This is a genomic window from Agrobacterium sp. (genome assembly GCF_059499945.1).
In genome coordinates this window covers 1-112,723 of sequence record NZ_JCABZP010000010.1, presented here as the reverse complement: position 1 = coordinate 112,723, position 112,723 = coordinate 1, and the positions used below count along the sequence as shown (strand labels likewise).

The window sequence follows — 112,723 nt, the reverse complement described above, 5'->3', positions numbered from 1 at the left end:
TCCTGCCGCGCAAAACCGGAAACAGGGCTGCGGTCAGCGTGAAGCCGGATAAAAGCGGCAGATCGAGCGAGGATTCGCCGAAAATCGTGTTGCCGGCGATAACGGCGACCGCGAACCAGCCCCAGGCATTGCCGGTCGGGTTGGCCTCCGACAGCCGGGTAATCGTCGACCATTCATAATAGATGAGGATCGCCAGAAGACCCGCGACGATGCGGAACAGAATGCCGCCATACCAGGTCGCGGCCAGAATGACCGCTGCCATGACGATTGCGGAGACGATCCGCAGTCTGAGTTCACGGCTCATCAGGCGCCTGCCACGGCAACCTGCTCGGTGAGTGCACCAAAGCGGCGGTCACGCGTTGCATATTGCTCGATTGCGGAGAAGAATCGCTGGCGGTCGAAGTCGGGCCAATATTCGGGAACGAAGAGGAACTCAGAATAAGCGGCCTGCCAGAGCAGGAAGTTCGACAGGCGCTCTTCGCCACTGGTGCGGATGATAAGATCCGGATCCGGCATGCCCGACGTGTCAAGCCGGGCCGAAATCATCTCCGGCGTGATCGAAGCGGCATCGAGCCGGCCTTCGGCGACATCGCGGGCGATTGCCACCGTCGCGCGCGCAATCTCGTCACGGCTTCCATAGTTGAAGGCGATCACCAGCGTCAGCTTGGTATTGCCAGCCGTCATCTGCTCCGCCTCTTCGAGGAGAGAGCGTATGTCGGTCTTCAGCCCCTGCCGGTCACCGATGATCCGCACGCGGACATTTTCGCGATGCAGTTCGGCAAGGTCACGCCGGATGAAAGCCTTCAAAAGCCCCATCAGGTCACTCACCTCGGATTCGGGCCTGCGCCAGTTTTCCGACGAGAAGGCAAACAGCGTGAGATAGCGTATTCCGCAATCACCGGCCGCGCGCACGGTCTCGCGTACGGCCTCCACCCCGCGGCGATGCCCCATCACGCGCGGAAGACCGCGCTGCTTTGCCCAGCGTCCATTGCCATCCATGATGATGGCGACGTGCTCGGGTATGGAGGAACGTGTCGTCGTCGGCATATCGATCCAGTAACAGGGCAGCGCGGAATTAAAACGAATAAAATACAGGTCTATCGCAAGCGATATCAGACCTGCATGATTTCCTTTTCCTTCTCGGCAAGCAAGCGGTCAATTTCCGAAATCGTGTCGTCGGTCATTTTCTGCACCTTTTCCGACTGTCCACGGCTTTCGTCCTGACCGATGTCACCATCCTTTTCGGCTTTTTTCAGACCATCCATGCCGTCGCGGCGCACATGGCGAATCGCGACCTTGGACTTTTCGGCATAATCATGAGCGACCTTGACGAGCGACTTGCGGCGCTCTTCGTTCAGTTCAGGCAGCGGAATTCTGAGGTTCTGACCATCGACGATCGGGTTGAGGCCGAGATTGGATTCGCGTATCGCGCGATCGACGGCATTGACCATCGACTTGTCCCAGATGTTGACGCCGAGCATCCGCGGCTCCGGAACCGTGATGTTTGCGACCTGGTTGAGCGGCACACGCGAACCGTAAGCTTCAATGGTGACCGGATCGAGAATGTTTGCCGAAGCCCGGCCGGTGCGCAGCGATGCGATATCGCTCTTGAATGCGTTGATGGCGCCATCCATGCGGCGCTTGATATCGTTGAGGTCAATACCACTCATCTTGATACTCCGTCTCTGTCGGCTGTGGCCGGAATTCGCCCAGGGGGCGGCGTCTTTTTTGATTACTTGTCGTGCACGATGGTCTTGCGGCCACCGCCGGTCAATATCTGCGCGAAACCGCCCTTCTCGTGGATCGAGAAGACGATGATCGGAATATGGTTCTCGCGAGCAAGCGCGACAGCGGCGATATCCATGACCGCCAGGCCCTTGCCGAGCACTTCGCTATGGGTCAGCTCGTCGAAACGGGTAGCTGTCGGATCCTTCTTCGGGTCGGCGGAGTAGATGCCATCCACCTGGGTACCCTTGAAGATCGCCTCGGCGCCCATTTCCGCGGCGCGAAGCGCTGCAGCAGAATCGGTGGTGAAGAACGGGTTGCCCGTACCGCCGGCGAAAATCACCACACGCCCCTGTGCGAGATGGTGAAGGGCGGCGCGCTGGGAGAAGCTCTCACAGATTTCAGGCATCGCGATTGCCGAGAGAACGACGGTGTCGATGCTGAGCTTGCGCAGCGACGTGGCGAGCGCCAGTGCATTGATGACGGTCGCCAGCATGCCCATATGGTCGCCGGTAACGCGGTCGCCCCCCTTGGAGGCCACGGCCACGCCGCGGAAAATATTACCGCCGCCGACGACAACGCCGACTTCAACACCCATCGCCCTCGCCTCGGCGATATCGGAGGCGATACGGTCGGCCACCGCCACATCGATACCGAAACCCTGATCGCCCATAAGGGCTTCACCGGAAGCCTTGAGAAGAACACGTTTGTAGATCGGCTTGGAAGACATCATGACTCCTCGGAAATGTAACCGAAACGCGGATACACGAAGGGCACCGCGTTGTCACGCGATGCCCTCCCGTTTTCCCAAGATTGGGTAAATATAATCAGCCCTTGGCGACTGCGGCGACTTCTGCTGCGAAATCGCTTTCTTCCTTTTCGACGCCTTCGCCGAGCAGCAGGCGAACCATGCCCGTCACTTCGATGGAAGCGCCGGCTTCCTTTTCGGCTTCCTTGACGGCAGCGCCGACAGTGATGTCGGGGTTGATGACGAAAGCCTGCGACAGAAGAGCTACTTCTTCGAAGAACTTGCGCATACGGCCATCAACCATCTTTTCGATGATGGCTTCCGGCTTGCCGGATTCGCGGGCCTGTTCGATGAAGACGTTGCGCTCGCGCTCGGCCACGGCAGCGTCGACTTCTTCAGCGCGGATGGCGAGCGGGTTGGTCGCAGCGATGTGCATGGCAACCTGGCGGCCGATCGAGTTCAGAACGGCCTTGTCGCCGTCCGACTTCAGGGCAACGAGAACGCCGAGCTTGCCGATGCCGTCGCCGGCAGCGTTGTGGATGTAGGTCGCAACAACACCGTGCGGCACTTCGAGTGCAGCCGAGCGGCGCAGCGTCATGTTTTCACCGATCGTAGCGATCGCGTCCTTGATGCTGTCGGAAACGGACTTGCCGGTTGCCGGATAGGTCGCAGCGGAAACAGCGTCAACGGTGCCGTCGGTGGTGAGGGCAACCTGGGCGATACCGCGGATGAGGTCCTGGAACGCATCGTTGCGGGCAACGAAGTCGGTTTCGGAGTTCAGCTCGACAACAACAGCCTTGTGACCCATGGTGGCAACGCCGACCAAACCTTCGGCAGCCGTACGGCCGGACTTCTTGTCGGCCTTTGCGATGCCCTTGGCGCGCAGCCAGTCGATCGCCGCTTCCATGTCGCCATTGGTCTCAGCAAGAGCCTTCTTGCAGTCCATCATGCCTGCGCCAGACTTCTCGCGCAGTTCCTTCACCATTGCGGCTGTGATTTCGGTCATTGTTTGCCTCTTATCGGTTCGATCGGTCAGCCGGCGGAATTTGCCGTGCCGAAGTTCTGGGTGATGACTGTACCCGGCCGCACACCCTTTGAAACCGAAGAGGATTTCAGGAAAGGGGCATGCGCATTCCCAAGTGCTGCGGCGTCTCCATACATCGAAATGATGGGTGCCGCCGAAGTGTGACAGCGTTATGAAGACTGCCTTGCGTTTCAACCACGTCAGACGCCAGCGGTTTCCAAAAAACGTGGCGGAGCGCTTGAAACGAACAAGGCCGTCAACCCATTGAAGGTCTTTGACGGCCTTGTCATATCCTGGTCGAGGAGACGGCGATTAAGAAATCGCCGCCAGACAGGGCCTAAATCAGGCGCCAGCCTCGTCTTCGAGAGCGGGCTCGATCGGAGCTTCTTCAGAAGCGCCGATGTCGCGGCCGGAAGCACCCTGCTGACGGGCAATACCGTCGATGGCAGCGCGGGCAATCAGGTCGCAGTAGAGCGAGATGGCGCGCGAAGCATCGTCGTTACCCGGGATCGGGTAGTCGATATGGTCCGGGTCGCAGTTGCTGTCGATGATCGCAACGACCGGAATGCCAAGACGCTTGGCTTCTTCGATCGCGATCTTTTCCTTGTTGGTGTCGATGATGAACATCAGGTCCGGAACGCCGCCCATATCGCGGATACCGCCGAGAGCCTTTTCAAGCTTTTCGCGCTCGCGCTCAAGGTTCAGGCGTTCCTTCTTGGAGTAGCCGGAGCCTTCCGAGTTCAGGATTTCGTCAACCTTGCGCAGACGCTGGATCGAGTTCGAAATGGTCTTCCAGTTGGTCATCATGCCGCCGAGCCAGCGGGAGTTGACGTAGTACTGGGCCGAACGCTTTGCGCTGTCGGCGATGATTTCGGACGCCTGACGCTTGGTGCCGACGAACAGAACGCGGCCGCCACGGGCAACGGTGTCGGACACGACCTGAAGGGCGCGCGACAGCATCGGAACGGTCTGAGCCAGGTCGATGATGTGGATGTTGTTACGGTCGCCGAAGATGTACGGCTTCATCTTCGGGTTCCAGCGGTGCGTCTGGTGGCCGAAGTGAACACCAGCTTCCAGAAGCTGACGCATAGAAAAATCGGGCAATGCCATGCCTTGTTACTCCTTTTCCGGTTTAACCCCCGCGAAGCGAACAGCGCCGATTTTCATCGACACCACCGGGCGGAACGGACCGGATTTCTCCCGGAACATCCCAAGCTTCGCGTGTGGAATGGTGAGCCGCATACAGTCGCCCGCGTGAAAATGCAAGCATTTATGCGAAAAAACCGGCGAAATAGCCGCGTTTCAGCGAACCGGCTTGTTTTCGCAGGTTTCGGGCTTGAGAATATCGAGCTTCGCAAGCTTTCCCGTCAGAACGAAATCGCCGTAATCCATCGTCAGATCGCGGGTGATTCCGTTTTCGTAAAGCTTGAACGACATGCGGTAGATCGGCAGGGCGTCGGTGCCGGTCTTGTCGTTGTAATAGGCGATCGTCACCGGCCAGAAGGCAGCCTTGGCGAATTCGCCCGCCTTGCCGGCGTCGGCATCGCCATCCTTCGGCATTTGCGACTTGCCGACCAGCGTGGAGGTGATCAGGCTTTCATCGCCATCATCAGAACCGTCGAATATCCGGGATTCGAAAATACGCTTTCCCTGTTTCGCATGTTCGATGACCTGAAACATGTGCTGTGTCGGGAATTCGCTGGCGACGAGACTGATCTGGCGGGCATCCGGCCGGGTCAGATCGACCTTCACGCCCTCGGTGCTGTCGGTTGCGGCCCCCTGCACTTCCTTGTCCAGCTTGTCGTCGGTGTAGGATTTGGTCTCGAAGGTGAATTTCTTCGCGGCAAGGTCTTCGAAAGTCGTGGTCTGCTGGTCGGTCATGCGTACGGCGTCGCCGGTGTTGATCTGCGTCACGAAACGGAAATCGGTCTTGTAACCCTGACAGGATGAGCCGGTGAATTCATAGACCATGCGGCCGGTCATGCCCTCGATGCCGGAGCGATCCGACGCATCCTTGAGTTCGAGATCGTAGACGGCGCGGTGGGCGACGAGATCCGGAACCGTGACGGGCAAGGCATTGGCAGCGCTTGACAGGCCGGTCATAAGCCCTGTTGCGGCAACGAAACCAAGCGTCCTGACAAACATGCAATATCTCCTGTTGGACTCGCCGCTCATATTGTACAAGCAACCGCCCGGCTTTTGGATCAACATCTTCTGAATGCCGGATTCTTGAAGGATTTACAACAAAACCGGAGACGAAAATGTCGGACGTCATCGAAGGCCGCCTCAAGGAACTTGGCTTCACGCTTCCCGTCGCCGCGGCGCCAGCCGCAAACTACGTTCCGTTCACCATCAGCGGCAATCTTCTTTATGTATCGGGTCAACTGCCGATGGAATCAGGCAAGATTGCGGTGACGGGCCTCGTTGGCCGCGATGTCGACGTGCCAGGCGCCCAGCGCGCGGCCGAATTATGCGCCGTCAACATTCTCGCACAGGTCAAGGCCGCTTTGAATGGTGACCTCTCGAAAATCCGCCGTGTCATCAAGTTGAATGGCTTTGTTGCCTCGGTTCCGGAATTCGTGGAACAGCACCTCGTCATCAACGGCGCCTCCAATCTTCTCGCCAATGTTCTCGGTGATGCCGGCAAACATGCCCGCGCCGCCGTCGGCATGGCCTGCCTGCCCTTCAACGCATCAGTCGAAATCGACGCCATCGTGGAAATCGACGTATGACGCTCAAGCTTTCCTGGCTGACGGCTGAGCCCGTCGCCCATCGCGGTTATCATGATCTCAACAAGGCGGTCTGGGAAAACACGCTTTCCGCCTTTTCCCGCGCCATCGAGGCCGGTTTCGCCATCGAATGCGACGTTCAGCTGGCAGCCGACAGCGTTCCGGTGATTTTTCACGACGACGACATGGCCCGCCTGACGGGCATCAAGGGCGACGTGCGCGAACGCACATCGGCCGAGCTGTCCCTTCTTGCCGTCGGTCAGACCAAGGATCGGGTTCCAACGCTCAAGCAGCTTCTGACGCTCTGCGCCGGCAAGGTGCCGCTGGTGATCGAGCTGAAGGGCCGTGCCGGCGAAGGCGTCGATGACGGTTTTGCCGAGGGGGTTCTGGAAGACCTTGAGGGCTATAAGGGCCATGTGGCGCTGATGAGCTTCGACCATCACCTGCTGAAGGACCTGAAGGCTGCGGGCTCGCCCTGGCCGCTGGGCCTCACCGCCGAGGGCGACAAGCCGGAAGACTTCTTCAAACATGATGAAGCGATGCAGCTGGGGCTCGATTTCATCTCCTATCATTGGGGTCATCTGCCCAACAGCTTCATCGAAGCGCAAAGAAAACTCGGGCTTCCGGTGATTACCTGGACGGTCAGGGATGAAAATGCGCGCGAGACTACCTATAAATATGCGGACCAGATGACATTCGAAGGTTTCGACCCGAGAGAGAACCCATCCGCGACGGCATGACAGAAGACTATTCCATCAGCATTGCGCAATCCTTTGGGGATATCGATCCGGAAAGCTGGAAACGGCTTTCCGGAACATCGCTCAATACATCAGGAAAACCGTACAACCCTTTTATTTCCCACGAATTTCTATCGTCTATGGAAGAGTCCGGCTCGGCGACAGCCAAAACCGGCTGGCTTGGCCACCATCTTCTTCTCGAAAACGCCTCCGGTGTGCTCGTCGGCGCAGTGCCGGCCTATCTGAAAAACCACAGCAAGGGCGAATACGTCTTCGACCACGGCTGGGCGGATGCTTTCGAGCGGGCCGGCGGCCATTATTATCCGAAGCTGCAATGCTCGGTGCCCTTCACGCCGGCAACCGGGCCACGCCTGCTCGTTTCCGAAGCGGTGGACGAAACGCGCTTTAAACCGCTTCTTGCCTCCGGCCTCGCCCAGGTGGCCGAAAAGATCGGCGTCTCTTCCGCCCATGTCACGTTTCTCGAAGAAGACGATCTGTCTGCCCTTCTGCCCCGCGATTTCCTGCACAGGACAGACCAGCAGTTCCACTTCATCAATGATGGCTATCGCGACCACGATGATTTTCTCGATGCCCTTTCTTCGCGCAAGCGAAAGGGGCTGAAAAAGGAACGCCGTGCGGCGCTGGAACACGGTATCGAGATCGACTGGTTGACCGGAAGCGACCTCACCGAAGACATCTGGGACCAGTTCTTCGCCTTCTACATGGATACCGGCAGCCGTAAATGGGGCCGGCCTTATCTCACGCGGGAGTTCTATTCGCTGATCGGCGAGCGCATGGCCGATGATGTGCTGCTGGTGATGGCGAAACGCGATGGGCGCTATATTGCGGGGGCAATCAACTTCATAGGCTCGGATGCGCTTTATGGTCGCCATTGGGGCTGCATCGAGGATCATCCCTTCCTGCATTTCGAGGTCTGTTACCATCAGGCAATCGATTTTGCGCTGGCGAAGGGGTTGAAACGGGTGGAAGCGGGCGCCCAGGGCGAGCACAAGCTGGCGCGTGGTTACGTGCCGGTGACCACCCATTCGGCGCATTTCATCGCCCATCCGGGCCTGCGCCGCGCCATTGCCGATTATCTTCAGCGCGAACGCGAAGAGGTCGAACATATCGGCGATTATCTTGATGAACACACGCCCTTCCGCAAGGGCGAGAGACAGGAACCGGACGTATAGTCCGCTACGAGGAGAGATCACGATGACGGCCAGCGCCTATGACGACAACAATATCTTCGCAAAAATCCTGCGTGGCGAAATTCCGAGCCACAAGCTTTACGAAGACGAGCATACGCTTGCTTTCATGGATGTGATGCCGCAGGCCCCCGGCCATCTGCTCGTCGTTCCCAAGACCGGCTCGCGCAATCTGCTCGATGCCGACCCCGAGGTTCTGGCAAGGACAATTCCCGTGGTGCAGAAACTGGCCGTCGCGGCCAAGGAAGCCTTCGATGCAGACGGCGTCTTCGTCGCCCAGTTCAATGAGCCGGCGGCCGGGCAGACCGTTTTCCATCTGCATTTCCACGTCATTCCGCGCAAGGAAGGCGAGCCGTTGAAGCCGCATTCCGGCGTGATGGCCGATGGCGAGGTACTGAAGGCCCACGCGGCGAAGATAAAGGCTGCGCTTGCTTCGTGATGCGTGCCAAGACGCCAACGCGTCTGGCAGAACCGCAGCTTCCGCAGATCGTCACCCCGGACTGGATCCGGGGTCCAGCGCGATCAAGTCCTTGATCGCAAAGACTATCCTTACGGCGCCGACGCGCCGTGACTGGATGCCGGATCTAGTCCGGCATGACGGCGGTGGTGCTTATCATCATTCCACAGGCTGATACGCATTCCTCTGCGGCCATGGCCAGCCTTCAAGCACCGCCATATCCGGCCGGAATATCTCCACCTTCAACGGATAACAGGCCGCCGTATCGCTGGAATGCGTGGCGCTGCAATCGCCGCCCGGACAGGCGGACAGCGCGCCGATAAGATCGATCTCCGCAAAAAGCTCCAGATAATCTCCCGGCCGCACCGGGCTCGCTTTCATGAAATATTGATGCGTGTCGCGGGTAAAGCCCGTGCACATGAACACGTTCAGCACGTCGTGCACATGCGGCTCCGCCTCCGCGAACGACAGGCCCTTGGCCGCGGCGAGCGCATTCGTCAGGTTCGAATGACAGCAATGGTGATAGTCGCCGCCGCTCAAAAGCCTGTTGGTATAGGGATCGCAGCGGGTGCCGATCACGTCATGCACGCCGCCGCCGTCTTCGTCGAAGCCATACCATGACAGCGTGTCGTGCGTGATGGTCGCCATTGGCCGCAGCGATGGCAGGTTGCTCCAAAGCCGATTGCCGACCGAAACGTGGGTGGCGTGCAGGGCGCGGGTCTTGCCGCTGAAAAACCGCTCGGTCAGATCATGGGCGTTCCAGAGGTTCAGGTCTCCCACCTGCGGACCTTCAATGCTCACGATGCGAAAGAAATGTCCCTTCGGCACATGAAAGGTGCGACCGTCACGCGGCGGCACGATGACCTCATCGATCTTTTCCATTCCATTCTTTGCCTGCGCCAGGCGCGCGAGGTCCGGCGTCTCAAGCGTGCCGTTCGGATAAACGACAACGGGACGGACGGCGCGGCGCGCAGCGGCGTCAGCGGGTTCGGCGACGGGCATGGGGGTCATGAAATCCTCTGAGCGATGAAAATACCGATGCGAAATTGCGTCAGGAATACCCGCCTGACAAGACGGGTTTTTCTTGCGCTCAGGCCAAGTCTGACTTAGCCTTGGCAATCATGAAGCTGCCTCCCCTTGCCACCCTCCGCGCATTCGAAGCCGCCGCCAGAAGAACGAGTTTTTCTCTGGCCGGGCAGGAACTCGGCATGACGGCGACTGCCGTGAGCCAGCATGTGCGCAATCTGGAGGCCTGGCTTGGCGTGGCCCTGTTCGAGCGGCATGCTAGAGGCGTGAGGCTCACCCCGGCCGGCCGGGAATTCGGTCTTACGGTTTCGTCAGGCCTGCGGCAGATCGCCTCCGGCGCAGAGCGGATCAGCCGCGGCCGTGACCGCATGACCGTCCGCCTTGCCAGCCTGCCCTCCGTCGTGGCGCATTTTCTGACTCCCCGCCTGCCCCGCTTCCGGGCGCTTTACGCGGATATCCAGGTATCCATCAGCTATTCCGGAGCACATCATGCAGTGCCGGCTGATCTGACCATAGAGCATGGGGTGGTCTCCGGGGAAAATGCCGTAGCTCTCTTTAGCGCTGAGACCCGGCCGACATGCGCGCCAAGCTATGCCGCCGAATTCGGTCCTTTCGACGACGTTGACAGCCTGTTGCGAGCGGAATTGCTACATGACGATACCGAAGCGGCATGGCAGAACTGGTTCGCAGCCGACGGGATATCCCTCCCCGATAATGCCGGCCCCGTTTTCGCGGATTTCAATCTGCTCGTGACCGCACTCAAAGCCGGACAAGGCGTCGGCCTTTGCCCGACGGCGCTTCTTCACGACGAGATTGCCAACGGTCAACTGACCGTGCTTTTCGACCGGGCCGCCGATACGGAGAAATATTACTGGCTCATGGAAGCAGAGGAGATAACCGCCCCGGCCCGCATATTATCGGACTGGCTTGTTGCGGAAGCCCGGGAGAGCGAAACGCGTCGCAATTATTCTGCCGCAACGATCTGAATACGGGAGGCGGCCGCCGCTTCGGTCAGTTCCCTTGCCGACAGCCGGTTGAGCAGGCGGGACGATACAGCACAAATGACGACAAAAGCAGCGAGACCGCCGAAAACATCCGAAAGATGGTGTCCACCCTGAACAAGAACGGCCAGCGGCATCAACAGGTTTATCGGCAAGATCGCTGCCATCACCGCCCAGTGACGCGGCATGAACCAGACTGACATTGCCGCCATGAAGATATGAAACGATGGAAAGCCGATCAGCCCCAGGACATTTTTGGGAGAAAGATAGACCACTCCCTCGGTTATAAGGCGGTTCAACTCTTGGCCGTAATTATTATCAACGGCCAGGGGGATAGCCTGTGATACCCACTGCGGCAATTGCACATAGGCTGAAGGTCCGAATGTCGGGAAGAATATCCAAAAGACGATACATGCAAACGCCCCCAGCACTCCCGTCACCAGAAAGTGGTGCAGCATCCGCTGGTTGCCGGTGAAGCCGAGCGTAAGGACGATCACCAGAAGCTGCGGCAACGATGAGGCATAGACGAAAAACAGTCCGGTTCCGATCCATGGATGGGTTGCCGCCCACAGGACGACGCCCGTCCAACTGTAGCCAAACGCTGCATCCACACCGAAAAGCACATGATCAATCGCTGGAAAGGCGACAGGTAGGAACATGTAGTTGAAAATCGAAGCGGCAAGCGTGAACAGGATGAATAGCCCGCCAGAAATCAGGGCGACTGCGATGCGAAGATCGCGCCCGCTAGTGCGATATAGCTGACCGAGGATAAAAACGCCGACGCCTGCCAGAACGCACAGAAGATATCCGGCGTAATCGACACGAATGCCTTTGATCGCAATCAATACCGCATCGATAACGAATAATGTTGCGATAAATCCAAGTACAAGACGCTCTGCCGCAAAGAGTCGCATTGAATTTCGGTCCCTGTTTCAACCAGCGGCAAAGTAGGGCAATGAGCTTAATATTCGGATAAAGCGAGCATCAGAAACCGAGTGCGAACAATCCACCCGCCAGAAGCAGGATCGGAACCGCCACACCGACGATGACCCGCTGGCCCGCCAGCAGAAATGCGATGAAACCGAGCGTGGCGGCTCCAATGCGCAGCCATAGGGGTGACGCCTCAAGTGTACCGGTTGGAAAGACGATCAGCTTGGCGGTGACGGCCATGACGAGTGCGGTGGCAACCGCCCTTACCCAGTGCAGGGCCTCGGAATCTTCCTTCAGGCGGTTACCGGCGAGAACGCCGAGCCAGCGCCAGAGATCGGTCGCCAGCCAGCCGGCAATCGCGATGAAAAGATAGGGCGCCCACCAATGTTCGGTCATCATGGTTCGCTCTCCGGCGAGACGGGCTTTATCCGGCGACGAAACACCAGGCGGTCGATCAGATAGGCCGCCGTACCGCCGCCGATCCCGGCATAGAGAATGTCGAATTCCGGTGCAATCACCGCGAAGGCGGGTCCGGCGATGACGCCGATGACGAAGGCGACCTTGACGACGGAATGACGGGCCGAAGCCCAGATCGACGCCACGAAATAGACCGGCGTGAGAAAAAACAGCACACCGGCGACGAGAGGCGGAAAGGCGGCGACGATGCCGTAACACAGGCCGACGATGACGGCATTGACCACGGTGAGCGTAATACCAAAACCGGCAAACCAGGCGGCGCGGGCTTCACGCGGCACCTTGGAAAGATTCTGCGTGGCAAAGACCCAGGCGGTGATTGCAACGAAATGTGAGAGGAACAGTAAAATCCATGTCGGCGTCTTCGCGCCGCGCATTTCCGGAACGATGGAGGCGACCATCGGCATCATGCGGACCGAAGACAGCGTCACCGCCAGAAAACAGGCGGCGAGATTGGCGCCGCCGACCATGGAACCAATCAGGATCATCTTGGCCGGCAAGGCCCAGATGACAAGCGTCATGAACACGGCTTCGCCGCGCGCAACCCCGGATTCGAGTGCGAAAGCGCTGAAACCGACGAAAGATGTCATGAGAATGAGCGAGGGCAGCGAGAATATGCCCCGCATCCCCCGGAAAAACCAGCCGCGCAATGGGATGGTATCGCTGTCGGCAGTGTGCATTGCTGACCCACTCGAGCATGTCGCCCGAAAATGCCGTGGCCTCGGGGTAACGTCATGCATGAAACAAAAATGAAACGCGCCGCAGGTATCAGGTAAAACGCGACGCATTTCATACATGAAAATGCCGGGCTTTCGCCCGGCACCGGTTTATAGATCAAAGACCGTGATCATTTTTTCTTCGGCACTTTCGGCACCGTATTGGTCTTGCGCCGCGGCTTGCTGGCCTCATCGGACTTATCGGCCTCGGCAACAAGGACATCCGCCTCTTCCTTGGCTTTTGCCGCCTTGGAAGCAGTTTTTGCCTTTGCCTTGCCCGGCGATTTGGCCGCCTTCAGTTCGGCCTCCGGCTGCGGCTTAACGGGCGCGGTTTCCGGCAGAACCTCAAGCTTGAGGCCGTCGGAGCCGTCATCCTTCTTGCCGACGGTGACGCTGACGACGCCGCCCTTCTTGAGCTTGCCAAAGAGGATTTCGTTGGCGAGCGGCTTCTTGATGTGCTCCTGGATCACGCGCGACAGCGGGCGTGCGCCCATCTTTTCGTCGTAACCCTTTTCCGCCAGCCAGGAGATCGCGTCTTCGTGCAGGTCAAAGGTGACGTTGCGCTCGGAGAGCTGGGTTTCCAGCTGCATGACGAACTTCTGCACCACCTTGTGGATAACGGCAGTCGGCAGCGGCGAGAACGGAATGATCGCATCCAGACGGTTGCGGAACTCCGGCGTGAACAGGCGGTTGATCGCCTCTTCATCCTCACCCGTGCGGCGTGAAGAGCCGAAACCGATCGCCGATTTCGCCATTTCGGACGCACCCGCATTGGTCGTCATGATGAGGATGACGTTGCGGAAGTCGATCTTCTTGCCGTTATGGTCGGTCAGCGAGCCGTGGTCCATCACCTGCAACAGGATGTTGTAGATATCCGGATGCGCCTTCTCGATTTCATCTAGCAGCACCACGGAATGCGGATGCTGGTCGACGCCGTCGGTCAGAAGACCGCCCTGATCGAAGCCGACATAACCGGGAGGTGCGCCGAGCAGACGCGACACGGTATGGCGTTCCATATATTCCGACATGTCAAACCGTAGCATCTCGACGCCAAGCGAGGCGGCAAGCTGCTTGGCCACCTCCGTCTTGCCCACGCCCGTCGGGCCGGAGAAGACATAGGAGCCGATCGGCTTGTTCGGTTCGCGAAGTCCGGCACGCGCCAGCTTGATCGCCGTGGCGAGAGCCTCGATGGCGATATCCTGACCGTAAACAACCGAGCGCAGTTCCTTTTCAAGGTTGGCGAGGACCATCTCGTCATCCTTGGAAACCGTCTTCGCGGGAATGCGGGCCATCGTCGCGATGGTGACCTCGATTTCCTTTTCGGTTATCAGCTTGCGGCGCTTGGACGCTGGCAGCAACATCTGCGCCGCACCGGTTTCGTCGATCACGTCGATTGCCTTGTCCGGCAGTTTCCGGTCGGAAATGTAGCGGGCCGACAATTCAACGGCCGCCTTGATCGCATCGTTGGAATATCGCAGGTGGTGATATTCCTCAAAATAGGGCTTCAGGCCCTTCATGATCGCGATGGTGTCATCGATAGAAGGCTCGTTGACGTCGATCTTCTGGAAGCGGCGCACGAGCGCACGATCCTTCTCGAAGAACTGGCGATATTCCTTATAGGTGGTCGAACCGATGCAGCGGATCGCACCCGAAGACAGGGCCGGCTTCAGCAGGTTCGAAGCATCCATTGCGCCGCCGGAGGTGGCGCCCGCGCCGATGACGGTGTGAATTTCATCGATGAACAGAACCGCGCCCGGATACTCTTCGAGTTCCTTGACGACCTGCTTCAGACGCTCTTCGAAATCACCGCGATAACGGGTTCCGGCGAGCAGCGTGCCCATGTCGAGCGAGAAGATCGTGTCATTGGCCAGCGCTTCCGGCACCTTGCCTTCAACGATACGCTTGGCCAGACCTTCGGCGATCGCCGTCTTGCCCACGCCGGGATCGCCCACATAAAGCGGGTTGTTCTTGGAGCGGCGGCAGAGAATCTGGATCGTGCGGTTGACCTCGTCGTGACGGCCGATCAACGGATCGATCTTGCCGTTTTTCGCCTTTTCATTGAGGTTGACGCAATACGCCTTCAGCGCATCCTGCTGCTTCTTGGCGGAAGATCCCTCTTCCTCGGGATTGCTGCGGCTCGCCTTGTTTTCACCTTCGGGCTCATCAGCACCGCGCGGCGCGCGCGTCTGCGACGTGCCCGGACGCTTGCCGATGCCGTGGGAGATGTAATTGACCGCATCGTAACGGGTCATCTCCTGCTCCTGCAGGAAATAGGCGGCGTGGCTTTCGCGCTCGGCGAAAATGGCGACGAGCACGTTCGCGCCGGTCACTTCCTCGCGGCCGGATGATTGCACGTGAATGACGGCCCGCTGGATGACCCGCTGGAAGCCGGATGTGGGCTTGGAATCCTCGTCGTAACCGGTCACGAGGTTGGTCAGTTCGTTGTCGACGTAATCGCTGACAGTCTTGCGCAGCGCATCGAGATCGACGTTGCAGGCGCCCATCACGGCAGCGGCATCCGCGTCGTCGATCAGCGCCAGAAGGAGATGTTCAAGCGTCGCATATTCGTGGTGACGCTCATTTGCAAAGGTCAGTGCCTGGTGCAGCGCCTTCTCGAGACTCGGGGAAAAAGTTGGCACGTTGCGATCCTCATTTCTTTTCCATGACGCATTGCAGCGGATGCTGGTGCTGTCGGGCGAAATCCATGACCTGGCTTACTTTCGTCTCTGCGACCTCATATGTAAACACCCCGCATTCGCCCACGCCGTGCTGGTGCACGTGCAGCATGATACGGGTTGCCGCTTCGCGATCCTTCTGGAAAAAACGCTCCAGAATATGGATGACAAACTCCATGGGAGTGTAGTCGTCATTCAGTAAAAGAACACGGTACAAATTCGGTCTTTTCGTCTTAGGCTTGACGCGGGTGATAACAGACGTTCCGCGGTTGGTGCCGCCGCCGTCTTCCCCTTCGCCCTCGCCCTGCATGTAGATCGGCTTAGCGATCATCTTTCATCATTCTCCAAACTGTTCTCAAACCGACAGTTCTTTGCCAGGAGGGAGAACTTCGCCTCTTCATATCTAGGTCGTTAAGACGCGATTTTAAGCCCCTTGCGAAACGGTGCAATCACTATTGCGTTTGCGAAGAGGCAAACCTCGGGAAAAGTGCGGATATGGAGGCAGCTAAAGCGCGGGAAGACATGAGCCAGCATTGTCGGCACGTTTTCAGGCCGGACGCAAATGGGTACGACAGGTCTCAGCGCTGCCGAATCCGGTTCGCCGCCGCTGGCCTTACTCCTTGTCGTCGAGCATTTCGCGGACGGCGATGGCGAGCTGCTTCAGCGAGAACGGTTTCGGCAGGAAGCCGAACTTGGCGTCCGCCGGAAGGTTCTTTGCGAAGGCATCCTCGGCATAACCCGAAACGAAGATGAATTTCAGGTCGGGATAGGACTTGCGCAATTCTCTCAGCAGCGATGGACCATCCATTTCCGGCATCACGACGTCGGAAACGACGATATCGACCTTGCCCTCCAGTTCCTCCATCACCTCCAGCGCCTCGGTGCCGGAGCCGGCCTCGTGCACAGTGTAGCCGCGGGTTTCCAGCATGCGCTTGCCGCCGCGCCGCACCGCCTCCTCGTCTTCCACCAGAAGCACGACGGCGGAGTTGCCGGTCAGGTCCAGCGGCTCTTCCTTCACGGGTTCGGGCGCAGCCACGGGGGCGAGAGCCGCCTGACCGGGCTGCTGGCCGGCAACGGCTTCCACCACATGGCGAGGCAGGTAGATACGGAAAGCCGTTCCCTTGCCCACTTCCGATTCGGGATAGATGTAACCGCCCGACTGCTTGACGATGCCATAGACCATAGAGAGACCAAGACCCGTGCCCTTGCCCACTTCCTTGGTTGTGAAGAAGGGCTCGAAAATCTTGTCCATGATCTCGGGCGGAATACCCGTGCCGTTATCGGCAACTTCCACCATCACCATGTCTTCGGCCGGGAATTCCGGACGGCCAAGCGCTGCGATCTCTTTCGCGTCGACGTTGCGCGTCCTGATGGTGATCTTGCCGCCGTCAGGCATGGCGTCGCGCGCATTGACGCAGAGATTGATGAGCACCTGCTCGAATTGCGACAGGTCGGTCTTCACCGGCCACAGATCACGGCCGTAATCGACTTCCAGCTTGACATTGGTGCCTGATATCAACCGGTCGACCAGCATGCGCAGATCGCCGATCACGTCAGTCAGGTTGAGGATGGCCGGACGCATGGTCTGCTTGCGCGAGAATGCCAGCAGCTGGCGCACCAGCACCGCTGCGCGATTGGCGTTGCGCTTGATCTCCATGAGGTCGGCAAAGCTCGGATCGGCCGGCCTCGCCTGCAGCAGCAGATGGTCGGACGACAGCAGGATGGCGGTCAACACGTTGTTGAAATCGTGGGCGATGCCGCCTGCGAGCGTGCCCACCGCATTCATCTTCTGCGTCTGCGCCATCTGGGTTTCGAGCGCCTTCTGCTCGGTCACCTCTATAGCGTAAACGATCGCCACCTCTTCCGGGGCTTCATCATCCTGATCGATCACGGCATTGACGTAGAAACGGAAATGCCTGCCCTCGTCGCTCGGATGGCGGGAATCGAAGGGCGCGATATCGCCCTGACGATCCTTGGCTTCGGCCAGCGCCTGTTCGAGCCGCGGCTTTTCGTTGTCGTGAAGCACGGTTTCAAGCGCCACGCCACGGTCGATATCATCGCGCCCGACAACGCCGGAGAACAGCTTGAGGAAAGGCGCGTTGATGCGCAGGATGCGGCCATCGCCGTCGAGCGAGGCAATCGCCATCGGCGTGTTGTTGAAAAAGCGGGTAAAGCGCATGGCGGAGGAGGATTCGGTGTCCTCCTGCCCCTTCGGACGCATAAGCACAATGGTCCGGCTCTCACCCGGCGCGCCGTCCTTTGCGGTGACCTGATGCACGAGGCGGGCCGGCATGCTCTGGCCGTTGACGCGGCGCATGTCGAGATCAAGGATTTCGGTGCGCTTGGCAGAACCCTGGGGCTGGACGGATTCGATCAGCGCCATGCCTTCGCCGGCGACGATGTCGGAAACGGTCATCGAACCGGGTGAAAACTGCGCGAGATCGATGCCGAGCCATTCGGACAGGGTGGCGTTCAGATAAACGATCTCGCCCTTGCGCCCGGCGGAAAAGAAACCGGCCGGCGCATGATCGAGGTAATCGATGGCGTTCTGCAATTCGCGGAAAAAGCGCTCCTGATCCTCGCGCTCCGGCGTGATGTCGGCGATCTGGAAGACGTGCAGCCCCTCGCCGCCCGCATCCTTCAGCACCCGGCCCTTCAGCCGGTACCAGTGCGGCCCCGCATTGGAATCCCCGCCCAGCGGTTTCAGCAGCCGGAATTCTTCGTAGCCATCGCGGCCTTCGCGCAGCACGTTGATGAGCCGGTAAAGCGCTTCGGTGGATTCCCGGCTGCGCGACAGAAGCGTCTCGAGGCTCTGGATATCGCTCGCCTTCGTGGTGCCGCTCATGCGGCAATAGGTGGCGTTGGCATAGACCATATGCCCCTTGGCGTCGGTAATCAGCGTACCTTCGGGGTGAGCCGACAGGAAGCGGCGGGCAAGCCCGTCAGATTGCGACTGCGGCATGACCTCGATGAAGCCGATGATCGACGACACCAGAAAGAAGATGCCCATCATCGCCAGCACGCCGAGAATGCCGAGCACGATTTCGTTTTCCAGCGAATCCTTGAAATAGACAAAGGCGGCGGCAGCCGCGATCAGAACCAGCGCCAGAAGCAGAATGCGCAGCACCGTGCCGGAACGGGCACGCCTGTCCACCAGCGGAAGGTCGTTGTCGCTTGTCTCGCGCACCCGTGTCATCTTGGCCTCGCAGTCGTGCAGGTCGTCATTCGGTCAGCCTTATTTCCTTGACGGAATCGGGCAGCAGAATTTCTTGTAGCAACTCGCTTGACCGGCAAAAAGCTCCGCCAGGACACAAAGGCTTAAAAACGCACAGCGAAAACGGCCTGAAAGGTGTATAAAAGCGTTGAGAGACTACTGCCTGGTACAGGTAAGCTCCTTCACCTGACATTGGATGCGTGGCGCGGAACAGACGATCTTGCCGTCAGCGACGGTGCAAACCGAGCATCCGTCAGTGAAGTCGAGGCAGGAGGGATTATCGCGCACGAACTCCGCCATGGTCGCTCCGTTGTCCGGCGCCTTGTCTTCGGCCCTCACGATCGAATGCGGGAACGCGAAAGAGGATAGCAACAGCAAAACAACAATGAAATGCCGAGCAAGGGAGCCGTCAATGCGCAATGCTTGGAACATTCAGAACCGCTCCTTCGTCAAAAGAATTGCAACTTTCACTGTTTCTCAGCATTGAAGGACGAGATGAGGCGCTTTGGTGGCGTCTTCACGTTTGAGGCGGCAATCCTGTGGGGCGAAATGAATAAACCTTGTATCGCGCCCAAAAAAATCGTCTTTTCCTGCTTGATGTTCACAATATAAGAACCACGGCAATATTAATTGCCCAAGAAATTAAAAAGCCAGAAAATCTGAAGGGATGATCTCCATGATGGAAGATTTTATCGGCACCTATGGAAACCGTCTCATCGTCGCCGTTGTTGGTGTGGGCGTGGCCCTGCTCATTCTGGCGATTGCGCTGTGGCTTATGCGCAGACGCAGCGGTTCGGCCCCATTCATTCGAGGCGGGCGCAACCGGCAGCCGCGCCTGCAGGTTCTCGACGCAACGGCCGTGGATGCGCGCCGCCGTCTGGTGCTGGTGCGCCGCGACAATGTCGAGCATCTGGTCATGATCGGCGGCCCGACGGATATCGTCATCGAAAGCGGCATAGGCGCGATCCCAATCGTCAGGGATGTGCAGGAGCCGGAACTGAAGGCGCTGCCGCGTCAGGAAAGCGAACAGAAGAGAGCCGAGCCGACGATCCAGCAGGAACGTCGCCCCGCCCCGCCGCAACAGCAGCCCGTTGCCGCTGCGGCCCCCGTTTCCGTGCCTGAAGAACCAGCAAGGCAACCACAACGGCCGGAGCCGCCGGCACCTGCGCCGCGTCCCGCACCCGTTGCAGCAGCAGCCGCTCAGGTTCCGCCACGCCCATCAACCCCGCCGCAACCCGTCTCCACGCCTGTAACGGCGCGCGAACCCGCTCCGCCGGCAAGACAGGCCGCGCCCGAGCGGGAGACAGTTCGGCCCACGCCGCCGCCAATACCGGTTGCAGCGGCTCCGGCTGCTGCCGTCTTGCCCATGGCGGCTGCATCGCTAGACATGGCCGCAGCCCGGACGGAACCCAGGCGTGCCGAACCTGTCGTGCCGGCCCCGGCACCCGTCGCACCGCCGATCCCGGCACAGACGCCCGTACAGGCAAAGGCGGAAGAACGGACTGCGGAATTCGCCCCGCCGGTTTTTGCCGCACGCGAGCCGGTGATCGACCAATCCATCGCCGCTGATTTTCTCGACGCGGCCCGGGAGCGTGTCCTTCCCGACCTGAATCCAGGGCAGACGACGCCCCCCGCACCGTTTCCGCCCAGACCTGAAAATCCGGCTGTGGCTTCCAATGACGCCGAACCGAAATTTTCCGACGAGCTCGCCAGCGATTTCGAGAGCTTCCTCGAGGCGGAGATCGCCAAGAGCAAGGAGGCGGATAACGAACCGTCCATCGCCCCTGTCGCGGAAAAGCAGGCCAAGATCCAGCCCGCTTCCCCGCCTGTCACCGGCGCTTCACCGGATGGAGACATGCAGAAGGAAATGGCGCGTATCTTCGGAGAACTTTCCGTTACCCGTGACCGCTGACGGGCGCGGGCCTTTCGACCAGAAATTCGAAATAGAAAAAGGGCACGGAAGCGAATTCCGTGCCCTCTTATTTGTCTGCGATTTGAAGGCTTGCTTGCCGCAGCGCCTTATTCGTCGCGGTAGACTTTTTCGCGACGCTCGTGACGCTCCTGCGCCTCGATGGAGAGCGTTGCAATCGGGCGGGCGTCCAGACGCTTGAGGCCGATAGGCTCGCCCGTTTCCTCACAGTAACCGTAAGTGCCGTCTTCGATCCGCTGAAGGGCTGCATCGATCTTTGAAATCAGCTTGCGCTGACGGTCGCGGGCGCGAAGTTCGATCGCCCGGTCAGTTTCGGAAGAAGCCCGATCAGCGAGATCGGGGTGGTTGGCGCTTTCTTCAGCGAGATGTCCGAGGGTCTCGCGCGCTTCTCTAAGGATGTCATTTTTCCAGGCGACCAGCTTCGCGCGGAAGTATGCCCGCTGGCTGGCATTCATGAACTCATCGTCTTCCGAGAGCACATATTTGCTAAGATCGATCTTCTCACTCAACGCGATTCTCCTCGAAGAACATCTCAATGCGGCGGTGTATACTCCAATGATAGTGGCCGATTCAAGTCTGCAGATCAGTTTTCAGGCATTTTTAAAACTGACACAAAAATCATCTAAATGACTAATTTTTATTCTTTATTCGTATTGAAGCGAACTCTTCTTCAATCACGTCAACGCGACTTACCAACAGGAAAGAGGACTTGCGGTCCTGCAACCCTATCCTGTAGCATTCATACCGTGCCCTGACATTCGAACGCCGGTCCCCGCCCTTGACAGCATCTTCCCCGAGCCGAGTTTATCTTCTGCGCCACGCCAAGGCCGCCTGGGCGGCACCTGGAGAACGGGATTTCGACCGGGGATTGAACGAAGCCGGTTTTGCCGAGGCGGAGGTCATCGCCGACCTCGCCGCCGACCGGCATTACCGCCCCGATCTGCTTCTGTCATCCACGGCCGCGCGCTGCCGGCAAACCACGCAGGCCTGGCAACGGGCCTTCAACGAAGGCATAGACATCTTCTACGTCGATGAGATGTATAATGCGCGCAGCGAGACCTATCTGTCGCTTATTGCCGCTCTGGCGGAGGCGCAGTCGGTGATGCTGGTGGGTCACAACCCCACCATGGAGGCGACGCTGGAGGCGATGATCGGCGAGGACCTGCTGCATGCCGCCCTGCCCTCGGGCTTTCCGACATCGGGCCTTGCAGTTCTCGACCATGATGACAGCGCCGCAAACGGTAAAAATCGCTGGCGGCTGGTCGATTTCCTCGCACCGGGCAAATAATCGCTGCGGCCTTTCATAAGAATTTTGCAGAGCGGCCTTCTGAAAATCCGCTGAAGCGCTTCTTTTTTGGGCAGCCGCAGCTCCCTATATTGCAGCGGTGACCGTTAAACACAGCCAGGAAACTGCCATTGTCGCCTTCTCTTACGTCCCTGACAGACAGCGCGCTGATCGCTTTCGATAATCTGGCCGACCGTGCGAGCAACCTCACCCATCCGACATTGCGGCTTGGCGTCACCGGCCTTTCGCGGGCGGGAAAGACGGTTTTCATCTCATCCCTCGTCCATAATCTTCTGAATGGCGGGCGATTGCCGCTGTTCGAGGCCATGCGGTCCGGGCGCGTCTCGAATGTGCGTCTCGAACCGCAGCCGGACGACGCCATTCCCCGTTTTCAATATGAGGATCATATTCAGGCGCTGGTGCGCGACAGGCTGTGGCCGGATTCGACGCGGGCGATATCGGAACTCAGGATCACGCTGGATTACCAGAGCGCCAGCGGCTGGGGCCGGTGGTTTTCCGCCGGCAAGCTTTCCATTGATATCGTTGATTATCCCGGCGAATGGCTGCTCGACCTGCCGCTTCTATCGCAGGATTACAAACAGTTCAGCGATGCGACCGTCGCCCTTGCCGGAAGCGGCGTTCGTGCCGAACTGGCGCAGGAATGGCTGGCGATCGCGTCTTCGCTCGACATCAACGCGCCGGCAGACGAGATGACGGCCCGACGTCTGGCCGAAAGTTTCGCAGCCTATCTGAAAGCCTGCAAGTCCGACGAGAGATCACTCTCAACCCTGCCGCCCGGCCGTTTCCTGATGCCCGGCGATCTGGAAGGGTCGCCCGCACTGACCTTCGCGCCGCTTCCGGGCCTCACCGACGAGAAAGCGCCCAAGGGCTCGCTGCGCGCCATGATGGAACGGCGCTACGACGCTTATAAGTCGATCGTTGTCAAACCCTTCTTCCGCGAGCATTTTGCCCGCCTCGACCGGCAGATCGTCCTGATCGACACGCTGCAGGCCGTCAATCGCGGGCCGGAAGCCGTGCAGGATCTGGAGCGTGCGCTCGGTGATGTGCTTGCCTGTTTCCGCCCCGGCACCAACAGCCTGCTGTCGTCGCTGATCGGCAGGCGAATCGACAGGGTGCTGATTGCCGCCACCAAGGCCGACCATCTGCACCATGAAAGCCATGACCGGCTGGAGCGCTTGACCCGCCGTCTGGTGGACCGCGCCATCACGACAATCGGCATGAACGGCGCCGGCATCGAGGTCATGGCGCTGGCTTCCGTGCGCGCCACCCGCGAGGCGAGCGTGCGCCAGGACGGCCACGAGCTGCCTGTCATCGTCGGCACGCCGATAGCAGGTGAAACCATCAATGGCGAGACCTTCGATGGCAATCGCAAGACGGCGATCTTTCCCGGCGACCTGCCCGAGGATCCGGAACCGCTGTTCCGCAGCATCGACCGGGATGGCGACAAGGCATCGCTGCCCGACGTCAATGTCGTGCGCTTCCGCCCGCCGAACATAGATGAGCCGGGCAGCGGCGGCATCCGGCTTTCCGTTCCCCATATCAGGCTCGACCGCGCCATGCAGTTCCTGTTCGGAGACAAGCTCGCATGAAGGCTCCCACACAAAACGATCCGCAGACACGCCGCCCCGCGGCTTTCACGTTCGATACCGAGGAGACGACACGGTCGTCCGCCACACAGAAGCGCGCGCCGCGAAGCTTCGACGCCGAGATTTCACTGACACCCGACGAGGACGATCCGTTTCTGGCGCCCGAGGGAATCGATGCCAATGCGCTGCCGGTCGCGACGCCGAAGAAAAGCCGCTTCTCCTTCGGTAAGCTCGCGCTCGGTGCGCTGGGTGTCCTGTTCTCGCTTGCCTTCGGGCTGTGGGCGGATCAGCTTATCCGCAATCTCTTCTCCCGCTCCGACTGGCTGGGTTATACCGCGACGATCGCCCTCATCGTGGCGCTTTTTGCGGTTCTTGCCCTCGTCGGCCGCGAAGTCTTCGGCATCATGCGGCTCAATGCCGTGCAGTCTCTCAAGGCGGATGCTGAGACGGCGAGCCTCGACAAGAGCCCGAAACCTGCGCGCGCCATCGTCACCCGTCTGAATGCCGTCCTCTCCCACCGGGCCGAAACGGCCAAGGGGCGAGCGGCGCTGAAGGAAACGGAAAGTGACGTCATCGACGGCCCGCATCTGATCGAGCTTGCCGAACGCGAGCTGCTCGTGCCGCTCGACCGGCAAGCGCGGGCACTGATTCTAAATTCGTCCAAGCGCGTCTCCGTCGTCACTGCCGTCAGCCCACGCGCTGTCGTCGATCTCGCTTATGTGCTGTTTGAAGTCACGCGGCTGGTGCGCGCCATGGCGGAGCTTTATGGCGGCCGCCCCGGCACGCTCGGCATGCTCAAGCTTCTGCGGGATGTCGTCGCACATCTCGCCGTCACGGGGTCGATTGCCGTCGGTGACGGCCTTGCCCAACAGGTTCTCGGTCACGGCCTTGCCTCGAAACTCTCCGCCCGCCTCGGCGAAGGCGTCATCAACGGCCTGATGACGGCGCGAATCGGCATTGCGGCGATGGATCTGTGCCGTCCGCTGCCGTTCAGGGCGGTGAAGCGTCCGGGGATCGGCGATTTCATGTCCGACCTCACACCCGATCTAAGCGGGGGAAAAACCGGTGAAAAAGCCTGATCTACCGGGCATTGACGGTTCAAAAGGTTACGGACAAAGCCGCGAATGAGAGTGAAATAAACCAAGCATTAACCATTCCGCCGGTAGATTGCAGCCTATCGAACAGGCTTCTTCGCCGGGGAAAGTATCATGTATTCGCGCTTCTTTTCGCTTGTGGGCGGGCTTGCCGCCATATTGTCCGTCAGCGGTGGTTTCGGCATGTCTGACGTCCATGCCGCATCGCGCGATCGCGACGACGCGTTTTTCCGCTCCGTAGCCGGTGTCTGGAAAGGTCCGGGCGAAATCGTTGCCGGCAAATACAAAGGCACCAAATTCACCTGCGACCTGACGGGCGAACCGCTCGACGACAAGCAGACCGGCATCAAGCTCGGCGGCACCTGCCGCGTCGGCGTCTTCAGCCAGCCCATGTCGGCCGTCATCAGCCAGAACGGCAACAGCTACGAGGGCAAGTTCCTCGACGGCGCCGAAGGCAAGGGACTGGACATCACCTCCGGACAGGTGAGCGGTGACAAGGTCGTCGTCGGCATCAACCGCGCCAAGCTCAACGGCGCCATGGTCGCCCGCGTCTCCAAAGACAATTCGATGAACATCACCATTTCCGTCAAGGTCGCCGACCAGATGATCCCGGTCATCGGCGTGACACTGGCGCGCGATATTGATCAGATCGCTGTCGGCTCCATCAAGCCGTAAACGCCATACTCTTCTCAGCCATCACCAAGCGGGAGTGTCCACCACTCCCGCTTTTCGTTTGCGCTGACAATGCCTGTTTTGTCCGCCTGCCGTAGCCATTCCCGCACGGCCTTGCCCCTGACTTCGAGATCGGATGCAATATCGGCGAGCGGCATCAGCACGAAAGCGCGTTCCGTCATGCGTGGATGCGGTACTTCAATGCTTTCCGTTACGAGAGACTCATTCCCATAGGTAAGCACATCAATATCGATGGTGCGTGGACCCCAGCGCTCCGTCCGCACGCGCTTCATGCCCTTTTCGATATCAAGGCACAATTGCAAGAGCGCGGGCGCTGAAAGCGAGGTTTCGACCAAAGCGCAGCAATTGAAGAAATCCGCCTGATCCGTCTTGCCCCAGGGCGGCGTGCGATAAAGCCCGGAAACGGCCAGCACGCGGCAATCCTCGTGTGCATCGAGTTCGCGGAGCGCCCTTGCCATGGCGGCGGCGGGATCGCCGATATTGCCGCCAAGGCCCAATGCGGCGACGGTCCTCTTCTCAGGCACGGTGTTCAACGCTCACCTGCGCATAATCGAGAATGCCGGGAACGGGCGCGGAGGGTTTGCGCACCGTGATCCTGAGCCAGACGATCTGCGGATAACGGGCACGCAGCGCCTTGGCGATATCGTTCGCCAGCGCCTCGATGAGATAGCGGCGCTGCCCCACGACGATTTTTTCGATGACGGCAAAGGCCACGCCGTAATCGACGGTATTTTCAATATCGTCGGTTTCCAGCGCATCACCCGCCTCGACTTCCATCTCGGCATCGACGAAAAAGCGCTGGCCCAGCACCTCCTCCTGCTCAAGAAGACCATGACGGGCGAAGAAAGAACAGTTTTTCAGGATGATGGTATAGCGGCTCATCGCATCGCCTCCATGGCAGGACTGTTTCTCCAGAAAGCCGCCCCCTCTTGGGGACATGGCATTCCGGCACTCATTGATCTACGCATCGGCCTTTGCCGACGTTTTGGCAAGAACCGCATCGGCGATTGCCAGTGCATCGCGCGTTGCAGCGACATTGTGCACGCGAAAAATCGAAGCACCCGCCAACCTCAGGATCGCGGTGGTCGCAGCCGTTCCGATATCGCGTTCCGCTGCCGCATCCCGGCCCGTCAGCGACCCGATGAAACGCTTGCGCGACGTACCGGCGAGAACCGGAAGGCCGAAAGCGGCAAGCTCGCCGAAACGTGCCATCAGTTCGACATTTTCCCGCTCGTCCTTGGCAAAACCAAAACCGGGATCGAGCACGACGGCATCGCGGGCAATACCCGCATCCTCGGCGATCTCGAGCGAGCGATTGAGGAATTCGAACTGGTCGGCGACCACATCGGCAAGCTTCTGCCGGTCGCGGCCGGTATGCATGATGCAGACCCCGGCGCGGGTGGCGGCGACCACGCCGGCCATTTCCATGTCCTTCTGCAGGCCGAAGACGTCATTGACGATATGTGCGCCGGCGCTGATCGCCAGCTTCGCCGTCGAAGCGCGGTAGGTATCGACGGAAATCAGCACATCCGTCTCGCGGCGCAGCTTCTCGATGACGGGCAGCACCCGGTCCTGCTCCTCGGCTTCCGTCACCGCGGCGGCACCCGGCCGCGTGGATTCGCCGCCGATATCGATGATGTCAGCACCCTCTTCCACGCAGGTCAGCGCATGGGAAAAAGCCGAATCGACGGCAAGATAACGGCCGCCATCGGAAAAGGAATCGGGCGTCGCGTTGACGATGGCCATAATACGGCCACGCCCATCAAGTTTCAGGGAGCGACCATGGGCCGCTTGCCACGCGTTGCTGCCGGCTGTTATCACGTAACACGCGCCTTTCGGGAATAACGGAGTGTTATGCCAATTCTTATAAGTTCCGCTCCGCCTATGCAGCAAACCTTTTTGAAGTTCAACCGGAAGGCCGGGTCATGACTAAATCATCACGTGCTCTTTGCGTCGCTTTGGCGGGCGCAATGGCACTTTCCCTACCCGGATCGGCATTTTCCGACACCATCGTCCGCAAGACCTATTCCTATTTTTCGATTGGCGGCAAAACGGCGGCCGATCTCGACCAGCAGCTTTCCAAGCACGGCCCCCTGACCCGCAATACCGGCGCGCGCCATCCCGGCGCTACCGAAATCAAATTCGGGGGCGAGCTCACCTATGTGGAGAAAAACGGCCTTTGCAGCGTCGGAACCGCCAAGGTGGTGCTGAACACCCGCATTCTCCTGCCGCAATGGAAAAACCGTCGCCGCACCACGGCGGAGCTGGCTTTCATCTGGGATACGCTGCTTGCCGATATCAAGCGCCACGAGGAACGCCATGCGGAAATCGCCCGCACCCATGCCCGTTCGCTTGAAAGACAGCTGACCTCGCTTCGGCCGCAGAAAAGCTGCGAGACACTGCAGGAAATGGTCGGCAAGATCACCCAGACGGTGATGGACGAGCATGACCGGGACCAGATGCGCTTCGACGTCGTGGAATCGAAAAATTTCGATGCCCGCATGACCCGGCTTTTGAAAAACCGGCTCGAGCAGGGCCAGAATCGTCGCTGACGGTCATTGGCCGTACCTTCCAGAATCTCGGGGAAAATCACGGACATGACGTAACGTCATGTCCTATATCACCCGTGAATTCTCGCCGTGGTGCGGTCGGCAAGACTCATTGTAGCTTGTTCATACGGTTTGAAATGGTTGCGGCCCAAGGCGGGTCCGGCGGTTGCAACCGTCTCCGGTTCTCCCGGTGCGCACTTGAGGGCTCGCAGGTGTTTCCTCCCTCGCCTGCATGCGCGTACCCGCCTCGCCCCGCTCCCCGCTACTAGGTGAGCGGGGCTTTTTCTGCGTGAAGCAATACGGAAATTTTCAGCCCTGACGCTCGGGAACATGAACGACGAGACCATCAAGCTCGTCATTCATCTTGATCTGACAGGAGAGCCGCGAGGTGGGGCGCACGTCGAAGGCGAAGTCCAGCATGTCCTCTTCCATCGGTTCCGGTCCGCCGACGCGCTCGGCCCAGGCGTCGTCGACATAGACATGACAGGTCGCACAGGCGCAGGCGCCGCCGCATTCCGCATCGATGCCGGGAATGGAGTTGCGCACCGCATTCTCCATGACGGTGGAGCCGTTGCTCACGTCGAGTTCATGGGGCGTGCCGTCAAAGGCAACGATGGTCAGTTTTGTCATGCCGGAAATCCAAAATGTGATCTAAGAACTGTTCTAAACACATAGAAAGGCCGCTCCGCCTTGGCAACCCGCTTCGAGGGCGCTTAGACGCAACCGGCCTTGCAAAATGGCAAATTTGATGGATTACGCCTCAGCGGCAAAGCTTGAGGATGAAATTTTCGGCTTCGACAATGGTTGCTGCGAGTTTTGCGATCGCCGCGCTGTCCTTGCCCCTGTCTTCCACTGCTGCCGCGGCTGCGGAAACGGCGGATGCGCCGACGGCCTGCGCCGACCCCTTCAGACGGTGGGCCGTCGCCATGACGGTCTTGTCGTCCGCACCCGCCATTTCATGCAGGGCGGCGCGGGCGTTGCGGCTGAAGAGTTGCAGCACCTCGATCTCCAGATCCTTGTCGCCCATCGTCTGCCGGGCGAGATGATCGAAATCGATCGGTTTTTTACCGGTGGCAGGCGCGCCGCCGCAATTATCGGGAGCTTCGAAAACAATACTGACCGCTGCCATGGCTGAAATCCTGTCTCACCGTTTCCTGTTTCGTGTCACATCTGTGTCGTATTCACGCATCCGGGCGGCTGCTATCAGCTTAAATTACGGCGTGACGCGGGCGAAAATCTTCTGCTATGGTTAATTTATGTTAAACTTATGCGAAACAAGGCGTTCAGCGTGAAACTCAGGTTTAAAAACTGTTAAAAAGCCGACACTTCGCCACCGCCGCAAATCCGCATTAATTGTTTCGAACACCTAAATGTGTCACTACGGTACTGCCGTTCCCGCAGGGCTTAAGCTCAAGCTTTGTTATTGCGGCACAGTGATGTAATTTCGCCCGAAAGCTGGACCACCAGCAATTCGGGATTTGGTAAATGGCGGAATTGTTCTCTCTTCAAGGGATAATGTTCCGCTGGCATGATGGCGGCAGTCTGCTTGCGGATCGCAAGTGGTCAACGGCATGAAGCCGGGCGTATGTGTAACGAGGCGTAACCGCATGGCGAATAACAAGATCAGCGACTCTGTCGACGAGACTGCATTTCAGGCATTGGAAGATGCCCTGCAGCTTGGCGCTTTCGAAGAAAAGCCGGAGACGCGGAAAACTGCAGCGCCGAAGCAGCCGGAGGCCAGATTGAAGGAAGCAAGCAGACAGACCCCTGCTCCCGAGGCCGCGCGCGCGCCTGCCGAACAGACACCCAGATCGCCCAATCTCGAAGCGGCCAATGACGGTTCCAAGCGCAGCCCGGCCATGATCCTGAAATCGCTGGAAGGCGGCTCCATCGGCGGCGCGCTGCGCAACGCCACGATCATGTCGGTCATCTGGGCGCTCGGCGGCCTTGGTATCGCACATCTTCTCTATGGCAATGCGCTCTGGAACATCGCCTCGCTGGCTGATCTCACCGCTATCCCCGGCCTGATGGCAATCGTCGTCGGCATCCTTGTTCCCATCATGCTATTCTTCGCCTTCGCGATCATGATGGCGCGTGCCCGCGATCTGCGGAACGCCGCCCGCTCCATGGCCGAAGTCGCCCTTCGTCTTGCCGAGCCCGAAACGGTAGCGTCCGACCGCATCATGTCCGTTGGTCAGGCGGTGCGCCGCGAAGTCTCGGCCATGAATGACGGCATCGAGCGCACAATCGCCCGCGCGACGGAACTCGAAACCCTCGTTCATTCCGAAGTCAACGCGCTCGAACGCAGCTATGCCGACAATGAACTGCGCGTGCGCAGCCTCGTGCAGGAACTGACCGCCGAGCGTGACGCCATCGTCAATCACGCCGAGCGCATCCGCTCCTCCATCGTCGGCGCGCAGGAACAGATTAAAGAAGAGCTTTCCATCGTCGGCGAAGAGCTTTCGATGCGGATCGCCACGACCGGCGAGGCTTTCGCCTCTATGATCGACACGCGTTCGGCTGCGCTGCTCGAAAAATCGCGCGCCTCGACCGAAGCGATGGGCAGCCTGATCGCCGCCAAGACCGAAAACCTGCTCCAGGCGCTGAACTCCTCGGGCTCGACGATCTCCAACGAATTCGACATGCGCCTGCATAATCTCACCTCGACGCTGGACGAGCGCGGTGAAGTGCTGCTGGAGCGTTTCGCGATCCATGCTTCGACGCTGGATAGCGGCGTGGAAAGCCTCAACAGCGCGCTTGAGGAACGCACTCGCCAGCTCAACGAGACGCTGTCCAACCGCACGCTGGAACTCAATCGCAATATCGAACGCGGCCAGCAGGTCATCGGCGGTTCGCTCGATACGGTTCTCGACAAGCTGTCCACGACGCTTGAAGAAAAGGGCCTCTCCTTCCGCCAGAGCCTGCAGAGCACGGCTGACGATGCGATCATGGATCTCGATCTTCGCTCCGGCCTTTACGAGGAGCGCATGCAGGCGACGGTAGGCCAGGTCAACTCGGCCTTCGACGTGCATGTGGCGCAATTCGCCAGCGCCTTCGACCAGCGCGCCGGCAGCCTCGACAGCAAGCTGATGGAAAGTCTCGCCCGCATCAACGAAACCGTTGCCGGCGGCTCCGAAGCGCTCGACACCATGCTGAGCGCCGGTCTGGAGCGTATCGGCACCACCATGACCGATCAGTCGCTGGCGCTCGCAACTGCGCTGGGCACGGGTCAGGAAATGCTGGAAAGCGCGCTTGAAATCCGGACTCAGGCCTTCAGCGACGCGATCGGCCAGCGCACCGCCGAAATCACCGACGCCTTCGCCAATTCTCACGAGAAGATCGACGCTGTGCTGTCGGAACGCAGCAACGCCCTGTTCGGCGCGCTCTCAGCCAGCCAGAACCGTTTCGACGAGGCACTCGCCAGCCGTTCGATGGCGATTACCGGCTCCGTCTCCGGCACGGCCGAACGCCTTGCCGCCATGCTCGACGAACGCGCCGCCGCGATCAACAGTGTCGTTGCCGATGTCGAGCGCCGCCTTTCGGAAACGCTCGAAACCCGGGCTGCCGCCATCACCGGTGCTGTTTCCGGCATCGAGGATCGTATTTCCGATACGCTGGAAAGCCGCACGGCTGCCCTGCACGACGTCGTCGCCGGTGCGGAAAGCCGTATCGCCGATACGCTTGACGGCCGCACGGCCGCTCTTTCCAGCGCCATTTCCGGCGTCGAGGAACGCATCGCCGATACGATGGACAGCCGCACCCTTTCGCTCGACATGACCTTTGCCAATGTCGAGGAAAGACTGTCCGAGACGCTCGACAACCGTACCTCTGCCCTCACCGGCATTGTGGCGAGCGCTGAAGAGAAAATCGCCGGCGCGCTCGACAGCCGCACGGCCACCTTCGGCGACGTGGTCGCCGGTGCTGAAACCCGTATCGCGGAAACGCTGGATGGCCGCACCGCCGCTCTCAACGCCGTGGTCTCCGGCGCTGAAGAACGCATCGCCGATGCGCTCGACAGCCGTACCATGGCGCTCGACATGGCATTCTCCGGCGCGGAGGAAAAAATCACCGAAGCGCTCGACACGCGCACCGCAGCCCTTGGCGAACTGGTGGCCGGCGCCGAGACCCGTATTGCCAGCGCGCTTGACAGCCGCACGGATTCGCTGAAGACCGTCGTTTCCGGCGCCGAAGAGCGGATTACGGATGTTCTCGACAGCCGCACCATGGCGCTCGACATGAGCTTCTCCGGCGTCGAGGAAAAGATCGCCGATATCCTCGATGGTCGCACCACGGCCCTGCAGAACGCCGTTTCCGGTGTCGAAGACCGCATTGCAGACGCATTGGACAGCCGTACCGCTGCCCTTTCCGGCATCGTGGCAGGCGCGGAAGAACGCATCGCGGATGCGCTGGACAGCCGCACTCTTGCGCTCGATATGACGATTTCTGGTGTCGAGGAGCGTATCGCCGAGGCGATGGATGCCAGAGCATCGTCGCTTTCGCTTGCGGCGGCCGGTGTCGGCCAGCGTCTCGAATCCACCGCATTCACGCTTGAGAACGCGCTTGCCAGCGGTCACGAGCGGCTCGAAACCATGCTCGGCTCACAGGCCGAGCGCATTGCCGGCTCGCTGGAGCGCAATAGCGGCCTGATCGAGCAGAGTGTCTCGGGCGCGGCCAACCGCATCGAAAGCGTCGTTGAAGACGGCAGCACCCGTTTTGCCCAGACGGTGGAAGAAGGTGTGTCCCGCCTCGAAACCAACCTCTCGCAATCGCATGAGGATATTCGCACGGCGCTCGACCAGCGCCAGGCGGACCTTGCTGCGACGCTCAGCTCCGCCACGACGCAGATGGGCGACATGCTTTCCGAGCAGGCTATGATGATCGGCACCACGGTCGCCTCCAGCGCCAGCATGCTTGAACTGTCGCTCGAGACCCAGCAGGACACGCTGCAGAAGGCAATCGACGGCAGTGCTGCGACGCTGGAAGAGCGTCTTCGCAACAGCGCCGGTGATATCGCCGTCAAGATCGGCGAGGCAGCCCGCGAAATCGGCGGGGCCACCGACGCCCTCTCCGCCCGCATCGAAACATCGATCGGCAATGTCACAACCCGTCTCGACGAGACAGGCGCCCGCATCGAGACATCTCTCGACACCCTGCAGACCCGCGTCGGTGGCGATCTCGCCAACGTCAACAGCTCGATCGAGGATGCCGGCCGCCGCTTCGCCGACGCGCTGGAAGACAAGACGGCCGTGTTCGCCCGCACCAGCGACGAGGCCGCCGAGCGCATCACCGGCATTCTGGACGAACAGACCACGCGTGTCGCAGATACGCTGGAAAGCCGCACCAGCCGCCTGGCAGAAACCTTCGATAGCGGCACGGCCCGCATCGATGAGCGCCTCGGCACCATGGACCGTGCGCTGACGATCGGCCTCGAAAACGTCAACCGCACCATTGAAGGCAAGGCGAGCGATCTCGCTGTCAGCCTGCGCGGCGCGGTCACGTCGGCCACCCAGAGCATCGGCGATGAAGCGGCCCGCTCATCCGCCCTGCTCTCGAAATCCGGTTCGGAATTTGCAGAACAGGTGCAGGCGCAGAACGAAGCCTTCACCAAGGCCATCGAAGAGCGCTCCGGCGAGATCGTTAACCGCATCTCGGATGCGCAGACCCGTCTCTCCGGCCAGGCCGCCGCCGTGGCCCAGACCTTCTCCGAGGCAGGCAACATTATCGTCAACAAGGTTGCCGAGGCTGAAGCCGTCGTCCGCTCTCAGGTCGGTGTCATTTCCGAAACGCTGACGGGTGTCGAATCGGCCCTCGACGCGCGCGGCGAATCCATCCGCTCGGCGCTGGACAACCGCACCCGCGAACTCAACTCGATGCTGGCCAGCCGCTCTGCGGAGCTGTCTCGCCTGATCGAGGAGAAAGCCAAGCCTATCGTCGACGAATATGCCACCATCGGCCGCGAAGCCGCCGAGAAGATCGTTTCCGCCGCCCAGCAGAGCGCCGAGCTTCTCTCGCAGAGCAACAGCGGCATGGTCGGCATGGTGGAACAGGCGATCAGTGACTATGCCGCTGCCGGAACGGATGCGGCGGGCAAGCTCGTCGCAGCCACCCGCCAGAGCACGGATATGCTGTCCGAGACCCATACTGCTATGGCGGACGCCGTCGAACAGGGCATCGACAAATATGCCCGCGCCGGCAGCGATGCCGCCAACAAGCTGGTCGCCGCCACCCGCCAGAGCACGGACATGCTGTCGCAGACCCATAACAGCATGGCCGAGATCGTTGAACAGTCGGCAACCAACTTCAATTCCGCCGTTGAGCGCGCCGCACAGGGCTTCGGCGCGGCAGATGAGGCATTGAACGCCTCGGCGACCCGCTTCTCCGAATCCGCCTCGCAGGCCGCCGACATGGTGTCCAGCTCCAGCCGTCTGCTCGAAGGAAAGATCGACCGCCTGTCGAATATTTCCGGCCAGACGCTGGCGCAGGTTGCCGGTATCGTCGGACGCTTCGAAGAACATTCGAAGGTGCTGAGCCAGGCATCCGAACTGCTCAATGCCGCACAGTCGAGCCTCGTCGGCACGCTGGAGGAACGCCAGGATGCGCTGCGCAGCCTGTCCGTCGGCCTCGTCAAGCGCTCCGAGGAAATCGAAAGCGCCATGCGCAACGTCGTCGGCGTCGTGGAAACCACGCTCAACGAAGCCGAAGAGCGTTCGCAGAATGTCGCCGGCAATCTGCGTGACAATCTGCAGGCGTCCTTCACCGATATCGGCCGCTCGCTCGACGAGACCGAACAGCGCGCCCGCTCGGCGGCACAGACCATGCGGGGCGCCCTGCTCTCCGCCGGTCAGGATGCCAGCCGCTCGATCGAAAGCACGCTCTCCGACGCGCAGAAATACTCCGACGAGCTGGTGAACCGCCTGCGCGGCGGTGTCGAGTCCTCGCTTTCGGAAGTCGACAATCTTCTGGGCAGCGCCTCGGAAAAATCGAATGCCGCCGCCGCCAACCTCAAGGAAACGCTGCGTCAGGCCGTCGAGGAAGCCGTTAGCCGCTTTGCCGGTGCAACGGACGAAATCCGCCGCTCCAGCCACGACATCCGCCGCGAGCTGGATGCGACACGCGCCGAACTGAAGCGCGGCGCCTTCGACCTGCCGGAAGAAGCCAAGGAAAGCGCTGCCGCCATGCGCCGCGCCGTTTCCGAGCAGATCAAGGCCCTGCAGGATATTTCCCACCTTGTCGGTCGTTCGACCCACCAGATGGAAGTGTCCGAACCGGTCGCCCGTGCCATCGCCGCGACCCAGCCTGCCGCAGAACGCCGCGTCGAGGCCCGTCCGCAGCCGGCAGCAGCGGCTCCGGTGCAGCAGCAGCGCCCGGCACAGCCGCAGCAGCCTGCCCCCGCGCCGGCCCTGCGTGGCACCCTGCCGCTTGAAAACCGCCAGGTCGAAAACCGTCAGGCTCCTGCGCCGACCCAGCCGGTCGCAACCAACCCGGCCGGACGCCGGGAAGAAGGTGGCGGCTGGATCAGCGACCTGCTGCGCGGTGCATCACAGGAGACGCCAGCGGCGTCCACACCACGCGCCAGCGCCGAGCAGCAGCCGACCCGTGCGGCCGACACCCGCAATCCGCGCCACATGGTGGAATCGCTGAATTCGCTTTCCGTAGATATCGCCCGCGCCATCGATCACGATGCATCGGTGGAACTGTGGCGCCGTTACCAGCGCGGCGAGCGCGACGTCTTCACCCGTCGCCTCTACACGCTGAAGGGCCAGACGACCTTTGACGAGATCAAGCGCAAATACGAGCGGGAGGCTGAATTCCGCACCGCCGTGGACCGCTACATCACCGATTTCGAAAAGCTGCTCGCCGATGTGGCCCGCACGGATCGCGACCGGACAGTCACCCAGTCCTACCTCACATCTGATACCGGCAAGGTCTATACGATGCTTGCCCATGCGGCCGGTCGGTTCAACTGACAGGAGGTCACGCGGAGAGCATCCCTCTCCGCGTTGCCTGTTCAAGTCTGATGTGAAAAATGACCGTCGCGGAATATTTGATTTCTGCGGCGGTCATTCTGCATTTCGGCGCAGGCCCAGCAGATAATCACGCTCATTGAACGGATCAGCACCCGACCGGCGGCGCGGCGGTGGCGGATTATCCGCCCGCTCATAGTGGCTGAACGACGTTTCCATCGCGCCCGTGCCACCCGTCAGCCCCGGCACCTGCTGCTGAACACCCTGAACCATTGCCGACGCTATCGTCCCTTCAAGCCTTGTCATGCCGCCGGAGATAACGGCGTTTCTGATGACTGCACCCGCTTTGGCGAGAACGGTGCTCAGGCGTGTCATCGTTGCCGCCGGCGCTTCGAGGTGGAAGTGATCGATCGGTTCACAAACGTAGGTTTGCGCTTCGGTCAGCGCCATTGCCAGCACCCATGGTGTCAGCTGCCGGAAATCGGCAGCCGTGCTTGACGGTGCACTCTGCCGGGCGGCCGTCATGGCGACATGGCAATCCACCACCCGCCAACCGAATATGCCCTGCTTCAGCGTTTCGAATACGGTCTCCTCGACCGCTCGATAAAAGCTTGCGGGCATCTGGCCCACCTCCACCTCCAGTGCGAAGCTGTTGCCCGCACCATCCGGTCTTGGCTCGACCCGCAATCCGACAGTGGCGATAAAGGGGTTTGGTGCCTTGAAGATGGTTTGAAGTCCGTGCCCGATACCTGCCAGCCTTTCCACGCAGATAATCGTGCTGTCCTCAAATTCGGCCTCGATGCCAAACCCCGTCAACAGTTCCGATTTGATGATCTCCTTTTGCACCTCGCCATAGAGCGATACGAAAACCTCGTTCGTCTCGTCGTTCCTTCGCAATCCGATAAGCGGATCCTGCTCGGTCAGCTGGTTCAGCGCCAGCCAGAGCGCCGCGTGCTCAGCCGGACGGCGGGAAACGACTCGTGTTTCAAGCGTGGGTGGAGCGAAATGAAACGGGCTGTCGGCAACCGCGTCCGCGCCAACCCTGTCGCCGATCCGGGCACTCGTAAGGCCGGTGACGCGGGCGATCTGACCGGCGCGGAGATGCGTCGAATTGTGAACGTGACCGTCCTCGAACAGCTGTATTCCGGTCACTCTTACCGGTCCCTGCGGCAAAGGCAGATACTGCCGGAGCTGGATCGTTCCGGATGTCAAATGCAGATATGACAGCTTTTCACCGCCCCATCCGCGTTCGATCTTGAAGATTTTTCCCGAGACTTCTCCCTCGGGGTCGGGTTGACGAGCGGGCAGCATGTCGACAATGGCCGATATCAAAGCCGGCAGGCCGGCTCCCGTCATCGCCGCACCGGCAAAAGCCGGATGCACCAGCCCATGGGCGGTCTGATGCGCGAGCGATTGGAGGAGTCTTTCGGCCTCCACACCGTCGGGCGTCAAAAGATAGTCGCGCAACAGGTCCTCGTCATTCTCGGCAAGGATTTCGCAGAGGATGGAGAAAAATGGCTCGCTCTTCACATCCGGAGCCTCCACCCGCGCGGACTTGCCGCCAGCGCCAGTGACAGTCGACATGGCGATCGGGCGCACCCTCAACTGATCGGCGAGGTTCTGCACGACCTCATCATAGCGCGCGCCGGGGCGATCGACCTTGTTGATGAAGAATACGAACGGGACTGCGAGACGTTGCAACGCCCGAACAAGTATCCGCGTTTGCGCCTGCACGCCTTCCACGGCCGAAACCACAACCACCGCTGCATCAAGCAGCCCCAACACACGCTCGACTTCCGCAATGAAATCGGGATGGCCGGGCGTATCGATGAGATTGACGACGGTATCGCCAATGGTGAAGGACACGACAGCGGCCCTGATGGTGATGCCGCGCTGCCGTTCCAGTTCGAGGCTGTCTGTCTGCGTATTGCCGGTATCGACGCTGCCCAGCCTGTCGATTACGCCGGTGTCAAATAGGAGACGCTCCGTAAGGCTAGTCTTGCCTGCGTCTACGTGGGCGAGGATGCCCAGATTCAAAGTGCGCATGAACCCTCAACTTCTCAGAAACTCCAAGGTGATTTTCGTGAGAAGGGACTCGGCGCATTGGGACCTCTATGTGCTAAAAACCATGATCTGGTGCGCAAATCTCCGCCGGTTCGCGGAGATGCGCGCGAATTTAAAACCCTCGTCGGGATATATGTCAAGGACGGCCATCCCGGTGTCCGCTCCATCAGGCGTCGCGCGGCGCGCGATCACAGAAGCCACCGGTACGGGATGTTACCGGACAATCAAACGACCGTTCGCCTCAAATCTCGAACGTGCCCGACGCCACACGCACCGCATGACCGCCGATGCGCGCGCGGGCTATTTCGTTGTCCTTGATGTCCATGCGTAGATGGATGTGGGACGGTCTTTCCATCTCCACGCCCTGCTCTATCAGGAGCGGATGATGGCCGTCCGTCAGCCCGTCGAAATGGTGGATCGCGCCGGACAGGGCGGCGGCGGCGGAACCGGTTGCGGGGTCTTCCGAAATGCCCATATCCGGGGAGAACATGCGGGCGTGGAACTTTGCCGCGTGATTGACGCCGCCGCGACAGTAGATATAGGCCGCCGCCAGGCGTCCCTCGACCAGCGGCGCGGTGCGCAGCCAAAGATTGGCGTCGAAATCCATGTCCCTGATCGCGGCGATATTGTGCAGCGGTACGAGCAGGAACGGCACGCCTGCTGTCCAGATAGACGGCACATGATTCTCAAAGCCGAGATGTCCTTCGCTGACGCCGAGCGCATCGGCAAGCGCGGTGTGATCGAGCGGCAGGTCAACTCGGGATGATTTGCGCGGCAGGTCGAATTCCGCGAAGCTGACGGCTCCCGCGCGCATCTTCACCGCGCAACGCACCGGCCCCACCTTCTCCTCCAGCACGCAGACCATATCGATGTCGTCATCACCCTCGCCGCGATTTCGCTCGGCGATGGCGACTGCGGCGCCCACCGTCGGATGGCCGGCAAAGGGCAATTCGCCTGATGGCGTGAAGATGCGCAGCGAAGCCGCATGCGCCGGGTTGGTGGAGCCGTTAACGAAAACCGTCTCGGAGAGGTTCATTTCCCGCGCAATCGCCTGCATCGTGGCTTGGGAAAGATCATCGGCGTCATACATGACCGCCAGCGGATTTCCCGCCATTTTCGTCTCGGTAAAGACATCATAGATATCGTAGTTCAGCGCCACATCCGTCTCCTGCCACTCGTCATTCCGGCTGCCTTGGCAAACTGCATCAGGCCGTCCCGCATCGCAACCCTTGTCGGTGGGCGCAAATCAAGAAGCTGTGGACCGGAGCGGTGCGGTCCGCCTCCAGGGAACGCCTGCGTCTGCGAAAGGCCTTGTCGCCAGCCGCCGTCTTCATGTACCAAGGGTGCGTCTGGCGGCATGTTATCCACCTCCTTGTTGAGGTTTAAAGATTTCAAGCCGCTTCAACAGGTTACAGTGCCTTGCTCGGACCGGCCCGGTCTGCGCCGTTGTCGAGGGAAGCGAATGTCGCATTCTACCTATTCACTGTCCTTCGTCGCCTCCGCAACAGAGGAGGCGCAGACAGCGCTGAAAGAGCTGAAAGGCATTTACGGCGATACGCCGTTTGCAGAGGCGGAGGTGATCGTTGCACTCGGCGGCGATGGCTTCATGCTGCAGATTCTCAACGAGACGATGAATTCCGGCAAGCGTGTCTATGGCATGAACCGGGGGTCCGTCGGCTTCCTGATGAATGACTACCGGGTGGAAGGCCTGCTCGAGCGCATCGCGGTGGCGAGCGGCAATGATTTTCACCCCTTGCGCATGACGACAACGGATTCCGACGGCGACGAGTTCACCGCCCTCGCCATGAACGAGGTCAGCCTGTTTCGCCAGTCCCATCAGGCCGCCAAGCTTCGTGTCGAGGTGGACGGCAAGGTGCGGCTGGAAGAGCTGATCTGCGACGGCATGATGGTGGCGACCCCGGCTGGTTCGACAGCCTACAATTTCTCCGCCCATGGACCGATCCTGCCGCTGGAATCACCGCTTCTGGCGCTGACCCCCGTCAGTGCTTTCCGGCCGCGACGCTGGCGCGGCGCGCTTTTGCCGAATAAGGTAACGGTCGACATTCATGTTCTCGAACGCGACAAGCGCCCGGTGAACGCGGTGGCCGACCACACCGAGGTGAAATCCGTTCGTCACGTTAGGATCGCACAATCGCAGGACAGGACGGCCAGAATTCTCTCGGATCCGGATCGTTCATGGTCGGACCGGGTTCTCGCCGAACAGTTCAACAATTGACGCCCACAATCGATAATGGCCATGCAACTGACAAGACCTATCCTCGCTGCTTTCCTTTTCGCCGCCGCCGTGCTTCCTGCGCGGGCGCAGACGGAAGCGATCGACGCCTTGCCGGTTTCGGCAATCTTCGTCGTCAGCAGCGGCATGTGGGAAGATCGGAATCTTGAGCCGGTGAAAGGTCCTGACGGACAGCTGCGGCCGCCGCCTGCCTCGCCCACACGCGGTTATTACAAGGTCATCGCCATCCGCCAGCGCGACGGCACGGCGAAGATCTACCTGCAGCGCATCGTCTTTACGGCCGATGGGCCGAATCTCCTCGAAAATATCGAGCTGGAAGAATTCAGCCAGATGAAATCCTACGTCACGGATATTCGTCCTGAAAGCTCGAATGGCACCCCCGCCTCGCCCGGCTTGTTCGTAACCGTTTATCTGAAGACGGACCCGATGAGCAAGGAAGCGGAAAGCTGGACGATCCTGATCGACGAGCTGGGTGAGATGAAGATCGAAAAAGCTTCGAACTGATCGGACCGGATACGCGGCCGGGCAAGGCTATGCTTCCAGTGCCTCCGGCCCGGCAAGAACCGCTCCAAAATGATGTTTCCATAATCTTGCACCGAGTTCACCACTGCGGTCGAGACTGGAGCCCACCGTTAGCCACGGCAACAGCGTGGGATGCAGCCCCGCATCAAAAAGGGCAAAACCAGCGGCCAGCACGCAGGTATCAGCCTGAATGCCGCAGACCAGCACCCTGTCGAGTTTCAGCGACAGGAGATAGTCGATGACCTCCCGTGGAGGCGCATAACCGTGTTTGATGAATATGCGATCTGCCGCAACAAGCGACTCGTCATCCCTGCCCGGCTTCCAGCCGAGTTGCCGCTCGAAGGGCGTCACACTTTCATCATGACGCTCGACGGTGGCGATGCTGGGCATGGTCAGGGCGAGTGCGGATATCTCCGCCACCAGCCCAGCCGGCGGATTGAAGCTCGGCTGGACGTCGACGATATAGAGCGCCTGTTTCATGCTAGTCCTCCAACGAAAAACCCCTCGCAATAGGTTTGCGAGGGGTAATTTTCCAATCGGCGCGCCGGACGCCTTAATCGATATCCGAGACTTCCACATCCGCGCCGCCGCTGATGCGGTGGGCGAGTGCGGCTTCCATGAATTCGTTCAGGTCGCCATCCAGCACGTTGCCGGGTGCTGTACTTTCCACGCCGGTGCGCAGATCCTTGACCAGCTGGTAAGGCTGCAGAACGTAGGAACGGATCTGGTGGCCCCAGCCGATATCCGTCTTGGACGCGGCCTGGGCGTTTGCCGCCTCTTCCCGCTTCTGCAGCTCCACCTCATAGAGGCGGGCGCGCAGCATGTCCCACGCCTTGGCGCGGTTCTTGTGCTGCGAACGCTCCTGCTGGCAGGCAACGGCAATACCGGTCGGGATATGCGTGATACGCACGGCCGAGTCTGTCGTGTTGACGTGCTGGCCGCCCGCACCGGACGAACGATAGGTATCGATACGGCAATCGCTCTCATTGATGTCGATCTGGATCGAATCATCGACGACGGGGTAAACCCAGACGGAAGAGAACGATGTGTGGCGACGCGCATTGCTGTCATAGGGCGAAATACGAACGAGGCGGTGCACGCCCGATTCCGTTTTCATCCAGCCGAATGCATTGTGGCCCTTGACGAGGATCGTCGCGGACTTGATGCCGGCTTCTTCGCCGTCGTGAACTTCGAGAACCTCGACCTTGAAACCTTCGCGGTCGGCCCAGCGGGTATACATGCGCAGAAGCATGTTCGCCCAGTCCTGGCTTTCGGTGCCGCCGGCTCCGGAATGCACTTCGACATAGGTGTCGTTGCCATCGGCCTCGCCTGAAAGCATGGCTTCCACCTGGCGGCGGTTCGCCTCGCTCTTCAGCGCCTTCAGCGCATCTTCGGCGTCCTTGACGATTTCGTCATCGCCTTCCATCTCGCCGAGTTCGATCAGCTCGATATTGTCGCGGAGCTGCTGCTCCAGCGCCTTGACGCCGTTGATGCTGTCATCCAGCTGCTGGCGTTCGCGCATCAGCTTCTGGGCCTCAGTGGCATCGTTCCAGAGGGTCGGGTCCTCTGCCTTGTTATTCAACCAGTCCAGCCGTCTTATCGCCTGGTCCCAGTCAAAGATGCCTCCTCAGCAGGCTTATGGCCTGCTTGATTTCGTCGACTACGTTCACGATTTCATTGCGCATTTCGCTGGTTCTTCACCTTCATTGAAACTCGTTGCTCAAATAAATGCGGGGGGCGCGGATGTAAAGACCCGCGCCCCAGCCAAACGTCAGGACTGATGTCAATAAAGACCGCCGCCACCGCCGGTGATGGCCTGCTGCGCCTGCGGCGAGGTCTTCAGAATGTCTTCCTGCGACATGTATCCGTCATCGCCGATGACAGAGAAGGTAGAGGCGGGACCCGTGCCCGGCTTGAAGGCTTCCATGATGGTGTCCGGCTCGCCCTCGACCGCCGCCATGCCGGTCTTGCGGTTGACGGCGACGAAGTTCATGCCAGCAGGCACGATGAACTTGCTCGGTTCCATGTGCTTGGCCGCATCGGCGATAAATTCACCGAAGATCGGTGCCGACAGCGAACCGCCGGTACCGCCGCGACCGAGAGGTGCGGGCGAATCGAAACCGATATAGAGGCCGGCAACCATGTCCGGCGTGTAACCGACGAACCAGGCGTCCTTTTCATCATTGGTGGTGCCCGTCTTGCCGGCAACCGGCAGATCGACCTTGATCTTGCCCGCCGCCGTGCCGCGCTGCACGACGCCTTCCAGCATAGAGGTCGTCTGGTATGCCGTCATCGGGTCGAGAACCTGTTCGCGATTGTCGACGATGACAGGCTCGTCCTGGTTCTGCCAGCTGGTCGCGTTGCAGCCCTCGCAGGCGCGCTCCTCGTGGCGGAAGATCGTCTTGCCGTAGCGGTCCTGAATACGGTCGATCAGCGTCGGCTTGATCTGCTTGCCACCATTGGCGATGACCGAATAGGCAGAAACCATGCGCATGACGGTCGTTTCGCCCGAACCAAGCGACATGGACAGAAGCGGCGGCATCTTGTCGTAAATGCCGAAGCGTTCGGCATATTCCGCGACCAGATTCATGCCCATGTCCTGCGCCAGACGCACGGTCATGAGGTTACGGGATTTTTCAATACCGAGACGCAGGGTCGAAGGACCGGCGGAACCCCCGCCGTAATTCTGCGGCTTCCAGACCTGATTGCCCGAAACCACCTCGATCGGCGCGTCGAGAATGACCGATGCGGGCGTATAGCCGTTGTCGAGCGCTGCCGCATAGATGAACGGCTTGAAGGAGGAGCCCGGCTGGCGCATGGCCTGCGTCGAGCGGTTGAATTCCGACTGCGCGTAGGAGAAGCCGCCGACCATGGCCAGAACACGGCCGGTATGCGGGTCCATCACCACCATGCCGCCCTGCACTTTTGGCGGCTGGCGCAGGCGATATTCGTTGCCGGAGCCGGAAAGCGGCTGCGCATAAACGACGTCGCCCGCGGTCACGACACCGACCGGCGACTTGGCGGTCGCTCTTTTGCCGCTTGCATCACGGAAGGCCCAGCGCATGTTTTCAGCAGAGATATGGCCGCGCGTGCGCTTGTCGCCATCTTCCGCATCGGGATCGGCCTGAACGCCGATATCGACGCCATCGGCGGCGACTGCGAGCACGACCGCGACCTTCCATTCCGGAACGTCCCGGAGACCCTTGACCTTGGCCAGTGCCGCCGTCCAGTCGCCGGCCGTCTCGATCTTTTCCACCGGTCCGCGGAAGCCGCGGCGCTCGTCATATTGCACAAGCCCGTCCTGAAGCGCCTTGCGCGCCTCCATCTGGATTTGCGGGTCGAAAGAGGTACGGACCGAGAGCCCCCCTTCAAGAAGGGCTTCCTCGCCATATTTCTCGACGATCTGGCGGCGGACTTCCTCAGCGAAATAATCGGACGCGAAAATATGCGCGCCACCGCGGCGCAGATTGACGCCGAGCGGCTGCTTTTTGGCGTCGGTGGCGTCGGCGACGGTGATGTAGCCGTTTTCGGCCATGCGGTCGATCACCCAGTCGCGGCGCTCCAGAGCAGCCTTTTCGCGGCGGATGGGATGATAGTTGTTCGGTCCCTTCGGCAGCGATGCGAGATAAGCGGTCTCAGCGATCGTCAGTTCTGTTACCGACTTGTTGAAATAGGTGAGTGCCGCACCGGCGATGCCGTAGGAATTCAGGCCGAAAAAGATCTCGTTGAGATAAAGCTCGAGAATCTTGTCCTTGGAATAGGTCTGCTCGATGCGGAAGGAGAGAATGGCTTCCTTGAGCTTGCGGTCGATGGTCTGGTCGTTGGTCAGAAGGAAGTTCTTCGCCACCTGCTGGGTGATGGTGGATGCGCCGACCGGACGACGGCCGGAGCCGACATTCTGGAGATTGACGAGAATGGCGCGGCCGAGACCGAAGATGTCGACACCCGGGTGGTTGTAGAAATTCTTGTCTTCGGCGGACAGGAAAGCGGCCTTCACACGGTCGGGAATGGCCTGGATCGGCAGGAACAAGCGCTTTTCATGCGCGTATTCCGCCATCAGCGCACCGTTGCCGGCGTGCACGCGGGTCGTTACCGGCGGCTCATAGGTGCTCAGAACTGCGTAATCCGGCAGGTCCTTCGTCACGCCGTGCAAATAAATCGCACCGACGACGGCGGCGCACAGGAAGAGCACGCTGGCCAAGCCGAAAAAATATCCAATCAGTCTGATCATACCAAGCTACCGATAATTCGAATCGTAACCATCAACGCCCGACGATTTACGGGCGCATCCTTGCATATCGCGTGCCGTTTTGCACACCATACCTTCGATGACAAGCCGGATACGGCAGCATTCGCTGATATGTTACCGGGCGGCAGGCCCGCAATTGCGTTGCGGACGCTTGCGGATCGCCACCGAATCCGCGCTTCGAGTAACGCGGCGAATGTGAGTAAAATAGGGCTTCGCCTCCGCAATCGTCCGCAAGGCCCAAGAATTGAACAGCTTTTCGGCGGTCAATGGCAGGGCGGCAACAGCACCGTCGCTCCGCTGGCTACCTTCTCAGCCGCCGTTCGCCATGGCCTTGGCGCGGTATCGCCCGACGGCCGTTGCCAGCGTATCGGCCACCTTCTTGCGCCATTCCCCGTCGAGAAGCAGCTTTTCGTCTTCCGCATTGGAGAGGAAACCGAGTTCCAGCAGCACAGATGGCACATCATGAGCGCGCAGCACCATGAAACCGGCATAACGGTGCGGATTGTTGATGAGGCCCACCTGCCCCTCGAAGGATGAGACGATGTTTTCGGCGAGCGTCACCGAAAAGGCCTGAGTTTCGCGGCGGGTGAAATCGAGAAGAATATCGGCGACCTCCGGCGGCTCGCTGGAGGCCGCAACACCCGCAATCTGGTCGGACTTGTTTTCGCGCTCCGCCAGTTCCTGCGCCTGCCGGTCCGACGCCCGGTCTGACAATGTATAAACGGTCGCGCCGCGGATACCCTTTTGCTTCAATGTATCCGCATGCAGCGATATAAAGAGGTTGGCATTGTTCTGGCGGGCAATCGTCACCCGTTCGGACAGGGCAAGGAATGTATCGGAATCGCGCGTCAGAAACGCCTTGATGCCGGGTTCGCGGTTCAACCGTTCCGCGAGTTCCTTCGCAAAGGTCAAAGTGATGACCTTTTCCTCGGTGCCCGTCGTGCCGCCGGTGGCGCCGGCATCGATGCCGCCATGACCGGCATCGACCGCGATGACAAATTCCGCAGGACGCGATGTCTTGTCGTCAGGCGTGATCGCGGCAGTCGTTACCGGGGCGGGCGCCTGCCATTGCTGATCCTTCACCAGTTCCGCGAACTTGCCCTTGGTGGTGATCTCGGCATCGAGCACGAAACGGAAAGATTGTCCGTCGTCAGCCTTCTTCGTTTCGGCAACAGTCACCTGTACCGGCTTTTTCGCCGTCAGCACGATGCGGGCGCTGTTCTGGCCCATGGTGCCGAAGCGGATATCCGAGAAAAGACCTGTTGGCTTGAGGTCGGATGTGGGGAAAGCGAAATTCACCGCGGGAAAGTCCACGACGATGCGCGCGGGCGAATCGAGATAGTGAACGTCGAATTCCGGCTCTTCTGCAAAATCGAGAACGATGCGCGTGCGCGCCTCATCACCGATGATACGCGCCTGATGGGCGACAAGCGGCTCCACGGCATGGGCTGCCGGCACGACGGAAACAGAGGCGGCGACGGAAAATGCCAGAGCCGCCAAAGCCCGCGCGATTCGCGCGCCAAGCCGCCCTGCCCCGCCTGATATCGCTGCGTTGCGCGTGAAATCCATGGTCCTCAAGAAATTCCGTATGTCAGTCATTTTCGATAAACGGCGCGGAAAAACGCCGGCAACAGCGCCGTTTCAACCACGCCGTACGATAGTTTGCGTGTTTGCGCCCCACAATCGCAGGCCTTGGTGAACCAATTGTTAACCCGGAAATTCCACCAATAATATGGCATATTTAGCCAGCCTATTGCTATTATGACAGAGAAAACATACAACACGGATGAGGGTTAAAAGTGTTGACGGGATAGATGCCCGCCGGCTGCCAATCGGAAAAGACGCTGGCGCTGCAAAACGGGCAATCATCTGCCGTCGTTACATTTATCCTGAAACTGGATCAATTCCGGCCGTGGCCGGAGACCTACCCGGTGGCGCTGCCACCGCTGCTCTGAGGAGAGCAAATTCATCGGACCCCAAGGGGTCTATATATTATTGTCGTTCCGCCTGGCCAATGATGTCGCAGCAGTTTTCACATGAACCGGATACCAGGAGCAGGCCAAATGCCTCGCCGTCGGTCCGGATGCTGCCAGTTTACAGAGGCCCGGCTGGAGACTTCATTTCCGGCACATCCTTGCACTCATATGAAAGGCTCGTCCGTGTGGCGGGCCTGTTCTCGTATAAAACAAGGCTGCGCCGAGGAGCACAGCTTACATGGCAGACAAAATGCTTATCGACGCCTCCCACGAAGAGGAGACACGCGTAGTCGTTGTCCGTGGGAACCGGATCGAAGAATTCGATTTCGAATCGGAGCACAAAAAACAGATCCGCGGCAATATCTATCTTGCCAAGGTCACTCGCGTTGAGCCCTCCCTTCAGGCGGCCTTCGTCGATTACGGTGGAAACCGTCACGGCTTTCTCGCTTTCGCGGAAATCCATCCGGATTATTACCAGATCCCGCTTGCCGACCGTCAGGCTCTCCTGAAGGCGGAAGCCGAGGATCATCGCCGCAGCGACGACTTCGAATCCGCTGATGCACCCGAGCCCGGCGCCCCCATGATCGACCTTTCGCAGGTGGATCAGCCGGATGTCGGCATTGTTTCCGCCAGCGAAACCACTGAAACGGTCGTCGTGGAAGAGACTGCGCCTGTCGCGGAAGAGGTTTCCGAGGAAACCGCCGTCGAGGCCGTAGCCGTGGAAGCGCCCGCCGAGGAAGAAAAGCCGAAGAAGCGCACCCGCCGCCCCCGCGCGAAGAAGAAGACCGCCGAAGAAGAAGCCGCAGCAGCCGAGGCCGCCGAAGCTTCTTCCGAAGACGACGGCAGCACCGGTGGCGAAATGGCCGCCATGGTCGACACCGACACGATTTCCGAGGAAGTCGAGGGTCTTCGTCGTGGCAATGACGATGATGACGACGATGATGACGATCATCACGAAAAGGAAGTGATCGAATCCGTCGGCGCCGAAGACGCCATGGAAGAAGTTCCGGACCGCGTTGCCCGCAAGCCGCGCAAGCAGTATCGCATTCAGGAAGTCATCAAGCGCCGTCAGATCCTTCTGGTGCAGGTGGCCAAGGAAGAACGCGGCAACAAGGGTGCCGCACTCACCACCTATCTGTCGCTTGCCGGTCGTTATTCCGTGCTGATGCCGAACACGGCGCGCGGCGGTGGTATTTCCCGCAAGATCACCCAGCCGACCGACCGCAAGCGCCTGAAGGAAATCGCGCGCGATCTGGAGGTTCCGCAGGGCATGGGCGTCATTCTGCGTACCGCAGGCGCCAACCGCACCCGCGTCGAAATCAAGCGCGACTTCGAATATCTGATGCGCCTGTGGGAAAATGTCCGCACGCTGACGCTGAACTCCACGGCCCCCTGCCTCGTTTATGAGGAAGGCTCGCTCATCAAGCGTTCAATCCGCGACCTTTACAACAAGGATATAGGCGAGATCATCGTTTCGGGCGAAGAAGGCTATCGTGAAGCCAAAGACTTCATGAAGATGCTGATGCCGAGCCACGCCAAGGTGGTTCAGCCTTACCGCGACATTCATCCGATCTTCTCGCGCTCCGGTATCGAAGCCCAGCTCGACCGGATGCTGCAGCCGCAGGTCACGCTGAAGTCCGGCGGTTACCTCATCATCAACCAGACGGAAGCGCTGGTTTCCATCGACGTCAACTCCGGCCGTTCGACGCGCGAGCATTCCATTGAGGAAACTGCGCTGACGACGAACCTCGAGGCTGCGGAAGAAGTGGCGCGCCAGCTGCGCCTGCGCGACCTTGCCGGTCTTGTCGTCATCGACTTCATCGACATGGAAGAAAAGCGCAACAACCGCTCTGTCGAAAAGAAGCTCAAGGATTGCCTGAAGAACGACCGCGCCCGCATCCAGGTCGGCCGCATTTCGCATTTCGGCCTTCTGGAAATGTCGCGCCAGCGCATCCGCGCTTCGGTGCTGGAATCGACCACGCAGGTCTGCCAGCATTGTGGCGGCACGGGTCATGTCCGCTCGGAATCCTCCATCGCCCTGCATGTTCTGCGCGGCGTCGAGGAATATCTGCTGCGCAACACCACGCATAACATCACCGTGCGCTGCACGCCGGAAACGGCGCTTTACCTGCTCAACCACAAGCGCGGCACGATCGTCGATTATGAAGGCCGCTTCGGCGTGTCCATCATCATCGCTGCTGACGCCGGCGTCGGCGCGCAGCATTTCGCCATCGACCGTGGTGAAGCCGTCGAAAATCCGGTGAAGATCGAAAGCCTCATCCAGATGCTGCCGAGCTTCGTGGAAGAGGAAGACGATTTCGTCGCCGAGGTGGAAGAGGACGAAGACGAGGAAGAAATCGTCAAGGCGCAGACCTCCGAGCCACGCCAGCAGCAGCCACAGGGCGACAATAGTGAAGAAGGCAAGCGCAAGCGCAAGCGTCGTCGTCGCCGTCGCGGCAAGGGTGGCCAGGGCGACCAAAACGGTGCGCTCGACGCCCAGTCCGGCGATGCGGAAGGCGATGATGCCGAAGGTGACGACGATGGCATCGAAACCGATGAGGCCGATGCTGAAAACGAAAACGATGCAGCGGAAGCAGTAGGTTCCGAAGAGGATGGCAAGCGCAAGCGCCGCCGTCGCGGCAAGCGCGGTGGACGCCGCAACCGTGCGGAAGACGAAGCTCTTGATGCTGCCGGCTCGGAAGCTGAAGGTGAGAGCGAAAGCGAAGAGGTTTCCGTTGAAGCATCTGTAACCGAAGAACCGACCGCCGCCGCCGCGGTGGAAGGTGTGGTTGCCGAGGTTGCGGAAGAGGAAGTGCCGAAGAAGCCACGCCGTACCCGCAAGGCGAAGGTCAAGACTGAAACCGAGGAAGCGCCGAAAGCTGAAGCCGTTGAAACGGTGGAGCCGGTGATCGTCGAGGAAACAGTCGCCGAGGTCGCGGTTGAAGAAGCTGGTGAGGCTTTGGCCGATCTGGCTCCGGAAGCGGAAGCACCGGCCACGGAAGAAAAAGTCCGCGCCAACCGGGGTAGCAATGTCTCCAGTTCGGAGCCGGTGGTGACCTCGTCTTCGCCGAACCCCGATGGCGACGAGCCTAAGCCGCGCAAGGGCGGCTGGTGGCAGCGCAAAGGCTTCTTCTGAGAGAAGAAAGACTGAATGAAAAACGCCCGCAACGATGTTGCGGGCGTTTTGTTTTGTCGATGCAAAGAACGGGCGTTTTCTTGAGCCGCTGACATTTCCTCATTCCTGTGCTTGTCACAGGAATCCAGTCGACGCGCGTCCGCGTGGCGGGAGTGTCCTTTCAGCCCAAGGACTTGGGCTTGCTGGATCCCTGTGACAAGCACAGGGATGAGAGTTGGGAAGGCCAGCCCGTCAAACAGACCGCGTCAGGCCACCATCAACCCGGATATTCTGGCCGGTAATATACCCCGCCCCTTCCGACGCGAGGAATGCTACGGTGGCGGCGATTTCCTCGCTCTTGCCGTAACGCTGCATCGGCACGGCCTCTCGGCGTTCTTCCGTGGCCGGCAGGCTGTCGATCCAGCCGGGCAGCACATTGTTCATGCGCACGTTGTCGGCCGCGTAGGTATCGGCAAATATCTTGGTGTAGGAGGCAAGGCCGGCGCGGAACACGGCGGATGTCGGAAACATGCTGCTGGGTTCAAAAGCCCAGGCCGTCGAGATATTGACGATCGCGCCCGCCTTTTGCTTCACCATGACGGGGGCGATGATACGCGTCGGGCGGATGACGTTCATCAGATAGACATCGAGGCCGGTGTGCCATTGCTCGTCGGTAATATCGAGAATGGAGGCGCGCGGGCCATGCCCGGCGCTGTTCACCAGCACGTCGATGCGGCCGAATGTTTCGAGTGTCCTGTCCGCCAGCCGCTGGAGATCGTCATTGGACTGGTTGGAACCGGTGACCCCGATGCCGCCCAGTTCCTTTGCCAGCGCCTCTCCCTTGCCGGAGGATGACAGGATCGCCAGTTTGTAACCGTCCGCGGCCAGCCGTTTCGCCACAGCTGCGCCCATGCCGCTGCCACCCGCCGTTACAATCGCCACTTTTTCTGCCGACATCGTTTTTCTCCATTTCCAGGCCTGCATCCATAAACTGCCCCATCTATAACGGGTTTCAACGACGAGTTCGAACCAGAAAGGCTTGGAGCGGCGTGCAGAAAAACTGATGCTGGAAATGTCAGCCTGACACACTCCCCTCTGCCGGATATGCTACCCTGCTGTCGGCTGGTGCCTCCTCCCTGTCCTGCAAGCCGTAGTCGCGTATCACATGCGCGATGCGCAGGCGATAATCGGAAAAAACACCGGACCGGCCCAGCGACTGCGCGGTGCGATGCGGCAGGGTATTACGCCACGCTTTCACCGCCTCCTCATCCCGGAAAAACGACAAAGACAGCATCTTTTCCGGATTGCTGATGCTCTGGAACCGTTCGACGGAGAGGAACCCATCAATGGTTTCGAGTCCGGCCCGCAGGCTGGCGGCGATATCGAGATAATGCTGTTTTTCGCCGTCGGCCGGCCAGACCTCGAAGATGACGGCGATCATTGCCCGCCTCCGGCATGCGGGGCGGAAGCGAGACGTAGAAACAGCCGGTCCTCGCGGCGGATGAACTGCTCGCGCCGGGCGAATTCATAATTTTCCCGCCCGGCCGGATCGGCGGCAAGACGCGCCCTGTAGGCTTCGTAAGCGGCGAGGTTTTCGATGTTGTAAACACCATAGGCGATCGTGCTCGATCCCTCCTTCGGTGCGTAATAACCAATGAGATCGGCGCCGCAGCGTGGGATCGCCTCACCCCAGTTGCGGGCATATTGTTCGAAGGCATCGACCTTGAAGGGGTCGATCTCGTAGCGGATGAAACAGGTCAGCATCGTCACTCTCCTTAGTGTTCTGCCGCATCTTTTTACGCTATTGCCTAGCATCAATGCTTCGGCTATCATCGAAGTATGAAAGACGGACCTCTCATCGCCAACGTCGCCGCCCTGATCGGCGACCCTGCCCGCGCCAATATCCTGACGGCGCTGATGGATGGGCGCGCGCTCACCGCAAGCGAGCTTGCGGAAGCCGCTGGTGTAACCCTGCAGACCGCGAGCGGGCACCTGTCCAAACTCTCAGAAGCACAATTATTGAAGGCAGAAAAACAGGGGCGGCATCGTTACTTCCGTCTGTCAGACGAGGATGTTGCACAGGTTCTAGAAGCACTTATGGGCCTTGCCCAACGCACAGGGGCAATCCGCGTCCGCACCGGACCGAAGGACAAGGCTCTGCGTGAAGCGCGCATCTGCTACGACCATCTGGCCGGAGAAAGCGGCGTGGCGCTGCTTGCCGCTATTACCGCGAAGGGGCTCGTGACGTTAGGTGACGATCCCGCCCTAACGGATAGCGGACGCGACTTCTTCTCGAGCTTCGGCATCGACCTTTCGCCACTGGAAAAGGCGCGCCGCCCGGTCTGCCTGCATTGTCTTGACTGGAGCGAACGCCGCCATCACCTCGGCGGCGGGCTTGGCGCGTCTCTTCTGGAAGCCATGCAGCAGCGTGACTGGCTGCGGCGCGGAAACGGCCGGGTGCTGACCTTCACCGCAAAGGGTGAAAAGGCATTCAACAGCACCTTTAGCTGCACACCCGCCTGATCTCCCCGAGCGGATGATCCGGGCTTATTTCAGCCAGCCGGCAATACGTCCAACGGCCTCGGCAATGTCAGACACGGAACCCGCATAGGAAATGCGCAGCGCGCGATGGCCTTCTTCGGGATCGAAATCCATGCCTGGCGTCGCCGCCACATCGATTTCCGCCAGCATGCGCTTGGCGAAATCCATGCTGTCGTTGGAGAAGCGGCTTGTATCGACATAGGCGTAAAAAGCGCCATCCATGGGCGATGCCAGCGGCAGGCCGATTTCCGGCAGGCGCGCCATCAGGAAATCGCGGTTGGTGCGATAGCTTTCCCTGTAGACATCCAGTTCCTCCGCCGCCGAAAAGGCTGCAGTCGCCGCAAGCTGCGAAAGTTCCGGCGGGGAAATATAGAGGCTCTGGGCCAGACACTCGACCGGACGGACGAGATTCTCCGGCAGCACCATCCAGCCAATGCGCCAGCCGGTCATGCAATAATATTTGGAAAAGGAATTGATGATCACGGCATTATCGGTGATTTCGAGCGCGCTCGTCTCTTCGCCGACGAAGGTCAGGCCGTGATAGATTTCGTCGGAAATAAAAGCCATATCACGGCTTTCGCAATAGCCCGCCAGCCGCTTCAGCGCCTCGCGGCCGGTGACGGTGCCGGTCGGATTGGCCGGGCTTGCCAGCAACACGCCCTTCAGCTTGCAGCCGGCTCTTGTTTCCGCGCGCTCCAGGCTTGCCGGCGTCAGCGTATAACCGGTTTCGGCCGTGACCGGCACTTCCACGACATTGAGGCCGAGAGCCTTCAGAATATTGCGATAGGCCGGATAACCGGGCCTCGCGATGGCGACATGGTCTCCGGCATCGAAAAGGCTGAGGAAGGCGAGATTGAAGGCAGCAGACGAACCGGTGGTCACCGCGATGCGGCCCGGATCGATGGCGACCTGGTGACGCAGCCGGTAATGGCCGGCGATCGCCTCACGCAATTCGCGCAGGCCGAGCGCATCGGTATAACCGATCCGCCCGTGTTTCAGCGCGGCCTCAGCGGCTTCGAGCGACGCTTTCGGCGCGGGATGGGAGGGCTGGCCGACCGCCATGGAAATGACGGGGCGTCCCGCCTGCCTGCGCCTGTTCGCTTCCGCCAGAATATCCATGGCGTGAAAGGGTTCGACTGCGCTCCGCTTCGACATCGTGATCAAGGGCATGCTCTTTCCTGAACCGTATTTCAGAGACTTGCCGCAGAATCACAATCTTCACAATCATGCGATCATAATGCGGACAAGTATTTTTGCCGTATGGCATTTGGCTTAAAGTAAGGTAATTGCCTTCATAAGATTTCAAGAGGCTCCGGCCGCACAGAATGAGGACCGATATGGCGCATTTTCTCCGTTCCACCCTTCTCGCCAGCGTGACGGCCCTTTCGACGGTATTCGCCTCCCTGCCCGCCCATGCGCTCGATGAGCAGCAGAAGAAGGAAATGGGCGAGTTCATCAAGCAATATCTCATCGAGAACCCGGAAATCATGCTCGAGGTTCAGGATGCGCTTGAACGCAAGCAATATGCGACGCGTAACGCCAAGGCGGCGGAAGCCGTCGCCGACAACAAGAAGGCCATCTTCGAATCGAAATTCGATCTGGCGCTCGGCAATCCGGATGGCGACGTCACGCTGGTCGAGTTCTTCGATTACAATTGCGGTTATTGCAAACGCGCCATGGCTGACATGGATAAAATCCTGAAGGGCGACAAGAAGGTGCGCGTCGTTCTTAAGGAGTTCCCGATTCTGGGACCGGAATCGGTCGCCGCGCACCGCGTTTCCAACGCCGTCAAACTGCTTGCTCCGGCCAAGTACCCCGAGTTCCAGCGCACCCTGCTCGGTGGCCGCGGACGGGCGAATGAAGACAGCGCCATGGAAGTCGCGACCTCGCTCGGTCTCAAGGAAGCCGACATCCGCAAATCGATGGCGGAAAACCCCAATGACGAGCAGGTGCAGGAGACTTACAAGCTGGCAACCAGCCTCGGCATCACCGGAACGCCGTCCTATATCGTCGGCGACGAAGCGGTTTTCGGCGCGGTCGGTGCCGACCCGCTGAAGGAAAAAATCGCCAATATGCGCAGCTGTGGAAAAGCCACCTGCTCCTGATTGCTAAAAAAGCCACTGCATTCCCTGTGAGATGCCCGCCAAGCGGGCTGTTTACGGCTTGCGGGGGCTTTTCCTTGACGTCTGCGCAGTCTATAGGTGTCGCTGATTTTCTTATGGAAACGTGAATGAGCAACATCATCATCGTCATCAACGGCCCCAATCTCAACATGCTGGGAAAAAGGGAACCGGGTATCTATGGTGGCAAGACGCTGAAGGACATCGAGAATGATTGTCTTGCGGCCGGTGCCGATCTCGGTTTCGCAGTGGAATTCCGCCAGTCCAACCACGAAGGCGTGCTGGTGGACTGGTTGCAGGAGGCGGGCGAGCGGGCGGCGGGCGTCGTCATCAATCCCGGCGCCTACAGCCACACGTCGATCGCGTTGCATGACGCCATTCGCGCGATTTCCACGCCCGTCGTGGAAGTGCACATTTCCAACATCCACGCCCGGGAAGAGTTCCGTCACAAATCGATGGTATCACCCGCGGCGAAGGGCATGGTCTGCGGTTTCGGGCCATATGGATATATCATGGCGCTTCACGCGCTGAAAAACATCACGGCATAAAAAGAAACAAAGAATAGGGTTTGTCATGTCTGAAAAGAAACAGGGTATCGACAAGGAACTGATCCGCGAGCTCGCGAATATCCTCAACGATACCGACCTTTCGGAAATCGAAGTGGAGCAGGAAGATCTGCGCATCCGCGTCTCCCGCGCTGCTCCCGCTCCCGCCACGGTCTATGCTGCAGCGCCCGCCGCTTATGCGCCGGCACCTGCCCCGGCCGCCGCGCCGGCGATCGCCGCACCTGCTGCTCCCGCAGCGGCCGCAGCACCGGCCCGTAACCCGGCCAACACCGTGTCCTCGCCGATGGTCGGCACGGTCTATCTTTCGCCTGCCCCGGGCGCACGTCCCTTCATCGAAGTGGGCGCGACCGTCAAGGAAGGCCAGACCATTCTCATCGTCGAAGCTATGAAGACCATGAACCAGATCCCGGCTCCCAAGTCCGGCAAGGTCGTGGAAATCGTCGTCAACGACGCTCAGCCCGTGGAGTATGGCGAAGCCCTCGTGGTCATCGAATAAAGGCGGTTCAGCATGGTTTCGAAGATCCTCATAGCCAACCGCGGCGAGATCGCGCTACGCGTCCTGCGCGCCGCGAAAGAGCTTGGCATTCCGACGGTAGCCGTACATTCCACGGCCGACGCAGACGCCATGCATGTGCGCCTTGCCGACGAAAGCGTTTGCATCGGCCCGCCGCCCTCGCGTGACAGCTACCTCAACATCCACCAGATCGTTGCGGCCTGCGAAATAACAGGTGCGGACGCGGTTCACCCCGGTTACGGCTTCCTGTCGGAAAATGCCAAGTTCGCCGATATTCTCGACGCACACGGCATCACCTTCATCGGACCGACCGCCGAACATATCCGCATCATGGGCGACAAGATCACCGCCAAGCAGACGGCGCAGGAACTCGGCATTCCCGTCGTTCCCGGCTCTGATGGCGAAGTGAAGCCTGAAAACGCGCTCGAAATTGCCCGCACGATCGGCTTCCCAGTCCTCATCAAGGCAACGGCGGGCGGTGGCGGTCGCGGCATGAAGGTGGCGAAGACCGAGGCCGATCTGGAAGAGGCGGTTGCGACTGCCCGCTCCGAAGCGGCGGCAGCCTTCGGCAACGACGCCGTCTACATGGAAAAATACCTCGGCAAGCCGCGCCATATCGAAGTGCAGGTTTTCGGCGATGGCGAAGGCAATGCCGTTCACCTTGGCGAACGCGATTGCTCGTTGCAGCGCCGTCACCAGAAGGTGCTGGAAGAAGCCAATTCGCCGGCTTTGACCGTCGAACAGCGCATGAAGATCGGCGAGATTTGCGCCGACGCCATGCGCAAGCTGAAATATCGCGGTGCAGGCACCATCGAGTTCCTTTATGAAAACGGCGAGTTCTATTTCATCGAAATGAACACCCGTCTTCAGGTGGAGCATCCGGTCACGGAAGCGATCACCGGTATGGATCTCGTGCAGGAACAGATCAGGGTCGCTTCGGGCCAGGGTCTGTCGGTCACGCAGGCTGATATCGAATTCCATGGCCATGCCATCGAATGCCGAATCAATGCCGAAGACCCGCGCACCTTCGTTCCCTCGCCGGGCACGCTGACCTATTTCCATACGCCGGGCGGTCTTGGCGTGCGCGTCGATTCTGGCGCCTATCAGGGCTACAAGATCCCGCCCTACTACGACAGCATGATCGGCAAGCTGATTGTTCACGGCCGCGACCGTGACGAGTGCATTCGCCGCCTGCGTCGGGCGTTGGACGAATTCGTCGTCGATGGCATCAAGACCACGCTGCCGCTTTTCCAGGATCTTCTCGAAAACGAGGATATTCTGAAGGGCGATTACGACATTCACTGGCTGGAGAAATACCTGGCCGGTGACGCGTCTCACTAAGACGCTATGGTTGGGCGGCGCAGCAGAAATAATGGCATAACGGTCGATATTCTGCTGCGCGCCTATTCCGCCGGCCTGTTTCCCATGGCCGATTCGGCTGACGATCCCGAGCTGTTCTGGGTCGAGCCGGAGATTCGGGGTATCATTCCCCTCGCCTCCTTCCATATTTCCAAAAGCCTCGCCAAGGCGATGCGCAGGAAGCCGTTCGAGATACGCTTCAACACTGCCTTCGAAGCTGTCATGGCCGGATGCGCGGCGGAAGCGCCAGATAGACCAAGCACGTGGATCAACGCCACCATCCGCCGGCTCTATACCGAGTTGCACCAGATCGGCCATGCACACAGCGTGGAGGCATGGGAGGGCGAAGAGCTTGTCGGCGGGCTTTATGGCGTCTCGCTTGGTGGTGCCTTCTTCGGCGAGAGCATGTTTTCCCGCCGCACCAATGCATCGAAGATATGCCTCGTGCATCTGGTGGAGCGTTTGCGGCAGCAGGGGTTTACGCTGCTCGACACGCAATTTACGACCGAACATTTAAAGACATTCGGGGCAATCGATATTCCAAAGTCGGAATATGCGACGATACTGGAAGCGGCTGTCGATAGGCCGGATGTGCCCTTCGAAAATTTGCCTGCGCAAGAAAATCCACGCTGAAAACAACCTGAGATTTTGCTTGCAACCCTCAAAAACATGACTTATCCGGTCATGATATTTTATTCATCGGGGGTTGGTCATGCGCTGGATTGCGGCCTTGTTATTGATGCTGACGCTGGCGGTGAATGTCACCGCTGCTGAACAGCTCCCGAACCCGCTGGCCGCCTGGCGAAACGAAGTTTCCCGAGCCTTGACGGGCACAACCGGCCGCCCGGAATTCAAGGTCGTGCGGACAAACAAGCGGCAGGTCCTCCTTGTTACTTTCCGCGTTGACCCGGCGGGGAAAATACAGGCCGTTCAAGTCAAAAACGTAAGGGATAGCACCTATCAAACCCGAACGGCCGTGAAGAGGGCATTTTCTGAAATCAGATTCCCCTCACCTCCCGCCGGCGATCGACCCAATAAGTTCACCGTGCCGATCGCGATCGACCCCGAACTGACACGGGAAGAAATGATCGAACAATTGGAAAGCAAAAGCAAAGCACTGGCCGATTTGGCCGAGAAGCTCAGACGCCAGAAATAGGCGCGGTCGTGGGTTAAATTACTTGCTTGCCGTAGAGGGAGCAGGAACTTCCGAGTCCTGCTTGCAGCCTGTCAGCCACACGTCGTAAATTGGGTGTTCCACGGCATTGAGGCCGGGGCTGTCGGCGAACATCCAGCCTGTGAAAATCCGCTTGATCTTGCGGTCGAGCGTGATCTCATCGACCTCGATAAAAGCATCGATCTTCTGGGTTTCCGTCTGGTCGCGGGAATAACAGACCTTCGGCGTCACCTGAAGCGCGCCGAACTGCACAGTCTCATCGATATAGACATCGAAGGAGGTGATGCGGCCGGTGATCTTGTCGATGCCGGAAAACACGGCGACGCGGTTCTCCAGACGAGCGGCGGAGACGGGCGACACGAGGAGAACAGCAGAGACCGCCGCAAACAGCGACACTGTCAGCGCACGCAAAGAACGATCCCGCGTGATTTTCCTCATATAGTGGTCTCCAAAATTTGCCTGTGTCGCGATGCCGACCGGATCAACGCCTAAGGGCGGAATGTGGCAAAAACCGGTGAGGCCAGATGCAAGCGCGGTGTTTTGCACAACACCGCGCGTCACAAAAGCTTAGTTGCCAGGGGTCCAGGCGTCGTAGTCGCCGGTCACACGCGGGCGCTCGCCGGCAACAGCCAGCGATCCCTGAGGCCGATAGGCCTTGGACGTGCCAGTATGGTTCGGCTGGTGCGGCTTCTGCCACTCGCGCGCAACGTAGCTTTCCTGGCTTGGCGGCACGTCGGTGCGGTAATGCATCCAGCCATGCCAGCCGGGCGGAATGGCCGACGCTTCGGCATAACCATTATAGATTACCCAGCGCCGCGGCATGCCCCAGGACGTGGTGCCGCCTTCATAATAGGTGTTGCCCAACTCGTCCTGCCCGACCTTCTTGCCGAAACGCCAGGTGTGAAACCGCGTTCCGATCGTCTGGCCGTTCCACCAGGTGAAGATTTGCGTCAGGAGAGTCTTCATTATGCGTTCCTCGGGCTTGAATGCGCCGCAGCGATTTTCCGTGCACGGCACAAGACATGCTTATGCCGCCCCTCACGGCAATTGTCCAGCATTTCGAGATATATCCGTGCTATTTCAGCTTCATCCTGAAGCCCAGATGCCGCTTCTCGAACCCCAGCCGCTCGTAGAAGCGATGCGCGTCCAGCCGGGCCGCGTTGGACGTCAGTTGCGCAGCGTTGAGACCCTGGCGGCGGGCTTCTTCCAGGCAATGATTGATCATCACCGCGCCGATACCGCGACCGCGCATGTCGGTGCGCGTCTGTACCGCCTCGATCACCATGGACTTTGCCCCTCGCCCGACGAGCTTGGTCAGGATCGCCGTCTGGAAGGTGCCGACCACCTCACCATCCAGTTCCGCCACATAGAGCGTTTCGCTCGGCGATGCCTCGATGGCGCGGAAGGCCGCAAGATAATCCGGCTGCGCTGATTCTTCCGCCGTATCGCCATGGCCGCCGATCTCGTCGGCGGCAAAAATGGCGGCAAGGGCGGGAAGGTCGTCCTCGCGCGCCGTGCGGATAATGAGATTCTGCAATGTCGCATTCATCGGGTCAGGCTCTTTTCCATAACGATGCCGGGCAGACCCTCGATGCCCGCCATGCGCTCGATTCGGTCCACCTCGACAAATCCGACGCCTTCATAAAAGGCGATTGCGACAGTATTTTTAGGCTCGACTTCAAGCCGCATGATTTCCGCATCCGGAAAACAGGTTTCCAGTTCCGCGAACAGATCACGGCCGACGCCCTGGCGCTGAAGGTCGGGCGCGACGTAAAGCTGGTGCAACAGGGCCGTCTTCGCCATCTTGGTGGACATGGAGCCATAGGCCATGCCGCCAATCCGCTTGCCGTCATCAGCCACCAGAAACTCGCCGCCCTTTTTCTCGATACGGTCCTTCATGGCCTGCGGCGAATGCCATGCGAGGATCAGCTGGTTCACCTTGTCGACGCCATAGATCGCATCATAGGTCGCGTGCCATGTCGTGGCGAGCAAGGTGCGGACCGGCTCGATGTCCCGCAGACTTGCCGTGCGGATGAAAAACATGTTTGGGCTCCGTCTTGAAACAGAAAAGCCGGGCGTTGATCCCGGCAGATATATGTCGAGCCTCCCGCACTCTCGACGTGATCCTCGGGCTTGTCCCGAGGATCTGAGCACGTTTGGCCTTGTGGGTATCTAGATCCTCGGGACAGGCCCGAGGATGACGAAGGAGAGCTTTGTGCCTCGATGCCTCCTACCGGCAGGAAGCAGCTTTCGCTTACTCTTCCTCGATACCGAGCTTGGCCTTCACCAGCGCCTGCACCGCCTGCGGGTTGGCCTTGCCGCCCGTCGCTTTCATGACCTGGCCGACGAACCAGCCGGCAAGCGTCGGCTTTGCCTTCACCTTCTCGACCTGATCCGGGTTGGCGGCGATAATCTCGTCCACGGCCTTTTCGATGGCGCCGGTATCCGTCACCTGTTTCATGCCGCGCGCCTCGACGATTTCGGCCGGGTTGCCGCCCTCGTTCCAGACGATCTCGAACAGGTCCTTGGCGATCTTGCCCGAAATGGTCTCAGACTTGATGAGATCGATGATGCCACCGAGCTGTTCCGGCGAAACCGGCGTCGTCTCGATATCCTTGCCTGATTTGTTCAGCGCACCGAGAAGATCGTTGATGACCCAGTTGGCGGCGGCCTTCGCATCGCGGCCGGCGGCGACGGCCTCGTAATAATCGGCGATCGCCTTTTCCGAAACGAGGATCGAGGCATCATAGACCGACAGGCCGAGATCGGCCACGAAGCGCGCCTTCTTGTCGTCGGGAAGCTCCGGCAGATCGACCTTCAGCGCCTCGACGAAAGCATCGTCGAATTCGAGCGGCAGCAGATCCGGATCGGGGAAATAACGATAGTCATGCGCGTCTTCCTTGGAGCGCATGGAACGCGTCTCGCCCTTGCCGGGATCGAACAGGCGGGTTTCCTGATCGATGACGCCGCCATCTTCCAGAATTGCGACCTGGCGGCGCGCCTCATATTCGATGGCCTGACCAACGAAACGGATGGAGTTGACGTTCTTGATTTCACAGCGCGTGCCGAAACCTTCGCCCGGACGGCGCACGGAAACGTTGACGTCGGCGCGCATCGAGCCTTCATCCATGTTGCCGTCGCAGGTGCCGAGATAACGCACGATCGAGCGCAGCTTGGTCAGATAGGCCTTGGCCTCATCCGACGAGCGCATGTCCGGCTTGGAAACGATTTCCATCAGCGCCACGCCCGAACGGTTCAGGTCCACGAAGGACATGGTCGGATGCTGGTCGTGCATGGACTTGCCGGCGTCCTGCTCCAGATGCAGACGCTCGATGCCGATCTCGATATCCTCGAAATTGCCCTGACGGTCCGGACCGAGCGAAATGGTGATAGTGCCCTCACCGATGATCGGATCTTTGAACTGCGAAATCTGGTAGCCCTGCGGCAGGTCCGGATAGAAGTAGTTCTTACGGTCGAAGATCGAACGGTTGTTGATCTTCGCCTTCAGGCCGAGACCGGTACGCACCGCCTGCTTGACGCATTCCTCGTTGATGACGGGCAACATGCCGGGCATGGCGGCATCCACCAGCGACACGTTGGAGTTTGGCGCATTGCCGAAGGTGGTCGATGCACCGGAAAACAGCTTGGAATTGGAGAGAACCTGCGCATGCACCTCCATGCCGATCACGATTTCCCAATCGCCGGTGGCGCCGGGAATGAAGCGTTTCGGGTCGGGGGTGCGCACGTCTACAAGGGTCATCTGAAGCTCACGATATACGGGTTCTTTGGCCTTGGTGGGTAGAACAAATGGAGCGCGGGCGCAAGACATCTTGCACCCTGTCACGCCAGGCCCGGGATTTTAGCCAATACCGGATACGCGTTTTTTACGCTTCCCGGTTTCAATTCACGCCATGGTGACGATCGCTCTCTGCTTCACGGCCTATATCGCCTTCAATCTTTTCGTCTTTCTTGTCTATTGGTGGGACAAGCAAGCGGCGAGGAATGGCGAATGGCGTATCCGGGAAAGCACGCTGTTATCGCTTGCGCTCATTGGCGGCAGCTTGGGCGCGATCTCGGCACAACGCCTGCTGCGGCACAAGACGCGCAAGGAACCCTTCCGCAGCATCCTGATATCAATCGTGATATTGCAGGTAGGCCTTGTCGCATCGCTTGCCATCATGCCAGACTGGCCGATGCGGCTGGTGGATGCTCTGCAAACTCTGTCTCAGAAAGCCGGCCCATAAAGACCACTCTCGACCTCCGCCAATTGCTTCTGCAGGCCTACCGACTGCACTTCGCGATCGAGCTTTGGCGCATAGGAAACGGAGAGCCAGCGGACGCTATAGCCATGGTGGCGAAAAAAGGCGACGGCCGGTTCGTTCTGGGCGTGAGTTTCAAGCCGGATGGTCTCGAATCCCCTGTCCTCTATCAGCCTTTCCACATCACCCAGCAGACGACTGCCGACCCGCCGGCGCTGAAAATCCGGATCGATCCAGAAATCGGAAATCGTCTCGTCAAAATGTTCGCGCGCCGCCCAGCCCGCAACCGAGCCACCGAACTCCGCCACCCTGATTGCCAGCCATGACGAACGGGTAAAATTGGAAAAGGCGCTGGCCGCATTGTCGTAAAGGGTCGGGGTGATGCCGAGAGCTGCGGTTGCCTGTCGCCATGCCCTGAGGCCGATGGCCGCCAGAACCTCCGCTTCCTGCTCATGCGCATTGCGAATGACGATCAAGCCGCGCCCTCCATGGCCATTGAAATTAAACCATTGCCAGCGCGATTCGACCAGCATGGTTTTCTCGCGCCTAGCGGGACTTGACCGCGCCGGGTTCGCCCGCTACCCAAAAGGAGCAAGAACGGAGTTTTTATGTTCGCTCAATCGGAGTCCCGGTAAAGGCCCTGCCCGCAAGTTTATTGCGCGCCGGGCCATGCTGAAACCGAGCCGGATGCCTTAATGGCACCCGGATTTGTTTTCACGCGTCTATATGACGCCGACCGGACTTCCAAAAATGGACATTTCCCGCGCCGAACAGCGCATTCTTCACCTGCTCGCCCAAGGCGGCAGAATTGAACTCGTTCGAGATGACGCCCACAAAATCGAAAAACTCGCGCTTTATACGCGTGATGGCTGGATTTTCAGCGGCCTCAATCTCCTCACCTTCCGCAAGCTGAAACGGAAGAGAGCCATTGCCTCCTCGGGCGGCAAGCCCTACCTCATCACCACGCGCGGGCTGGAACTCGTGCGGGGTGAGCTGGACAACAGATAAATCGACCGGGCGGCGGCAGCGCTGTCGCCCGGCATTTCGCCGAGAATCAGCTGCGGCCGTAAAAGCGGGTTATGGCGAGAGCCTGCGCTCGAGCTTCACCTTTTCAAGCTCGACTTTCATGATGTCGGACCATTCCATACCGCGCCAGACGATCTCAAATCCGCAACGCTCGTAAAGACCGATAGCGGCGCGATTTCTGGCATGGGTGTCGATGGTGGCTAGCGGCAGGCCTTGCGCGCGCATCCTGTCTAGAAAATGAAGGATCAGGGCTTTGCCGATCCCCTTGCCCTGCCGGTTCGGGTCCACCCAGAGATCGGAAATGTGATGCGGTGCCACATCGCATGCGCCCCAGCCGGCAATCACGCCTTCCATCTCAGCGACGACGACGTCACCAGTCGGAGACTTGGCGAAACTCTCGAATTCGCTACTCACCCGCTCGATGACATCAGGATCGAGATAGCTGTCGTCGAAGGCCTCGCCGGAACGCCAGGCGGCAAAACCGACAAAGCCGACCGCATGGCGATCGGCTTCGTTCATCTGTCTAAGCTTGAGGCCGCTTACCACCACTTGGCGGGGGTAAACTTGCCGGCGGCCTGCTCGATGGCGTGCGCCGTCTTGAACAACGTTTCTTCCTCGAATGGCTTGCCGATGAGCTGCAGGCCAAGCGGCAGGCCCTTGCCGTCAAGGCCGGCCGGAACCGAAAGGCCGGGAAGGCCGGCCATGTTGACGGTGATGGTGAAAACGTCCTGCAGATACATCTTCACCGGATCGGAGGCGAGTTCCTCGTCGCCGACTGCGAAGGCGGAGGACGGGGTGATCGGCGCCAGAATGGCGTCGACGCCTTCGTGGAAGACGTTTTCGAAGTCACGCTTGATCAGCGTGCGAACCTTCTGCGCCTTCAGGTAATAGGCGTCGTAATACCCGGCCGACAGCACATAGGTGCCGACCATGATGCGGCGCTGCACTTCCTTGCCGAAACCGGCAGCGCGGCTCTTTTCGTACATGTCGGCAATGTCCTTGCCGTCGACGCGCAGGCCGTAACGAACGCCGTCATAACGGGCAAGGTTGGACGAGGCTTCCGCCGGTGCGACGATGTAATAGGCAGGCAGCGCGTATTTGGTATGCGGCAGCGAGATATCGACAACCTCGGCGCCGGCATCGCGCAGCCATTCCACGCCCTTGGCCCAGAGCTTTTCGATTTCTTCCGGCATGCCGTCAACGCGGTATTCCCTGGGGATACCGATCTTCAGGCCCTTCAGCGACTGGCCGATGGCCTTTTCGTAATCCGGCACCGGCAGGTCAACCGAGGTCGTATCCTTGGCGTCAACGCTTGCCATGGTCTTCAGCAGGATAGCGGCGTCGCGCACGTCACGGGCGATCGGGCCGGCCTGATCCAGCGAAGAGGCATAGGCGACGATGCCGAAGCGCGAGCAACGGCCATAGGTGGGCTTGATGCCAACGGTGCCGGTGAAGGCTGCCGGCTGGCGAATGGAGCCGCCCGTGTCGGTTGCGGTGGCGCCGGCGCAGAGATGAGCAGCGACGGCAGCGGCCGAACCGCCGGAGGAGCCGCCGGGTACGAGCTTCTGCGCGGAACCGTTGGCGCGCCACGGGTTGATGGCTGGGCCGTACCAGGAGCTTTCATTGGACGAGCCCATGGCGAATTCGTCCATGTTGAGCTTACCGAGCATGACGGCGCCCTGATCCCAGAGATTTTGGGTAACGGTGGATTCATATTTCGGCTTGAAGCCATCGAGAACATGCGAACACGCCTGCGTGTGGATGTCACGGGTGGCGAAAAGGTCCTTCACACCAAGCGGAACGCCTTCCAGCTCGCCAGCCGAACCGGACGCGATACGGCCATCGGAGGCTTTCGCCATGTCACGCGCCTTTTCAGACGTGGTTACGACATAGGCGTTCAGCGCGCCGTTCGCCGCGTCGATGGCGGAGAGATAGGCGTTGGTCAGCTCCAGGGCGGAAAACTCTTTGGCCTTCAGCTTTTCGCGGGCTTCGGCAATGGTCAGGCTCGTCAGATCGGTCATGGTCGGCAACGGCTTTCGAAATCTTGGAAAAATCGGGCGGCAAACGGCGGTCGGATTATTCGACCACTTTCGGGACCATGAAGAAGTCCCGGTCGGTCGCGGGCGCATTGGCGACAATGTCTTCCGCCTTGTTGCCGTCGGTCACCACGTCGGCACGCTTTTTCATCTCCACCGGGGTGACTGATGTCATCGGCTCGACGCCGTCGACATTCACTTCCGAAAGCTGCTCCACGAAACCGAGTATGCCGTTCAGCTGGCCGAGCATATTCTGTGCTTCTTCTTCGCTGACTGCGATACGGGCAAGGCGCGCAACGCGCTTTACGGTGGCGAGATCGACGGACATGGTTCTACTCCGGTCAGAATTTTCCTACCCGCTATAATCACCATGTCCGCCATTCGCAACGGTAGAAAGCATGTCGCGTCAAAGTGTGAGGTGCTTTTGCGGTCACGACATGCCTGAGCAAAACGTCAGAAGGACAGCGTATCGCCCGCCTTAGGCGTGTGGACACGGGCTTCCGACCCCTCCATGCCGGTCACGAACTTCTCCGGCGTCTGGTCGATGATCGGGAAGGAACCATAGTGGCAGGGAATGACATTCTCGAACTTGAAGAAGCGCTGGCAGGCAAGCGCCGCGACGGCTCCGCCCATGGTGAAGCGGTCACCAATCGGCACGAGGCCGATATCCGGCTGGTGCAGTTCATTGATCAGCTTCATGTCGGAAAAGATGTCGGTATCGCCCATGTGATAAACGGCCGGGCCGTCTTCGAAATGCAGCATCAGGCCATTGGCACTGCCGAGCGAATGGGAGACGCCATCCTCGGTGATCTGGGCGGAGGAATGCAGCGCATTGGTGAAGGTGACGGAAAAACCGTCAAAATGCACCGTGCCACCGGTATTACCCATATCGACCTTCGCGACACCCTTGGCGGAAAGCCATGCGGCAAGATCGGCATTGGCCAGTACGGTTGCACCCGTCTCGCGCGCAAGCTGAACGGTGTCGCCGACATGGTCGCCATGGCCGTGGGTCAGGAGAATATGAGTGATGCCTTCGGCCGCCGACTTCCCATCCTGTCCGGCAAAACCGGGGTTGCCGGTGAAGAACGGATCGATGAGGATCTTCGCGCTACCGTTTTCGAGGCGGAAGGCGGAATGGCCGAGCCAGGTGATTTTCATGGGAAGTTCTCCTTTGTATTACCGGTATATTATGACATAGGACGGCCTGAACAACCGCACTACCAATATTTAAGAGAGGCGACCATGGCCGCAAATGATGACGAGTACGTGTATGACGAGGCGACCGGTGAATGGCGACCGGCCTCCGAACTGGCTGCAGAAGCGGCGCGTGCGAATGAAGTACGCGATGCGGCGGGCAATGTGCTTGAAGATGGCGATTCCGTCACCCTGATCAAGGATTTGAAGGTCAAGGGCACCAACACGGTCATCAAGCAGGGCACCGTCATCAAGTCGATCCGCCTGACAGACAATCCGGAAGAGATCGATTGCAGGCATGATGCGGTCAAGGGTCTGGTGCTGCGCACTGAATTCGTCCGCAAACGGTAAGGACAGCGCGCGACATGGCGATACTCACCATCGAGGAACTGGCGCAGACGCTTCAGCCCGCGCAGGCAATTGCCGGCCTCGACCTCGGCACAAAGACCATCGGGCTTGCCATGTCGGACCTGTCGCGGCGCTTTGCAACGCCGCGTCCGGTCATCAAACGGGTGAAATTCACGCAGGATGCGGAAGTGCTGCTGGCCTTCGCCGAAAAGGAAAAAGTTTCCGCTTTCATCATAGGCCTGCCCATGAACATGGATGGTTCGGCCGGTCCCCGCGTACAGGCGACGCGTGCCTTCGTACGCACCATGGGCGAAAAAACCGCCCTGCCCTTCATCTTCTGGGATGAGCGGCTTTCAACAGTCGCGGCCGAGCGCGCATTGCTGGAAATGGACGTCTCACGCGCCAAGCGGGCCGAACGTATCGATTCGGCCGCCGCGAGCTTCATTCTTCAGGGCGCGCTGGACAGGCTTTCCGCACTCACCCGCGCGGCCGACTGACGGCCCTGCCACCAGGCGGCAATCTGCTTTCTCTTGCGGAATGCGAGAATCGCAAAAACGATCAGACTGTCTAGCGCGATGGCGCGCGCCACCAGCGGCGGCAGGCTTTCCGGCGACAGGCCGAGAATATTGCCGTATATCTCGAACACCAGATCATGGGTCTGCCGCGTCAGCATGTAGAAGCCGAAGCTCATGTCGTAATAGGAAAGCCAGTACCAGCTGCCCAGCAATGCGACGGGACCGGCCCAGAGTATCAGAAACCACTTCATGCCACCTGCCCCCGCGCCAACACCGCATCGGGAAAGCCAGCAAGCACCGCCCAGCGCGCCACGGCCATCAGGCAGAGGTTCAGCGCCGGCACGTCGATATCCAACGGCAGCATCACAAAAAACGTCATCATGACGCCTAAAGCTGTCCAGCGGCTCACTTGCGGCTCCCTTATGCGCAGTCATTGCGCATGGTTAACATTTCGTTAATCCACACTGGACCGGCAGCCCGGGCGAGGCAAATGAAAGCTGTCATTATGGTTAATGACGGGCGGCCGGCATGTGGAAAAGCATGTGATCCCGTGAACGACCGGATGCGCCGGGCGGTTGCCGACCGGGTGAAAACATGGCTGATTTTTCTTTAACGCGCTGGTCCTGAACGTGACCGCCCTACACCTGCTGAAGCCGGTTCAGCCGTAAACGCCACGCACCAGTCTTTTGACGGCAGTGGAGATCTTGTCCCAGTCCCGGTCCGATTTGAGCGGCACGCCGGCAAACTGGCCGCTGGTGGCAGCGGAGATGACGAGGTGCTGGATGGCGGCGAACAGCACGGCATTGACCGCCGCTGTATCCACGCCCTTCGGCGCCGCCAGCGAACCGCGCATGCGCTCCAGCCACTTGCCCAGCGACTTGGCGCGGGCTTCGGCCAGCTGACGCACCTGCGGTGAACCGTCAGAGACTTCCCAGGCGATGATCTTGCAGACGAGAGGATCGCTGCGCAGCGCATCCATGAAATAAAGCGCCAGCTTTTCCATGAGATCGCCATAGGTCAAAAGAAACATGCCGCCGGTGTCCTCGGGAATGCGATCCTTCACCCAGGAGCCGAGATCCTCGCCGATCGCCTCGATCAAGCCATCGAGGCCGCCGAAATAACGGTAGATCAGCTGCTTGTCGCAGCCGGCGCGGCGGGCGACGGCGTTGATGCCGAAACCCTGAAATCCCTCTTCGGCGAGCAGCGATCGCGCCGCGTTAAAAATCGCCTTCTCGGTCTGAGCGCGATCCTTGATGCGCTTTTCCGGTCTGTCGGCTGAAATCGCCTCTGCGGTCGCCAGCATGATTCCCTACCCGTTTTCTGAAAGGCCTTCTCAACGGGTTAACAAAGCATGAAGGGAAGAACAATGTGGCGGGGCGGATGGACGGAAGGTTCCTGTGGATGAAGGGTAGCCGACGTGAACAATCCCGAACCCATGCTCCGCGGAATCAGCCGGTTTATTCCAGCGCCATGCCGAACCACACGCTGCCGGGCGTTTCGTGGCTTTCGAGGCGTTTGAAGCCGCGGGTTTCCCAGAAGCGCATGCCCGCATGGTTGCGTTCGCTGGCGCCGAGGTGGATGCCGTAGACGTTGTTCTGTCTTGCCATATCGAGCCAGCGCGACAGAAGCCGGGTGCCGCCGCCCTTGCCCTGCGTGCGCGGCAGCAGGTTCATGTGAATATGGGCCGGAAACGGATCGGTGAGCCAGGTGGGCGTGCGGCGCGGATGGTGGATGAACTGGGCCCGGCGCTGATCGGCGTCCCATGTCTGCTGGTCGCCGCCGGGATCGGGGTAAAGAGTACGCAGATGCGGCCACCATTCCCGCTCCAGCCGCTCTTCGTGCACCGCCGTATCGAGCGCGCCGACAATATAACCGCACACACCCTCCTCATCCTCAGCCACAAAAACGGCATCGGGCCAGAGATGCAGATAGGGCACGGAATAGATGTGCCCGACCATGCGGCCATCATTGTAAAGCGGGGTAGCATCCTGCCCGGCATCGCCGGTGGCAAGGCTTATGGCGTAGAGCGCGTCTTCATCCTCAGCGCGGGCGGAACGGAAGGTCAGCATTGGCAGCCGCCTTCCCTTGCCGCGCATCGATGCGCGAAGCTGTCGTGACAGATAAGAACACGCCTTACGCCATTGCTGTTTGTCAAATCCGAGACCCCTCCCGCCAGGACTGCAAAACCTTCATCCGCATGCATCGGTCAAGATGCAGGCGGATAAAGAAGATCGATTATATAATTCGGATCGAAGCGGGAATCGAGCATGCCGTAAGTATGCCGCCAGCCGCCCGCCAGACGGGTTTCGAGGAAGGCATCGGCGATCTTGCCGGCGCCAAGGCGGCAAAGCTCGGCGGCAGCGGCCGCGAGTGCAAACTGCTCCACCAATAGACGGGCCGCCCCCTCGTCACGTTCGGCAAGGGCGATCGCGGCGCGCAGCACGTCGGTGGTCTTCTTGCCGGCAGGTCCGAGATCACGCTCCAGCGTCTGGAAGACGAGATCGAACAGGTCCTTGCCGCGCTGGAGAACCCGCAGCACATCCAGCGCCATGACGTTGCCGGAGCCTTCCCAGATGGCGTTGACGGGCGCTTCGCGATAGTGGCGGGCAATCGGCCGCTCTTCAACGTAACCATTGCCGCCAAGGCACTCCATGGCCTCGTAGATGAGGGCCGGCGCGATCTTGCAGCACCAGTATTTCACGATGGGCGTCATCACCCGCGCATAGGCGGCTTCGGCCGGATTGTTGCGGGCGGCATCAAACGCCGTCGCCAGCCGGAAGGAGAGCGCAGTGGAGGCCGCCACATCCAGCGCCATGTCGGCGAGAACGCGCGTCATGATCGGCTGGGTAACCAGCATCTTGCCAAAAACCGAACGACCGCGGGCGTAATGCACCGCTTCGGCAAGCGAGGCGCGCATCATGCCTGATGATGCCAGCGCGCAGTCCAGCCGCGTCAGCGTCACCATGTCGAGGATCGTGCGGATGCCGCTGCCGGGATCGCCCAGCAGATAACCGAACGCATCGGTGAATTCGACTTCGGCTGATGCATTGGAGCGGTTGCCGAGCTTGTCCTTCAGGCGCTGGAAGTGCAGGCCGTTCTTCGAACCATCCTCCAGATAACGCGGCACAAGGAAGCAGCCCATGCCGTCGCCCATCTGGGCGAGCATGACGAAACCATCGCTCATCGGCGCAGAGAGGAACCATTTATGGCCGGACAGACGATAGATGCCCTCACCCACCCGCTCCGCCGTGGTGCGATTGGCGCGCACATCCGTGCCGCCCTGCTTTTCCGTCATGCCCATGCCGATGGTGACGGCGGTTTTCTGCAGGCCCGGTTTCTGCGAGGAATCATATTTGCGCGACAGGATCTTCGGCGCCCATTCCTTCTGCACGCGCGGCGAGGCCATGATGGCGGCAACGGAGGCGCTGGTCATGGTGAGCGGGCAGAGATGGCCAGCCTCGAGCTGCGAGGTCAGGTAGAATTTCGTGGCGCGCGCCTTGTGTTCATTGCCGCGCGTATCGGGAGAGTTCTCCCAGACGCTGGAATGCAGGCCCGATGACATGGAACGACGCATCAGCGCGTGCCAGGCGGGATGGAACTCCACCTGATCCAGACGTTCGCCGCGCGGGCCGTGGGTGTGCAGCTGCGGCACGCCCTGATTGGCCATGCGCGCCAGCTCCTGCGCCTCATGCGAAGTGACGTAGCGGCCGAGCTGGTCGAACTCGTCCCTCAGATTGCGCGACAGGCCGGACGTGAGATCGACGATCAGCGGATCGGAACGATAGGCGTTGATACCGGACCAGAGGCTTGGCTGGTTCAGTTCGGCGAGCGTTTCTTCTGTCCGGGAATTCTGGGTCATCCGCTGCTTCTAGCTGTTTTGTACTGGCGTTGCATAGTGGGGTGATATTGCATAATTCCACCCGCAGGAAGCGATTGAGACGATTAAACCGCCGCTTTCAGCATTTTTCGGGAGTGCCCCTGATTTAGGTATCCGGCCTAGAGAATGCCAAACACGTTTCCGGCAAGACCGAGCGACAGCACCAGAAGGAAGCCCGAGGCGGTGCCGCGCACGAGCCGCGGCGAAGACTGGCCCGCATGGCGGATGAGAAGCGCCCCTGCAAACAGCCACACAAGCGCCGCGAAAGCCACGAGAGCAGAAAACAGCAGGATATATGGCCATATCTGGGTCAGCGGCGCCTGTGGCAACAAGACAAGGCCGACGATCAGCCCCTTCGGGTTGAGACAGGTGGTGACGAAAACCCGACGAGGAGTGATCGCCTCGCCGATTGGCGCCGAAGACGGCAGGGTCCACAGCCGAACGGCCAGAAATGCGACCCAAATGGCGGCACAGAGCTTGATGGCCTGCGCAAGGCCCGTATGCATCTTCAGAAAATCGGAAAACAGCACAGCAAGCGCAAGGATGACCAGCAGATAGCCGGCGATTTCACCGATCATCAAAGGCAGCGACGCTCGGACACCACGGCCGGCACCGGAAAGCGCCAGAAGCGTGTTCGTCGGGCCAGGCGTCAAAAGCAGGGCCAGTACGGCCAGGGCGAAAACAGAATAGGAATGCATTGCGATAATTCCAGTCAACTGCGTCAAAGGCCGGATCTGGCCGGAGAATTCCACCCGAAACTGCCCAATGCCGCAGGGCGGCGCCTTGATATAAAGCAAGCGGCGAAACTTCCCAACCCGGACCAAATGTCGGGTTCCGCACGGTCAATCCGCTCCGCTTGCGGCAGGCATCCGATCCCGTTCGAAGCACCATCGTCAGGGATTCTGCATAGGCCGCCGCCTGATATGGAACTTGCGACGGGCTTTTTCGGTTGGCGACTTGCTGAACGGCTACACAGGGAGAGGAAACCATGGAGGCCAGCGTGAGAAAGCTCTTCGAGCGGTATGAGCGATTTTTCAACAAGTCTCTCAAAGGCGACATGGATATGGAGGAGGTCGCCTCCCTCTATGCCTCCGACTTCATCGCCGCATCCCCAGCCGGGGTGATGACCGGAAAGAACGATGATCACTTAAAGCAGGTCATGAAGAAGGGTTATGACCGCTATCGAGCGATCGGAACGAAGGAGATTCGGATCCGCAATATCCGTATCTCGCCGATCGATGAACATCATTGCGTCGCCCACGTTGCCTGGACAGCGAACTTTACCCGCAAGCAACAATCGGATGTCGCAATCAACTTCGACGTTCACTATTTCGTCCAGAGGCTGGAAGGAGCGCCGAGAGTTTTCGGCTGGGCGTCAGGCGACGAGCAGGCCCTTTTGAAGGAGCATGGCGTCATCTGACGCATGCTCGGACCATCGTCAGGCCACTTGTCCGCTAGGGTTGGGGAAACATCGCCATGTTTTCATTTCAGGGGTTGCGGGCGCTTGCCCCGCGACCGTGCAATCTCTATAGAGCGCAGGACCGAATTCCGCGGCACTCCTGAGGCGTGTTCACAGCGAATGGGAGCGCACGGATCAGCATTCGGGCGTTCCGGGCATTTTCACGGGAAAATGCGGCGCCCGTCAGGAGGCAAACCGCATGGTCTTCTTCCCCCATCGCCATCTCCTCGGCATCAAGGGGCTTTCCCATCAGGATATCACCCTGCTTCTCGACAAGGCCGATGAGGCGGTGAAAATCAGCCGCCAGCGCGAGAAAAAGACCTCGACGCTCCGGGGCCTCACCCAGATCAATCTGTTCTTCGAAGCCTCGACGCGCACGCAATCCTCCTTCGAGCTTGCCGGAAAACGTCTCGGCGCAGACGTGATGAACATGTCAGTCGGCAATTCCTCGGTGAAGAAGGGCGAAACGCTGATCGACACGGCGATGACGCTGAACGCCATGCGCCCGGATGTGCTGGTCGTGCGCCACTCCTCCGCCGGCGCCGCCGCTCTTCTCGCACAGAAGGTCGCCTGCTCCGTGGTCAATGCCGGCGACGGCCAGCATGAGCACCCGACACAGGCCCTGCTCGATGCGCTGACCATCCGTCGCGCCAAGGGCGAGCTTTCGGGTATCACGGTGGCGATCTGCGGCGACGTGCTGCATTCGCGCGTGGCTCGCTCCAACATCATCCTGCTCAACCAGATGGGGGCGCGCGTGCGCGTCGTCGCCCCTGCCACGCTTCTACCATCAGGCATTCGCGACATGAGCGTGGAAGTCTTCCACGACATGAAGGAAGGGCTGAAGAATGCCGACGTGGTGATGATGCTGCGGCTGCAGCGTGAACGCATGTCCGGTTCCTTCGTGCCTTCGGTGCGCGAGTATTTCCATTACTACGGTCTCGATGCCGAGAAGCTGAAAGCGGCGAAAGAGGATGCGCTGGTCATGCATCCCGGCCCGATGAACCGCGGCGTGGAAATCGCCTCAGAAGTGGCCGACGGTCCGCAGAGCGTCATCGAAAGCCAGGTGGAAATGGGGGTTGCCGTTCGCATGGCCGTCATGGAAACCCTGCTTGTCTCGCAAAATCAGGGTGAGCGCGTATGAGTGCCGTTACCGTTCTCAACAATCTCCGCATCGTCGATCCTTCCCGTAATCTCGACGAGACCGGCAGCATCGTCATCGGTTCCGATGGCGCTATTCTCGCAGCCGGCAAGGATGCGCATAATCAGGGCGCACCTGAGGGTGCGACGGTGCGCGACTGCGAGGGGCTGCTGGCCGTTCCCGGCCTGGTGGACGCCCGCGTCTTCGTCGGAGAACCCGGTGCCGAACACCGCGAAACCATCGAATCCGCCTCGCGTGCGGCAGCGGCCGGCGGCGTCACCAGCATCATCATGATGCCCGACACCGATCCAGTCATCGACGATATCGCGCTGGTCGAATATGTGAAAAAGACGGCGCGCGACAAGGCGCTCGTCAACGTCCATCCCGCAGCAGCCCTGACCAAGGGTCTGAACGGCGAAGAAATGACCGAGATCGGCATGTTGAAGGAAGCCGGTGCAGTTGCCTTCACCAACGGCCGCAGGGCGCTTTCCGATACGCTGGTGCTGCGCCGCGCCATGACCTATGCGCGCGAACTGGGCGCTGTCATCGCGCTCGAGACACGCGACAAATATATCGGCGGCGGTGACATGAACGAGGGGCTTTTCGCAAGCTGGCTCGGTCTGTCAGGCATTCCGAAGGAAGCCGAGATCATTCCGCTGGAGCGCGACCTGCGCATTGCCGGACTGACGCAGGCGATCTACCACGCCGCCAAGATTTCCGTTCCGGAATCGGCAGAAGCGATCCGCGTTGCGCGGCAGCGGGGCGTAAAGGCTACCTGCGGCATCTCGATCAATCACCTCACCCTCAATGAGAACGATATCGGCGAGTACCGGACCTTCTTCAAACTCTCGCCACCGCTGCGCGCCGAAGACGACCGCAAAGCCATGGTGGAAGCGCTGAAGGACGGCACGATCGATATCATCGTCTCCTCGCACGACCCGCAGGATGTCGACACCAAACGCCTGCCGTTTTCGGATGCGGCGAGTGGCGCGATCGGGCTTGAAACCCTGCTGGCGGCGGCGCTGCGCCTGCATCACAGCGGCGAGGTTCCGCTGATACGGTTGATCGATGCGCTCTCCACCCGCCCGGCCAAGATTTTCGGACTGGATGCGGGAACGCTGAAGGCTGGCGCGAAGGCCGATATCACCCTGATCGACCTCGACGAACCGTGGCTTGTGGCCAAGGAACAGCTGGTCTCGAAATCCAAGAACACGCCGTTCGAGGATGCCCGTTTCAGCGGCCGCGCGGTCGCCACTTATGTGGCTGGCAAAGCCGTTCATTCCTTGGCATAAGATCACCAACAGAGATCACGCGGCCGGCGCGACAGAGGGGACGTTTGAATGAGTGCTTTGACTGACTGGCAGACGGCGCCTGCCCTTCTCGCGCTGGCAGCGCTGATTGGCTATCTGTTCGGTTCCATCCCCTTTGGCCTCATTCTCACCCGCATGGCGGGGCTGGGCGACGTGCGCAAGATTGGCTCCGGCAATATCGGCGCGACCAATGTGCTGCGCACCGGCAACAAGAAACTTGCGGCGGCTACCCTGCTGCTTGACGCGCTGAAGGGCACGGCGGCCGTGCTGGTCGCCAATGCGCTCTGGGGTTATGAGGCTTCGCTGGTCGCCGGTTTCTTCGCCTTTCTCGGCCACCTGTTTCCGGTTTGGCTCGGCTTCAAGGGCGGTAAGGGTGTGGCCACCTATATCGGCGTGCTCCTGGGCGTAGCCCCGCTGATGATGCTGGCCTTTGCCCTGATCTGGCTCGCGACCGCCTTCATCACCCGTTATTCCTCGCTGTCGGCGCTGCTTGCCATGCTGGTTATTCCTGTGGCCCTCTGGGTGCTCGGACCTGAAAAGACGGCGCTGCTGGTGACGCTGCTCAGCGTTATTTCCTGGTGGAAACACCGCGAGAATATTACGCGCCTGCTGGCAGGCACTGAAAGCAGGATCGGGCAAAAGGGCTGAGACCCATTTGAGGATATGCCATGCCGCATGAGGAAACGACACGGCAGGGCATAGAGCTTTCCGCGCGGCAGCGTGTCGCCTGGCTGAGGCTGATCCGCAGCGACAATATCGGTCCCGTTACCTTCCGCGAACTCATCAATCATTTCGGCAGCGCCGAAAAGGCGCTCGACGCCCTGCCCGAGCTTTCACGGCGGGGCGGCTCCTCCCGCAGCCCGCGCATCGCCACACAGGCGGAAGCGGAAGGCGAGATCGAAATCGCTGACAAATTCGGCGCGCGTTTCATCGGCATCGGCGAACCGGATTACCCGCCTGCCCTGCGACATCTGGATGGCGCACCACCGCTGATCGCCATGAAGGGATCGGCGGACGCGGCGACAAGGCCCTGCGTCGGCATCGTCGGCTCGCGCAACGCCTCCATCAACGGTGCTAAATTCGCCGCCATGCTGGCGCGCGATTGCGGGCGGGCCGGTTATGCGATCGCCTCCGGTCTGGCGCGCGGCATCGATGCGGCGGCGCACCGGGCAAGCCTTGCAACCGGCACGGTTGCCATGCTGGCTGGCGGTCTCGACCGTCCTTACCCGCAGGAAAATTTCGGGCTGTTGCAGGAGATATACGATCAGGGCGGCGCGACGATCAGTGAAATGCCCTTCGGCTGGGAACCGCGCGCACGGGATTTTCCCCGTCGCAACCGGCTGATATCAGGCGTCTCGCTCGGCGTCGTCATCGTGGAGGCGGCGGAGCGCTCAGGTTCGCTGATCACGGCGCGTCTCGCCGGCGAAGCGGGACGGCTGGTTTTTGCCGTGCCCGGCTCCCCACTTGATGCACGCTGCGAGGGCACCAACCGGCTGATCAAGGAGGGGGCGATGCTGACCACGGGTGCCAACGATATTCTCGAGGCGCTGCGACCGCTGATGGAGCCACAACTGCCCTATGACCGCAAGATCGAGGAACCGAGATCCGACACGGAGATGTCACCACCAGGGGACGACGAGCGCAGCATCATCGCCGCCGCTCTCGGTCCCTCGCCCGTGGAAACGGACGATATCATCCGTCACACGGGTTTCTCCGCTGCCACCGTTCATCTGGTGCTGCTGGAGCTTGATATTGCAGGACGTCTAAACCGGCATGCCGGGGGGCGCGTGTCGCTCTTCATCGCGGATTGACAGCTTGCGTCGTCCGCTCTGGATATCACCGACTTCGACATAAGCCATCTCGATCAGATAACACAGCATGTCGGCGCCCTCGCGGCTGGCGACCTGGCGCAGCTCCGCCAGCATCTGGCGAATGTAAGCCAAGTTCTCTCTGGTCCCTTCATTGTCGGCATTATTGTTTGTTGCGTTCGGGACCATATATTTATCCTAAGAATTACGCCTGAAACGAAGAGCATTAAGTAGATTCAAATGATGTTGCCCATCATAACCAATTTACCAAAGATTGCAATACAACAATAGATTATCCATAGGTTGCAATCACCTTGGAGTGATAAAATCGGCCTTGCCTCTTGACCCGCGCGCATTACCTGTCCATGTCGAAATATAAAGAAGGCCAATTGCGGCATCGCGCGGCGATCCGGCCATGTTAACGGACCAGTTCCAGAGAAAAACAATATGAATGTCGTCGTCGTAGAATCTCCTGCCAAAGCCAAGACGATCAATAAGTATCTTGGCCCGGGCTATAAGGTTCTTGCATCCTTTGGCCATGTGAGGGATCTTCCTGCCAAGGACGGATCGGTGCTGCCCGACCAGGATTTCGAAATGTCCTGGGAAGTCGACAGCGCTTCCGCCAAGCGCATGAAGGATATTGCCGATGCGGTAAAATCCTCCGACGGCCTCTTTCTCGCAACCGACCCGGATCGCGAAGGTGAAGCCATTTCCTGGCACGTTCTCGATCTTTTGAAGAAGAAGCGCGTTCTCGGCGACAAGCCGGTCAAGCGCGTGGTCTTCAACGCCATCACCAAAAAGGCGGTGCTGGATGCCATGGCGAACCCGCGCGACATCGACATTCCGCTGGTAGACGCCTATCTCGCCCGCCGTGCGCTGGATTATCTCGTCGGCTTCAACCTGTCGCCGGTGCTGTGGCGCAAGCTGCCCGGCGCGCGCTCGGCCGGCCGCGTGCAGTCCGTTGCGCTGCGTCTCGTCTGTGACCGCGAATCCGAGATCGAGCGTTTCGTTTCCGAAGAGTACTGGAATATCAGCGCGCTTTTGAAGACCCCGCGCGGTGACGAGTTCGAGGCCAAGCTGGTTTCCGCTGACGGCAAGCGATTGCAGAACCGCGCGATCAAGACCGGCGAAGACGCGAACCGGCTGAAGACGCTGCTGGACGGCGCGACTTATGTGGTCGACAGCGTCGAGGCGAAGCCCGTCAAGCGCAATCCCGGCCCGCCCTTCACCACATCGACGCTGCAGCAGGCGGCCTCCTCGCGCATGGGCTTTTCCGCCTCGCGCACCATGCAGGTGGCGCAGAAGCTTTACGAAGGCATCGATATCGGCGGCGAGACCGTCGGTCTGATCACCTATATGCGTACCGACGGCGTGCAGATGGCGCCGGAAGCGATCGATGCCGCCCGCCTTGCCATCGGCGAGCAGTTCGGCGACCGTTACGTCCCGGAAAAGGCGCGTTTCTATTCCACCAAGGCCAAGAACGCCCAGGAAGCGCACGAAGCGATCCGCCCGACCGATTTCAACCGCACGCCGGATCAGGTGAAGCGTTACCTCGATCCCGATCAGCTGCGCCTTTACGACCTGATCTGGAAGCGCGGCATTGCGAGCCAGATGGCCTCTGCCGAAATCGAACGCACCACGGTGGAAATCCTTGCCGACAAGAACGGCGAAAAGGCCGGTCTTCGTGCCGTCGGCTCGGTGATCCGTTTCGACGGTTTCATCGCCGCCTATACCGACCAGAAGGAAGATGGCGAGCAGAGCGACGACGGTGATGACGAAGGCCGTCTGCCGCCGATCAACGAACGCGAAAACCTCGCCAAGCAGAAGATCAATGCCAGCCAGCATTTCACCGAACCGCCGCCGCGTTATTCGGAAGCCTCGCTGATCAAGAAGATGGAAGAGCTCGGCATCGGCCGTCCTTCCACCTATGCGGCGACGCTGAAAACGCTGAGCGACCGCGAATATATCGTCGTCGACAAACGCAAGCTGATACCGCATTCGCGCGGCCGGCTGGTGACGGCTTTCCTCGAAAGCTTCTTCACCAAGTACGTCGAATACGATTTCACCGCAGCCCTTGAAGAAAAGCTCGACCGCATCTCCGCCGGCGAACTGGACTGGAAGCAGGTTCTGCGTGATTTCTGGAAGGATTTCTTCGCCCAGATCGAAGATACCAAGGAACTGCGCGTCACCAACGTTCTCGATGCGCTGAACGAGGTTCTGGCGCCGCTGGTCTTCCCCAAGCGCGAGGACGGGTCCGATCCGCGCATCTGTCAGGTTTGCGGCACCGGCAATCTTTCGCTGAAGCTCGGCAAATATGGTGCTTTTGTCGGTTGCTCCAACTATCCGGAATGCAACTATACACGCCAGCTGACCTCGGACGGTTCGGAAGCCGAAGCTGCCGCATCGAACGAGCCGAAGGCGCTGGGCGCCGATCCGATGACTGGAGAAGAGCTCACGCTCCGCTCTGGCCGTTTCGGGCCCTATATCCAGCGTGGCGACGGCAAGGAGGCCAAGCGCTCCTCGCTGCCCAAGGGCTGGAAGCCTGAAGATATCGACCACGAAAAGGCTCTGGCGCTCATCAACCTGCCGCGCGATATCGGCAAGCACCCCGAAACCGGCAAGATGATCTCGGCCGGTCTCGGCCGCTACGGACCATTCCTGCTGCATGACGGTTCCTACGCGAACCTCGAAAGCATCGAGGACGTGTTCGCGATCGGCCTCAACCGGGCAGTAACCGTCATTGCCGAGAAACAGAGCAAGGGACCGGGACGCGGCCGCAGCGGCACGCCGGCTGCTCTGAAGGAACTGGGCGACCACCCCGATGGCGGCGCGATCACTGTTCGTGACGGGCGTTACGGCGCTTATGTGAACTGGGGCAAGGTCAACGCGACCATTCCAAAGGGACAGGACCCGGCTTCGGTGACGCTGGACGAGGCGTTGGTGTTGATTGCCGAGCGTATTGCCAAGACCGGCACCGGCGGCAAGCCTGTAAAGGCCAAGAAGGCCGATGGTGACGCCGCGGCGAAGCCGAAGGCGACCAAGGCCAAGGCGGCAACAAAGAGCAAAACGGCCGCCAAGCCGAAGGCAGCGGCCAAACCCAAGAAGGCAGCAGAGTGAGCAAGGCGCCGCGTCAGAGACAGGGTTCCGCCAGCGACGGTTTCGGACGCACCGGGCGCGGCAAGCGTGTGAATGAAGGTGAAGGCATCATCCATGGCGAGGTGCCTTCCCGCGAAGTGCTGCTGAAATTCATCGCCGACCACCCGCAGCAGGCCTCCAAACGCGAAATCGCCAAGGCTTTCGGCCTGAAGGGTGAAAACCGCGTGGTCCTGAAGGCGCTGCTGAAGGAGCTTGAAACCGACGGCATGGTCCAGAAGAGCCGCAAGTCTCTGACACGCCCGGGCGGCCTGCCGCCTGTGACGGTTCTCGACATCACCACCCGTGACAAGGACGGCGAACTGATCGGCCGGCCGGCGGAATGGCCGGAGGATCAGGGCGCGGCACCCGCCGTACTCATCCGCCAGTCATCGCAGGACCGCGGCAAGAAGGCCCCGGCAGCGGGTCTTGGCGATCGTATTCTGGCGAAGATCTTCCCCTCCAAGGAAAGCGCCGGCCCGGCCTATACGGCCCGTGTCGTGAAGCTGATCGACCGCCGCCAGAACGCGCTGCTCGGCGTATTCAAGGAGACGGCAGGCGGCGGCGGACGGCTGATGCCGATCGACCGGCGTGGCGAGGAAATGGTCATCGACCCCGATGGCGTCGGCGATGCAAAGGATGGCGATCTGATCGAGGTGGAAACCTCGCGCAACAGCGGTCGTTATGGCCTGACGCGCGCCAAGGTTCTGTCGGTCATCGGCTCTGTCGCCTCCGAAAAGGCGATCTCGATGATCGCGATCCATTCCCACGGCATTCCGCATATCTTCCCCTCGAACGTTCTTGCCGAGGCGGATGCCGCCAAGGCAGCCAGCATGTCGCACCGCGAGGACTGGCGCGACCTGCCGCTCATAACCATCGATCCGGCCGACGCCAAGGATCATGACGATGCGGTCTATGCCGAGCCCGACACGTCTCCCGACAATCCTGACGGCGTCATCGTCACCGTCGCCATTGCCGATGTCTCCTGGTATGTGCGGCCCGGTTCGCCGCTGGACCGCGAGGCGCTGAAGCGTGGCAATTCCGTCTATTTCCCCGATCGCGTCGTGCCGATGTTGCCGGAGCGCATTTCCAACGATCTCTGCTCGCTGAAGGAAGGCGTTGACCGCCCTGCCCTTGCGGTGCGGATGACCTTTTCGAAGGAAGGCCGCAAGGCGGGCCACACCTTCCACCGCATCATGATGAAGAGCGCGGCGAAGCTTTCCTACCAACAGGCACAGGCAGCCATTGACGGCAGGCCGGACGACAAGACCGGTACGCTGCTGGAACCTATCCTGAAGCCGCTGTGGCATGCCTATGAGGTGATGAAGCGCGGCCGTGACCGCCGCCAGCCGCTGGAACTCGACATGCCGGAGCGCAAGATCCTGCTTCGGCCTGATGGTACGGTGGACAAGGTCGTCATTCCCGAACGCCTCGATGCGCATAAGCTGATCGAAGAAATGATGATCCAGGCGAACGTCGCCGCCGCCGAGACGCTGGAAAAGAAAAAGCAGCCGCTGGTCTATCGCATCCACGATGCGCCCACGCTTTCCAAGCAGGAGGTTTTGCGCGAATTCCTTGGTACCATCGGCATTACCATGGCCAAGGGAGCGGCCATGCGCGCCAATTCCTTCAATGGCATTCTGGCTCGCGCACTCGACACGCCGCACCAGATCATGGTCAACGAGATGGTGCTGCGCAGCCAGAGCCAGGCGATCTACAGCCCTGAGAATATCGGTCACTTCGGCCTCAACCTGATGAAATACGCGCATTTCACCTCGCCGATCCGCCGTTATGCCGACCTGATCGTGCATCGCGCGCTGGTGGGCTCTCTGGGGCTCGGCGAAGGCGGCATCACCCCGCAGGAAGAAGCGACGCTGGACGATATCGCCGCCGAAATCTCCACCTTCGAGCGGCGCGCCATGGCCGCCGAGCGCGACACCATCAACCGCCTCATCGCGCATCATCTGTCTGAACGGGTGGGCGAAGAATTCGAGGGCCGCGTCGGCGGTGTCACCAAGGCGGGACTTTTTGTCGCGCTGCCGCAGTTTGGTGCTGATGGTTTTGTTCCTATATCTACACTCGGAACCGATTATTTCCTCTATGATGAGGCCCATCAGGCCCTGACAGGGGAAAAGACCGGCCTCGGCTACCAGCTTGGCGATACGGTTCAGGTGCGGCTTGCGGAAGCGGTGCCTTTGGCAGGTGCGCTGCGTTTCGATATGCTGAGCCCGGGGCGCAAGATGCCGGTCGGCTCGCGGTCGTTCCACAAGGCAGGCCGGCGGACATCTCGTCTTGCCGCCAAGCCTGGAACACGTCCGCCGAGAAGGCGACGATAACAAGACCGCTGCAGGCGGTTGAACGAACGGGAGAAGGACTTAAGGATGAGTGCACATCAGGGCTCGGAAACGGTCACCTTCGGAGACGATAGCGCGGAACGGCCGCTTGGCCGCTCGATCATGCGGGGAATGGCCAATCGTTGCCCGGCCTGCGGCAGCGGCCGCCTGTTCCGGGCCTGGCTGAAGCCGGTGGACGCCTGCGCGGCCTGCGGCGAAGAAATGCATCATCACCGTTCGGACGACCTGCCGCCCTATATCTCCATCGTCATCATCGGCCATATCGCCGTTGGCGGCTTCATGATGACGGATATGGTCCTCAACATTCCCATGTGGGCGCATTTCGCCATCTGGGTGCCGATCACCATTCTGTCCGCACTTTTGACGCTGCAACCGATCAAGGGCGGCGTCATCGGCCTGCAATGGGCGCTGCGAATGCACGGTTTTGATCGAAAACAGCAAAAAGTGCAGATAGACGGCTCGTCTCACTGACGTGAGCAGGACCTTGCACGTGCCTGAGCTTTCCCGGGACCCCGAAACGGTGAGCGCTCCCATGCGGCCGCGAGACGCTGCCTCCATCATCCTCTTCGACCGTTCCGGCTCAGGACCCAGGGTCCTGATGGGCCAGCGCAGCAGCGCCCACGTCTTCATGCCGGGCGCCTATGTCTTTCCCGGCGGCAAACGCGATCCGCGCGACCATGCGTTGCCCTTTTCCGGTGATCTGCACCCTGCCGTCCTCAACAGCCTCACCGCTTCGGCGGCGCGCCGCCTGAGTGCCGCTGGCGCGCGGGCTCTGGCGCTGGCCGCCGCGCGCGAGCTTTTCGAGGAAACCGGCGTGAACCTCGGAATGGGTGCCGAAGGTCCTGATCTCTCCCGTTTCCGATATGTGGCTCGCGCCATCACCCCACCCGGTAATGTGCGGCGCTACGACACGCGATTCTTCTGCTGTTATGCCGATGAGTTGGGGCTCGATGTCAGGCTCACCCGTGATTCCGACGAGCTCTCCAACGTGCAATGGCTTGACATGACAGACCTTTCCGGTCTGAACATGCCCAAAATCACACGTACGGTTCTCGAAGATGTCACAAAACTCATGATAGGTGATCCCTCACTGCCCTTTGAAAGCCCCGCGCGGCTCTATATCACGCGCCACGGCCGGTTCATTCGAGACTTTGTATAAAGGCCGTCATGTCACAAATGAAATGCGAAGAAGCGGACGCCATTCACTGGCCCTCACTGATCGCCGCCATTTCCGCCATCAGTGCGGTGGGTGTCGCCATCGGTCTCGGCCTGCCGCTCCTGTCGATCATCCTTGAGAAGCGCGGCATCTCCTCGACCATGATCGGGGTGAATTCGGCCATGGCGGGTGTCGCGGCGATGATGGCCGCCTCGGTGACCAGCAAGATCGCCCATGATTTCGGCGTGGCGCGAACCATGCTTCTCGCGGTCCTGATTTCGGCGCTGAGCGCACTCGGCTTTTATTTCGCCGAAGCCTTCTGGATGTGGTTTCCGCTGCGAATCGTCTTCCATGGCGCGACCACGACGCTGTTCATTCTCTCCGAATACTGGATCAACATGACCGCGCCGCCGAAAAAACGCGGCATGGTTCTCGGCATTTACGCGACCGGCCTTGCGGTCGGTTTCGCGGTTGGTCCATTGCTGTTTTCCGTCGTCGGCAGCGAAGGCATCCTGCCCTTCTTCGTCGGCGCGGCGATCATCCTTCTGGCCGCTATCCCCATCTTCATGGCGCGCGGCGAGAGCCCGGAGCTGGACGAGCGGCCCAATCACCACTTCGTCCGCTACGTCTGGCTGGTGCCGATGGCGTCGGCCGCGGCTTTCGTGTTCGGTTCGGTGCAGGCAGGCGGCCTGTCGCTCTTTCCCATCTACGCCACCCGTGAGGGCTTCAACGAATCGCAGGCGGCGCTGCTGCTGACCGTCATGGGAATCGGCAACATGGTCTTCCAGATACCGATCGGCCTGCTTTCCGACCGGATGAAGGATCGGCGCACCATGCTCGCCCTCATGGCCTTTGCGGGCGTTTGCGGCACGCTGGCGCTGCCGGTTCTGGTGGAAAGCTGGCTTCTGGTGGCGGCGCTGCTGCTGTTCTGGGGTGGCCTCGTCTCCGGCATGTATACCGTCGGCCTCACCCATCTCGGCTCGCGCCTCAAGGGCGCAGATCTCGTGGCCGCCAATGCCGCCTTCATCTTCTGTTACGCCATGGGTACCATTGCAGGACCACAGGCCGTCGGCATTTCCATGGATGTTGCGGGCACCGATGGTTTCGCCTGGGCGCTTGCCGTATTTTTCGGGCTTTACGTGGTGCTTTATGGGTTCCGTTTTGTTTTCCGGGCAAAACAGGCTTGACTTTTCGGGCGCGATACGTAGTTTCGCGCCAGATTTAGCCGAGGTGAGAAGCGCCTGCGGCTTCTCTTTTGTTTAAAGGCAGGACGACCATGGCGAAAGCTACAACAATCAAGATCAAGCTGCTGTCGACAGCCGACACCGGTACCTTCTACGTCACCACCAAGAACAGCCGTACGTTCACGGACAAGATGACGAAGACGAAGTATGACCCGGTTGTACGCAAGCACGTTGAATTCAAGGAAACCAAGATCAAGTAATTTCTTGATCGGGTCTCCGGCAAAAAGCGCGCCCAATGGGCGCGTTTTTTGTTTGTACCCAGCAGAAGAAGTGGCCACAAGCCCTTTGCGCCCAGAGGCTTCCCAGCGGGAAAACAAGGGGCCTGCCTCCTGCCGCCGCGGAAATTGTGCAGTCATTGGCAACGTGTGGACGCAGGTTATCGATGAGTCCGACCACATGGTCTGACGCACCACTCACCACTGCAATCGTTCATGTGTTCAGAGGGTATGCTGGGGGTTACCGCCATCCGCCCCTGCCGCGTCACGACCTCGTCGCGTAAGGAAGACGACTGCGCAAGCCGCTACGCTGCAACGCGTGTACCAAGAGCAGGCAATTTTCGGAAATAAGGCGGTCGGCCAACGATGTGATTACGGCACGAGGAACCGATTCGGACATCGTCAGCCGACCGACCCCACGATTCAGGAGATGCGGCGGACCTGAGCATCATGGGGCATTCAAACTACGCAATACCAGCCCCTGACGAGCGAAATCGCGACGGCTAAGCCGCAATCATTCATCATCGCAAGACGGATAAACCGCCGGAAGAACTGTTATTCTCGATTGTGAGTGTGCGCAGAAGTAAAATAAAAATCAAGAAATTCTTAAGCCAGAGACATATCACCTGGGAAACATGGTTAAGTATACAAAGCTGGCACACTATAGTTGCCGGAGAGATTGAATTCAACGTGTTTTTCAACTTGAACTCTATTTATATCGTTAAGCTGCACCCTTTCATTGCAAAACGATAAAATACATCCAAGGTCAATGGCTTGCAGTCTGGCGGTGTCCATGCCCGATTTCCGAGCGAATATTTCGCCGGGACATGACGGAGAGATTGCGGAATATTTTTAGTTAATCCGCCGCCGCCGGTTCAAGCGGCGGCCGCCACGACGCGGTTGCGGCCGGCGTGTTTCGCCTCGTAAAGCGCCTTGTCCGCATGTTTCAGGATTTCGTCCGGCGCACCGAAGGCGCCGCTGCTGGTGGCTATGCCGAGAGAGGCGGTAATGCTCAATTCCCGATCGATGGAACGGACATAAAAGGGCTTGTCCTCCACGATCGCCCTCAGGCGCTCGGCGACACTTGCCGCAAGCTCTATCGGCGTATCGGGCATGACGACGACGAACTCCTCGCCGCCATAGCGGCAGGCAAGATCCGCACCGCGCACCGTGCTGCGGATGCGTGCCGCAAACTCCCGTAGCACCTCATCGCCGACATCATGGCCATAGGTATCATTGACCAGCTTGAAGCGGTCTATATCGGTCATGCAGATGGAGATCGGACGGCCGCGAACGGCGGCGCGGTCGAACAGTATCTTCAGGTGGTTGTCGAGGTAGCGGCGATTGTTGAGGCCAGTCAGCCCGTCGACAATGGCAAGTTCCATCGTGTGCTGGAGATTGAGCCGCAGATGCTCGTTATAACGCTTGCGCCTGATCTGCGTCAGCGAGCGGGCGACGAGTTCGTTCGGATCGATCGGGCGGAGAATATAATCGTTCACGCCGAGATCGAGCGCGCGCGCCACCATCTCATCCGCCCCCTGCTCCGCCACCAGAAGCAGCGGCAGGAAACGGGTGCGTTCCAGCGAGCGAAGCTGCGAGCACAGCCGCAGCGGATCGTAGTCCTCGAAATTGGAATTGACGATGACGAGTTCGAAGGGATTGCTCGCCGCCTTGAGCAGCGCCGCCTGCGGCTCCGTGACAGCATCGACCTCTGCAATCGGCTTGAGCGCCCGGACGATACGTTCCTGCGAGCTGGCGCGGCCGTCCGCCACCAATACGCGGCCGGGCGTCTGCATCAGGCCATCGCTGCGCAGCATCTCCTCGATGCCGATCTGCCGTGCGGTCTCGGCGCGCAGCCGCAGCTCATCGCTGACGGCCTTGAGGCGGACCAGGCTTTTGACGCGGGCGATCAGCTGCAGGTCGTTGACCGGTTTGGTCAGAAAATCGTCGGCGCCGGCTTTGAGGCCGCGCACGCGATCCGACGGCTGATCGAGTGCGGTGACCATCACGACCGGAATATGCGCCGTATTCGGATTGGCCTTCAGCCTTTCGCAGACCTCGAACCCGTCCATGCCCGGCATCATGATATCGAGCAGGATGATATCGACCTGCTCCTCGTCGCAGATGGCCAGCGCCTTGAAGCCATCCTCGGCGGTGACGACATCGAAATATTCCGCCACAAGACGCGCTTCGAGAAGCTTCACATTGGCCGGGATATCGTCAACAACCAGAACTCTCGCCGTCATAACCGTTCCCCAGTCGCCTCACGCATCGCCCAGATAAGTCTTGATGATTTCGATGAACTTCGGAACGGAAATCGGCTTCGACACATAGGCCTCGCATCCGCCCTGGCGAATACGTTCCTCGTCGCCCTTCATGGCGAAAGCCGTGACCGCGATGACCGGAATGACATGCAGCTCGTCATCCTCCTTCAGCCATTTCGTCACCTCCAGCCCCGAAACTTCCGGTAGCTGGATATCCATGAGGATGAGGTCCGGGCGGTGCTTGCGGGCGAGATCGAGCGCTTCCATGCCGTTGCGCGTCTGGATCGTCGTATAACCAGACGCCTCGATCAGGTCGCGAAAGAGCTTCATGTTCAGCTCGTTATCTTCGACTATCATGACCTGCTTGGGCATGGTGAGCAGTCCCCGTTTCGCTTTGAAACCTTCATCCAGACATATAGGGTGTCAGAGAACCGATTCCATCGTCCATTTGTTGCGCAAGGCTAGAGGGATTTGGTTTCAAAATAGGTAACTTCGGGGAAGAAATGCTGCGCGATACGAAAAACAAAGGCAATGCCGCTCAGGATCCGCAAGAAACGGCGGCCGCCATACTTGGCTGGCTGGCAAACGAGCCGGACATGCTGGCGCGTTTTCTGGCGCTGAGTGGATTGCAGGCCAACATGCTGCGCCAGGCCGTCAACGATCCCGGCTTTCTGGCAGGGCTCACCGATTTTCTTATGAGCCACGAACCCGATCTCATGGCATTTTGCGCCGCGACCGACACGTCACCCGAAACAGTGGCGGCCGCCTGGCATCACTTTTCCGGCCCGGGGCTCGATTCGGGCGTGTATTGACGGACGAGGCCCTTGAGCCGTCGTCACGGCCGGAGTATGGTCGGCGACGTTCTGGTTTTGTTTTCGGCTCATGTCCACGTCGCACCCTTATGATCCCGGTTTTTGCCGCGACTGTCTGGCCGGCCAGCCAGAAGGGTTGAGGCGTTGCCGCGCCTGTGGCAGCCCGCGCCTTGTTTATCACGCCGAACTCTACGATCTGAGCATCGCCCATATCGACTGCGACGCCTTTTATGCCTCTGTTGAAAAACGGGATAATCCGGAACTGGCCGACAAGCCTGTCATCATTGGCGGCGGCAAGCGCGGGGTCGTTTCCACCGCCTGTTATATCGCCCGCATTCAGGGCGTGCGCTCCGCAATGCCCATGTTCAAGGCGCTGGAAGCCTGTCCTGACGCGGTGGTCATCAAGCCGGACATGGAGAAATACAGCCGTGTCGGGCGCGAAATCCGGGCGATGATGCAGGAATTGACGCCGCTCGTGCAGCCAATTTCCATAGACGAGGCCTTTCTCGATCTTTACGGCACCGAGAGGCTGCATCACGATCCACCGGCCCGTGTGCTGGCGAAATTCGCCCGTCGCGTGGAAAAGGAAGTGGGCGTGACCGTTTCAGCCGGGCTTTCCTATTGCAAATTTCTCGCCAAGGTCGCGTCCGACCTGCAAAAACCGCGCGGCTTTTCAGTGATCGGTGAAGCGGAAGCGCTGTCCTTTCTGGCGGCGCGGCCGGTAACCACCATCTGGGGCGTGGGCAAGGCCTTTGCGGCGACGCTGGAAGCGGACGGTATCCGCATGATCGCGCAGCTGCAAGAGATGGAGGAAAGCGAGCTGATGCGCCGTTATGGCGTGATGGGGCAGCGCCTCTTCCGGCTTTCCCGCGGCATTGACGAGCGGCACGTGCATAATAACGACCCCGTCAAAAGCGTGTCTTCCGAAACCACCTTTTTCAACGATATTTCCCGCCATGAGGATCTGGTGCCGATCCTGCGCTCTCTATCCGAAAAGGTTGCCTGGCGGCTGAAGAAAAGCGGCATTGCCGGTCAGACGGTGGTGCTGAAGATGAAGACGGCCGACTTCAAGCTCCGCACCCGCAACCGCAGGCTGGACGATCCCACGCAGCTTGCCGACCGGATTTTCCGCACCGGCCTCTCGCTGCTGGAGAAAGAAACCGACGGCACCAAATTTCGCCTCATCGGCATTGGCGTCAGCGATCTGCGCGATGCGGGCCTCGCCGACCCTCCCGATCTCGTCGACAGACAGGCGGGACGGCGGGCGGCGGCGGAAGCGGCGATGGACAAGCTGCGCGACAAGTTCGGCAAGGGCAGCGTCGAGACCGGCTATACTTTCGGAACACGCAAATAATGCCCGCTGGGTTGTGCGAAGGGTCGCGCAATCTGGCCCCCGTCACGTCGTGCCCGATATATTTTAGATTTTACACAAATTAGTGATGTTCGGGATAAGCCGTCCTTAAACTTCATTAAACTTCGCGTGGTTGAGTGAGGCAAGTTTTGTGCATGTGGTGTATTGCGTCATGTCCCTTCGCCTCCGTCTTATGGCTGGCATGCTGTCGGCCAGCATTCTCGCCTTTCCGGCGCTTGCCGCTGACAGCCGCGCGCTGCAGATTCTGGTATCAAAAAGCGATCAGTCGCTCTCGCTTTATGAAAATGGCGAAATCATCGCCACCTCGAAAGTCTCCACCGGCAAGGCCGGTCATGAGACGCCGAGCGGCATATTCTCCATTCTGGAAAAGCGGAAATACCACGAGTCGAATATCTATTCGGCTGCACCCATGCCCTTCATGCAGCGGCTGACATGGTCCGGTATCGCGCTGCACGAAGGCAAGGTGCCGAACTATGCGGCCTCGCATGGCTGCGTGCGCCTGCCTTCCAAATTCGCCAAGTCACTTTTCGGCGACACGCGCACTGGCGTCCATGTCATCATCACCGACCGCCCGGTCTCGTTGCGTTTCGTACAGCACCCGGCGCTGTTTGTTCCACGCGACGATGCCGATGACGGCAAGCTGCTTCTTTCGGATGTGGAGTTGCGCCCGGCGACATTCGATGCAGCCTTGGGCACGGTTGAGGTTGCCGTCAATGAAAAGACCCAGTCCCTCAAGCCGGCGGCGAAGGCCAGAGAACCCTCACCCCTGCGCATTCTCATCACCCGGCGTGGCGAGCGCGAAAAGGTGATGGATATTCAAACCGTGCTGACCCGTCTCGGCTTCGATGCTGGTTCTGCCGATGGTTACACCGGAGAGATGACGATCAGCGCAATCAATGGTTTCAAGCGCTGGAAGGGGCTGAAGACCACCGGGCCGCTTCTGACCGACGCCTTCGTGGCGGCGCTTTATGCCTCCGCCGGTGAAGACCATCCGCCGACCGGCCAGATCATGGTGCGGCAGGATTTCAAACCGCTGTTCGAAGCAGCCATCGACATCAAGGACCCGGAAGTGGCGCTCGGAACCCACTTCTTCGAGGCTGTTACCGTGGACCGCGCGGCTGGAACTGCCGAATGGAACGGCGTGACGCTCGAAAACCACCTGCCGGCGGCAGCCCGCAAGCGGCTCGGAATCACCGTTACCGAAGCCCCTGGCGGCTTCGATCAATTGAGCGCCGTGCTCAGCCGCCTCGAAATACCCGCAGAGATACGCAGCCGTATCGAACAGGAGCTTTCAAGCGGCAGCTCGATCACCGTTTCCGACATTAGTCACCAGATGGAAACAGGCGCCGGAACGGACTTCATCACCGTTACGAAAGAAGGGCCGGTATGAGCGACGTGTGAGGCGCGAGCCTCACACCAGTTCCACGTCAACGACACCGGGTGCGGACCGCAGCGCAGCGGCGATTTCCGGCGAGATACGGTATTTCTCCGTCAGTTCCACCTCGATCTCGCGGCTGCCTTCATCCTTGATGACGATGAAATAGACCGAGCCGTCACCCTTGGTGTTGAGATGGCGGGCGACCGTTTTCAGCGGACCGGAATCGCGCACATAAACGCGCAGAGCCTTCTGCATCTGCACGGATTTCTCTTCAAGCGACTGCGCCGTCTGTATACGCAGGCCGATGCCTTCCGGGCGCTCTTCCGCCTGCACGGTGATAACAAGCGATTTGCCGACTTCCAGCAGATCCCGGAACTGGCCGAGCCCTTCGGAAAACAGCACCGCCTCATATTGCCCTGATGCATCCGAGAAGGTGACGATTCCCATCTTGTTGCCGGTGCGGGTCTTGCGTTCCTGCTTGCCGGTGACGGTGCCGGCCAGACGCCCGGCGGTCGCACCCTGTTTCACCGCCGCTGAAAAATCGGCGAAATTCTGCACCCGCAACTTTTCCAGCACGGGGCGATAGGTATCGAGAGGATGGGCGGTGAGGTAAAAACCGAGAACCTGATATTCACGCAGCAGTTTTTCCGAAGCGAGCCAGGGCTGGAAAGCGGGCAGGACAAGCTTTTCCGGGCCGTTGCCGCCGCCGGAACCGAACATGTCCGACTGGCCGATGGTGCGATTGTTCTGCGCCATCTGCGCATAACCGATAATGCGGTCCAGCCCGCCGATCAGTTCGGCGCGGTCGCGGCCGAAACAATCGAAAGCGCCGGCATTGATCAGGCTTTCCAGCACACGGCGGTTGATCTGTTTGGGGTCAATGCGCAGGCAGAAATCCTCAAGGCTCGTGAACGGCTTGCCGTCGCGAACCTGGACGATGTGTTCCACCGCACCCTCGCCTACGCCCTTGATGGCGGCCAGCGAATAATAGATGCGGTTTTCACCCGTCTCGAACTGGCGGAAGGACGTCTGCACCGAAGGTGCGACGACCTCGATGCCAAGGCGGCCTGCATCCTGCCGGAAATCGTTGAGCTTTTCCGTGTTCGCCATATCGAGCGTCATGGAGGCCGCGAGGAACTCTACCGGATAATGCGCCTTCATATAGGCGGTCTGGTAGGACACGATGGCGTAGGCGGCGGCATGACTCTTGTTGAAGCCGTAATTGGCGAATTTCGCCAGAAGGTCGAAGATGGTGTTGGCTTGCGGCTTCGAGACGCCATTCTTGATGGCGCCATCGACGAAGCGCTCACGCTGCTGGTCCATCTCCTCCTTGATCTTCTTGCCCATGGCGCGGCGCAGAAGATCGGCTTCGCCGAGCGAATAACCTGACAGGACCTGGGCGATCTGCATCACCTGTTCCTGATAGACGATAACGCCCTGCGTTTCCTTGAGCAGATGGTCGATGGTCGGGTGGATTGATTCCAGCTCCTCCTCGCCATGTTTGCGGGCGTTATAAACCGGGATGTTTTCCATCGGGCCGGGACGATAAAGCGCCACCAGCGCGATGATGTCCTCGATGCAGTCCGGCCGCATGCCGATCAGCGCCTTGCGCATGCCGGCACTTTCCACCTGGAACACGCCGATGGTTTCGCCGCGCGACAGCATCTCGTAAGTTTTGGCGTCATCCAGCGGGATGGCGGCAAGATCAACCTTGATGCCGCGCTTGGCGACGAAATCCACCGCCACCTTCAGCACCGTCAGCGTCTTCAGACCGAGGAAGTCGAATTTGACGAGGCCGGCGCTTTCCACCCATTTCATGTTGAACTGGGTGACCGGCATATCGGATCGCGGATCGCGATACATCGGCACCAGCTTGGAGAGCGGCCGATCGCCAATGACGATACCGGCGGCGTGGGTGGAGGCGTGACGGTAAAGCCCCTCAATCTTCTGGGCGATATCCAAGAGGCGGGCGACGACCGGCTCCTTGTCCGCCTCTTCCTGCAGGCGCGGCTCTTCCTCGATCGCTTTTGACAGCGGCGTCGGATTGGCCGGGTTGTTGGGCACCAGCTTGCAGATCTTGTCCACCTGCCCATAGGGCATTTCCAGCACGCGGCCGACATCACGCAAGGCCGCGCGCGCCTGCAGCGAACCGAAGGTGATGATCTGCGCCACCTGCTCACGGCCATATTTGGCCTGCACGTAACGGATCACCTCTTCACGGCGGTCCTGGCAGAAGTCGATATCGAAGTCGGGCATCGATACGCGTTCGGGATTGAGAAAGCGTTCGAACAGCAGCGAGAAGCGCAGGGGGTCGACGTCGGTAATGGTAAGCGCGTAAGCGACAAGCGAACCCGCACCCGAACCACGGCCAGGGCCTACCGGAATATCATGCTGCTTGGCCCATTTGATGAAGTCGGCAACGATCAGGAAGTAACCGGGAAACTTCATGCGCGAGATGACGCCGAGTTCGAAATCCAGCCTGTCGCGATACTCCTGCTCCGTATAACCGGCCGCCATGCCGAGCGCTGCCAGCCGCTGATCCAGCCCCTCTACTGCCTGGCGGCGAAGCTCCTCGGCTTCAGCGCGTTCCGCCGCTTCGGGGTCGTCGCTGGCGCCGGTGAAGCGCGGCAGGATCGGGCCACGCTTCTTCAGCACGAAGGAGCAGCGGAGCGCGATCTCGACAGTGTTTTCGAGCGCCTCGGGAATGTCGGCAAAAAGCGCCACCATCTCCTCACGACTCTTGAGGTAATGGTCGGGCGTCAACCGAAACCGGCTGTCATCGGAGACGATGGCGTTGTGCGCCACCGCCATCAGCGCATCATGCGCCTCGTAATCAGCCTTGGAGGGGAAGAACGCTTCATTGGTGGCAACCAGCGGAATATCATGCTCGTAAGCAAGGCCGATCATGCGCCGTTCATGGGAACGGTCGTAGCCGGACTGGCGCTGCAATTCGATGTAGAGACTGTCCCCGAAGAGTGACTTCAATGTCAGCAGCCGCTCTTTCGCCTGCGCTGCATGGCCTTCCTTCAAGGCCATATCCACCGGTCCGCCAGAAGCGCCCGTCAGCGCGATCAAGCCGGCATTGGAGGCTTCCTCCAGCCATGCGCGGGTAATATGCACGGAATGACCGCCACTGCCCTCGCCTTCCAGATAGGCGCGGCTGACGATATCCACCAGCCGCTCATAACCTTCGGCATTGGCGGCCAGTAGAACGATGGCGGGAAGTTTCTGAAGATGGCTGTTGTGGTTGCGGCGATCCTCCGCCGCATCCTGCATGTCGATCGACAGCTGGCAGCCGATGATCGGCTGCAGACCCTCATCGCGCGCCTTTTCGGAAAACTCCAGCGCGACGAAGAGGTTGTTGGTGTCGGTAATGGCAATGGCCGGCTGGCCGTCGGCGACGGCCTTGGACATGATTTTCTTGAGGGGCAACGCCCCCTCAAGCAGGGAATAAGCGGAATGAACCCGAAGATGGACGAAACCGGGCGTCTTCAACGTTTCGCCAGAGATCTCTCCACGCATAACCGTATCGCCCATATCATCATCCTGTCATTCTGAATCGAGGGGGCGATTTTCCGATTTCCGGCGCTTAATGTCCACCGCTTTGCGGCGTCCATACAGGCTTCTGCGCCGGTGTCTTCTTCACAGGGCGGTGAGGATCACCGAGAAGCTGGCAACAAAGACAGCGATGGAAGCGAAAGCAGCAACGTCACGGATGAAATCAGTCATTGGTCTCTCCTTACTCGTTATGTTCCAACTTTGTTCTCATTTTGTTCGATTGTCAACAGGGTTCTGCTGATATTCCTCTTGCTAATGTACGAGAATCGCCTTCGGTTCCGATCAAGGGAACGGCAAGCCGCTGACTCCAAAGCGAAAAACCCGAAGGCAAAAAACGCCTCCGGGTTCGGAAAAAAATCAAATTCAGAGAACAGCTATTCTTCAGGAGGCGCCGGAGAGATTGATCCGGGCTCGCGACGGTTCGTCCTCGTTCCCTCACGGCAACGACCAGCGTAGTCGTTCCGGTCGCTCCGGAAGGCATGGTGATGCGCGAGGATCATCCCCGCGCAATCCCATGGTCAGAAATCGACGATCTTCCCGTCGGCGAGCGTTACGCGCCGGTCCATGCGGGCGGCGAGTTCATGATTGTGGGTGGCAATCAGCGCCGCGAGGCCAGATTGGCGCACCAGCGCCTCCAGCGCGTCGAATACATAATGCGCGGTCTCCGGATCGAGATTGCCGGTCGGCTCGTCGGCGAGCAGCAGGAGCGGCGCGTTGGCGACGGCGCGGGCAATGGCGACACGCTGCTGTTCACCGCCCGAGAGTTCGGCCGGACGGTGTTCGCCGCGATGCCCCACACGCATATAGTCGAGCAGCGCGCTGGCGCGCTTGCGAGCTTCAGCCTGGGTGAGACCGGCGATGAGCTGCGGCATCATCACATTTTCCACCGCCGAGAATTCCGGCAGGAGGTGATGGAACTGATAAACGAAGCCGATATCGCTGCGGCGGATCGCGGTGCGCGTTTCATCCGGCAGGCCGTTGCAGGGCGCGTCGTTAATATAGACCTCGCCGGCATCGGGATGTTCCAGCAGGCCTGCCAGATGCAGCAGCGTCGATTTGCCGGTGCCTGAAGGGGCGACCAGCGCCACCATCTCACCGCTCTTCAATTCAAAATCGGCCTTGCGCAGAATGGAAAGCGACGTCTCGCCCTGACCATAGGTTCTCTCAACGCCGGTGAGCCGCAGCACTGTTTTTTTTGCCATATTGCGAAGCGGTCCTTATTCGTAACGCAGGGCCTGCACCGGATCGAGCTTGGAAGCCCGCCATGCCGGGAAGATCGTTGCCAGGAAAGAGAGCGTGAGCGCCATGATGACAACGGAAATCGTTTCGCTGATATCCATTTCTGCCGGAAGCTGGCTCAAGAAATAAAGCTGCGGGTCAAACAGCACCGTGCCCGAAATCCAGGAGAAGAACTGCCGGATGGATTCCACGTTGAGGCAGACGATGACGCCGAGCGCCACACCGGCGAAGGTGCCGACCATACCGATGGCCGCACCTGTCATGAAGAAGATGCGCATCACCGCGCCCGAACTTGCGCCCATGGTGCGCAGAATGGCGATATCGCTGCCCTTGTCCTTCACCAGCATGATGAGGCCGGAAATGATGTTCAGCGCCGCCACCAACACGATGAGGGTGAGGATCATGAACATGACGTTTCGTTCCACCTGCAGGGCGGAGAAGAAGGTCTGGTTCCGCTGCCTCCAGTCGGTAATGTAGATCTGCCTTTCGGCCGCCTGCTCCACCAGCGGACGGATGCCATCGACATCATCCGGGCGGCTCACATAAAGCTCGATGGATTGCACGATGCCGTCGGCATTGAAATAAAGCTGGGCTTCGGACAGAGGCATATAGATCATCGATGCGTCGTATTCCGACATGCCGATCTCGAAGACACCGGAAATCTTGTAAGATTTGACGCGCGGATTGACGCCCATCGGCGTTACGTCACCTTCTGGTGATATGAGGGTGATATCGTCACCCGCCGTAACACCAAGCTGGGCGGCGAGCCTGGAGCCGACGAGAACGCCGTCACCCGCCATGAAGCCGACGAGGTCGCCGGTCTTGATGTTGGTGGCGACTTCCTTGACCTTGTCGATATCCTCCTGGCGCACACCGCGCACCAGAGCGCCGGAACCCGCACCGCCACGACCGGAAGCCAATGTCTGGCCCTCCACCAGCGGCAGAGCCATGGTGACGCCGGGTACGGCGGCGAATTTCTTAGCCAGCTCATCATAATTATTGAAGGGCTGGTCAATCGGCTGCACGATCATATGGCCGTTGATACCGAGAATGCGGGAAATCAGCTCCGTGCGGAACCCGTTCATGACAGCCATGACGATGATAAGCGTCGCCACGCCCAGCATGATGCCGACAAAGGAAAAACCGGCGATGACGGAAATGAATGCTTCCTTGCGCCGCGATCGCAGATAGCGCCAGGCCACCATACGTTCGAAAGCGGAAAACGGCCGGGCGGTCTTTGCCCCGGCGGAAACAGCCGCACCCTTGTCAGCCTCGGCTTGTGCCATGTCGTCTCCCTGATCTCAAACTGCAAGGCCGGTCTTTTCCGAAAACCGGCCCATATTTCTGCTGCATCTGCGCTACGAAACCGGAGCGGACTTCGGGTGAAGCCGCTCCGTCTTCCATTCGCGCTTAGGCGAGCACCTTGTTCATCGCCGCCTCGATCGTCACGGTCTCCCGCTCGCCGGTCTTGCGATCCTTCACTTCGACTTCGCCATTCGCGACCGAACGCGGGCCGACGATGATCTGCAGCGGCACGCCGATCAGATCAGCGGTGGCGAATTTCTGGCCCGCCCGGTCGTCCGTATCGTCGTAGAGAACATCCTTGCCGGCGTTGGAGAGCTGATAATACAGCTTTTCACAGGCCGCATCGCAGGCCGCATCGCCAGCCTTCATGTTGATGATCACGACGTCGAAAGGAGCGACCGAGGCCGGCCAGATGATTCCGTTCTCGTCATGCGATGCTTCAATGATGGCGGGAACAAGGCGTGTCGGCCCGATGCCATAAGAACCCATGTGGACGGGGTGTTCCTTGCCGTCCTTGCCCTGCACTTTCGCGCCCATCGGCTCGGAATATTTGGTGCCGAAATAGAAGATGTGCCCAACCTCGATGCCGCGCGCGGAAAGGCGCTCGCCTTCGGGAATGGCGTCATAGGCGGCTTCGTCGTGCATTTCGGACGTGGCTGCGTAATCGGTCGTCCACTCGTCGAACACGCCCTGCAGCGCCGCGACATCGTCGAAATCGGTGCTTTCAGCTGGAATGCCTCGGTCGAGGAAGCTCTTGTGGCAGAAGACTTCGGATTCGCCGGTATCGGCCAGAATGATGAACTCATGGCTGTGATTGCCGCCGATCGGGCCGGTATCGGCGCGCATGGGAATAGCGCGCAGGCCAAGGCGCTCAAAGGTCCGCAGGTAAGCCACGAACATCTTGTTATAGGAATGGATCGCGTCTTCCTTGGTCAGGTCGAAGGAATAGGCGTCCTTCATCAGGAACTCGCGCGAACGCATCGTGCCGAAACGGGGACGCACCTCGTCGCGGAACTTCAGCTGGATATGATAGAGGTTCAGCGGCAGGTTCTTGTAGGACTTCACATAGGAACGGAAGATGTCGGTGATCATCTCCTCGTTGGTGGGGCCATAGAGCATCTGGCGGTCCTGGCGGTCCTTGATGCGCAGCATTTCCTTGCCATAGTCGTCATAACGGCCGCTCTCCTGCCAGAGTTCGGCGGTCTGCAGCGTCGGCATCAGAAGCTCGATGGCGCCGGAACGGTCCTGCTCCTCGCGGATGATCTTGTTGACCTTGTCCAGCACGCGCTTGCCGAGCGGCAACCAGGAATAGATGCCAGCCGATTGCTGCCGGATCATGCCGGCGCGCAGCATGAGGCGGTGAGAGACAATCTCGGCTTCCTTGGGGTTTTCCTTCAGGATGGGCAGGAAATAACGGCTAAGACGCATGACGGCTTCCATTGATGTGGACGACAGCGCCAAAAGGCGCGGGAATCGCCCCGAATAGAGGGATATTGGCGCCGGATATAGCGGTTTCTGACCCAGATGAAAACCCGCCATGCAAAGAGCGTTAAGGCGATTTTGTGGTATTTTCACGATAGCTAATTCGCGTCAAAACGCTTTGGCCGGAATATTATTCTTGATCCGGTGCGACAAATTGCACCACAGAGAATTTTTTGCCGACTGTAACAAATATGCAAAAAATGAGATGACAAGCATGGGGGTTTGAGCTAGCTTTAGCTTACAAAAGAGGCAGGAAGTTTAAATTCTTGTCATTTTCGCGGTCAGTCTTGGGAGGATCAGATCTTAGGCGCGCTCGTTCGCAGCCCCGGTAACGGTTACAGATCACGCGAAACCTGAAAACAAGGCTGAAAGGCCTTGTTTTTTTTTGCTTCTGCACGCATTTCCCTGCTCCCGGCCATCAATCCCAGTAGAATTACGGCGATGAATCAGGCACCCGGCAAGCTCCTGCTGTGTGCACGATAGATATGACATCCATATGACAGAGTCTCAGCCAGATTCACGGCAGACTGCCCCTTGCATAGGCAGGCGCTTCGGCTTGCTATCAGGTTGAGGGCGCAGATGTAGGCGGGGGCGGACATTGCCCGCGCTTTTTTCAGTCGAAAACGGGAATAATTCTCGGCAGGTCATCAAGGCTGACACCGAACCACCAGGTTCCGCCATACCAGATCCCGCAGATCAAGGCCGAGATCAGGGTCGTCCACAACACGATACGTCCGCCCTTGAAGCTGGATGGCGCGCTGGCAACCGTCCCCAGCGCCACATCGCCCTCATCGTCCTGGGTGCGCAGGCCAATCGGCAGCACGATAAAAAGCACCGTCCACCAGACGATGAAATAAACGGCGAAGACCGAAAGAAGCGGCATGTGATCCTCCTGCACAATGCGCTTCTTGTAACGCATTCATCCGCAAACCGGAATCAATTCCCTGCAAGATGCATAAAAAGCCTTGGAAAGAGGAACAGAACCGCGCTTTGAGCAGGCACACTCAGGTCGCCGACAAAGGCGGACGATCTCTCTTCCGTCATGCCGGCCCCCGGAACAAGCCCGAGGATGATCCGGCATCCAGCCACGGCGCGTCTGCGCCGTGAAAGGAGTCTTTACGCGATCAAGGACTTGATCGCGCTGGACCCCGGATCTAGTCCGGGGTGACGGCATGCGGATGATACCCCGCTTTCCGGCTCAGACCTTCGTGACGAAAACCGTCACGATCGGCTTCTTGCCCCAGCTCTGATTGGCGGCGGCGCGCACGGCGCGGCGCACCGCTTCACGCAGCAGCTCCAGATCCTTGCGGCGGGCGCGCGGAATGCTTTCGACAGCGCCGAGCACGGCGTCATAAAGCGTGTCTTCCATCGCCTCATCCTCGTCATCGAATTCCGGCAGGCCGAAAGGCACCACATCGGGATCGCCGAGGAAATCGTAACGGCTGTCCAGCACGACATTGACCGCAACATGGCCGGCGAAAGAAAGCTTGCGGCGATTGCTGATGCCCATCTCGTCCATGTCACCGACGAGATTGCCGTCCTTGAAGACGCGGCCATGCGGCACGTCGTCGATAACCTCGGCCGGGCCGGGAGCAAGGCGCAGAACATTTCCGTTGCGCACCTTCGGTACCTGCGAAATGCCGGCCTGTTCGGCCAGTTCCTTCTGCGCCACCAGATGCGCCGCCTCACCATGCACAGGCACGACGATCTGCGGCTTCGTCCACTCATACATCTTCAGAAGTTCATTACGGCGCGGATGGCCGGAGACATGCACCAGCGCCTCATTGTCCGTGACAATGTGCACGCCCTGCTCGATCAGGCCGTTCTTGATCTCGATGATCGCCTTTTCGTTGCCGGGAATGGCGCGTGAGGAAAATACGACAGTATCTCCCGACGCGAGCGCCACATTGCGCATCTCGTCGCGGGAAAGCTTGGCGAGCGCTGCGCGCGGTTCGCCCTGCGAACCGGTCAGGATCAGCACCACACGGTCGCGCGGAATATAACCATATTCATCTTCTGCGAGGAACGGCTTGATGCCTTCCATGATGCCGAGATCCTGCGAGACATTGACGACCCGCTTCAGCGACGAGCCCAGCAGCAGCACCTCGCGGCCCGCGGCCTCAGCAGCCTGCGCAATCGAACGGATGCGCCCGACATTGGAGGAGAAGGTGGTGACCGCCACGCGGCCTTCGGCATTTTCGATGATCTGGCGCAGGCCTTCGGAAACCTCGTGTTCGGAGGGCGACACACCATCGCGCACCGAATTGGTGCTGTCGCACATCAATGCCAGCACACCCTCTTCGCCGATGGCGCGGAAGCGCGCCTCATCCGTCAACGGCCCGAGCGACGGCGCTTCGTCGATCTTCCAGTCACCGGTGTGGATGACATTGCCGAGCGGCGTGCGAATGACCAGCGACATCGGCTCGGGAATGGAGTGGTTGACGCCAACAGCTTCGATTTCGAACGGCCCGACATTGATACGGTCGCCAGCCTTGAAGATCGTTACCGGAATTTCGGCGCGCGTGCCCTCATAAGCGCGCTTGGCTTCCAGCATGCCGGCGGTGAAAGGCGAGGCATAAACCGGGACATTGAGGCCGGGCCACAGATCATTCAGCGCGCCATAATGGTCCTCATGGGCGTGGGTGATGATGATGCCCTTGAGGTTCTTCTTCTGCTCGGCGATATAGCTGATGTCAGGCAGAACGAGATCGACGCCCGGCAGATCGAGACCGGCGAATGTCACGCCGCAATCCACCATGATCCATTGGCGCTTGCTTTCCGGCCCATAGCCGTAAAGCGCCAGATTCATGCCGATTTCACCCACACCGCCGAGCGGTATAAAGACCAGTTCGTCCTGTTTAGCCATTATTTTTCTTATCCATTCACGAAAGCACGCGGACGACGGCATTTTGCCGTGCCCACCGCCTCTATCCAGCATCGGACCTGTTAAACCATCTGATCGACCGGGCCGATGCGGAACCGGTTTGTCACCCTGCATTTCATGAGCCGCAGGAAAGCTCCAACCTCTGGAACCGGTTCGGCGCGGCTTCCTGGGCCGCGCCGTTCACCTCATCCGAAAAATACGTCGCCGGCGGCGATGGAGCGCCTGGCGCCCTCGTCTTCATCCAGCAGCAGATAACCATTATCATCAATTCCGACGAAACGCCCGCCAATCGAACGATCAGGGAAATTGACGGTGATATGTTCGCCAATACCGCAAGCGGCCGCCCGCCAGCCGGTCATTATGCCGGAAACACCCCTGCCCTCGTCCCAGTCCCGCAGCACATCAGCCGTCTCGCGGAAGAGATGGGCGAACAGCTCGTCGGGCGAGCAGGACGCGCCATGTTCGGAGAGCATGGTGACGGGATAAAGCGGATTGTCCGGCTTATGGGCGATATTGATACCGATGCCGATGACGATGGCGCGCCGGCCGTCAGGCAGCAGCTCCGCTTCCATCAGGATGCCGCAGGTCTTGCGGCGACCGATCAGCACGTCATTCGGCCATTTGATCTCCAGCGGTTCACCATTCGTCGGCAGCACCGCGCGAACGGCGCGATAGACTGCAAGCGCAAAAGCGAGCGGCAGGGAGCCGATGCGGTCCATCGGCGCGAGATCGATCAGAAGAAGCGATGCGTAGAGATTGCCGGGTTCGGAAACCCATGGCCGGCCGCGACGGCCGCGGCCGCCGGTCTGGCGGATGGCGGTAACCCACAGATTGCCGCCATCGCCTGCCCTTGCCCGGGCAAAACATTCCAGATTGGTCGATGGCGTTTCCGCCATCGCCTCGTGCCGGAAATCATCGATGGACATCCGACCCGTATGCTTGTGTGTGCTGCTCAAAAGAAGGTCTTCGCCGCAACAGTCACCGCGTTGCCGAGCGCACCGCCAAAGACGATGAAGGCGACAACGAACAGGGCCGAAAGCGCATAAACGACTTTCAGTTCGCCAGCCGGACGCTCGAACTTGTCCTTGGCCTCATCGAACCACATGACCTTGACGACGCGGATATAGTAGTAGGCGCCGACCACGGAGCCGATCACGCCGATGATGGCGAGCGGATAGAGCTTCGCTTCAATGGCGGCGAGGAAGACGTAATACTTGCCGAAGAAGCCGGCGAGCGGTGGAATGCCGGCAAGCGAGAACATCAGGATCGTCAGCACAACCGCCATGAAGGGGTTGGAAGATGAAAGACCGGCGAGATCCTCGACAGTCTCGACATTGCCGATTTCCTTGCGGCGCATGGAGAGAATGCAGGCGAAGGTGCCGAGCGTCATGACCATGTAGATAGTCATGTAGAGAATAACGCCCGAGATACCGGCTTCGGTGCCGGCGGCAAGACCAACCAGCGCGTAACCCATGTGACCGATGGAGGAATAGGCCATCAGGCGCTTGATGTTCTTCTGGCCGATCGCGGCGAAGGAGCCGAGCAGCATGGAGGCGATGGAAATGAAGACGACAATCTGCTGCCAGTCGGCAAAGACCGGCTGGAAAGCCTCGATGACGATGCGCACGAGGATCGCCATGGCGCCGATCTTGGGCGCGGCCGAGAGGAATGCCGTGACCGGGGTCGGCGCACCTTCATAGACGTCCGGCGTCCACATGTGGAACGGCACGGCCGAGATCTTGAATGCCAGACCGGCGAGAACGAAGACCAGGCCGAAAACGAGGCCGAGCGAACGGGTTTCGGCCGCCAGAACCTGCGCGATTTCGGTGAAGCCGGTATTGCCGGTGAAGCCGTAGACCAGCGACATGCCATAGAGCAGCATGCCGGAGGAGAGCGCGCCGAGCACGAAGTACTTCAGACCCGCTTCCGTGGAGCGCAGGCTTTCGCGGTTGATGGCGCAGACGACGTAGAGCGCCAGCGACTGCAGTTCCAGCGCCATATAGAGCGAGATCAGGTTGTTGGCCGAGATCATCAGCAGGATGCCGAGGGTCGCGAGAACCAGCAATACCGGATATTCGAAACGGCCGATCGGCTCGAAACGGCCCTGGCCGACGGCCAGGATCATGGCGGTGATGGAGCCGATCAGCGCCAGTACCTTCATGAAGTTGCCGAAGGCATCGGCGATGTAGACACCGCCGAAAGCCACGCCCGATGCGGGGGCAAAGATGATCCAGAGACCGACGACGAGCAGGAGGGCAACGGCAAGGCCGGTGACCGTCGTTGTCGACTTGTCGCCCGAGAAGACACCAATCATGAGCAGCGCCAGCGCGCCGACCGCAAGGATCAGCTCGGGCGTCGCAATGTGCAGACTGGCAAAAAGGATTTCAGCGGTCATGTCCAACGGGTCCTGTCGTCAATTCATAGTGAGCGCAACATTTTGCGCCGCCTGCAGTGCAGCCGTATAGTTGTTTACCAGAAGATCGACCGATGCGGCGGTGGCATCGAAAACCGGAGCCGGATAGACGCCGAAGAAGATCGTCAGGACAACCAGCGGGTAAAGGATGACCTTTTCGCGGGTCGAAAGGTCGAGCATGCTTTTAAGGCTTTCCTTCTCCAGCGCGCCGAAAATCACGCGGCGGTAAAGCCACAGCGCATAAGCGGCCGAGAGGATAACGCCGGTTGCCGCAAAGAGCGCGACCAGCGTGTTGGCGCGGAATACGCCGATCAGCGTCAGGAATTCACCGACGAAGCCGGAGGTGCCGGGCAGACCGACATTGGCCATGGTGAAGATCATGAAGGCGACGGCATATTTCGGCATATTGTTGACGAGACCGCCATAGGCCGAAATCTCGCGGGTGTGCAGCCGGTCATAAACCACGCCGACGCAGAGGAAGAGCGCGCCCGACACGATGCCGTGCGACAGCATCTGGAAGATTGCGCCCTGCACGCCCTGCACGTTGGCGGCGAAGATACCCATGGTCACGTAACCCATGTGGGCAACGGAGGAATAGGCGATCAGCTTCTTGATGTCGTCCTGCATCATCGCCACCAGCGAGGTGTAGATGATGGCGAGAACCGACAGCGTGAAGACGAAGGGTGCGAAATAATCAGACGCCAGCGGGAACATCGACAGCGAGAAACGGATGAAACCATAACCGCCGAGCTTCAGCATGACGCCGGCAAGGATGACAGAACCTGCGGTCGGCGCCTGAACGTGGGCATCCGGCAGCCAGGTGTGAACCGGCCACATCGGCATCTTGACCGAGAATGCTGCGAAACAGGCAAGCCATAGCCAGGTCTGCATGCCGGCCGGGAAGCCGTACTTCAGAAGTTCGGTCATGTCGGTCGTACCCGCCTGCCAGTACATCGCCATGATGGCGAGCATGGTCAGAACCGAGCCGAGAAGCGTGTAGAGGAAGAACTTGTAGGATGCGTAGACGCGATCCTTGCCGCCCCAGACGCCGATGATGATGAACATCGGGATCAGCGTCGCTTCGAAGAAAACGTAGAAGAGAACCGTATCCAGCGCCACAAAGACGCCGATCATGACCACTTCCAGAAGCAGGAAGGCAATCATGTATTCCTTGATGCGCTTTTCGATCGAATCCCAGCTTGCCAGCACGCAGAAGGGCATGAGGAAGGTGGTGAGGATGACGAACAGCATGGAGATGCCGTCGACACCGAGATGATAGGCGGCAATGTTGCCGAACCAGGCATGCTTCTCGACCATCTGGAAGCCGGGGTTCGAATTGTCGAAACCGATCCAGATGAACAGCGACACGATGAAGGTGAAGACGGTCGTCAGCAGCGAGACATTGAGAATGTTGCGGCGACCATAGGGGCCGTTCTCATTCGTCAGAAGCAGCAGCACCACGCCGACGAGCGGCAGAAAGGTGACCGTTGAAAGAATGGGCCAATCGGTCATCAGAGGGCACTCCCGAGCATCATCCAGGTGACAAGCGCCGCGATGCCGATCAGCATCGCAAAGGCATAGTGATAAAGGTAACCGGATTGCAGGCGGACCATGCGGTTGGTCACGTCAACCACACGCGCTGCAATGCCGTTCGGTCCATAGTGGTCGATGACGGCGACGTCGCCCTTCTTCCACAGGAAGCGGCCAAGCGCCTTTGCGGAGCGAACGAAGAGGAAGTCATAGAGTTCGTCGAAGTACCACTTGTTGAGAAGGAACTGGTAGAGGCCACGATGGGTCTCGGCCAGACGCTTCGGCGTCTCGGGCGACTTGATGTACATGTACCAGGCGGTCACGAAACCAAGGGCCATGGCGAAGAACGGGCTCCACTTCACCCACAGCGGAACATGGTGGAACTCTTCGAGGATCTCGTTTTCCGGAAGCGTGAACAAAGCGCCCTTCCAGAACTCGGCATATTCATGGCCGAAGAAATAACCTTCGAAGGCCACACCGGCGAAGATCGCACCGACGGTGAGGATGAAGAGCGGGATCAGCATGACCATCGGCGATTCATGCACATGGTGCATGACGTCGGCGGAAGCGCGCGGCTTGCCGAAGAAGGTCATGAAGGCCAGACGCCAGGAGTAGAAGCTGGTGAAGAGCGCCGCGATGACCAGCAGCGTAAAGGCGACGCCCGAGAGAACCGAATGCGAAGCATAAGCGGACTCGATGATGACGTCCTTCGAGAAGAAGCCGGCAAAACCGATCATCGTGCCCGGAATACCAACGCCGGTCAGCGCCAGCGTGCCGACGGTCATGGTCCAGAAGGTGATGGGGATATGCTTGCGCAGGCCGCCCATGTAACGCATGTCCTGCTCGCCATCGACGGCATGGATGACCGAGCCGGCGCACAAGAACAGCAGGGCCTTGAAGAAGGCGTGCGTGAAGAGGTGGAACACGGCAGCGCCATAAGCGCCGACGCCGAGCGCCACGAACATGTAACCGAGCTGCGAGCAGGTCGAATAGGCGATGACGCGCTTGATGTCGTTCTGTACGAGGCCGACGGTTGCCGCGAAGAAGGCGGTGATCGCACCGATCAGCGTCACGACGGTCAGCGCATCATGCGACAGTTCGAAGAGCGGCGACATGCGGGCGACGAGGAAGACGCCGGCGGTGACCATGGTTGCGGCGTGAATGAGGGCAGACACCGGGGTCGGGCCCTCCATCGCGTCCGGCAGCCAGGTGTGCAGCAGGAACTGCGCCGATTTACCCATCGCGCCCATGAAGAGCAGCAGGCACACGCCCGTCATCGCATTGGCCTTGTCCAGCTGCATGCCGAACAGGTTGATGACGGTTTCCGAGGAGGCAGCGCCTTCAGCCGGCAGATAGGTCGCAGCGGCAGCGAAGATCGTTTCGAAATTGATCGAGCCGAACAGCACGAACACGCCACCAATGCCGAGAATGAAGCCGAAGTCACCCACGCGGTTGACGATGAAGGCCTTCATGGCGGCAGCCGATGCGGACGGCTTCTTGAACCAGAAACCGATCAGCAGATAGGACGCCAGACCCACGCCTTCCCAGCCGAAGAACATCTGCAGCAGGTTGTCGGAGGTCACCAGCATCAGCATGGCGAAGGTGAAGAGCGACAGATAGGCGAAGAAACGCGGACGATGCGGATCGTGGTGCATGTATCCGATCGAATAGAGATGCACCAGCGTCGAAACCGTGTTGACGACGACGAACATGACGGCCGTCAGCGTGTCGATGCGGAAGGCCCATTCGACATCGATGCCGCCGGACTGGATCCAGCGCAGCACGGTGACCTTAATCACCTCGCCCGGCTCGCCATGGGCGAGCGCGACGGTGAAGAAGACGATCCAGGACAGGATGGCGACCACGATCATCAGACCGGTGGTGACATATTCCGAAGCCTTGGCGCCGATGGAGCGGCCGAACAGGCCGGCGATCAGGAAGCCGATCAGTGGAAGAAAGACGATAGCCTTGTAGATCATAGCCTTATCAGCCCTTCATCATATTGACGTCTTCGACGGCGATCGATCCGCGGTTGCGGTAGAAGACAACGAGTATTGCAAGACCGATGGCCGCTTCGGCGGCTGCGACGGTCAGAATGAACAAAGCGAAGACCTGACCGACGATATCGTTCAGGAAGGCCGAGAAGGCCACCATGTTGATGTTGACCGCAAGCAGGATGAGTTCGATCGACATGAGGATGACGATGACGTTCTTCCGGTTGAGGAAGATGCCGAAGACGCCGATCGTGAAGAGGATCGCGCTGACCGTCAGATAGTGGGAAAGACCGATTACCATATTGTGTTTCCTTGAATCCGTTCGCGCCTTCAGATGCCCTGACCCGGCTTGACCTTGACCGTGGTGACGGCGGTCTTCGGGTCACGGCCGACCTGCGTGGATACATCCTGCCGCTTGATGTCAGTGCGATGACGCAGCGTCAGCACGATGGCGCCGATCATGGCCACCAGCAGCACGAGACCGGCGAGCTGGAAGAAGTAGATGTAATTGGTATAGAGCACATCACCCAGCGCGGCCGTATTGGTGCGCTCGGTCACCGGCGGGATCGGCATGGTGATCGATTTCGCCGCCTGCGGGTTGAGCACGCTGCCGCCGACAACGACGATCAGCTCCGCCGCGAGGATGACGCCGATCAGCGCGCCGATCGGGGCGTATTGCAGCACGCCGGAGCGCAGCTCCGCAAAATCCACATCCAGCATCATGACGACGAAGAGGAAGAGCACCGCGACAGCGCCGACATAAACCACCAGCAGGATCATGCCGAGGAACTCGGCTCCCGTCAGCAGGAACAGCGCGGCTGCGTTGAAGAAGGTCAAAATCAGAAACAGCACCGAATGAACAGGGTTCTTCGATGCAATGACCATGAACGCAGACGCCACGGCGACGAAAGCGAATATATAAAAGAATACAGCGTGCAGACCCATCTTGGTGCCTTCTTGTCCTCATCGGGAGAAGATGGCCGAAAGCCCCCTCACCCGTTTCGTCCCCGCCGGCGAAAACCGCGCAGGCATTTTACTTTTCATCGCTTTCCGGAGGCTCCCCCGGAAAGACGGTTGCGCCTTAACGGTAAGGCGCATCCAGTGCGAGGTTGCGTGCGATTTCACGCTCCCAGCGGTCGCCATTGTCGAGAAGCTTCTGCTTGTCGAAATAAAGCTCCTCGCGGGTTTCCGTCGCGAATTCGAAGTTCGGGCCTTCGACGATGGCGTCGACCGGGCAGGCTTCCTGGCAGAAGCCGCAATAGATGCACTTCACCATGTCGATGTCGTAACGCACCGTGCGGCGGGTGCCGTCGTTGCGGCGCGGGCCGGCTTCGATGGTGATCGCCTGAGCAGGACAGATAGCTTCACACAGCTTGCAGGCGATGCAGCGTTCCTCACCGTTGGGATAACGGCGCAGCGCATGTTCGCCGCGGAAGCGCGGAGACACCGGGCCCTTTTCAAAGGGATAGTTCACCGTCGCCTTCTGTTTGAAGAAGTGGCGCATCGTCAGGAAGATCGCACCGACGAACTCCTTGAGGAACAGTGAATTGACGGCTTGGGAAAGGCTTGCCATCTCAAACTCCAGATTTCTGAGCGAGGCGTACGGACATCAACCGGCCCACCCCGTCAGCTTCAATACGAATGCAACAATAACGACCATGGCGAGCGACAGCGGCAGGAACACCTTCCAGCCGAGGCGCATGAGCTGGTCATAACGATAACGCGGAACGAAAGCCTTGGTCAGCGCGATCATGAAGAAGACCATGCAGCCCTTGAGCGCGAACCAGACAATGCCCGGAACCCAGTTCAGGAACCACACATCCACGATCGGCAGCCAGCCGCCCATGAACAGGATCGTCGTCAGGCAGCAGATCAGGACGATCGCAGCATATTCGCCGAGCATGAACATCATGTAAGGCGTGGAGCCATATTCGACCATGTGACCGGCAACCAGTTCCGATTCCGCTTCCGGAAGGTCGAAGGGCGGACGGTTGGTTTCGGCAAGGCCCGAGATGAAGAACACGATGAACATCGGGAACAGCGACAGCCAGTGCCAGTCGAGGAACGAGGCCGGCAGGCCGAGCATCGTACCAAGGCCGGTCTTCTGGGCAAGCACGATATCCGTCAGGTTCAGCGAACCGACGCAGAGCAGCACGGTGACGATGACGAGGCCGATCGACACTTCATAGGACACCATCTGCGCGGCGGAACGAAGCGCGCCGAGGAACGGATACTTCGAGTTGGAAGCCCAACCGCCCATGATGATACCGTACACTTCAAGCGAGGAAATCGCGAAGATGTAGAGGATGCCGACATTGATATTGGCGACGACCCAGCCTTCATTGAACGGAATGACGGCATAGGTGGCAAGCGCCAGCGTCACGGCGACCAGCGGCGCCAGAAGGAAGACGGCCTTGTTGGCGCCGGCCGGAATGACCGGTTCCTTGAGGATGAACTTCAAAAGGTCGGCGAAGGACTGGAAGAGACCGAAGGGACCAACCACGTTCGGACCACGGCGCAGCTGCACGGCTGCCCAGACCTTGCGGTCGGCAAGCAGAAGGAAGGCGATGGCCACCAGAAGGCAAACGAGAAGCAGCAGGGACTGGCCGACCATGATCAGCGCGGGCCAGACGTAGCTCCAGAAAAACGATTCCATAATCCCCTACCCTTACTCTGCCGCAGCCTGGAAATTGTTGCGGGCCAATGCGGAACACTCGGCCATGACGGCGGATGCGCGCGCAATCGGGTTCGTCAAATAAAAGTCTTTTACCGGCGAGGCAAACGCAGACTTATTGAGGCTGCCCGCGCGAGCGGCAAGTGCCTCGACATCCGCGCCGTTGCCGGCAACGATCTCATCGGTTTCCGCCAGATGCGGATGTGCGACATAAAGCTGGCCGCGCAGCGCCGACAGCGAATCGAACGGCAGCTTCTTGCCGAGCACGTCGGAAAGCGCACGCAGGATCGCCCAGTCTTCACGGGCCTCGCCCGGTGCGAAACCGGCGCGGTTGCCCACCTGAACGCGGCCTTCGGTGTTGACCCAGATACCGGATTTTTCGGTATAGGCCGCACCCGGAAGGATGACGTCGGCGTTCATCGCGCCATGGTCGCCGTGGCTGCCGATGTAGACGGTGAACTTGGCTCCCTTGTTCGACAGGTCGATTTCATCGGCGCCGAGCAGGAAGAGAACGTCCATGGACGTTACCATTTCGGCAGCAGCAACACCGCCCTCGCCCGGCACGAAGCCGATGTCGAGACCACCGACGCGGGCAGCGGCAGTGTGAAGCACCGAGAAGCCGTTCCACTCTTCGCTGATTGCGCCAACCGAAACGGCAAGCTTCGCAGCGGCCGCGAGAACGGCTGCACCATCGGCGCGTGCCAGAGCGCCCTGGCCGATGATGATCAGCGGGTTCTTGGCGGACTTCAGCTTCTCAACGAAGCTGTGAGAGCCATTGGCGAGATCGGAAAGCGTTTCCGCGCCGGAGCCGAGATATTCATAATTGTAGCGCAGCTCACCGGCTTCGCCGATCACGCCGATCGGGAAACCACCGCGACGCCAGCGCTTGCGGATACGTGCATTGAGCACGGCCGCTTCATAACGCGGGTTGGCGCCGACGATCAGCAGCGCATCCGCGTGCTCAATGCCTTCGATTGTGGAATTGAACAGGTAGCTGGCGCGACCCAAAGACGGATCAAGCGCTGCGCCATCCTGACGGCAATCGACATTGGCCGAGCCGAGCGACGCCAGAAGCGACTTCAGCGCGAACATTTCCTCGACGGAAGCAAGGTCACCGGCAATCGCGCCGATCTTGCTGCCGCTGGTCGCGGCAACCGCCTGCTTGATAGCGCCGAAGGCTTCGCCCCAGCTTGCGGGCTGCAAGCGGCCATCCTTGCGGACGTAAGGGCGGTCGAGACGCTGCGTCTTCAGGCCGTCCCAGATGAAGCGGCTCTTGTCGGAAATCCACTCTTCGTTGATTGCCTCGTTGACACGCGGCATGACGCGCATGACTTCGCGGCCACGGGTATCGACGCGGATTGCCGAACCGAGAGCGTCCATCACGTCGATGGTTTCGGTCTTGTTCAGTTCCCACGGACGGGCAGTGAAAGCGAAAGGCTTGGAGGTCAGCGCACCGACCGGGCAAAGATCGACGACGTTGCCCTGAAGCTCGGAGGTCATCGCCTGCTCGAGATAGGTGGTGATTTCAGCGTCCTCGCCGCGGCCGATGAGGCCGAGTTCGGCGATGCCGGCAACTTCCGTGGTGAAACGGACGCAGCGCGTGCAGTGGATGCAGCGGTTCATCACCGTCTTGACGAGCGGACCGATATATTTGTCTTCAACCGCACGCTTGTTTTCCGCGTAACGCGAACCGGCAATACCGAAGGCCATAGCCTGGTCCTGCAGGTCGCATTCGCCGCCCTGGTCGCAGATCGGGCAGTCGAGCGGGTGGTTGATGAGAAGGAACTCCATCACGCCTTCGCGGGCCTTCTTGACCATCGGCGTGTTGGTGAAAACTTCAGGCAATTCGCCATTCGGGCCGCCGCGAACGTCGCGCACGCCCATGGCGCAGGATGCGGCGGGCTTGGGCGGTCCGCCCTTCACCTCAATCAGACACATGCGGCAGTTACCCGCGACCGACAAGCGCTCATGAAAACAAAAGCGCGGAACTTCAGCACCAGCCTCCTCGCACGCCTGCAACAGCGTGAAATGATCCGGAACCTCGATCTCTTTACCGTCAACCTTGAGCTTTGCCATGGTTCTACTTACGTCCTGTTGCCTGTTCGTCCCGTGTCTCTCACACGGTCCGCAACAAATCCTTAATCGCGCCCGAGACTTCATCTCGTCGGTCAGGCGCTTCATGGTTTTCCGGCGCCGGGATCATCCCCGCGCCGCATGCAAACTGCGAAAGCTTATTCGGCAGCTTCCAGAACAGCGCCATCATCCATGGCCCTGTAGGTATATTGGTCGATGCGCTTTTCGATTTCCGGACGGAAATTGCGGATCAGCGCCTGTACCGGCCATGCGGCGGCGTCGCCGAGCGCACAGATGGTGTGGCCTTCGATCTGCTTCGTCACTTCGAACAGCATGTCGATTTCGCGCTTCTGCGCGTTGCCCTTCACCATGCGTTCCAGCACGCGCCACATCCAGCCGGTGCCTTCACGGCACGGCGTGCACTGGCCGCAGCT

107 protein-coding genes (1 of these 107 cut by a window edge) are annotated in these 112,723 nt (G+C 59.9%); 40 read left to right on the top strand and 67 right to left on the bottom strand.

The annotated features are described in order from the left end of the window. The 8 genes from AC5I5B_RS07105 to AC5I5B_RS07070 form a co-directional block, all read right to left on the bottom strand. On the bottom strand, positions 1 to 304 hold the 5' end (the start) of the coding sequence (locus AC5I5B_RS07105; RefSeq protein WP_080866113.1) for a phosphatidate cytidylyltransferase. The gene continues 530 nt to the left of window position 1, outside the view; only the first 304 of its 834 coding nucleotides appear in the window; it begins with the start codon at positions 302 to 304; the stop codon falls past the left edge of the window. Next, positions 304 to 1,047 carry an isoprenyl transferase gene (locus tag AC5I5B_RS07100; RefSeq protein WP_003502563.1) on the bottom strand — a complete coding sequence of 248 codons (744 nt, stop codon included), beginning with the start codon at positions 1,045 to 1,047 and terminating at the stop codon, positions 304 to 306. The genes AC5I5B_RS07105 and AC5I5B_RS07100 overlap by 1 nt, the downstream gene beginning before the upstream one ends. Positions 1,048 to 1,112: 65 nt before the next feature. Further along, positions 1,113 to 1,670, bottom strand: a complete 558-nt coding sequence (gene frr / locus AC5I5B_RS07095; RefSeq protein ID WP_003502562.1) for a ribosome recycling factor — start codon at positions 1,668 to 1,670, stop codon at positions 1,113 to 1,115. 62 nt (positions 1,671 to 1,732) lie between these two features. Then, positions 1,733 to 2,455, bottom strand: coding sequence for a UMP kinase (gene pyrH / locus AC5I5B_RS07090; protein WP_003502561.1), 723 nt, complete (start codon positions 2,453 to 2,455; stop codon positions 1,733 to 1,735). 97 nt (positions 2,456 to 2,552) lie between these two features. Beyond that, positions 2,553 to 3,479 carry a translation elongation factor Ts gene (tsf, locus tag AC5I5B_RS07085; RefSeq protein WP_003502560.1) on the bottom strand — a complete coding sequence of 309 codons (927 nt, stop codon included), beginning with the start codon at positions 3,477 to 3,479 and terminating at the stop codon, positions 2,553 to 2,555. A gap of 360 nt (positions 3,480 to 3,839) precedes the next feature. Further along, positions 3,840 to 4,607 (bottom strand): 30S ribosomal protein S2, encoded by a 768-nt coding sequence (rpsB, locus tag AC5I5B_RS07080; protein WP_003502558.1) that lies wholly within the window; start codon positions 4,605 to 4,607, stop codon positions 3,840 to 3,842. Between the two features lie 6 nt (positions 4,608 to 4,613). Continuing rightward, a complete protein-coding gene (locus tag AC5I5B_RS07075) occupies positions 4,614 to 4,739 on the bottom strand; it encodes a hypothetical protein (protein ID WP_003512833.1) in 126 nt (41 codons plus the stop codon). Between the two features lie 60 nt (positions 4,740 to 4,799). Then, a complete protein-coding gene (locus tag AC5I5B_RS07070) occupies positions 4,800 to 5,642 on the bottom strand; it encodes a cell envelope integrity EipB family protein (protein WP_003502556.1) in 843 nt (280 codons plus the stop codon). 116 nt (positions 5,643 to 5,758) lie between these two features. Here AC5I5B_RS07070 and AC5I5B_RS07065 point away from each other — a divergent pair, with 116 nt between their 5' ends. From AC5I5B_RS07065 to AC5I5B_RS07050, 4 genes are read left to right on the top strand one after another with little or no spacing between them, the layout of a single operon-like run. Beyond that, positions 5,759 to 6,229 carry a RidA family protein gene (locus tag AC5I5B_RS07065; RefSeq protein ID WP_003502555.1) on the top strand — a complete coding sequence of 157 codons (471 nt, stop codon included), beginning with the start codon at positions 5,759 to 5,761 and terminating at the stop codon, positions 6,227 to 6,229. Beyond that, the gene (locus tag AC5I5B_RS07060) at positions 6,226 to 6,966 is read left to right on the top strand and encodes a glycerophosphodiester phosphodiesterase (RefSeq protein WP_161974064.1); all 741 of its coding nucleotides are present in this window, start codon (positions 6,226 to 6,228) and stop codon (positions 6,964 to 6,966) included. Before AC5I5B_RS07065 ends, AC5I5B_RS07060 begins: the two co-directional genes overlap by 4 nt. Continuing rightward, a complete protein-coding gene (locus AC5I5B_RS07055) occupies positions 6,963 to 8,156 on the top strand; it encodes a GNAT family N-acetyltransferase (RefSeq protein WP_111834334.1) in 1,194 nt (397 codons plus the stop codon). Before AC5I5B_RS07060 ends, AC5I5B_RS07055 begins: the two co-directional genes overlap by 4 nt. A 22-nt stretch (positions 8,157 to 8,178) precedes the next feature. After that, on the top strand, positions 8,179 to 8,610 hold the full coding sequence (locus AC5I5B_RS07050; protein WP_003502549.1) for an HIT family protein: 432 nt from the start codon (positions 8,179 to 8,181) through the stop codon (positions 8,608 to 8,610). Between the two features lie 177 nt (positions 8,611 to 8,787). On the opposite strand, the gene AC5I5B_RS07045 is transcribed toward AC5I5B_RS07050, so the two are convergent. Beyond that, positions 8,788 to 9,639 (bottom strand): urea carboxylase-associated family protein, encoded by an 852-nt coding sequence (locus AC5I5B_RS07045; RefSeq protein WP_107675501.1) that lies wholly within the window; start codon positions 9,637 to 9,639, stop codon positions 8,788 to 8,790. A 110-nt stretch (positions 9,640 to 9,749) separates the two neighbouring features. On the opposite strand from AC5I5B_RS07045, the gene AC5I5B_RS07040 reads away from it, so the two are divergent. After that, entirely contained in the window at positions 9,750 to 10,640 is an 891-nt protein-coding gene (locus tag AC5I5B_RS07040) for a LysR family transcriptional regulator (protein WP_111834333.1), read from the top strand. On the opposite strand, the gene AC5I5B_RS07035 is transcribed toward AC5I5B_RS07040, so the two are convergent. From AC5I5B_RS07035 to AC5I5B_RS07005, 7 genes are all read right to left on the bottom strand, one after another. Then, positions 10,619 to 11,569 carry a phosphatase PAP2 family protein gene (locus AC5I5B_RS07035; RefSeq protein WP_060724135.1) on the bottom strand — a complete coding sequence of 317 codons (951 nt, stop codon included), beginning with the start codon at positions 11,567 to 11,569 and terminating at the stop codon, positions 10,619 to 10,621. The two genes, AC5I5B_RS07040 and AC5I5B_RS07035, sit on opposite strands and share 22 nt — an antisense overlap. Before the next feature lie 70 nt (positions 11,570 to 11,639). Then, positions 11,640 to 11,984 (bottom strand): AzlD domain-containing protein, encoded by a 345-nt coding sequence (locus AC5I5B_RS07030; RefSeq protein WP_003502544.1) that lies wholly within the window; start codon positions 11,982 to 11,984, stop codon positions 11,640 to 11,642. Continuing rightward, a complete protein-coding gene (locus tag AC5I5B_RS07025; protein WP_020810322.1) occupies positions 11,981 to 12,739 on the bottom strand; it encodes an AzlC family ABC transporter permease in 759 nt (252 codons plus the stop codon). The genes AC5I5B_RS07030 and AC5I5B_RS07025 overlap by 4 nt, the downstream gene beginning before the upstream one ends. Positions 12,740 to 12,906: 167 nt before the next feature. Then, entirely contained in the window at positions 12,907 to 15,414 is a 2,508-nt protein-coding gene (gene clpA / locus AC5I5B_RS07020; RefSeq protein ID WP_003502542.1) for an ATP-dependent Clp protease ATP-binding subunit ClpA, read from the bottom strand. Between the two features lie 10 nt (positions 15,415 to 15,424). Then, positions 15,425 to 15,781 (bottom strand): ATP-dependent Clp protease adapter ClpS, encoded by a 357-nt coding sequence (gene clpS, locus AC5I5B_RS07015; protein ID WP_003502541.1) that lies wholly within the window; start codon positions 15,779 to 15,781, stop codon positions 15,425 to 15,427. A gap of 282 nt (positions 15,782 to 16,063) precedes the next feature. After that, the gene (gene cckA / locus AC5I5B_RS07010) at positions 16,064 to 18,646 is read right to left on the bottom strand and encodes a cell cycle histidine kinase CckA (protein WP_087743854.1); all 2,583 of its coding nucleotides are present in this window, start codon (positions 18,644 to 18,646) and stop codon (positions 16,064 to 16,066) included. Positions 18,647 to 18,820: 174 nt separating this feature from the next. Further along, positions 18,821 to 19,096, bottom strand: coding sequence for a hypothetical protein (locus tag AC5I5B_RS07005; RefSeq protein ID WP_087743852.1), 276 nt, complete (start codon positions 19,094 to 19,096; stop codon positions 18,821 to 18,823). 235 nt (positions 19,097 to 19,331) lie between these two features. Between AC5I5B_RS07005 and AC5I5B_RS07000 the strand changes: the two genes are divergently transcribed. Continuing rightward, complete coding sequence (locus tag AC5I5B_RS07000; RefSeq protein WP_162695520.1) at positions 19,332 to 20,576, top strand: flagellar biosynthetic protein FliO; 1,245 nt, start codon at positions 19,332 to 19,334, stop codon at positions 20,574 to 20,576. Between the two features lie 107 nt (positions 20,577 to 20,683). Here AC5I5B_RS07000 and dksA read toward each other — a convergent pair whose 3' ends face one another. Further along, a complete protein-coding gene (gene dksA, locus AC5I5B_RS06995; protein WP_003496274.1) occupies positions 20,684 to 21,103 on the bottom strand; it encodes an RNA polymerase-binding protein DksA in 420 nt (139 codons plus the stop codon). 302 nt (positions 21,104 to 21,405) lie between these two features. Between dksA and AC5I5B_RS06990 the strand changes: the two genes are divergently transcribed. The 4 genes from AC5I5B_RS06990 (at position 21,406) to AC5I5B_RS06975 (ending at position 25,255) form a co-directional block, all read left to right on the top strand. Continuing rightward, positions 21,406 to 21,882 carry a SixA phosphatase family protein gene (locus tag AC5I5B_RS06990; protein WP_236775488.1) on the top strand — a complete coding sequence of 159 codons (477 nt, stop codon included), beginning with the start codon at positions 21,406 to 21,408 and terminating at the stop codon, positions 21,880 to 21,882. A gap of 128 nt (positions 21,883 to 22,010) precedes the next feature. Further along, a complete protein-coding gene (locus AC5I5B_RS06985; RefSeq protein ID WP_107675497.1) occupies positions 22,011 to 23,489 on the top strand; it encodes a YcjX family GTP-binding protein in 1,479 nt (492 codons plus the stop codon). Further along, complete coding sequence (locus AC5I5B_RS06980; RefSeq protein ID WP_111834331.1) at positions 23,486 to 24,565, top strand: YcjF family protein; 1,080 nt, start codon at positions 23,486 to 23,488, stop codon at positions 24,563 to 24,565. The genes AC5I5B_RS06985 and AC5I5B_RS06980 overlap by 4 nt, the downstream gene beginning before the upstream one ends. 129 nt (positions 24,566 to 24,694) lie before the next feature. Further along, positions 24,695 to 25,255 carry a hypothetical protein gene (locus AC5I5B_RS06975; protein WP_111834330.1) on the top strand — a complete coding sequence of 187 codons (561 nt, stop codon included), beginning with the start codon at positions 24,695 to 24,697 and terminating at the stop codon, positions 25,253 to 25,255. Between the two features lie 14 nt (positions 25,256 to 25,269). Here the strand turns inward: AC5I5B_RS06975 and folK are convergent, their stop codons facing one another. From folK to folP, 3 genes are all read right to left on the bottom strand, one after another. After that, positions 25,270 to 25,806, bottom strand: a complete 537-nt coding sequence (gene folK, locus AC5I5B_RS06970) for a 2-amino-4-hydroxy-6-hydroxymethyldihydropteridine diphosphokinase (RefSeq protein ID WP_162695519.1) — start codon at positions 25,804 to 25,806, stop codon at positions 25,270 to 25,272. Further along, positions 25,790 to 26,155 carry a dihydroneopterin aldolase gene (gene folB, locus AC5I5B_RS06965; protein WP_003502532.1) on the bottom strand — a complete coding sequence of 122 codons (366 nt, stop codon included), beginning with the start codon at positions 26,153 to 26,155 and terminating at the stop codon, positions 25,790 to 25,792. Before folB ends, folK begins: the two co-directional genes overlap by 17 nt. 78 nt (positions 26,156 to 26,233) lie before the next feature. Continuing rightward, on the bottom strand, positions 26,234 to 27,019 hold the full coding sequence (folP, locus tag AC5I5B_RS06960) for a dihydropteroate synthase (protein ID WP_003502531.1): 786 nt from the start codon (positions 27,017 to 27,019) through the stop codon (positions 26,234 to 26,236). A 179-nt stretch (positions 27,020 to 27,198) separates the two neighbouring features. On the opposite strand from folP, the gene AC5I5B_RS06955 reads away from it, so the two are divergent. Next, a complete protein-coding gene (locus AC5I5B_RS06955; RefSeq protein WP_031234002.1) occupies positions 27,199 to 27,825 on the top strand; it encodes a DUF922 domain-containing Zn-dependent protease in 627 nt (208 codons plus the stop codon). A 306-nt stretch (positions 27,826 to 28,131) separates the two neighbouring features. Here AC5I5B_RS06955 and AC5I5B_RS06950 read toward each other — a convergent pair whose 3' ends face one another. Both AC5I5B_RS06950 and AC5I5B_RS06945 read right to left on the bottom strand, forming a co-directional pair. Continuing rightward, positions 28,132 to 28,452, bottom strand: coding sequence for a 2Fe-2S iron-sulfur cluster-binding protein (locus tag AC5I5B_RS06950; protein WP_003502527.1), 321 nt, complete (start codon positions 28,450 to 28,452; stop codon positions 28,132 to 28,134). A gap of 130 nt (positions 28,453 to 28,582) precedes the next feature. Then, on the bottom strand, positions 28,583 to 28,951 hold the full coding sequence (locus AC5I5B_RS06945) for an Hpt domain-containing protein (protein ID WP_111834329.1): 369 nt from the start codon (positions 28,949 to 28,951) through the stop codon (positions 28,583 to 28,585). A 478-nt stretch (positions 28,952 to 29,429) separates the two neighbouring features. On the opposite strand from AC5I5B_RS06945, the gene AC5I5B_RS06940 reads away from it, so the two are divergent. Next, complete coding sequence (locus AC5I5B_RS06940) at positions 29,430 to 35,789, top strand: apolipoprotein A-IV repeat region-like domain-containing protein (protein WP_111834328.1); 6,360 nt, start codon at positions 29,430 to 29,432, stop codon at positions 35,787 to 35,789. A 93-nt stretch (positions 35,790 to 35,882) separates the two neighbouring features. On the opposite strand, the gene AC5I5B_RS06935 is transcribed toward AC5I5B_RS06940, so the two are convergent. After that, positions 35,883 to 37,832: a GTP-binding protein gene (locus AC5I5B_RS06935; protein WP_111834327.1), complete on the bottom strand. Its 1,950-nt coding sequence runs from the start codon at positions 37,830 to 37,832 to the stop codon at positions 35,883 to 35,885. A 259-nt stretch (positions 37,833 to 38,091) separates the two neighbouring features. After that, the gene (locus tag AC5I5B_RS06930; RefSeq protein ID WP_087743845.1) at positions 38,092 to 39,009 is read right to left on the bottom strand and encodes a PhzF family phenazine biosynthesis protein; all 918 of its coding nucleotides are present in this window, start codon (positions 39,007 to 39,009) and stop codon (positions 38,092 to 38,094) included. 303 nt (positions 39,010 to 39,312) lie between these two features. Here AC5I5B_RS06930 and AC5I5B_RS06925 point away from each other — a divergent pair, with 303 nt between their 5' ends. Continuing rightward, positions 39,313 to 40,086 carry an NAD kinase gene (locus AC5I5B_RS06925; protein WP_003502514.1) on the top strand — a complete coding sequence of 258 codons (774 nt, stop codon included), beginning with the start codon at positions 39,313 to 39,315 and terminating at the stop codon, positions 40,084 to 40,086. 21 nt (positions 40,087 to 40,107) lie between these two features. Further along, positions 40,108 to 40,608 carry a hypothetical protein gene (locus AC5I5B_RS06920; RefSeq protein ID WP_111834523.1) on the top strand — a complete coding sequence of 167 codons (501 nt, stop codon included), beginning with the start codon at positions 40,108 to 40,110 and terminating at the stop codon, positions 40,606 to 40,608. A gap of 27 nt (positions 40,609 to 40,635) precedes the next feature. Here AC5I5B_RS06920 and AC5I5B_RS06915 read toward each other — a convergent pair whose 3' ends face one another. The 4 genes from AC5I5B_RS06915 to AC5I5B_RS06900 form a co-directional block, all read right to left on the bottom strand. After that, positions 40,636 to 41,106, bottom strand: a complete 471-nt coding sequence (locus tag AC5I5B_RS06915; protein ID WP_111834326.1) for a cysteine hydrolase family protein — start codon at positions 41,104 to 41,106, stop codon at positions 40,636 to 40,638. Between the two features lie 73 nt (positions 41,107 to 41,179). Next, positions 41,180 to 42,311 (bottom strand): peptide chain release factor 2 gene (prfB, locus tag AC5I5B_RS06910; RefSeq protein ID WP_099085460.1). Its coding sequence is split into 2 segments (ribosomal slippage): positions 41,180 to 42,241 and positions 42,243 to 42,311, totalling 1,131 coding nucleotides; the frame shifts between segments, so codons are not numbered across the junction. A gap of 98 nt (positions 42,312 to 42,409) precedes the next feature. Then, entirely contained in the window at positions 42,410 to 44,857 is a 2,448-nt protein-coding gene (locus AC5I5B_RS06905; RefSeq protein WP_060726167.1) for a penicillin-binding protein 1A, read from the bottom strand. A gap of 327 nt (positions 44,858 to 45,184) precedes the next feature. Then, positions 45,185 to 46,444: an N-acetylmuramoyl-L-alanine amidase gene (locus AC5I5B_RS06900; protein ID WP_003502504.1), complete on the bottom strand. Its 1,260-nt coding sequence runs from the start codon at positions 46,442 to 46,444 to the stop codon at positions 45,185 to 45,187. Between the two features lie 645 nt (positions 46,445 to 47,089). Between AC5I5B_RS06900 and AC5I5B_RS06895 the strand changes: the two genes are divergently transcribed. Next, on the top strand, positions 47,090 to 49,987 hold the full coding sequence (locus AC5I5B_RS06895) for an Rne/Rng family ribonuclease (RefSeq protein ID WP_495752606.1): 2,898 nt from the start codon (positions 47,090 to 47,092) through the stop codon (positions 49,985 to 49,987). Between the two features lie 231 nt (positions 49,988 to 50,218). Here the strand turns inward: AC5I5B_RS06895 and AC5I5B_RS06890 are convergent, their stop codons facing one another. The 3 genes from AC5I5B_RS06890 to AC5I5B_RS06880 all read right to left on the bottom strand — a co-directional run bounded on the left by AC5I5B_RS06890 (position 50,219) and on the right by AC5I5B_RS06880 (position 51,730). Then, complete coding sequence (locus AC5I5B_RS06890; RefSeq protein WP_003502501.1) at positions 50,219 to 50,923, bottom strand: SDR family oxidoreductase; 705 nt, start codon at positions 50,921 to 50,923, stop codon at positions 50,219 to 50,221. 118 nt (positions 50,924 to 51,041) lie between these two features. After that, positions 51,042 to 51,407 (bottom strand): antibiotic biosynthesis monooxygenase family protein, encoded by a 366-nt coding sequence (locus AC5I5B_RS06885; RefSeq protein WP_111834324.1) that lies wholly within the window; start codon positions 51,405 to 51,407, stop codon positions 51,042 to 51,044. Beyond that, entirely contained in the window at positions 51,404 to 51,730 is a 327-nt protein-coding gene (locus tag AC5I5B_RS06880) for an NIPSNAP family protein (protein ID WP_003502499.1), read from the bottom strand. The genes AC5I5B_RS06885 and AC5I5B_RS06880 overlap by 4 nt, the downstream gene beginning before the upstream one ends. 75 nt (positions 51,731 to 51,805) lie before the next feature. On the opposite strand from AC5I5B_RS06880, the gene AC5I5B_RS06875 reads away from it, so the two are divergent. Continuing rightward, positions 51,806 to 52,489 carry an ArsR/SmtB family transcription factor gene (locus AC5I5B_RS06875; protein ID WP_003502498.1) on the top strand — a complete coding sequence of 228 codons (684 nt, stop codon included), beginning with the start codon at positions 51,806 to 51,808 and terminating at the stop codon, positions 52,487 to 52,489. Between the two features lie 24 nt (positions 52,490 to 52,513). Here the strand turns inward: AC5I5B_RS06875 and AC5I5B_RS06870 are convergent, their stop codons facing one another. Further along, positions 52,514 to 53,671 (bottom strand): pyridoxal phosphate-dependent aminotransferase, encoded by a 1,158-nt coding sequence (locus AC5I5B_RS06870; protein WP_165919991.1) that lies wholly within the window; start codon positions 53,669 to 53,671, stop codon positions 52,514 to 52,516. A 173-nt stretch (positions 53,672 to 53,844) separates the two neighbouring features. Here AC5I5B_RS06870 and AC5I5B_RS06865 point away from each other — a divergent pair, with 173 nt between their 5' ends. From AC5I5B_RS06865 to AC5I5B_RS06840, 6 genes are all read left to right on the top strand, one after another. Continuing rightward, the gene (locus AC5I5B_RS06865) at positions 53,845 to 54,612 is read left to right on the top strand and encodes a DsbA family protein (protein WP_003502496.1); all 768 of its coding nucleotides are present in this window, start codon (positions 53,845 to 53,847) and stop codon (positions 54,610 to 54,612) included. 125 nt (positions 54,613 to 54,737) lie between these two features. Next, a complete protein-coding gene (gene aroQ / locus AC5I5B_RS06860) occupies positions 54,738 to 55,175 on the top strand; it encodes a type II 3-dehydroquinate dehydratase (RefSeq protein ID WP_003502495.1) in 438 nt (145 codons plus the stop codon). A 25-nt stretch (positions 55,176 to 55,200) separates the two neighbouring features. Next, on the top strand, positions 55,201 to 55,689 hold the full coding sequence (accB, locus tag AC5I5B_RS06855) for an acetyl-CoA carboxylase biotin carboxyl carrier protein (protein WP_020012377.1): 489 nt from the start codon (positions 55,201 to 55,203) through the stop codon (positions 55,687 to 55,689). Between the two features lie 12 nt (positions 55,690 to 55,701). Then, positions 55,702 to 57,048: an acetyl-CoA carboxylase biotin carboxylase subunit gene (accC, locus tag AC5I5B_RS06850; protein ID WP_003502491.1), complete on the top strand. Its 1,347-nt coding sequence runs from the start codon at positions 55,702 to 55,704 to the stop codon at positions 57,046 to 57,048. Positions 57,049 to 57,054: 6 nt separating this feature from the next. Then, on the top strand, positions 57,055 to 57,699 hold the full coding sequence (gene aat, locus AC5I5B_RS06845) for a leucyl/phenylalanyl-tRNA--protein transferase (protein ID WP_111792158.1): 645 nt from the start codon (positions 57,055 to 57,057) through the stop codon (positions 57,697 to 57,699). A gap of 79 nt (positions 57,700 to 57,778) precedes the next feature. After that, positions 57,779 to 58,222, top strand: coding sequence for a hypothetical protein (locus AC5I5B_RS06840; RefSeq protein WP_035212392.1), 444 nt, complete (start codon positions 57,779 to 57,781; stop codon positions 58,220 to 58,222). Positions 58,223 to 58,240: 18 nt separating this feature from the next. Here AC5I5B_RS06840 and AC5I5B_RS06835 read toward each other — a convergent pair whose 3' ends face one another. The 5 genes from AC5I5B_RS06835 to gatB all read right to left on the bottom strand — a co-directional run bounded on the left by AC5I5B_RS06835 (position 58,241) and on the right by gatB (position 62,000). Then, positions 58,241 to 58,678, bottom strand: a complete 438-nt coding sequence (locus tag AC5I5B_RS06835) for a DUF2155 domain-containing protein (RefSeq protein WP_026364075.1) — start codon at positions 58,676 to 58,678, stop codon at positions 58,241 to 58,243. 129 nt (positions 58,679 to 58,807) lie between these two features. Beyond that, entirely contained in the window at positions 58,808 to 59,206 is a 399-nt protein-coding gene (locus tag AC5I5B_RS06830) for an NADH:ubiquinone oxidoreductase subunit NDUFA12 (protein WP_080866104.1), read from the bottom strand. A gap of 109 nt (positions 59,207 to 59,315) precedes the next feature. Beyond that, the gene (locus AC5I5B_RS06825) at positions 59,316 to 59,789 is read right to left on the bottom strand and encodes a GNAT family N-acetyltransferase (protein ID WP_099085463.1); all 474 of its coding nucleotides are present in this window, start codon (positions 59,787 to 59,789) and stop codon (positions 59,316 to 59,318) included. Next, positions 59,786 to 60,283 (bottom strand): GNAT family N-acetyltransferase, encoded by a 498-nt coding sequence (locus tag AC5I5B_RS06820; protein WP_080817148.1) that lies wholly within the window; start codon positions 60,281 to 60,283, stop codon positions 59,786 to 59,788. The genes AC5I5B_RS06825 and AC5I5B_RS06820 overlap by 4 nt, the downstream gene beginning before the upstream one ends. 211 nt (positions 60,284 to 60,494) lie before the next feature. Beyond that, on the bottom strand, positions 60,495 to 62,000 hold the full coding sequence (gatB, locus tag AC5I5B_RS06815) for an Asp-tRNA(Asn)/Glu-tRNA(Gln) amidotransferase subunit GatB (protein ID WP_111834322.1): 1,506 nt from the start codon (positions 61,998 to 62,000) through the stop codon (positions 60,495 to 60,497). A gap of 151 nt (positions 62,001 to 62,151) precedes the next feature. Between gatB and AC5I5B_RS06810 the strand changes: the two genes are divergently transcribed. Further along, the gene (locus AC5I5B_RS06810; RefSeq protein WP_003502476.1) at positions 62,152 to 62,484 is read left to right on the top strand and encodes a DUF1294 domain-containing protein; all 333 of its coding nucleotides are present in this window, start codon (positions 62,152 to 62,154) and stop codon (positions 62,482 to 62,484) included. On the opposite strand, the gene AC5I5B_RS06805 is transcribed toward AC5I5B_RS06810, so the two are convergent. Continuing rightward, positions 62,466 to 62,975: a GNAT family N-acetyltransferase gene (locus tag AC5I5B_RS06805; RefSeq protein WP_020012369.1), complete on the bottom strand. Its 510-nt coding sequence runs from the start codon at positions 62,973 to 62,975 to the stop codon at positions 62,466 to 62,468. The genes AC5I5B_RS06810 and AC5I5B_RS06805 overlap by 19 nt on opposite strands. Positions 62,976 to 63,249: 274 nt before the next feature. On the opposite strand from AC5I5B_RS06805, the gene AC5I5B_RS06800 reads away from it, so the two are divergent. After that, positions 63,250 to 63,507, top strand: coding sequence for a YjhX family toxin (locus AC5I5B_RS06800; protein WP_003502469.1), 258 nt, complete (start codon positions 63,250 to 63,252; stop codon positions 63,505 to 63,507). Between the two features lie 69 nt (positions 63,508 to 63,576). Here AC5I5B_RS06800 and AC5I5B_RS06795 read toward each other — a convergent pair whose 3' ends face one another. The 4 genes from AC5I5B_RS06795 to AC5I5B_RS06780 all read right to left on the bottom strand — a co-directional run bounded on the left by AC5I5B_RS06795 (position 63,577) and on the right by AC5I5B_RS06780 (position 66,719). Then, positions 63,577 to 64,044, bottom strand: a complete 468-nt coding sequence (locus tag AC5I5B_RS06795) for a GNAT family N-acetyltransferase (protein ID WP_111834321.1) — start codon at positions 64,042 to 64,044, stop codon at positions 63,577 to 63,579. A 20-nt stretch (positions 64,045 to 64,064) separates the two neighbouring features. Further along, entirely contained in the window at positions 64,065 to 65,546 is a 1,482-nt protein-coding gene (gene gatA, locus AC5I5B_RS06790; RefSeq protein WP_111834320.1) for an Asp-tRNA(Asn)/Glu-tRNA(Gln) amidotransferase subunit GatA, read from the bottom strand. Positions 65,547 to 65,601: 55 nt separating this feature from the next. Next, complete coding sequence (gene gatC, locus AC5I5B_RS06785; RefSeq protein WP_003496362.1) at positions 65,602 to 65,889, bottom strand: Asp-tRNA(Asn)/Glu-tRNA(Gln) amidotransferase subunit GatC; 288 nt, start codon at positions 65,887 to 65,889, stop codon at positions 65,602 to 65,604. A 125-nt stretch (positions 65,890 to 66,014) separates the two neighbouring features. After that, positions 66,015 to 66,719, bottom strand: a complete 705-nt coding sequence (locus AC5I5B_RS06780) for a metal-dependent hydrolase (RefSeq protein ID WP_003502462.1) — start codon at positions 66,717 to 66,719, stop codon at positions 66,015 to 66,017. An 84-nt stretch (positions 66,720 to 66,803) separates the two neighbouring features. On the opposite strand from AC5I5B_RS06780, the gene AC5I5B_RS06775 reads away from it, so the two are divergent. Then, positions 66,804 to 67,106, top strand: a complete 303-nt coding sequence (locus tag AC5I5B_RS06775; protein ID WP_003502460.1) for an alkylphosphonate utilization protein — start codon at positions 66,804 to 66,806, stop codon at positions 67,104 to 67,106. A gap of 14 nt (positions 67,107 to 67,120) precedes the next feature. Beyond that, the gene (gene ruvX, locus AC5I5B_RS06770; RefSeq protein ID WP_003502458.1) at positions 67,121 to 67,600 is read left to right on the top strand and encodes a Holliday junction resolvase RuvX; all 480 of its coding nucleotides are present in this window, start codon (positions 67,121 to 67,123) and stop codon (positions 67,598 to 67,600) included. On the opposite strand, the gene AC5I5B_RS06765 is transcribed toward ruvX, so the two are convergent. The 6 genes from AC5I5B_RS06765 to AC5I5B_RS06740 form a co-directional block, all read right to left on the bottom strand. Beyond that, positions 67,552 to 67,869, bottom strand: coding sequence for a DUF6105 family protein (locus AC5I5B_RS06765; RefSeq protein WP_111834319.1), 318 nt, complete (start codon positions 67,867 to 67,869; stop codon positions 67,552 to 67,554). The genes ruvX and AC5I5B_RS06765 overlap by 49 nt on opposite strands. Further along, on the bottom strand, positions 67,866 to 68,027 hold the full coding sequence (locus tag AC5I5B_RS06760) for a hypothetical protein (RefSeq protein WP_020812168.1): 162 nt from the start codon (positions 68,025 to 68,027) through the stop codon (positions 67,866 to 67,868). Before AC5I5B_RS06760 ends, AC5I5B_RS06765 begins: the two co-directional genes overlap by 4 nt. A 249-nt stretch (positions 68,028 to 68,276) precedes the next feature. Continuing rightward, entirely contained in the window at positions 68,277 to 68,921 is a 645-nt protein-coding gene (locus tag AC5I5B_RS06755; RefSeq protein ID WP_003502452.1) for a TetR/AcrR family transcriptional regulator, read from the bottom strand. Positions 68,922 to 69,075: 154 nt separating this feature from the next. Further along, positions 69,076 to 69,687, bottom strand: a complete 612-nt coding sequence (locus AC5I5B_RS06750) for a GNAT family N-acetyltransferase (protein ID WP_003502450.1) — start codon at positions 69,685 to 69,687, stop codon at positions 69,076 to 69,078. A 137-nt stretch (positions 69,688 to 69,824) separates the two neighbouring features. After that, on the bottom strand, positions 69,825 to 71,477 hold the full coding sequence (locus AC5I5B_RS06745) for an acyl-CoA dehydrogenase family protein (RefSeq protein ID WP_003502448.1): 1,653 nt from the start codon (positions 71,475 to 71,477) through the stop codon (positions 69,825 to 69,827). 137 nt (positions 71,478 to 71,614) lie between these two features. After that, entirely contained in the window at positions 71,615 to 72,193 is a 579-nt protein-coding gene (locus AC5I5B_RS06740) for a LysE family translocator (protein ID WP_035212507.1), read from the bottom strand. Positions 72,194 to 72,483: 290 nt separating this feature from the next. Here AC5I5B_RS06740 and AC5I5B_RS06735 point away from each other — a divergent pair, with 290 nt between their 5' ends. The 5 genes from AC5I5B_RS06735 (at position 72,484) to dprA (ending at position 77,213) form a co-directional block, all read left to right on the top strand. Then, complete coding sequence (locus tag AC5I5B_RS06735; RefSeq protein WP_111834317.1) at positions 72,484 to 72,915, top strand: DUF6841 family protein; 432 nt, start codon at positions 72,484 to 72,486, stop codon at positions 72,913 to 72,915. Positions 72,916 to 73,153: 238 nt separating this feature from the next. Further along, on the top strand, positions 73,154 to 74,095 hold the full coding sequence (locus tag AC5I5B_RS06730) for an aspartate carbamoyltransferase catalytic subunit (RefSeq protein WP_003502441.1): 942 nt from the start codon (positions 73,154 to 73,156) through the stop codon (positions 74,093 to 74,095). Then, positions 74,092 to 75,384, top strand: coding sequence for a dihydroorotase (locus AC5I5B_RS06725; RefSeq protein WP_111834316.1), 1,293 nt, complete (start codon positions 74,092 to 74,094; stop codon positions 75,382 to 75,384). The genes AC5I5B_RS06730 and AC5I5B_RS06725 overlap by 4 nt, the downstream gene beginning before the upstream one ends. 48 nt (positions 75,385 to 75,432) lie before the next feature. Then, positions 75,433 to 76,050, top strand: coding sequence for a glycerol-3-phosphate 1-O-acyltransferase PlsY (gene plsY / locus AC5I5B_RS06720; protein WP_162686132.1), 618 nt, complete (start codon positions 75,433 to 75,435; stop codon positions 76,048 to 76,050). 20 nt (positions 76,051 to 76,070) lie between these two features. Then, positions 76,071 to 77,213 carry a DNA-processing protein DprA gene (dprA, locus tag AC5I5B_RS06715; protein WP_111834315.1) on the top strand — a complete coding sequence of 381 codons (1,143 nt, stop codon included), beginning with the start codon at positions 76,071 to 76,073 and terminating at the stop codon, positions 77,211 to 77,213. On the opposite strand, the gene AC5I5B_RS06710 is transcribed toward dprA, so the two are convergent. After that, positions 77,166 to 77,399: a hypothetical protein gene (locus tag AC5I5B_RS06710; RefSeq protein WP_020012349.1), complete on the bottom strand. Its 234-nt coding sequence runs from the start codon at positions 77,397 to 77,399 to the stop codon at positions 77,166 to 77,168. The two genes, dprA and AC5I5B_RS06710, sit on opposite strands and share 48 nt — an antisense overlap. A 258-nt stretch (positions 77,400 to 77,657) precedes the next feature. Here AC5I5B_RS06710 and topA point away from each other — a divergent pair, with 258 nt between their 5' ends. The 6 genes from topA to rpmG all read left to right on the top strand — a co-directional run bounded on the left by topA (position 77,658) and on the right by rpmG (position 85,296). Next, on the top strand, positions 77,658 to 80,327 hold the full coding sequence (gene topA / locus AC5I5B_RS06705) for a type I DNA topoisomerase (protein ID WP_111834314.1): 2,670 nt from the start codon (positions 77,658 to 77,660) through the stop codon (positions 80,325 to 80,327). Next, the gene (gene rnr / locus AC5I5B_RS06700; protein WP_111780855.1) at positions 80,324 to 82,678 is read left to right on the top strand and encodes a ribonuclease R; all 2,355 of its coding nucleotides are present in this window, start codon (positions 80,324 to 80,326) and stop codon (positions 82,676 to 82,678) included. Before topA ends, rnr begins: the two co-directional genes overlap by 4 nt. A 45-nt stretch (positions 82,679 to 82,723) precedes the next feature. Further along, complete coding sequence (locus AC5I5B_RS06695; protein WP_003502429.1) at positions 82,724 to 83,167, top strand: DUF983 domain-containing protein; 444 nt, start codon at positions 82,724 to 82,726, stop codon at positions 83,165 to 83,167. A 61-nt stretch (positions 83,168 to 83,228) separates the two neighbouring features. After that, the gene (locus AC5I5B_RS06690; protein WP_003502427.1) at positions 83,229 to 83,855 is read left to right on the top strand and encodes an NUDIX hydrolase; all 627 of its coding nucleotides are present in this window, start codon (positions 83,229 to 83,231) and stop codon (positions 83,853 to 83,855) included. A 17-nt stretch (positions 83,856 to 83,872) separates the two neighbouring features. Beyond that, entirely contained in the window at positions 83,873 to 85,039 is a 1,167-nt protein-coding gene (locus AC5I5B_RS06685; protein WP_162695539.1) for an MFS transporter, read from the top strand. Between the two features lie 89 nt (positions 85,040 to 85,128). Then, positions 85,129 to 85,296 carry a 50S ribosomal protein L33 gene (gene rpmG, locus AC5I5B_RS06680; RefSeq protein ID WP_003496403.1) on the top strand — a complete coding sequence of 56 codons (168 nt, stop codon included), beginning with the start codon at positions 85,129 to 85,131 and terminating at the stop codon, positions 85,294 to 85,296. Positions 85,297 to 86,186: 890 nt separating this feature from the next. Here rpmG and AC5I5B_RS06675 read toward each other — a convergent pair. After that, positions 86,187 to 87,557, bottom strand: a complete 1,371-nt coding sequence (locus AC5I5B_RS06675) for a PleD family two-component system response regulator (RefSeq protein ID WP_020810760.1) — start codon at positions 87,555 to 87,557, stop codon at positions 86,187 to 86,189. An 18-nt stretch (positions 87,558 to 87,575) separates the two neighbouring features. Then, positions 87,576 to 87,947: a response regulator gene (locus AC5I5B_RS06670; protein WP_003496409.1), complete on the bottom strand. Its 372-nt coding sequence runs from the start codon at positions 87,945 to 87,947 to the stop codon at positions 87,576 to 87,578. Between the two features lie 131 nt (positions 87,948 to 88,078). On the opposite strand from AC5I5B_RS06670, the gene AC5I5B_RS06665 reads away from it, so the two are divergent. The 3 genes from AC5I5B_RS06665 to AC5I5B_RS06655 all read left to right on the top strand — a co-directional run bounded on the left by AC5I5B_RS06665 (position 88,079) and on the right by AC5I5B_RS06655 (position 91,149). Further along, a complete protein-coding gene (locus tag AC5I5B_RS06665; RefSeq protein WP_111784503.1) occupies positions 88,079 to 88,387 on the top strand; it encodes a DUF3572 domain-containing protein in 309 nt (102 codons plus the stop codon). Between the two features lie 70 nt (positions 88,388 to 88,457). After that, positions 88,458 to 89,741 carry a DNA polymerase IV gene (locus tag AC5I5B_RS06660; RefSeq protein ID WP_111834312.1) on the top strand — a complete coding sequence of 428 codons (1,284 nt, stop codon included), beginning with the start codon at positions 88,458 to 88,460 and terminating at the stop codon, positions 89,739 to 89,741. Between the two features lie 169 nt (positions 89,742 to 89,910). After that, positions 89,911 to 91,149: a L,D-transpeptidase family protein gene (locus AC5I5B_RS06655; RefSeq protein ID WP_111834311.1), complete on the top strand. Its 1,239-nt coding sequence runs from the start codon at positions 89,911 to 89,913 to the stop codon at positions 91,147 to 91,149. Between the two features lie 21 nt (positions 91,150 to 91,170). On the opposite strand, the gene dnaE is transcribed toward AC5I5B_RS06655, so the two are convergent. The 16 genes from dnaE to AC5I5B_RS06575 all read right to left on the bottom strand — a co-directional run. Beyond that, the gene (gene dnaE / locus AC5I5B_RS06650; RefSeq protein WP_111834310.1) at positions 91,171 to 94,674 is read right to left on the bottom strand and encodes a DNA polymerase III subunit alpha; all 3,504 of its coding nucleotides are present in this window, start codon (positions 94,672 to 94,674) and stop codon (positions 91,171 to 91,173) included. A gap of 539 nt (positions 94,675 to 95,213) precedes the next feature. Continuing rightward, positions 95,214 to 95,897 (bottom strand): ABC transporter ATP-binding protein, encoded by a 684-nt coding sequence (locus tag AC5I5B_RS06645; protein ID WP_003502409.1) that lies wholly within the window; start codon positions 95,895 to 95,897, stop codon positions 95,214 to 95,216. A 15-nt stretch (positions 95,898 to 95,912) separates the two neighbouring features. Next, a complete protein-coding gene (locus tag AC5I5B_RS06640; RefSeq protein WP_003502407.1) occupies positions 95,913 to 97,220 on the bottom strand; it encodes a lipoprotein-releasing ABC transporter permease subunit in 1,308 nt (435 codons plus the stop codon). A 124-nt stretch (positions 97,221 to 97,344) separates the two neighbouring features. Beyond that, positions 97,345 to 98,667 carry a proline--tRNA ligase gene (gene proS, locus AC5I5B_RS06635; protein ID WP_003502405.1) on the bottom strand — a complete coding sequence of 441 codons (1,323 nt, stop codon included), beginning with the start codon at positions 98,665 to 98,667 and terminating at the stop codon, positions 97,345 to 97,347. Between the two features lie 667 nt (positions 98,668 to 99,334). Continuing rightward, entirely contained in the window at positions 99,335 to 99,640 is a 306-nt protein-coding gene (locus tag AC5I5B_RS06630; protein ID WP_003502403.1) for a DUF1467 family protein, read from the bottom strand. A gap of 279 nt (positions 99,641 to 99,919) precedes the next feature. Beyond that, entirely contained in the window at positions 99,920 to 101,587 is a 1,668-nt protein-coding gene (locus AC5I5B_RS06625) for a ribonuclease J (RefSeq protein ID WP_003502399.1), read from the bottom strand. 203 nt (positions 101,588 to 101,790) lie between these two features. Beyond that, a complete protein-coding gene (locus AC5I5B_RS06620) occupies positions 101,791 to 102,531 on the bottom strand; it encodes a biotin--[acetyl-CoA-carboxylase] ligase (protein WP_162695518.1) in 741 nt (246 codons plus the stop codon). A gap of 26 nt (positions 102,532 to 102,557) precedes the next feature. Next, on the bottom strand, positions 102,558 to 104,000 hold the full coding sequence (gene nuoN / locus AC5I5B_RS06615; protein ID WP_003502395.1) for an NADH-quinone oxidoreductase subunit NuoN: 1,443 nt from the start codon (positions 103,998 to 104,000) through the stop codon (positions 102,558 to 102,560). An 18-nt stretch (positions 104,001 to 104,018) separates the two neighbouring features. Further along, positions 104,019 to 105,530 carry an NADH-quinone oxidoreductase subunit M gene (locus AC5I5B_RS06610; RefSeq protein WP_080866092.1) on the bottom strand — a complete coding sequence of 504 codons (1,512 nt, stop codon included), beginning with the start codon at positions 105,528 to 105,530 and terminating at the stop codon, positions 104,019 to 104,021. Then, a complete protein-coding gene (nuoL, locus tag AC5I5B_RS06605) occupies positions 105,530 to 107,527 on the bottom strand; it encodes an NADH-quinone oxidoreductase subunit L (RefSeq protein WP_035261474.1) in 1,998 nt (665 codons plus the stop codon). The genes AC5I5B_RS06610 and nuoL overlap by 1 nt, the downstream gene beginning before the upstream one ends. 7 nt (positions 107,528 to 107,534) lie before the next feature. Next, positions 107,535 to 107,843, bottom strand: coding sequence for an NADH-quinone oxidoreductase subunit NuoK (gene nuoK, locus AC5I5B_RS06600; protein WP_003502389.1), 309 nt, complete (start codon positions 107,841 to 107,843; stop codon positions 107,535 to 107,537). Positions 107,844 to 107,872: 29 nt separating this feature from the next. Next, positions 107,873 to 108,487, bottom strand: a complete 615-nt coding sequence (locus tag AC5I5B_RS06595; protein WP_003502387.1) for an NADH-quinone oxidoreductase subunit J — start codon at positions 108,485 to 108,487, stop codon at positions 107,873 to 107,875. A 136-nt stretch (positions 108,488 to 108,623) separates the two neighbouring features. Continuing rightward, the gene (gene nuoI, locus AC5I5B_RS06590; RefSeq protein ID WP_003502385.1) at positions 108,624 to 109,115 is read right to left on the bottom strand and encodes an NADH-quinone oxidoreductase subunit NuoI; all 492 of its coding nucleotides are present in this window, start codon (positions 109,113 to 109,115) and stop codon (positions 108,624 to 108,626) included. Positions 109,116 to 109,151: 36 nt separating this feature from the next. After that, positions 109,152 to 110,198 carry an NADH-quinone oxidoreductase subunit NuoH gene (gene nuoH, locus AC5I5B_RS06585; RefSeq protein WP_060724098.1) on the bottom strand — a complete coding sequence of 349 codons (1,047 nt, stop codon included), beginning with the start codon at positions 110,196 to 110,198 and terminating at the stop codon, positions 109,152 to 109,154. Between the two features lie 12 nt (positions 110,199 to 110,210). Then, entirely contained in the window at positions 110,211 to 112,292 is a 2,082-nt protein-coding gene (gene nuoG / locus AC5I5B_RS06580) for an NADH-quinone oxidoreductase subunit NuoG (protein WP_041694373.1), read from the bottom strand. A gap of 155 nt (positions 112,293 to 112,447) precedes the next feature. Beyond that, positions 112,448 to 112,723: NADH-ubiquinone oxidoreductase-F iron-sulfur binding region domain-containing protein (locus tag AC5I5B_RS06575; RefSeq protein WP_495752605.1), on the bottom strand; the 276-nt coding region annotated here is incomplete at its 5' end.

What these genes read in the sequence shown, in the direction of transcription:
- AC5I5B_RS07100 (WP_003502563.1), bottom strand. Translation starts at nt 1,047, where the DNA reads ATGCCGACGACGACACGTTCCTCCATACCCGAGCACGTCGCCATCATC.
- frr (WP_003502562.1), bottom strand. Translation starts at nt 1,670, where the DNA reads ATGAGTGGTATTGACCTCAACGATATCAAGCGCCGCATGGATGGCGCC.
- pyrH (WP_003502561.1), bottom strand. Translation starts at nt 2,455, where the DNA reads ATGTCTTCCAAGCCGATCTACAAACGTGTTCTTCTCAAGGCTTCCGGT.
- tsf (WP_003502560.1), bottom strand. Translation starts at nt 3,479, where the DNA reads ATGACCGAAATCACAGCCGCAATGGTGAAGGAACTGCGCGAGAAGTCT.
- rpsB (WP_003502558.1), bottom strand. Translation starts at nt 4,607, where the DNA reads ATGGCATTGCCCGATTTTTCTATGCGTCAGCTTCTGGAAGCTGGTGTT.
- AC5I5B_RS07075 (WP_003512833.1), bottom strand. Translation starts at nt 4,739, where the DNA reads ATGCGGCTCACCATTCCACACGCGAAGCTTGGGATGTTCCGGGAGAAA.
- AC5I5B_RS07070 (WP_003502556.1), bottom strand. Translation starts at nt 5,642, where the DNA reads ATGTTTGTCAGGACGCTTGGTTTCGTTGCCGCAACAGGGCTTATGACC.
- AC5I5B_RS07065 (WP_003502555.1), top strand. Translation starts at nt 5,759, where the DNA reads ATGTCGGACGTCATCGAAGGCCGCCTCAAGGAACTTGGCTTCACGCTT.
- AC5I5B_RS07060 (WP_161974064.1), top strand. Translation starts at nt 6,226, where the DNA reads ATGACGCTCAAGCTTTCCTGGCTGACGGCTGAGCCCGTCGCCCATCGC.
- AC5I5B_RS07055 (WP_111834334.1), top strand. Translation starts at nt 6,963, where the DNA reads ATGACAGAAGACTATTCCATCAGCATTGCGCAATCCTTTGGGGATATC.
- AC5I5B_RS07050 (WP_003502549.1), top strand. Translation starts at nt 8,179, where the DNA reads ATGACGGCCAGCGCCTATGACGACAACAATATCTTCGCAAAAATCCTG.
- AC5I5B_RS07045 (WP_107675501.1), bottom strand. Translation starts at nt 9,639, where the DNA reads ATGACCCCCATGCCCGTCGCCGAACCCGCTGACGCCGCTGCGCGCCGC.
- AC5I5B_RS07040 (WP_111834333.1), top strand. Translation starts at nt 9,750, where the DNA reads ATGAAGCTGCCTCCCCTTGCCACCCTCCGCGCATTCGAAGCCGCCGCC.
- AC5I5B_RS07035 (WP_060724135.1), bottom strand. Translation starts at nt 11,569, where the DNA reads ATGCGACTCTTTGCGGCAGAGCGTCTTGTACTTGGATTTATCGCAACA.
- AC5I5B_RS07030 (WP_003502544.1), bottom strand. Translation starts at nt 11,984, where the DNA reads ATGATGACCGAACATTGGTGGGCGCCCTATCTTTTCATCGCGATTGCC.
- AC5I5B_RS07025 (WP_020810322.1), bottom strand. Translation starts at nt 12,739, where the DNA reads ATGCACACTGCCGACAGCGATACCATCCCATTGCGCGGCTGGTTTTTC.
- clpS (WP_003502541.1), bottom strand. Translation starts at nt 15,781, where the DNA reads ATGATCGCTAAGCCGATCTACATGCAGGGCGAGGGCGAAGGGGAAGAC.
- cckA (WP_087743854.1), bottom strand. Translation starts at nt 18,646, where the DNA reads ATGACACGGGTGCGCGAGACAAGCGACAACGACCTTCCGCTGGTGGAC.
- AC5I5B_RS07005 (WP_087743852.1), bottom strand. Translation starts at nt 19,096, where the DNA reads ATGTTCCAAGCATTGCGCATTGACGGCTCCCTTGCTCGGCATTTCATT.
- AC5I5B_RS07000 (WP_162695520.1), top strand. Translation starts at nt 19,332, where the DNA reads ATGATCTCCATGATGGAAGATTTTATCGGCACCTATGGAAACCGTCTC.
- AC5I5B_RS06980 (WP_111834331.1), top strand. Translation starts at nt 23,486, where the DNA reads ATGAAGGCTCCCACACAAAACGATCCGCAGACACGCCGCCCCGCGGCT.
- AC5I5B_RS06975 (WP_111834330.1), top strand. Translation starts at nt 24,695, where the DNA reads ATGTATTCGCGCTTCTTTTCGCTTGTGGGCGGGCTTGCCGCCATATTG.
- folB (WP_003502532.1), bottom strand. Translation starts at nt 26,155, where the DNA reads ATGAGCCGCTATACCATCATCCTGAAAAACTGTTCTTTCTTCGCCCGT.
- folP (WP_003502531.1), bottom strand. Translation starts at nt 27,019, where the DNA reads ATGGCCATCGTCAACGCGACGCCCGATTCCTTTTCCGATGGCGGCCGT.
- AC5I5B_RS06955 (WP_031234002.1), top strand. Translation starts at nt 27,199, where the DNA reads ATGACTAAATCATCACGTGCTCTTTGCGTCGCTTTGGCGGGCGCAATG.
- AC5I5B_RS06950 (WP_003502527.1), bottom strand. Translation starts at nt 28,452, where the DNA reads ATGACAAAACTGACCATCGTTGCCTTTGACGGCACGCCCCATGAACTC.
- AC5I5B_RS06945 (WP_111834329.1), bottom strand. Translation starts at nt 28,951, where the DNA reads ATGGCAGCGGTCAGTATTGTTTTCGAAGCTCCCGATAATTGCGGCGGC.
- AC5I5B_RS06940 (WP_111834328.1), top strand. Translation starts at nt 29,430, where the DNA reads ATGGCGAATAACAAGATCAGCGACTCTGTCGACGAGACTGCATTTCAG.
- AC5I5B_RS06935 (WP_111834327.1), bottom strand. Translation starts at nt 37,832, where the DNA reads ATGCGCACTTTGAATCTGGGCATCCTCGCCCACGTAGACGCAGGCAAG.
- AC5I5B_RS06925 (WP_003502514.1), top strand. Translation starts at nt 39,313, where the DNA reads ATGTCGCATTCTACCTATTCACTGTCCTTCGTCGCCTCCGCAACAGAG.
- AC5I5B_RS06920 (WP_111834523.1), top strand. Translation starts at nt 40,108, where the DNA reads ATGCAACTGACAAGACCTATCCTCGCTGCTTTCCTTTTCGCCGCCGCC.
- AC5I5B_RS06915 (WP_111834326.1), bottom strand. Translation starts at nt 41,106, where the DNA reads ATGAAACAGGCGCTCTATATCGTCGACGTCCAGCCGAGCTTCAATCCG.
- AC5I5B_RS06905 (WP_060726167.1), bottom strand. Translation starts at nt 44,857, where the DNA reads ATGATCAGACTGATTGGATATTTTTTCGGCTTGGCCAGCGTGCTCTTC.
- AC5I5B_RS06900 (WP_003502504.1), bottom strand. Translation starts at nt 46,444, where the DNA reads ATGGATTTCACGCGCAACGCAGCGATATCAGGCGGGGCAGGGCGGCTT.
- AC5I5B_RS06895 (WP_495752606.1), top strand. Translation starts at nt 47,090, where the DNA reads ATGGCAGACAAAATGCTTATCGACGCCTCCCACGAAGAGGAGACACGC.
- AC5I5B_RS06890 (WP_003502501.1), bottom strand. Translation starts at nt 50,923, where the DNA reads ATGTCGGCAGAAAAAGTGGCGATTGTAACGGCGGGTGGCAGCGGCATG.
- AC5I5B_RS06885 (WP_111834324.1), bottom strand. Translation starts at nt 51,407, where the DNA reads ATGATCGCCGTCATCTTCGAGGTCTGGCCGGCCGACGGCGAAAAACAG.
- AC5I5B_RS06880 (WP_003502499.1), bottom strand. Translation starts at nt 51,730, where the DNA reads ATGCTGACCTGTTTCATCCGCTACGAGATCGACCCCTTCAAGGTCGAT.
- AC5I5B_RS06875 (WP_003502498.1), top strand. Translation starts at nt 51,806, where the DNA reads ATGAAAGACGGACCTCTCATCGCCAACGTCGCCGCCCTGATCGGCGAC.
- AC5I5B_RS06865 (WP_003502496.1), top strand. Translation starts at nt 53,845, where the DNA reads ATGGCGCATTTTCTCCGTTCCACCCTTCTCGCCAGCGTGACGGCCCTT.
- aroQ (WP_003502495.1), top strand. Translation starts at nt 54,738, where the DNA reads ATGAGCAACATCATCATCGTCATCAACGGCCCCAATCTCAACATGCTG.
- accB (WP_020012377.1), top strand. Translation starts at nt 55,201, where the DNA reads ATGTCTGAAAAGAAACAGGGTATCGACAAGGAACTGATCCGCGAGCTC.
- accC (WP_003502491.1), top strand. Translation starts at nt 55,702, where the DNA reads ATGGTTTCGAAGATCCTCATAGCCAACCGCGGCGAGATCGCGCTACGC.
- aat (WP_111792158.1), top strand. Translation starts at nt 57,055, where the DNA reads ATGGTTGGGCGGCGCAGCAGAAATAATGGCATAACGGTCGATATTCTG.
- AC5I5B_RS06840 (WP_035212392.1), top strand. Translation starts at nt 57,779, where the DNA reads ATGCGCTGGATTGCGGCCTTGTTATTGATGCTGACGCTGGCGGTGAAT.
- AC5I5B_RS06835 (WP_026364075.1), bottom strand. Translation starts at nt 58,678, where the DNA reads ATGAGGAAAATCACGCGGGATCGTTCTTTGCGTGCGCTGACAGTGTCG.
- AC5I5B_RS06830 (WP_080866104.1), bottom strand. Translation starts at nt 59,206, where the DNA reads ATGAAGACTCTCCTGACGCAAATCTTCACCTGGTGGAACGGCCAGACG.
- AC5I5B_RS06825 (WP_099085463.1), bottom strand. Translation starts at nt 59,789, where the DNA reads ATGAATGCGACATTGCAGAATCTCATTATCCGCACGGCGCGCGAGGAC.
- AC5I5B_RS06820 (WP_080817148.1), bottom strand. Translation starts at nt 60,283, where the DNA reads ATGTTTTTCATCCGCACGGCAAGTCTGCGGGACATCGAGCCGGTCCGC.
- gatB (WP_111834322.1), bottom strand. Translation starts at nt 62,000, where the DNA reads ATGACCCTTGTAGACGTGCGCACCCCCGACCCGAAACGCTTCATTCCC.
- AC5I5B_RS06810 (WP_003502476.1), top strand. Translation starts at nt 62,152, where the DNA reads ATGGTGACGATCGCTCTCTGCTTCACGGCCTATATCGCCTTCAATCTT.
- AC5I5B_RS06800 (WP_003502469.1), top strand. Translation starts at nt 63,250, where the DNA reads ATGGACATTTCCCGCGCCGAACAGCGCATTCTTCACCTGCTCGCCCAA.
- AC5I5B_RS06795 (WP_111834321.1), bottom strand. Translation starts at nt 64,044, where the DNA reads ATGAACGAAGCCGATCGCCATGCGGTCGGCTTTGTCGGTTTTGCCGCC.
- gatA (WP_111834320.1), bottom strand. Translation starts at nt 65,546, where the DNA reads ATGACCGATCTGACGAGCCTGACCATTGCCGAAGCCCGCGAAAAGCTG.
- gatC (WP_003496362.1), bottom strand. Translation starts at nt 65,889, where the DNA reads ATGTCCGTCGATCTCGCCACCGTAAAGCGCGTTGCGCGCCTTGCCCGT.
- AC5I5B_RS06780 (WP_003502462.1), bottom strand. Translation starts at nt 66,719, where the DNA reads ATGAAAATCACCTGGCTCGGCCATTCCGCCTTCCGCCTCGAAAACGGT.
- AC5I5B_RS06775 (WP_003502460.1), top strand. Translation starts at nt 66,804, where the DNA reads ATGGCCGCAAATGATGACGAGTACGTGTATGACGAGGCGACCGGTGAA.
- ruvX (WP_003502458.1), top strand. Translation starts at nt 67,121, where the DNA reads ATGGCGATACTCACCATCGAGGAACTGGCGCAGACGCTTCAGCCCGCG.
- AC5I5B_RS06765 (WP_111834319.1), bottom strand. Translation starts at nt 67,869, where the DNA reads ATGAAGTGGTTTCTGATACTCTGGGCCGGTCCCGTCGCATTGCTGGGC.
- AC5I5B_RS06755 (WP_003502452.1), bottom strand. Translation starts at nt 68,921, where the DNA reads ATGCTGGCGACCGCAGAGGCGATTTCAGCCGACAGACCGGAAAAGCGC.
- AC5I5B_RS06750 (WP_003502450.1), bottom strand. Translation starts at nt 69,687, where the DNA reads ATGCTGACCTTCCGTTCCGCCCGCGCTGAGGATGAAGACGCGCTCTAC.
- AC5I5B_RS06745 (WP_003502448.1), bottom strand. Translation starts at nt 71,477, where the DNA reads ATGACCCAGAATTCCCGGACAGAAGAAACGCTCGCCGAACTGAACCAG.
- AC5I5B_RS06740 (WP_035212507.1), bottom strand. Translation starts at nt 72,193, where the DNA reads ATGCATTCCTATTCTGTTTTCGCCCTGGCCGTACTGGCCCTGCTTTTG.
- AC5I5B_RS06735 (WP_111834317.1), top strand. Translation starts at nt 72,484, where the DNA reads ATGGAGGCCAGCGTGAGAAAGCTCTTCGAGCGGTATGAGCGATTTTTC.
- AC5I5B_RS06730 (WP_003502441.1), top strand. Translation starts at nt 73,154, where the DNA reads ATGGTCTTCTTCCCCCATCGCCATCTCCTCGGCATCAAGGGGCTTTCC.
- AC5I5B_RS06725 (WP_111834316.1), top strand. Translation starts at nt 74,092, where the DNA reads ATGAGTGCCGTTACCGTTCTCAACAATCTCCGCATCGTCGATCCTTCC.
- plsY (WP_162686132.1), top strand. Translation starts at nt 75,433, where the DNA reads ATGAGTGCTTTGACTGACTGGCAGACGGCGCCTGCCCTTCTCGCGCTG.
- dprA (WP_111834315.1), top strand. Translation starts at nt 76,071, where the DNA reads ATGCCGCATGAGGAAACGACACGGCAGGGCATAGAGCTTTCCGCGCGG.
- AC5I5B_RS06710 (WP_020012349.1), bottom strand. Translation starts at nt 77,399, where the DNA reads ATGGTCCCGAACGCAACAAACAATAATGCCGACAATGAAGGGACCAGA.
- topA (WP_111834314.1), top strand. Translation starts at nt 77,658, where the DNA reads ATGAATGTCGTCGTCGTAGAATCTCCTGCCAAAGCCAAGACGATCAAT.
- AC5I5B_RS06695 (WP_003502429.1), top strand. Translation starts at nt 82,724, where the DNA reads ATGAGTGCACATCAGGGCTCGGAAACGGTCACCTTCGGAGACGATAGC.
- AC5I5B_RS06690 (WP_003502427.1), top strand. Translation starts at nt 83,229, where the DNA reads ATGCGGCCGCGAGACGCTGCCTCCATCATCCTCTTCGACCGTTCCGGC.
- AC5I5B_RS06685 (WP_162695539.1), top strand. Translation starts at nt 83,873, where the DNA reads ATGAAATGCGAAGAAGCGGACGCCATTCACTGGCCCTCACTGATCGCC.
- rpmG (WP_003496403.1), top strand. Translation starts at nt 85,129, where the DNA reads ATGGCGAAAGCTACAACAATCAAGATCAAGCTGCTGTCGACAGCCGAC.
- AC5I5B_RS06675 (WP_020810760.1), bottom strand. Translation starts at nt 87,557, where the DNA reads ATGACGGCGAGAGTTCTGGTTGTTGACGATATCCCGGCCAATGTGAAG.
- AC5I5B_RS06670 (WP_003496409.1), bottom strand. Translation starts at nt 87,947, where the DNA reads ATGCCCAAGCAGGTCATGATAGTCGAAGATAACGAGCTGAACATGAAG.
- AC5I5B_RS06665 (WP_111784503.1), top strand. Translation starts at nt 88,079, where the DNA reads ATGCTGCGCGATACGAAAAACAAAGGCAATGCCGCTCAGGATCCGCAA.
- AC5I5B_RS06660 (WP_111834312.1), top strand. Translation starts at nt 88,458, where the DNA reads ATGTCCACGTCGCACCCTTATGATCCCGGTTTTTGCCGCGACTGTCTG.
- AC5I5B_RS06655 (WP_111834311.1), top strand. Translation starts at nt 89,911, where the DNA reads ATGTCCCTTCGCCTCCGTCTTATGGCTGGCATGCTGTCGGCCAGCATT.
- dnaE (WP_111834310.1), bottom strand. Translation starts at nt 94,674, where the DNA reads ATGGGCGATACGGTTATGCGTGGAGAGATCTCTGGCGAAACGTTGAAG.
- AC5I5B_RS06645 (WP_003502409.1), bottom strand. Translation starts at nt 95,897, where the DNA reads ATGGCAAAAAAAACAGTGCTGCGGCTCACCGGCGTTGAGAGAACCTAT.
- AC5I5B_RS06640 (WP_003502407.1), bottom strand. Translation starts at nt 97,220, where the DNA reads ATGGCACAAGCCGAGGCTGACAAGGGTGCGGCTGTTTCCGCCGGGGCA.
- proS (WP_003502405.1), bottom strand. Translation starts at nt 98,667, where the DNA reads ATGCGTCTTAGCCGTTATTTCCTGCCCATCCTGAAGGAAAACCCCAAG.
- AC5I5B_RS06630 (WP_003502403.1), bottom strand. Translation starts at nt 99,640, where the DNA reads ATGCGTTACAAGAAGCGCATTGTGCAGGAGGATCACATGCCGCTTCTT.
- AC5I5B_RS06625 (WP_003502399.1), bottom strand. Translation starts at nt 101,587, where the DNA reads ATGGCTAAACAGGACGAACTGGTCTTTATACCGCTCGGCGGTGTGGGT.
- AC5I5B_RS06620 (WP_162695518.1), bottom strand. Translation starts at nt 102,531, where the DNA reads ATGTCCATCGATGATTTCCGGCACGAGGCGATGGCGGAAACGCCATCG.
- nuoN (WP_003502395.1), bottom strand. Translation starts at nt 104,000, where the DNA reads ATGACCGCTGAAATCCTTTTTGCCAGTCTGCACATTGCGACGCCCGAG.
- AC5I5B_RS06610 (WP_080866092.1), bottom strand. Translation starts at nt 105,530, where the DNA reads ATGACCGATTGGCCCATTCTTTCAACGGTCACCTTTCTGCCGCTCGTC.
- nuoL (WP_035261474.1), bottom strand. Translation starts at nt 107,527, where the DNA reads ATGATCTACAAGGCTATCGTCTTTCTTCCACTGATCGGCTTCCTGATC.
- nuoK (WP_003502389.1), bottom strand. Translation starts at nt 107,843, where the DNA reads ATGGTAATCGGTCTTTCCCACTATCTGACGGTCAGCGCGATCCTCTTC.
- AC5I5B_RS06595 (WP_003502387.1), bottom strand. Translation starts at nt 108,487, where the DNA reads ATGGGTCTGCACGCTGTATTCTTTTATATATTCGCTTTCGTCGCCGTG.
- nuoI (WP_003502385.1), bottom strand. Translation starts at nt 109,115, where the DNA reads ATGGCAAGCCTTTCCCAAGCCGTCAATTCACTGTTCCTCAAGGAGTTC.
- nuoH (WP_060724098.1), bottom strand. Translation starts at nt 110,198, where the DNA reads ATGGAATCGTTTTTCTGGAGCTACGTCTGGCCCGCGCTGATCATGGTC.
- nuoG (WP_041694373.1), bottom strand. Translation starts at nt 112,292, where the DNA reads ATGGCAAAGCTCAAGGTTGACGGTAAAGAGATCGAGGTTCCGGATCAT.